This is a genomic window from Flavobacterium sp. B114r, assembly GCF_056824125.1.
On the sequence record NZ_CP124858.1, the window covers coordinates 461,371 to 576,713 of the forward strand.

General features: G+C 34.0%; 100 protein-coding genes, 5 tRNA genes and 6 rRNA genes (2 of these 111 only partly in view). 54 read left to right on the forward strand and 57 right to left on the reverse strand.

The annotated features are described in order from the left end of the window. Together QLQ94_RS02160 and QLQ94_RS02165 are read right to left on the reverse strand one after the other, a co-directional pair. Nucleotides 1-896 carry the 5' portion of a cation:proton antiporter gene (locus QLQ94_RS02160; protein WP_271334576.1) on the reverse strand. 367 nt of this gene lie to the left of the window's left edge, so 896 of the gene's 1,263 nt are visible here — the first part of the coding sequence; it begins with the start codon at nt 894-896; its stop codon lies beyond the left edge, outside the window. A gap of 342 nt (nt 897-1,238) precedes the next feature. Continuing rightward, entirely contained in the window at nt 1,239-1,652 is a 414-nt protein-coding gene (locus QLQ94_RS02165; RefSeq protein WP_427401721.1) for a DUF1842 domain-containing protein, read from the reverse strand. 360 nt (nt 1,653-2,012) lie between these two features. Here QLQ94_RS02165 and QLQ94_RS02170 point away from each other — a divergent pair, with 360 nt between their 5' ends. The 12 genes from QLQ94_RS02170 (at nt 2,013) to QLQ94_RS02225 (ending at nt 9,846) form a co-directional block, all read left to right on the forward strand. Further along, on the forward strand, nt 2,013-3,425 hold the full coding sequence (locus QLQ94_RS02170; protein WP_482499075.1) for a hypothetical protein: 1,413 nt from the start codon (nt 2,013-2,015) through the stop codon (nt 3,423-3,425). A 16-nt stretch (nt 3,426-3,441) separates the two neighbouring features. After that, on the forward strand, nt 3,442-4,608 hold the full coding sequence (locus QLQ94_RS02175) for a hypothetical protein (RefSeq protein WP_482499077.1): 1,167 nt from the start codon (nt 3,442-3,444) through the stop codon (nt 4,606-4,608). Between the two features lie 2 nt (nt 4,609-4,610). After that, nucleotides 4,611-5,099, forward strand: a complete 489-nt coding sequence (locus QLQ94_RS02180) for a hypothetical protein (RefSeq protein ID WP_482499079.1) — start codon at nt 4,611-4,613, stop codon at nt 5,097-5,099. Between the two features lie 101 nt (nt 5,100-5,200). Beyond that, nucleotides 5,201-5,704 carry a GbsR/MarR family transcriptional regulator gene (locus QLQ94_RS02185; protein ID WP_271334571.1) on the forward strand — a complete coding sequence of 168 codons (504 nt, stop codon included), beginning with the start codon at nt 5,201-5,203 and terminating at the stop codon, nt 5,702-5,704. A gap of 68 nt (nt 5,705-5,772) precedes the next feature. Beyond that, complete coding sequence (locus QLQ94_RS02190) at nt 5,773-6,120, forward strand: hypothetical protein (protein ID WP_271334570.1); 348 nt, start codon at nt 5,773-5,775, stop codon at nt 6,118-6,120. After that, the gene (locus tag QLQ94_RS02195) at nt 6,117-6,854 is read left to right on the forward strand and encodes a YqjF family protein (protein WP_482499081.1); all 738 of its coding nucleotides are present in this window, start codon (nt 6,117-6,119) and stop codon (nt 6,852-6,854) included. The genes QLQ94_RS02190 and QLQ94_RS02195 overlap by 4 nt, the downstream gene beginning before the upstream one ends. 35 nt (nt 6,855-6,889) lie before the next feature. Next, nucleotides 6,890-7,237 (forward strand): hypothetical protein, encoded by a 348-nt coding sequence (locus QLQ94_RS02200; protein ID WP_427401715.1) that lies wholly within the window; start codon nt 6,890-6,892, stop codon nt 7,235-7,237. An 18-nt stretch (nt 7,238-7,255) separates the two neighbouring features. Further along, complete coding sequence (locus tag QLQ94_RS02205) at nt 7,256-7,642, forward strand: hypothetical protein (RefSeq protein ID WP_271334568.1); 387 nt, start codon at nt 7,256-7,258, stop codon at nt 7,640-7,642. A gap of 71 nt (nt 7,643-7,713) precedes the next feature. After that, nucleotides 7,714-8,622, forward strand: a complete 909-nt coding sequence (locus QLQ94_RS02210) for a TIGR01777 family oxidoreductase (RefSeq protein ID WP_482499083.1) — start codon at nt 7,714-7,716, stop codon at nt 8,620-8,622. A gap of 308 nt (nt 8,623-8,930) precedes the next feature. Next, the gene (locus QLQ94_RS02215; protein WP_482499085.1) at nt 8,931-9,161 is read left to right on the forward strand and encodes an SRPBCC family protein; all 231 of its coding nucleotides are present in this window, start codon (nt 8,931-8,933) and stop codon (nt 9,159-9,161) included. Continuing rightward, a complete protein-coding gene (locus QLQ94_RS02220; RefSeq protein ID WP_482499087.1) occupies nt 9,148-9,387 on the forward strand; it encodes an SRPBCC family protein in 240 nt (79 codons plus the stop codon). Before QLQ94_RS02215 ends, QLQ94_RS02220 begins: the two co-directional genes overlap by 14 nt. Nucleotides 9,388-9,447: 60 nt before the next feature. After that, nucleotides 9,448-9,846, forward strand: a complete 399-nt coding sequence (locus QLQ94_RS02225; RefSeq protein WP_482499089.1) for a DUF1090 family protein — start codon at nt 9,448-9,450, stop codon at nt 9,844-9,846. Nucleotides 9,847-10,494: 648 nt separating this feature from the next. On the opposite strand, the gene QLQ94_RS02230 is transcribed toward QLQ94_RS02225, so the two are convergent. Then, the gene (locus tag QLQ94_RS02230; RefSeq protein WP_482499091.1) at nt 10,495-11,301 is read right to left on the reverse strand and encodes a UbiA prenyltransferase family protein; all 807 of its coding nucleotides are present in this window, start codon (nt 11,299-11,301) and stop codon (nt 10,495-10,497) included. Nucleotides 11,302-11,522: 221 nt separating this feature from the next. Here QLQ94_RS02230 and gcvP point away from each other — a divergent pair, with 221 nt between their 5' ends. The 7 genes from gcvP to QLQ94_RS02265 all read left to right on the forward strand — a co-directional run bounded on the left by gcvP (nt 11,523) and on the right by QLQ94_RS02265 (nt 20,817). Next, nucleotides 11,523-14,372, forward strand: a complete 2,850-nt coding sequence (gene gcvP, locus QLQ94_RS02235; protein WP_271334563.1) for an aminomethyl-transferring glycine dehydrogenase — start codon at nt 11,523-11,525, stop codon at nt 14,370-14,372. Nucleotides 14,373-14,766: 394 nt separating this feature from the next. Then, nucleotides 14,767-15,825 carry a 3-oxoacyl-ACP synthase III family protein gene (locus QLQ94_RS02240; protein WP_271334562.1) on the forward strand — a complete coding sequence of 353 codons (1,059 nt, stop codon included), beginning with the start codon at nt 14,767-14,769 and terminating at the stop codon, nt 15,823-15,825. A gap of 207 nt (nt 15,826-16,032) precedes the next feature. Continuing rightward, on the forward strand, nt 16,033-17,481 hold the full coding sequence (locus QLQ94_RS02245) for an IS1182 family transposase (protein ID WP_482498454.1): 1,449 nt from the start codon (nt 16,033-16,035) through the stop codon (nt 17,479-17,481). A gap of 275 nt (nt 17,482-17,756) precedes the next feature. Beyond that, on the forward strand, nt 17,757-18,284 hold the full coding sequence (locus tag QLQ94_RS02250) for a methyltransferase (protein ID WP_482499093.1): 528 nt from the start codon (nt 17,757-17,759) through the stop codon (nt 18,282-18,284). Between the two features lie 96 nt (nt 18,285-18,380). Further along, entirely contained in the window at nt 18,381-19,229 is an 849-nt protein-coding gene (locus tag QLQ94_RS02255) for a glycosyltransferase family 2 protein (RefSeq protein WP_482499095.1), read from the forward strand. Nucleotides 19,230-19,309: 80 nt separating this feature from the next. Beyond that, a complete protein-coding gene (locus QLQ94_RS02260) occupies nt 19,310-20,056 on the forward strand; it encodes an MlaE family ABC transporter permease (RefSeq protein WP_089478327.1) in 747 nt (248 codons plus the stop codon). Beyond that, the gene (locus tag QLQ94_RS02265; RefSeq protein WP_271334559.1) at nt 20,056-20,817 is read left to right on the forward strand and encodes an ABC transporter ATP-binding protein; all 762 of its coding nucleotides are present in this window, start codon (nt 20,056-20,058) and stop codon (nt 20,815-20,817) included. Before QLQ94_RS02260 ends, QLQ94_RS02265 begins: the two co-directional genes overlap by 1 nt. A gap of 110 nt (nt 20,818-20,927) precedes the next feature. On the opposite strand, the gene QLQ94_RS02270 is transcribed toward QLQ94_RS02265, so the two are convergent. The 12 genes from QLQ94_RS02270 to QLQ94_RS02325 form a co-directional block, all read right to left on the reverse strand. After that, nucleotides 20,928-21,530 (reverse strand): SprT-like domain-containing protein, encoded by a 603-nt coding sequence (locus tag QLQ94_RS02270; protein ID WP_271334558.1) that lies wholly within the window; start codon nt 21,528-21,530, stop codon nt 20,928-20,930. Nucleotides 21,531-21,621: 91 nt separating this feature from the next. Continuing rightward, entirely contained in the window at nt 21,622-22,299 is a 678-nt protein-coding gene (locus QLQ94_RS02275; protein ID WP_482499097.1) for an SDR family NAD(P)-dependent oxidoreductase, read from the reverse strand. 35 nt (nt 22,300-22,334) lie between these two features. After that, a complete protein-coding gene (locus QLQ94_RS02280) occupies nt 22,335-23,312 on the reverse strand; it encodes a M20/M25/M40 family metallo-hydrolase (protein ID WP_271334556.1) in 978 nt (325 codons plus the stop codon). A 28-nt stretch (nt 23,313-23,340) separates the two neighbouring features. Next, nucleotides 23,341-23,997: a hypothetical protein gene (locus tag QLQ94_RS02285; protein ID WP_271334555.1), complete on the reverse strand. Its 657-nt coding sequence runs from the start codon at nt 23,995-23,997 to the stop codon at nt 23,341-23,343. Between the two features lie 2 nt (nt 23,998-23,999). Then, complete coding sequence (locus QLQ94_RS02290) at nt 24,000-25,034, reverse strand: D-alanine--D-alanine ligase (protein ID WP_482499100.1); 1,035 nt, start codon at nt 25,032-25,034, stop codon at nt 24,000-24,002. A gap of 11 nt (nt 25,035-25,045) precedes the next feature. Beyond that, a complete protein-coding gene (locus tag QLQ94_RS02295; protein ID WP_271334553.1) occupies nt 25,046-25,756 on the reverse strand; it encodes an NRDE family protein in 711 nt (236 codons plus the stop codon). Further along, complete coding sequence (locus QLQ94_RS02300; protein ID WP_271334552.1) at nt 25,744-26,232, reverse strand: DinB family protein; 489 nt, start codon at nt 26,230-26,232, stop codon at nt 25,744-25,746. The genes QLQ94_RS02295 and QLQ94_RS02300 overlap by 13 nt, the downstream gene beginning before the upstream one ends. A 2-nt stretch (nt 26,233-26,234) precedes the next feature. Continuing rightward, the gene (locus tag QLQ94_RS02305) at nt 26,235-26,621 is read right to left on the reverse strand and encodes a DoxX family protein (RefSeq protein ID WP_271334551.1); all 387 of its coding nucleotides are present in this window, start codon (nt 26,619-26,621) and stop codon (nt 26,235-26,237) included. A 7-nt stretch (nt 26,622-26,628) separates the two neighbouring features. Next, a complete protein-coding gene (locus tag QLQ94_RS02310) occupies nt 26,629-27,087 on the reverse strand; it encodes a YHS domain-containing (seleno)protein (RefSeq protein ID WP_482499102.1) in 459 nt (152 codons plus the stop codon). Between the two features lie 6 nt (nt 27,088-27,093). Then, nucleotides 27,094-27,690, reverse strand: coding sequence for a peroxiredoxin-like family protein (locus QLQ94_RS02315; protein WP_482499104.1), 597 nt, complete (start codon nt 27,688-27,690; stop codon nt 27,094-27,096). Between the two features lie 90 nt (nt 27,691-27,780). Continuing rightward, nucleotides 27,781-28,458 carry a Crp/Fnr family transcriptional regulator gene (locus QLQ94_RS02320; RefSeq protein ID WP_482499105.1) on the reverse strand — a complete coding sequence of 226 codons (678 nt, stop codon included), beginning with the start codon at nt 28,456-28,458 and terminating at the stop codon, nt 27,781-27,783. A gap of 107 nt (nt 28,459-28,565) precedes the next feature. Then, nucleotides 28,566-29,708 carry an acyl-CoA dehydrogenase gene (locus tag QLQ94_RS02325; protein ID WP_271334547.1) on the reverse strand — a complete coding sequence of 381 codons (1,143 nt, stop codon included), beginning with the start codon at nt 29,706-29,708 and terminating at the stop codon, nt 28,566-28,568. A 486-nt stretch (nt 29,709-30,194) separates the two neighbouring features. Between QLQ94_RS02325 and QLQ94_RS02330 the strand changes: the two genes are divergently transcribed. From QLQ94_RS02330 to QLQ94_RS02340, 3 genes are all read left to right on the forward strand, one after another. After that, on the forward strand, nt 30,195-30,770 hold the full coding sequence (locus QLQ94_RS02330) for a chalcone isomerase family protein (protein ID WP_271334546.1): 576 nt from the start codon (nt 30,195-30,197) through the stop codon (nt 30,768-30,770). Between the two features lie 144 nt (nt 30,771-30,914). Continuing rightward, nucleotides 30,915-32,141: a Glu/Leu/Phe/Val dehydrogenase dimerization domain-containing protein gene (locus tag QLQ94_RS02335; protein WP_271334545.1), complete on the forward strand. Its 1,227-nt coding sequence runs from the start codon at nt 30,915-30,917 to the stop codon at nt 32,139-32,141. 306 nt (nt 32,142-32,447) lie between these two features. After that, nucleotides 32,448-33,350 carry an energy transducer TonB gene (locus tag QLQ94_RS02340; protein ID WP_271334544.1) on the forward strand — a complete coding sequence of 301 codons (903 nt, stop codon included), beginning with the start codon at nt 32,448-32,450 and terminating at the stop codon, nt 33,348-33,350. A gap of 514 nt (nt 33,351-33,864) precedes the next feature. Here QLQ94_RS02340 and QLQ94_RS02345 read toward each other — a convergent pair. Further along, a complete protein-coding gene (locus QLQ94_RS02345) occupies nt 33,865-34,260 on the reverse strand; it encodes an ExbD/TolR family protein (RefSeq protein WP_026983008.1) in 396 nt (131 codons plus the stop codon). Between the two features lie 3 nt (nt 34,261-34,263). Beyond that, a complete protein-coding gene (locus tag QLQ94_RS02350; protein WP_271338722.1) occupies nt 34,264-34,959 on the reverse strand; it encodes a MotA/TolQ/ExbB proton channel family protein in 696 nt (231 codons plus the stop codon). Nucleotides 34,960-35,090: 131 nt separating this feature from the next. Between QLQ94_RS02350 and QLQ94_RS02355 the strand changes: the two genes are divergently transcribed. The 3 genes from QLQ94_RS02355 to QLQ94_RS02365 all read left to right on the forward strand — a co-directional run bounded on the left by QLQ94_RS02355 (nt 35,091) and on the right by QLQ94_RS02365 (nt 37,832). Next, nucleotides 35,091-36,317 carry a bifunctional folylpolyglutamate synthase/dihydrofolate synthase gene (locus tag QLQ94_RS02355; protein ID WP_271338721.1) on the forward strand — a complete coding sequence of 409 codons (1,227 nt, stop codon included), beginning with the start codon at nt 35,091-35,093 and terminating at the stop codon, nt 36,315-36,317. Nucleotides 36,318-36,495: 178 nt separating this feature from the next. Next, nucleotides 36,496-36,573 (forward strand) — tRNA-Val (locus QLQ94_RS02360). Between the two features lie 398 nt (nt 36,574-36,971). Further along, nucleotides 36,972-37,832, forward strand: a complete 861-nt coding sequence (locus QLQ94_RS02365; RefSeq protein ID WP_427401704.1) for a hypothetical protein — start codon at nt 36,972-36,974, stop codon at nt 37,830-37,832. A 198-nt stretch (nt 37,833-38,030) separates the two neighbouring features. Here QLQ94_RS02365 and QLQ94_RS02370 read toward each other — a convergent pair whose 3' ends face one another. Beyond that, nucleotides 38,031-38,633, reverse strand: coding sequence for a class I SAM-dependent methyltransferase (locus QLQ94_RS02370; protein WP_271338719.1), 603 nt, complete (start codon nt 38,631-38,633; stop codon nt 38,031-38,033). Nucleotides 38,634-38,953: 320 nt separating this feature from the next. Here QLQ94_RS02370 and QLQ94_RS02375 point away from each other — a divergent pair, with 320 nt between their 5' ends. Beyond that, entirely contained in the window at nt 38,954-39,823 is an 870-nt protein-coding gene (locus tag QLQ94_RS02375) for a DMT family transporter (RefSeq protein WP_482499109.1), read from the forward strand. 731 nt (nt 39,824-40,554) lie between these two features. Here QLQ94_RS02375 and QLQ94_RS02380 read toward each other — a convergent pair. The 11 genes from QLQ94_RS02380 to QLQ94_RS02430 all read right to left on the reverse strand — a co-directional run bounded on the left by QLQ94_RS02380 (nt 40,555) and on the right by QLQ94_RS02430 (nt 51,114). After that, nucleotides 40,555-41,292, reverse strand: a complete 738-nt coding sequence (locus QLQ94_RS02380) for an SDR family oxidoreductase (RefSeq protein WP_427403140.1) — start codon at nt 41,290-41,292, stop codon at nt 40,555-40,557. Nucleotides 41,293-41,368: 76 nt separating this feature from the next. Beyond that, nucleotides 41,369-41,938, reverse strand: coding sequence for a Crp/Fnr family transcriptional regulator (locus QLQ94_RS02385; protein ID WP_427403141.1), 570 nt, complete (start codon nt 41,936-41,938; stop codon nt 41,369-41,371). Nucleotides 41,939-42,122: 184 nt separating this feature from the next. Beyond that, a complete protein-coding gene (lpxA, locus tag QLQ94_RS02390) occupies nt 42,123-42,896 on the reverse strand; it encodes an acyl-ACP--UDP-N-acetylglucosamine O-acyltransferase (RefSeq protein ID WP_271338759.1) in 774 nt (257 codons plus the stop codon). Nucleotides 42,897-42,960: 64 nt separating this feature from the next. Beyond that, on the reverse strand, nt 42,961-43,524 hold the full coding sequence (locus QLQ94_RS02395) for a Crp/Fnr family transcriptional regulator (RefSeq protein ID WP_271338758.1): 564 nt from the start codon (nt 43,522-43,524) through the stop codon (nt 42,961-42,963). 666 nt (nt 43,525-44,190) lie between these two features. Next, nucleotides 44,191-44,300: ribosomal RNA gene (gene rrf, locus QLQ94_RS02400) — 5S ribosomal RNA — on the reverse strand. 152 nt (nt 44,301-44,452) lie between these two features. Further along, nucleotides 44,453-47,336: ribosomal RNA gene (locus QLQ94_RS02405) — 23S ribosomal RNA — on the reverse strand. Between the two features lie 196 nt (nt 47,337-47,532). After that, nucleotides 47,533-47,606 (reverse strand) — tRNA-Ala (locus tag QLQ94_RS02410). A gap of 99 nt (nt 47,607-47,705) precedes the next feature. After that, nucleotides 47,706-47,779: transfer RNA gene (locus QLQ94_RS02415), tRNA-Ile, on the reverse strand. A 126-nt stretch (nt 47,780-47,905) separates the two neighbouring features. Next, nucleotides 47,906-49,419, reverse strand: a 16S ribosomal RNA gene (locus QLQ94_RS02420). The 16S, 23S and 5S rRNA genes sit together here with 2 tRNA genes alongside, the layout of an rRNA operon. Before the next feature lie 79 nt (nt 49,420-49,498). Then, nucleotides 49,499-49,690, reverse strand: a complete 192-nt coding sequence (locus QLQ94_RS02425; RefSeq protein ID WP_482499111.1) for a hypothetical protein — start codon at nt 49,688-49,690, stop codon at nt 49,499-49,501. Nucleotides 49,691-50,433: 743 nt separating this feature from the next. After that, the gene (locus tag QLQ94_RS02430; RefSeq protein ID WP_271338700.1) at nt 50,434-51,114 is read right to left on the reverse strand and encodes a DUF4294 domain-containing protein; all 681 of its coding nucleotides are present in this window, start codon (nt 51,112-51,114) and stop codon (nt 50,434-50,436) included. 81 nt (nt 51,115-51,195) lie between these two features. Between QLQ94_RS02430 and QLQ94_RS02435 the strand changes: the two genes are divergently transcribed. From QLQ94_RS02435 to QLQ94_RS02465, 7 genes are all read left to right on the forward strand, one after another. Beyond that, nucleotides 51,196-52,284, forward strand: coding sequence for a M42 family metallopeptidase (locus QLQ94_RS02435; protein WP_271338699.1), 1,089 nt, complete (start codon nt 51,196-51,198; stop codon nt 52,282-52,284). Between the two features lie 64 nt (nt 52,285-52,348). After that, entirely contained in the window at nt 52,349-53,029 is a 681-nt protein-coding gene (locus QLQ94_RS02440; RefSeq protein WP_271338698.1) for a response regulator transcription factor, read from the forward strand. Then, nucleotides 53,026-54,387 carry a sensor histidine kinase gene (locus tag QLQ94_RS02445; protein WP_427403098.1) on the forward strand — a complete coding sequence of 454 codons (1,362 nt, stop codon included), beginning with the start codon at nt 53,026-53,028 and terminating at the stop codon, nt 54,385-54,387. The genes QLQ94_RS02440 and QLQ94_RS02445 overlap by 4 nt, the downstream gene beginning before the upstream one ends. Before the next feature lie 84 nt (nt 54,388-54,471). Further along, nucleotides 54,472-55,716 (forward strand): TolC family protein, encoded by a 1,245-nt coding sequence (locus QLQ94_RS02450; RefSeq protein ID WP_482499114.1) that lies wholly within the window; start codon nt 54,472-54,474, stop codon nt 55,714-55,716. An 11-nt stretch (nt 55,717-55,727) separates the two neighbouring features. Next, on the forward strand, nt 55,728-56,813 hold the full coding sequence (locus QLQ94_RS02455; RefSeq protein ID WP_271338695.1) for an efflux RND transporter periplasmic adaptor subunit: 1,086 nt from the start codon (nt 55,728-55,730) through the stop codon (nt 56,811-56,813). A gap of 114 nt (nt 56,814-56,927) precedes the next feature. Further along, nucleotides 56,928-58,088, forward strand: coding sequence for a carbohydrate porin (locus tag QLQ94_RS02460; RefSeq protein ID WP_271338694.1), 1,161 nt, complete (start codon nt 56,928-56,930; stop codon nt 58,086-58,088). Between the two features lie 75 nt (nt 58,089-58,163). Beyond that, complete coding sequence (locus tag QLQ94_RS02465) at nt 58,164-61,262, forward strand: efflux RND transporter permease subunit (RefSeq protein WP_271338693.1); 3,099 nt, start codon at nt 58,164-58,166, stop codon at nt 61,260-61,262. 216 nt (nt 61,263-61,478) lie between these two features. Here QLQ94_RS02465 and QLQ94_RS02470 read toward each other — a convergent pair whose 3' ends face one another. After that, nucleotides 61,479-61,859: an ankyrin repeat domain-containing protein gene (locus tag QLQ94_RS02470; RefSeq protein ID WP_271338692.1), complete on the reverse strand. Its 381-nt coding sequence runs from the start codon at nt 61,857-61,859 to the stop codon at nt 61,479-61,481. A 372-nt stretch (nt 61,860-62,231) separates the two neighbouring features. Here QLQ94_RS02470 and QLQ94_RS02475 point away from each other — a divergent pair, with 372 nt between their 5' ends. After that, nucleotides 62,232-62,771, forward strand: coding sequence for an SRPBCC family protein (locus tag QLQ94_RS02475; RefSeq protein WP_427403100.1), 540 nt, complete (start codon nt 62,232-62,234; stop codon nt 62,769-62,771). A 54-nt stretch (nt 62,772-62,825) separates the two neighbouring features. On the opposite strand, the gene QLQ94_RS02480 is transcribed toward QLQ94_RS02475, so the two are convergent. The 8 genes from QLQ94_RS02480 to QLQ94_RS02515 form a co-directional block, all read right to left on the reverse strand. Next, nucleotides 62,826-63,212, reverse strand: coding sequence for an ankyrin repeat domain-containing protein (locus tag QLQ94_RS02480; protein ID WP_427403144.1), 387 nt, complete (start codon nt 63,210-63,212; stop codon nt 62,826-62,828). A gap of 202 nt (nt 63,213-63,414) precedes the next feature. Then, the gene (locus QLQ94_RS02485) at nt 63,415-64,554 is read right to left on the reverse strand and encodes a glycoside hydrolase family 26 protein (RefSeq protein ID WP_482499116.1); all 1,140 of its coding nucleotides are present in this window, start codon (nt 64,552-64,554) and stop codon (nt 63,415-63,417) included. Nucleotides 64,555-64,583: 29 nt separating this feature from the next. Continuing rightward, complete coding sequence (locus QLQ94_RS02490; protein ID WP_271338556.1) at nt 64,584-65,540, reverse strand: phosphoribosylaminoimidazolesuccinocarboxamide synthase; 957 nt, start codon at nt 65,538-65,540, stop codon at nt 64,584-64,586. Between the two features lie 245 nt (nt 65,541-65,785). Next, the gene (locus QLQ94_RS02495; RefSeq protein ID WP_482499118.1) at nt 65,786-68,134 is read right to left on the reverse strand and encodes a S9 family peptidase; all 2,349 of its coding nucleotides are present in this window, start codon (nt 68,132-68,134) and stop codon (nt 65,786-65,788) included. Nucleotides 68,135-68,330: 196 nt separating this feature from the next. After that, nucleotides 68,331-69,167, reverse strand: a complete 837-nt coding sequence (locus QLQ94_RS02500; RefSeq protein WP_271338554.1) for a Cof-type HAD-IIB family hydrolase — start codon at nt 69,165-69,167, stop codon at nt 68,331-68,333. 138 nt (nt 69,168-69,305) lie between these two features. After that, nucleotides 69,306-69,668 (reverse strand): DUF1801 domain-containing protein, encoded by a 363-nt coding sequence (locus QLQ94_RS02505; RefSeq protein WP_271338553.1) that lies wholly within the window; start codon nt 69,666-69,668, stop codon nt 69,306-69,308. Nucleotides 69,669-69,680: 12 nt separating this feature from the next. Further along, nucleotides 69,681-70,382: a hypothetical protein gene (locus QLQ94_RS02510; protein WP_271338552.1), complete on the reverse strand. Its 702-nt coding sequence runs from the start codon at nt 70,380-70,382 to the stop codon at nt 69,681-69,683. A 139-nt stretch (nt 70,383-70,521) separates the two neighbouring features. After that, entirely contained in the window at nt 70,522-71,472 is a 951-nt protein-coding gene (locus tag QLQ94_RS02515) for a PhoH family protein (RefSeq protein WP_072958604.1), read from the reverse strand. Nucleotides 71,473-71,802: 330 nt separating this feature from the next. Here QLQ94_RS02515 and QLQ94_RS02520 point away from each other — a divergent pair, with 330 nt between their 5' ends. From QLQ94_RS02520 to QLQ94_RS02545, 6 genes are all read left to right on the forward strand, one after another. Further along, nucleotides 71,803-72,630 (forward strand): SAM hydrolase/SAM-dependent halogenase family protein, encoded by an 828-nt coding sequence (locus QLQ94_RS02520; RefSeq protein ID WP_271338551.1) that lies wholly within the window; start codon nt 71,803-71,805, stop codon nt 72,628-72,630. 264 nt (nt 72,631-72,894) lie between these two features. After that, entirely contained in the window at nt 72,895-73,191 is a 297-nt protein-coding gene (locus tag QLQ94_RS02525; RefSeq protein ID WP_271338550.1) for a putative quinol monooxygenase, read from the forward strand. A gap of 169 nt (nt 73,192-73,360) precedes the next feature. Then, nucleotides 73,361-74,086 carry a gliding motility-associated ABC transporter permease subunit GldF gene (gene gldF / locus QLQ94_RS02530; RefSeq protein WP_271338549.1) on the forward strand — a complete coding sequence of 242 codons (726 nt, stop codon included), beginning with the start codon at nt 73,361-73,363 and terminating at the stop codon, nt 74,084-74,086. Then, the gene (gene gldG, locus QLQ94_RS02535; protein WP_271338548.1) at nt 74,086-75,798 is read left to right on the forward strand and encodes a gliding motility-associated ABC transporter substrate-binding protein GldG; all 1,713 of its coding nucleotides are present in this window, start codon (nt 74,086-74,088) and stop codon (nt 75,796-75,798) included. Before gldF ends, gldG begins: the two co-directional genes overlap by 1 nt. 80 nt (nt 75,799-75,878) lie before the next feature. Beyond that, nucleotides 75,879-76,997, forward strand: coding sequence for a DNA polymerase III subunit beta (dnaN, locus tag QLQ94_RS02540; RefSeq protein WP_072958716.1), 1,119 nt, complete (start codon nt 75,879-75,881; stop codon nt 76,995-76,997). Nucleotides 76,998-77,616: 619 nt separating this feature from the next. Next, nucleotides 77,617-78,246: a DsbA family oxidoreductase gene (locus QLQ94_RS02545; RefSeq protein WP_271338547.1), complete on the forward strand. Its 630-nt coding sequence runs from the start codon at nt 77,617-77,619 to the stop codon at nt 78,244-78,246. A 325-nt stretch (nt 78,247-78,571) separates the two neighbouring features. On the opposite strand, the gene QLQ94_RS02550 is transcribed toward QLQ94_RS02545, so the two are convergent. Together QLQ94_RS02550 and QLQ94_RS02555 are read right to left on the reverse strand one after the other, a co-directional pair. After that, nucleotides 78,572-80,344: a MutS-related protein gene (locus QLQ94_RS02550; RefSeq protein WP_482499123.1), complete on the reverse strand. Its 1,773-nt coding sequence runs from the start codon at nt 80,342-80,344 to the stop codon at nt 78,572-78,574. A 67-nt stretch (nt 80,345-80,411) separates the two neighbouring features. Continuing rightward, complete coding sequence (locus QLQ94_RS02555) at nt 80,412-81,245, reverse strand: universal stress protein (RefSeq protein WP_271338545.1); 834 nt, start codon at nt 81,243-81,245, stop codon at nt 80,412-80,414. A 183-nt stretch (nt 81,246-81,428) separates the two neighbouring features. Here QLQ94_RS02555 and mnmE point away from each other — a divergent pair, with 183 nt between their 5' ends. Continuing rightward, a complete protein-coding gene (gene mnmE / locus QLQ94_RS02560; protein ID WP_427403077.1) occupies nt 81,429-82,829 on the forward strand; it encodes a tRNA uridine-5-carboxymethylaminomethyl(34) synthesis GTPase MnmE in 1,401 nt (466 codons plus the stop codon). 606 nt (nt 82,830-83,435) lie between these two features. Further along, on the forward strand, nt 83,436-83,741 hold the full coding sequence (locus QLQ94_RS02565; protein ID WP_482499940.1) for a transposase: 306 nt from the start codon (nt 83,436-83,438) through the stop codon (nt 83,739-83,741). 360 nt (nt 83,742-84,101) lie between these two features. Here QLQ94_RS02565 and rrf (QLQ94_RS02570) read toward each other — a convergent pair. The 7 genes from rrf (QLQ94_RS02570) to QLQ94_RS02600 all read right to left on the reverse strand — a co-directional run bounded on the left by rrf (QLQ94_RS02570) (nt 84,102) and on the right by QLQ94_RS02600 (nt 92,176). Further along, nucleotides 84,102-84,211: ribosomal RNA gene (gene rrf / locus QLQ94_RS02570) — 5S ribosomal RNA — on the reverse strand. Nucleotides 84,212-84,342: 131 nt separating this feature from the next. Continuing rightward, nucleotides 84,343-87,226 (reverse strand): 23S ribosomal RNA (locus tag QLQ94_RS02575). Between the two features lie 194 nt (nt 87,227-87,420). Then, nucleotides 87,421-87,494 (reverse strand) — tRNA-Ala (locus QLQ94_RS02580). 100 nt (nt 87,495-87,594) lie between these two features. Then, nucleotides 87,595-87,668: transfer RNA gene (locus tag QLQ94_RS02585), tRNA-Ile, on the reverse strand. 126 nt (nt 87,669-87,794) lie between these two features. Next, nucleotides 87,795-89,308 (reverse strand): 16S ribosomal RNA (locus QLQ94_RS02590). A gap of 1,028 nt (nt 89,309-90,336) precedes the next feature. Continuing rightward, nucleotides 90,337-91,572, reverse strand: coding sequence for an ABC transporter permease (locus tag QLQ94_RS02595; RefSeq protein ID WP_482499125.1), 1,236 nt, complete (start codon nt 91,570-91,572; stop codon nt 90,337-90,339). Nucleotides 91,573-91,681: 109 nt separating this feature from the next. After that, nucleotides 91,682-92,176 (reverse strand): YkgJ family cysteine cluster protein, encoded by a 495-nt coding sequence (locus QLQ94_RS02600; protein WP_271338247.1) that lies wholly within the window; start codon nt 92,174-92,176, stop codon nt 91,682-91,684. Between the two features lie 74 nt (nt 92,177-92,250). Between QLQ94_RS02600 and QLQ94_RS02605 the strand changes: the two genes are divergently transcribed. Continuing rightward, the gene (locus QLQ94_RS02605; RefSeq protein ID WP_271338248.1) at nt 92,251-92,958 is read left to right on the forward strand and encodes a class I SAM-dependent methyltransferase; all 708 of its coding nucleotides are present in this window, start codon (nt 92,251-92,253) and stop codon (nt 92,956-92,958) included. 17 nt (nt 92,959-92,975) lie between these two features. Then, entirely contained in the window at nt 92,976-93,521 is a 546-nt protein-coding gene (locus QLQ94_RS02610) for a YfiT family bacillithiol transferase (protein WP_482499128.1), read from the forward strand. 82 nt (nt 93,522-93,603) lie between these two features. On the opposite strand, the gene QLQ94_RS02615 is transcribed toward QLQ94_RS02610, so the two are convergent. From QLQ94_RS02615 to QLQ94_RS02650, 8 genes are all read right to left on the reverse strand, one after another. Continuing rightward, nucleotides 93,604-94,236, reverse strand: a complete 633-nt coding sequence (locus QLQ94_RS02615) for a 7-carboxy-7-deazaguanine synthase QueE (RefSeq protein ID WP_271338250.1) — start codon at nt 94,234-94,236, stop codon at nt 93,604-93,606. A 102-nt stretch (nt 94,237-94,338) separates the two neighbouring features. Further along, nucleotides 94,339-96,006 carry a tetratricopeptide repeat protein gene (locus QLQ94_RS02620; RefSeq protein ID WP_271338251.1) on the reverse strand — a complete coding sequence of 556 codons (1,668 nt, stop codon included), beginning with the start codon at nt 96,004-96,006 and terminating at the stop codon, nt 94,339-94,341. A gap of 17 nt (nt 96,007-96,023) precedes the next feature. Beyond that, nucleotides 96,024-96,947, reverse strand: coding sequence for a PstS family phosphate ABC transporter substrate-binding protein (locus QLQ94_RS02625; protein WP_271338269.1), 924 nt, complete (start codon nt 96,945-96,947; stop codon nt 96,024-96,026). Between the two features lie 2 nt (nt 96,948-96,949). After that, nucleotides 96,950-97,180, reverse strand: a complete 231-nt coding sequence (locus tag QLQ94_RS02630) for a hypothetical protein (protein WP_026983456.1) — start codon at nt 97,178-97,180, stop codon at nt 96,950-96,952. Further along, nucleotides 97,180-97,980: an energy transducer TonB gene (locus QLQ94_RS02635; protein ID WP_271338252.1), complete on the reverse strand. Its 801-nt coding sequence runs from the start codon at nt 97,978-97,980 to the stop codon at nt 97,180-97,182. Before QLQ94_RS02635 ends, QLQ94_RS02630 begins: the two co-directional genes overlap by 1 nt. A gap of 36 nt (nt 97,981-98,016) precedes the next feature. Beyond that, complete coding sequence (locus tag QLQ94_RS02640; RefSeq protein WP_271338253.1) at nt 98,017-98,574, reverse strand: ExbD/TolR family protein; 558 nt, start codon at nt 98,572-98,574, stop codon at nt 98,017-98,019. A gap of 20 nt (nt 98,575-98,594) precedes the next feature. After that, complete coding sequence (locus tag QLQ94_RS02645; protein ID WP_271338254.1) at nt 98,595-99,221, reverse strand: ExbD/TolR family protein; 627 nt, start codon at nt 99,219-99,221, stop codon at nt 98,595-98,597. Between the two features lie 56 nt (nt 99,222-99,277). Beyond that, nucleotides 99,278-100,102: a MotA/TolQ/ExbB proton channel family protein gene (locus tag QLQ94_RS02650; RefSeq protein WP_072964391.1), complete on the reverse strand. Its 825-nt coding sequence runs from the start codon at nt 100,100-100,102 to the stop codon at nt 99,278-99,280. A gap of 379 nt (nt 100,103-100,481) precedes the next feature. Between QLQ94_RS02650 and QLQ94_RS02655 the strand changes: the two genes are divergently transcribed. Further along, nucleotides 100,482-101,999 carry a helicase HerA-like domain-containing protein gene (locus QLQ94_RS02655; RefSeq protein WP_482499131.1) on the forward strand — a complete coding sequence of 506 codons (1,518 nt, stop codon included), beginning with the start codon at nt 100,482-100,484 and terminating at the stop codon, nt 101,997-101,999. Between the two features lie 84 nt (nt 102,000-102,083). Here QLQ94_RS02655 and QLQ94_RS02660 read toward each other — a convergent pair whose 3' ends face one another. After that, the gene (locus QLQ94_RS02660; protein WP_271338256.1) at nt 102,084-103,427 is read right to left on the reverse strand and encodes an FAD-dependent oxidoreductase; all 1,344 of its coding nucleotides are present in this window, start codon (nt 103,425-103,427) and stop codon (nt 102,084-102,086) included. Nucleotides 103,428-103,838: 411 nt separating this feature from the next. Here QLQ94_RS02660 and QLQ94_RS02665 point away from each other — a divergent pair, with 411 nt between their 5' ends. From QLQ94_RS02665 to QLQ94_RS02695, 7 genes are all read left to right on the forward strand, one after another. Continuing rightward, nucleotides 103,839-104,432: a GNAT family N-acetyltransferase gene (locus QLQ94_RS02665; protein ID WP_482499132.1), complete on the forward strand. Its 594-nt coding sequence runs from the start codon at nt 103,839-103,841 to the stop codon at nt 104,430-104,432. Nucleotides 104,433-104,499: 67 nt separating this feature from the next. Further along, nucleotides 104,500-105,054 (forward strand): HD domain-containing protein, encoded by a 555-nt coding sequence (locus QLQ94_RS02670; RefSeq protein WP_482499134.1) that lies wholly within the window; start codon nt 104,500-104,502, stop codon nt 105,052-105,054. Between the two features lie 31 nt (nt 105,055-105,085). Then, a complete protein-coding gene (locus QLQ94_RS02675; RefSeq protein WP_482499136.1) occupies nt 105,086-105,892 on the forward strand; it encodes a helix-turn-helix domain-containing protein in 807 nt (268 codons plus the stop codon). Between the two features lie 77 nt (nt 105,893-105,969). Continuing rightward, nucleotides 105,970-107,478 carry a serine hydrolase domain-containing protein gene (locus QLQ94_RS02680; RefSeq protein ID WP_482499137.1) on the forward strand — a complete coding sequence of 503 codons (1,509 nt, stop codon included), beginning with the start codon at nt 105,970-105,972 and terminating at the stop codon, nt 107,476-107,478. A gap of 2 nt (nt 107,479-107,480) precedes the next feature. Continuing rightward, complete coding sequence (locus QLQ94_RS02685) at nt 107,481-107,978, forward strand: nuclear transport factor 2 family protein (protein ID WP_271338261.1); 498 nt, start codon at nt 107,481-107,483, stop codon at nt 107,976-107,978. Nucleotides 107,979-108,201: 223 nt separating this feature from the next. After that, nucleotides 108,202-109,653 (forward strand): serine hydrolase, encoded by a 1,452-nt coding sequence (locus QLQ94_RS02690; protein ID WP_482499139.1) that lies wholly within the window; start codon nt 108,202-108,204, stop codon nt 109,651-109,653. 226 nt (nt 109,654-109,879) lie between these two features. Then, nucleotides 109,880-110,323 carry a hypothetical protein gene (locus tag QLQ94_RS02695; RefSeq protein ID WP_427402623.1) on the forward strand — a complete coding sequence of 148 codons (444 nt, stop codon included), beginning with the start codon at nt 109,880-109,882 and terminating at the stop codon, nt 110,321-110,323. Nucleotides 110,324-110,736: 413 nt separating this feature from the next. Here QLQ94_RS02695 and QLQ94_RS02700 read toward each other — a convergent pair whose 3' ends face one another. Continuing rightward, the gene (locus QLQ94_RS02700; RefSeq protein ID WP_427402624.1) at nt 110,737-113,127 is read right to left on the reverse strand and encodes a penicillin acylase family protein; all 2,391 of its coding nucleotides are present in this window, start codon (nt 113,125-113,127) and stop codon (nt 110,737-110,739) included. Between the two features lie 115 nt (nt 113,128-113,242). Here QLQ94_RS02700 and QLQ94_RS02705 point away from each other — a divergent pair, with 115 nt between their 5' ends. Further along, nucleotides 113,243-114,799 carry a hypothetical protein gene (locus QLQ94_RS02705; protein WP_427402625.1) on the forward strand — a complete coding sequence of 519 codons (1,557 nt, stop codon included), beginning with the start codon at nt 113,243-113,245 and terminating at the stop codon, nt 114,797-114,799. 212 nt (nt 114,800-115,011) lie between these two features. Next, a protein-coding gene (locus QLQ94_RS02710; RefSeq protein ID WP_427402626.1) for a hypothetical protein crosses the window boundary here: on the forward strand, nt 115,012-115,343 show its 5' end (the start). Its footprint extends 1,480 nt past the window's final position; 332 of the gene's 1,812 nt are visible here — the first part of the coding sequence; it begins with the start codon at nt 115,012-115,014; its stop codon lies beyond the right edge, outside the window.

Here is a 115,343-nt window from a genome sequence, read left to right on the forward strand (position 1 = left end):
GCATTTAATATCTCATCGATAAGTTCCCAGAATTTACCTAAATAATCTTTTGTTACTTCGCTCATCGCTACTTTTTTGCCATAATTACCTATAATCAATCCTGCAACTACCATTGCCAACGGACTTGAAACATGTAAACTCTGTGCAATCAGAAATCCTCCCATAACGATAGAAAGCGTTATTAGAACAGAAACTTTATAATCATCTATTTTTTTCATAACCCTTGATGCAGTATATCCTAAAACAGCTCCTAATAAAAGTCCGCCTAATCCTTCTTCTGCAAATAACAAGGCGATAGAACCAAAAGTCATATCAAATGTTGGATCTGTAGCCATTTTTAAAACAACAGCAAACATTACTACTGCAACCCCATCATTAAACAAGGATTCACCAACAATTTTGGTTTCAATTCTTTTAGGAACTTTTGCCTGTTTCAAAACACCCAACACCACAATAGGATCAGTTGGAGAAATTAATGTACCAAAAACCAAACAGAATATATAAGGAATCTTTATTCCCATAATTGGTGCTATATAATAAAGAAGTACAGAAATGATTAATGCTGATAACACCACACTAACCGTAGAATAAATCATAATAGGAACTTTTTGCTCTTTAAGATCAGACATATTAACATGCAGAGCACCTGCGAACAAAAGAAAATTTAACATCGCTCCCATTAAGATTTCGTTGAAGTCAAATTCTTTAATCAATTCAAAAAAATGTTTAGTTGTATCTGGAAAATAAGAATCACCCAACAGACGAATACCTACTGAAACCAACATTGCAATAATCATGATCCCAATAGTTCCCGGGAGTTTTAAAAATCTTAAATTTAAATAAGCGAAGAAAGAGGCCAGTACAATTAGTACCGAAAAAGTATAGTATAATTCCATAAAAAGTGATTTTTACAAAAATATATTTCCATTATCTAATACAAAATTTCATTTCCTAAATTAACATAACTTTACAATTCCTAAAAACAACTCTTTGAATTATTCTTAAAATTTTACACTTTATTCAACAATAAATTCAAAGAATCAAATTTTCACACTTTATTGATGATTTGTAAATTGAAAAATGGTTTATTTCTTTTTTATAGTTTTTAATAATTTAGGTAACGAATATTTCCAACAAAAAAGACCGCCTAACCAGACGATCTTTTTAAGTCAAAACTCTAATTGAGTCAGGAAATTTTTATTATCCTGTTGAATTTGTTTTTGGGGAGAAATTAATTTCTAAACTAACTCTTCTTTTAGATTTTTTATTGCTGCTACAGGCACTTTTTCAATCTGATGTTTGTAGTATGAAAAACCTCCAGTTCCATTCCAGGAATCATTGATCGCTAAGTTAGCGTCAAAATCAGCTAAAAAAGAACCAATTGCCGGCGGAGGAACAGAGTGAATGTATTGCCCGTGCAGACTAACTACTTTAGTAAATTCTCCAAATCCGGTCGAATGAATTCTTCCTTTAACCTGAACAACAATATGGCTATCGGGACCTTGTATTGCCTGAGTAACTACTACCGTACCAGACACTGAATTTTGTGATGGTACTACTACTAAACTAAATGTTGCTATTGGAGCACCTGGTATTCCAACATTTCCAATTGTGCCTTTCGCTAAATAAGCACCTGCTAATAAATCTGACATAACTTTTTGATTTAGGTTTCCTACTCATAAGGCTTTTCGGGAACGCCTCGTTTTTTTAGGTGGTTTCTGCTCCACATGTTTGATTTCTTCACTGTGTTATTTAACATCTAAAAAAACATCTTAAATAATACATTAAAATTTATTTCTATTTCAAAACTATATCAAATACATAGGCATTATGAATAAAATGTTATAAAACGGAAATTACTAGTTATGAACAAGATAAAAGAATGCTACAAGAAAATCAGACACGTAAAAACACCTATTGCTAATAATTATGAAGAATATAAATGTTAAATAAAAACTTTGATATCGTTTTAAAAATAATATGTTTGTACGCTTTTACTTAAAACCACTATTATGAAATCAATTTTTAGCGAAACTCAAAATAATGTGATTAATAAAATTTGGGTTTTCGGAATTATACTTTTCTCTCTAAGTATGATTCTCTATTACATCGAAGTTTTTACACCGAACACTTTTATATTTACACAGCTTTGGCGTGTACTTTTTTGGTTTTTCAACACATTAATTCTTTCGTGGTATTTTTATAAAAACAATAAAATAAAAACCGGTATCATCCTGCAATTATTGAGTCTGCCATATTTTTTCAAAAATGACATTTCATTTTTTTTAGATTATAATTTCACACACTACCTTTATAATTTCACCTGGTATGAAAGCATCTATATCAACAAAATCATTAGTTTTTTGACGCTTATAATTCCTTTTTTTTATTTTGTTAAATACTATTTTGCACTGGAAAACTTTAATATTTCAAAAAAAACAAAATGGTTCTTTCCGGTACTAATTTCTATAGTTTTACTCATTGTTATTGATATAGAAGCCAGGGATACATTTGGAAATTTTGCATTTTTAAATTTCAGCGAACCTTATATGCAGGATATATTGATAACGATTATTGAGTTTATCAATACGTTTAAAATTTTATTTGGTCTGATTGGTTTCTTCTACATTACCAATAGATTTGGAGGAATTAAAAGTATCCGCAAGCCTATAGACGAGCAATTTATTGATAAAAATTTCTTTAAGTGGGGATTTATAATCAGCTTTTTTATTTTGATTCTGACAGTTTTAAATCTGGCTCAATCGATACTTACAATTTCTATTTTTTCTTCAAAATTTGATTTTGCTGAAATCTGCAAGTTAATATCAAGCTATTTTTTATTACTCTACTCAGGAAGATTTTTAGGCAATCTAATCCAGTTTCGAGGTTATTCCTTAAAAAAATATTTTGGAGTTATAAATGTTTTTGCACTTGCTCCTATATTAAATATTTTTACTTTTTTTGTTTTACTTCTAACAAAAAAAACAGAAAACGCAACTCAATATTTTCTTAATCTAAAGAAAAACAAAAAACTTCACTTAGCTATTTATTGCCTTTTACTAACCGCTTTTCTGGTATATGAATATTTTACAAATGAAGTAAAAACCATAAATGATCTCATAAAAATTCCCGTTTTTATACTAGCAATACTTTTGGTTGCCTATTATAAGATCATGACCAAAATTGTTCCTTTTGCAGTAGTTCTGTTTTTATATTTTAAACACATAAAATTCTTTTTTGATTTTACCGATGGTTATCTCGTTTTTTTCAAAGACAAGATTTTCTCCTTTCTATGGCTCTCTAGTTTTGGCGTTTTTATTCTTTATTATGTTCTTTATTATGTCTTGCATAAATCATTTTATGTTGAGTACTCAGACATTGAAAACGAAGAAGACTTAGCGGTAAATATTGATAAGTTTAATTAACAAATAAATGCTCCTTATGAAAAATATCAAAATAATATATTTACTGGTATTGCTTTTATCAATATCAAGTTGCAAAAGATATAATGTCGAAGAAAATAAAGACAATACCGTATTAATTGCACAAGAGACAAAAATCAACAAACAAGAAGCTCAAAAGATTTTCAATTCAAAAGTAAACCTGACTCCTTTATCTGAAGCAGGTAAATACAACGTTTCTATTCCGGACAATTATATGTATCAAGTTACAGTCTATGAAGAAGGCAATATTGATTTCGTGTTTGGAAAAATAGATTTTGCAAATCGAAAAGATGTAGTAGCAATTGAGTTAACCACCGCTTTGTTTCCCAGTGAAAGGCTTTGCTCACAAAGCGTTTATGTCATCAAGGAAGAAAACCCTAACCTGATTAGCATCCCGGAAATCAAGAAACAGCTTGTAAAAGAAAATTATATTTACTTTGAAGATTCTAATAGTATTATTTACGGCGAAAATTTTACTGTCATACATTATGAGTACGATGCTGCCGCAAAAAGCTATATTATTTACAATGGAGAAATCGATCACTTTGCAAAATTTCCTGAAAAAGTAAATCTAGCTCTTCACATGCTTAAAAATGGTAAAAATTTATTAAAAAAGGATTTCATAAAAGTTCCATTCAACTCCTGGGAAGAATATGTTTTGAATTCTCCTAAAGCTGAAATTAATTTGTTCAGTTCTATTTTTAACAAATTAGATAAGGAAATGCAGGCTTTCTTAGAGCCTAACCAATACGTTTCGCCAAGATCAGAAGGAAACTACGACTATGTAACCTTTTACAGAGCAAATGACGCGATAGAACGTACTTATCTTAATTTTCTAAATGCTGTAAAAACAAACACAATAGAAAGTTTCGAAATACCAGAGAAAATCAGCAAAGACTTTGAAAAGATTTTTTTTAGTTACAGATATTCACTAGCAAATAAATATAGCTATTCCCAAATAGATAATGTCACAGATTTAAAAATTACAGATTCAGGATATAATAATCGTGTTTTCGAAAAATTAATTTGTAAAGTACAATATGACGGGAAAATTTTTTACTTGACTACAAATGAGATCTCAGATCTTACAAGAGACTTTTACATTAAAATGTTCAATTATTATTCAAAAAATAAGACATTAGATATTCCTGCCATAAAAAAATAAATATGAAAATTATACAAAAAATCATTGCATTAATAGCCCTGCTAACATTCTACGGTTGCCATTCTGCTGGCGAAGATTTAATTGAAGTACCCGTAGCTAAAGATGAAATTACCTCTTCAGGCGAGATTAGTTTGAAAAAAGGAGAAACCATCGTATTCTGGACGAAAATAAATAGCAATTCCCCATATCCTGAATACACTATTAAATATCTCATTCAAGAAAACAAAAAAACGGTTGAATTTGACAGTATTACTAGATTTTCTTCTGGAACAAATCACATAATAAATGCTAAGGCAAGTTCTGAAATCATTACTGAAAAGACTTTTGAAGAAAAAGACACTATAATACACAAGAAAGATTTTGAATTTGAACTTGAAAATAAAAAATTTACTGCTCCAAAAGATGGCAAATACACATTTGATTTCAAGCTGACAAAATCCGATTCTGACTCCTTTTTTAATAGTGGTATATCAATCGTTTTAAGAAAGTAAGAATATCATTTTTTGAAACCATTTTTGTCAATTCTTTTTTTACTCAAAATAAACTTTCATTTATTTTTGAAAGTTTAAAAACTTTTACTTACATTTGTTTCATGGAATTCAAAGAAGCAAAAAATAAGTTCGTACAAACCTGGGGAGCATTAGGTTCTCAATGGGGAATTAATAAAACCATGGCACAGATCCATGCTTTATTAATGATCTCGAACGAACCTGTTTCGATGGAAGACATTATGGACGAATTGCAAATTTCCCGTGGAAATACGAGCATGAATCTAAAAGCTTTAATGGATTGGGGAATTGTATATAAAGAATACAAAGCCGGAGAAAGAAGAGAGTTTTTTACTGCCGAAAAAGATTTAGATGAATTGGCTGTAAAAATTGCAAAAGAAAGAAGTAAGAGAGAAATTAAACCTGCTCTTAAAATCTTAAAAGAAGTTTCTACAATCGAAGCAAAAGATTCGGCAGAAGAAAAACACTTTGTAGATCAGACCTCAAAATTATATGATTTCGTATTAAAGGCAGACAATATGTTAGACAAAATGACTGAATTTAATGATAACTGGTTGGGACGTTTGGTCATGAAAATCATGAAGTAGATCTTCAAACTAAAAAAATTTAATTAAAACTTTCATTTTTTTCTGAAAGTTTAAAACAATCTATAACTATGAAAGCCATAAATTACCTTAATTATTTTTTTGTTGGTATGCCAATATTACTAGTTTTAATCGCAGCAGTGATACCTAATAATGGAGCCGAATTCGCTTTTTGTGGTGTTTTATCAACCATACTTACCGGTTTATTTCAATTAATTTTTGGGATCAAAATGCTGCTGGATGAACCTGAAGATAAAGATCTTCAACATTATATAAGTGGCGTCATTTTCTTTTTCCTTTTATGGTTTGTTAATGGTCTAATACTCCATTTTGAGTTTATTTACTTCATCTTGTTTCCAATTCCAATAATTCTTGCAATCTACTTCTCTACTATAACTTATAAAAAAGCACAACAATGAATTTCTTAAAAGCAGAATGGAAAAACCTGGCACTTTTCAATTATGAAGTTGATGCCGGAATATTAGAAAAATATGTTCCCGCCGGAACTGAAATAGATACCTGGAACAACAAATGTTATGTGAGTCTGGTTGGTTTTATGTTCAAAAACACAAAAGTATTAGGAATTAAAGTTCCTTTTCATGTAGATTTTGAAGAAGTGAATTTAAGATTCTACGTAAAACGTTTTGAAAATGGCGAATGGAAACGCGGCGTTGTTTTCATCAAAGAAATTGTTCCTAAAAGTGCCATCACTTTTATTGCAAATACTTTGTATCAGGAACATTATGAAACTCAGAATATGCGACATGAAATCATTGAAAATGAAAACACAAACATTTTTATATATCAATGGAAAAATGATAAAAAGTGGAATACTATTCAATTAGAAACAAAAAAAACTCCACTAGAAATTAAAGTTGATTCTGAAGCTGAATTCATTACAGAACATTATTTTGGTTATACTAAAATTGATGCCGGTAAAACTTTCGAATATGAAGTTCAGCATCCACGATGGGAACAGTTAGAAGTTTTAAATCATAACGTTGATATTGATTTTGATAAAACATATGGAGAGGATTTTAAATTTCTTCAAAACATAAAACCAGCTTCTGTCTTTCTGGCAAAAGGTTCAAAAATTACAGTCAAGAATAAAAGAAAACTAGAATTTGTAAAAGCATTAGAGGAAATGGCATAATAAATTCGCAATCAATAATTTATAAATCGGCAATTATGAATCTAAATATTATAGGGTATTTTATTTACCTCAGCATTACAATTTTGATCATTCTAAAAGTTGGAAAAATCTGCTATAAAAACGGAAATATTTATGTCTCTGAACTAATTCCCAATCATGCTGATATATGTCAAAAAATCAATCAGGTTTTACTTTTAGGCTACTATCTTTTAAATATTGGGTATTGTGCAATGACTCTGATTTCCTGGCAAAAGATACTGTCATCAACTCAACTTATTGAAACCATTGGAATCAAAACAGCTATAATAATATTCATCATTTCAATTTTACATTACCTCAACATTATAATTCTAACCAAGTACATTCATAAATTAATTAAATAACATCTTAAATTAAATATCATGGAAACTACAAAAATCTTAATCGGTTACAGTGTTTATTTACCAATTGCCCTATTTCTTACTTATTATGTTTCTAAAACTCTTTTCAAAAACGGAAAAATATTTATGCTGGACATTTTTAAAGGCCGTGAAGATATTGCAGAAGCAACAAATAAGCTTTTTGAAACCGGATTTTATCTATTAAATATTGGTTTTGCGCTAATGATCCTAAAAATGCAAATCGGGCAAAATAGTTATCAGGAATTGATTGAAAGACTGAGTTACAAAATTGGAGGTTTTTCTATTTATCTTGGCATCATGCTATTCTTCAATTTATATTTCTTCTTTAGAGGGAAAAGAAAAGCAAAAGAAGCTCAGGAAGAAGAACGATTGGTTTTTAACGCATAATTTTCAGCCTAAACCTAACAGGCTTTAAAAACCTGTTAGGTTTTAATACTCACAAAATCAAAAAAAAAACCATGAAACTCATAATCGCAGCCGGAACAGGTTTTTTAGGACAAACTTTAGTCCATCGTTTCAAAGATAAGTTTGACGAAATTGTAATTCTTACGCGAGGAAAATCTCAAACAATTGACGGAATAAAATACGTAAACTGGAATGCAAAGACTTTTTCAGGCTGGGAAAATGAATTGGAAAATAGTACCGTTTTGATTAATCTGGCAGGAAAATCTGTCGATTGCCGTTATACTAAAGAAAACAAAAAAGAGATTCTTTTATCCAGAATTGAAAGTACAAAAATTTTAAATAAAGCGGTTTTAAATTGTAAAAATCCTCCTAAACATTGGCTGAATTCATCAACCTCAACCATATATCGATTTTCTTTAGACAAACAAATGGATGAAATTAATGGTGAAATAGGGAATGACTTTTCTATAAATGTCGCTTTATCTTGGGAAAAAGCATTTTTTAAAACCGAAACTCCAAATACTTTAAAAACGGCTTTGCGAACTTCGATCGTTTTTGGTAAAAACGGTGGCGCTTTTATTCCGCTTAAGACTTTGGCAAAAATAGGCTTTGGAGGAAAACAGGGAAAAGGAAATCAGTTTATAAGCTGGATTCATGAAGAAGATTTTGCAAATGCAGTTGGTCTTGTTATTGATAAAGAAATCACAGGAGTTATTAATGTCGTTTCTCCGAAACCCGCTCGTAATACTGACTTTATGAAAAAACTTCGAAAAGCAGTTGGTTGCCCATTCGGGATTCCGGTGAATAAATTTTTATTAGAAATCGGATCTTTCTTTATTCGAACAGAAACTGAATTAGTGTTGAAAAGTAGAAACGTAATTCCGAAAAGACTTTTAGAAAATGGATTTACATTTAAGTTTGGAAATATTGATGAGGCTTTTAAAGATTTATTACACAAATGAAAGCACAAAATTCAGATTGGATTATTTTTTAAGTTTAATTTTAAAGAGGAAGAGAAAAATGCATAATAAATTCTTTTGCAAAGCTCCTGCGGATTGAGATATTTATAGAAATTAATAATCAACCCTATTATTAAGCTCCAGAGGAGCGACATATTTATAGAAAACATACCATACATTCTTTCATTAGCTCCGGCGGAGCGACATATTTTTATTACGATTTTATATCACCCCGATGGGGTTCAAACACTGTATAATTATAATTCTATAAATATAACATCCCTCCGGGATTTGAAATAAACTCCCTAATCATGACTACAATTCAACTTACCACAAAAATAAAAGCATCAAAAAAAACCGTTTTCGATGCTTCAAGAAATATAGATATTCACCAACAATCTGCCAGTAAAACTAATGAAAAAGCAATTGCCGGAATAACATCCGGATTAATAAATTTAGATGAAACGGTAACCTGGCAAGGAAAACATTTCGGATTTTATCTTACTCATAAAAGCCGAATCACCCGCAATGACTTTTTTTGATTATTTTGTAGATGAAATGGAGCGCGGCAAATTCAAATCCTTCAGGCACGAACATTTTTTTGAAGAAGAAAATGGTCTTACTACCATGAAAGATAAATTGCAATATGAAACTCCGTTTGGAATCTTTGGAAAAGTATTTGATGTTTTATTTTTAAAAAGACATTTAACTAAATTCCTTTTAGAAAGAAATAAAATACTTAAAGAAGTATCTGAAAAACAGACTTAAAATATTTTTCTTACTTTTATTTAAATATTATAACAATTGTAAATCACTAAAAATAAACTTATGACTTTAAAAACTAAAATTTTATCGATAGCATTTTTTACTATTTCTTTCATAGGATTTGCACAAAGTAATTGTGCCACTTTAAAAGGTTGCGAAAGAAAATTATGTGAGTTGAACACAAAATTAGTTGCAGCCAAAAAAGCAGGAAATCAAAATCAGATTACAGGAGTTGAAGATGCCATATCTAAAACTAAAAAGAATTGCACGACAAAAACAGTTACTACTGATCTTGACAAAAAAGTAAAAGAAAAACAACAAAACGTTAAGGAAAAAACGGACGATCTGAACAAAGCCATCAAAGACAACGAAAGCAAAGAAAAAATTGCTAAGAAAAGAAAGAAACTCGATGAGGCAAAAGCTGATTTGAATAAAGCACTTGCAGAACAAAAGACAAAATAGTTTTTTTTTAAGTTGACAGAAAATATAATGGATTTTTTCGCACAGATTTAGCAGATTCGGCAGATTTTAAAATATCTTTTTTTTTTGAATAGAGATAAGGATGATTATCTAATCTGGCTTTAGCCAAACTTTATCATTTGGCTAAAGCCGGAAATATTCTATAACATTTTCTCTCCGGCTAAAGCTGGAGGCAATTCAATAATTAAACTGTTTCATTCACTTTCTTTTGAATAAAATCTCTCATTTTACGGTTTGCGTGAGGGATTGAGGTCAATGTCATTAAATTAAGGAAAAAAAGATAAAATATTTACTGTTTTTGACTAACGAATTTTGATTTCAGATGTCTGAAACAGCATAAAATCGACAATCCTATTATTTATGCCCATTAAGATTTGAAAGCATACAATTTGTGCCGTTAGGCACTAAATATCGGTAGTAGTTAATAGGAATCGGAATAAATGTAGCGTGCCGTAGGTACGCAATAATTATCATTTTGTTGCGTACCTACGGCACCCCAATGTATTTCTAATCTATTTTAATTACTACCGATATTTAGTGCCTAACGGCACATTTAAACTCTTGATCCCAATATTCATAATTCTAAAAAAGCTTAACCTTAATGACATGCCTAAATAATTAAGCTTATTTTTATAAAAATACAATCATCAACCACCAAAATATAGGAACGCTTTCGACCCAAAAAGAAGTATAATATTTTGACCGATTGGGATTCGCGAACAAAATAAACAACATTAACATGACCACCATTATAAGATTTATAATAAGTTCATGAAAACTAAAACTCAATATCCCAACGATCCAAAAAGGTACTAAAAGTGAAAATCCCAAAATTTTAGTACGCTTAACTCCTATTGTCTGAGGAACAGTCTTTAAATGCGGATCATCATTGGCCAAATCTAAAATCTCGAAAACAAGAATTAATACAAAAACCAATACAAATCGTTGAATACATTTGATAAAGAAGTCAGGTATAAACGGCATTTCAGCATTGATATAAGGCAAAACTAATGTCGCTCCTACCCAACAAAGTGCTACGATATATATTTTTACTCCGGCCCAATTTCTGGCATTCTTTCGATTAGGAAAAAAAGGCAAAGTATAAAGTGCGGTTATGGCAAAAATTATAACGGAAACAATCTGTGTAATTCGTTTGAGATGAAAAAAATAATAGCCTACTAAAACGAGTGAAACTAAACTTAAAATGGCGATAATTTTCAATTGATTTCCCACTGGTTTCCTCTTGACCCGAACCAATGCATCATATTTAACAAAATTATATCCCACAATTGTTCCAAAAAAAACGAACAACGCCATGGGTTCATCATATTGAATATGAAACACATGAAATGTAATTCGTACCAATGCATAACAAGATAAAGCCACATGAATACTGCTATTGAGGTAAAAATCGAATATCTGTTTTAGTAGTTTCATTCTTTAAATCTAATCAATTATTAACAAATCAACTCTTTAGTTGTAAATTTCATAAAAATTGAAGTTAAAAATACCTATTAAATTATTAATAATACTTAATTTTGCGCGACAAAAAAACAACACATTTACTATAAAATGTAATAAACCTTGTGTAACACCTGATTACGTCAAAGAAGATACATCGCGAATTGCATTGCCCTTAAAAAATTAGATAGCTACAAATGAAAACAGATGCTTTTGCTTTAAGACACATTGGCCCAAGAGAAACAGATCTTCAACACATGTTACAAACTATTGGAGTTGAATCGATCGAACAACTTGTTTACGAAACCCTTCCGGATGACATTCGTTTAAAAGCACCTTTGAAGTTGGATCCTGCAATGACGGAATACGAATTTGCAAATCATATTCAGGAATTAGGAAAGAAAAATAAAGTATTCAAATCCTATATTGGTTTGGGGTATCATCCCACAATCGTTCCGGCTCCAATTCAAAGAAACATCTTCGAAAATCCCGGGTGGTATACGGCGTATACACCTTATCAGGCAGAAATTGCTCAAGGTCGTCTTGAAGCTATTTTAAATTTCCAGACTACTGTTATTGAACTGACAGGAATGGAAATTGCAAACGCTTCTTTGCTTGATGAAGGAACTGCTGCTGCCGAAGCTATGGCGTTATTATTTGACGTTCGTACACGTGACCAAAAGAAAAACAACATCAATAAATTCTTCGTTTCTGAAGAAATTTTACCTCAAACTTTATCAATCCTGCAAACACGTTCAACTCCTATCGGGATTGAGTTAGTTGTTGGAAACCATGAAACCTTTGATTTTTCGAATGAGTTCTTCGGAGCCATTTTACAATATCCGGGAAAATATGGTCAGGTAAACGATTACAGTGCTTTTGTTGCTAAAGCAAAAGAAAACGAAATTAAAGTAGCTTTTGCTGCTGATATTTTATCACTAGTTGCCTTAACTTCTCCGGGAGAAATGGGAGCGGCAGTAGTTGTTGGAACTTCACAACGTTTTGGTGTACCAATGGGTTACGGTGGTCCTCACGCTGCTTTTTTTGCTACCAAAGATGAATATAAACGATCTATGCCAGGTCGTATTATTGGAGTTTCGATTGATGTAAACGGTAATCGCGCTTTACGTATGGCGTTAGGAACTCGTGAGCAGCACATTAAACGTGAAAAAGCAACTTCAAATATTTGTACCGCTCAGGTTTTATTAGCGGTTATGGCCGGAATGTATGCAGTTTACCACGGACCAAAAGGATTACAATATATTGCAGGTAAAGTTCACGCATCAGCGGTTACTGCTGCTGAAGCTTTAAATAAACTAGGCGTTTTTCAAACCAATACGGCTTACTTTGATACTATTTTAGTAAAAGCAGATGCTCAAAAAGTAAAAGCTATAGCAGAGAAAAACGAAGTAAACTTCTACTATGTTAATGCCGATACGATTTCTATTTCGTTCAACGAAACAACTTCAATTACTGACATCAACCAAATTATTGCCATTTTTGCTGAAGCTTTAGGAAAAGAAACTTTTACTGTTGCTGAATTAGCTGCTACAAGCCAATTACCTGCTTCATTAGAAAGAACATCTTCTTTCTTAACGCATGATGTATTCAACAATCATCATTCAGAAAGTCAGATCATGCGTTACATCAAAAAATTAGAGCGTAAAGATTTATCGTTGAATCATTCGATGATTTCATTAGGTTCTTGTACAATGAAATTAAACGCAGCTTCAGAAATGTTGCCTTTATCAATGCCAAACTGGAACAGCATTCACCCTTTTGCACCAGTAGAACAAGCGGAAGGTTATATCACGATGCTTAAAAAATTAGAGCAGCAATTAAATGTAATTACGGGATTTGCCGGAACTACATTACAGCCTAACTCAGGAGCTCAGGGAGAATATGCCGGTTTAATGGCTATTCGTGCTTACCATTTATCGAGAAACGAAAGTCACCGTAATGTATGTTTAATTCCTTCATCTGCTCACGGAACCAATCCTGCTTCTGCAGCTATGGCAGGAATGAAAATTATCGTTACTAAAACTACTCCTGAAGGAAACATTGACGTAGAAGATTTAAGAGAAAAAGCGATTGAACATAAAGATGATTTATCTTGTTTAATGGTAACGTATCCTTCTACTCACGGAGTTTTTGAATCTTCGATTATTGAAATCACTAAATTAATCCACGACAATGGCGGATTAGTATATATGGATGGTGCAAACATGAACGCGCAAGTTGGATTAACAAATCCTGCTACAATTGGCGCTGACGTTTGTCACTTAAACTTACACAAAACTTTCGCTATTCCTCATGGTGGCGGCGGACCTGGTGTTGGACCAATTTGTGTAAACGAAAAACTGGTTCCTTTTTTACCAACAAACCCAATCTTAAAAGTAGGTGGTGAGCAGGCTATTACAGCAATTTCATCTGCACCTTACGGATCTGCTTTGGTATGCTTAATTTCTTACGGTTACATCACAATGATGGGTGCCGAAGGATTAAAAAGTGCTACAGAACATGCTATCCTGAATGCTAACTACATGAAATCCCGTTTCGAAGGGCACTACCCAATTCTTTATACAGGAGAATGCGGAAGAGCGGCTCACGAAATGATTTTAGATTGTCGTTCGTTTAAAGAAAACGGAATTGAAGTTGGTGATATCGCGAAGCGTTTGATGGATTACGGTTTCCACGCTCCAACGGTTTCTTTCCCGGTAGCAGGAACTTTAATGATTGAACCTACTGAATCTGAAGATTTAGCAGAGTTAGATCGTTTTTGTGACGCTCTTATTTCAATCAGAAAAGAGATCGAAGCTGCAACAGCAGATGATAAAAACAATGTATTAAAAAATGCACCGCACACATTAGCAATGTTAACTACAGATACTTGGAGTTTCCCTTATACTAGAGAAAAAGCCGCTTATCCATTGGAGTATATTGCTGAAAATAAATTCTGGCCATCAGTTCGTCGTGTAGATGATGCTTATGGTGACAGAAACTTAGTTTGCAGCTGTGCTCCTATCGAAGCTTATATGGAGAACTAAGAAATAAGTTTTCTTTAATAAATATTCAAACCCGACAGGTCTTAAAACTTGTCGGGTTTGTTTTTTTCTTTCAAGTTTCAGGTTTCAGGTTCAAGCGTAACGTGAAACTTGAAACAATTATAAAGTTTTCTGTTTTTTAACACTTTTTGAAACTTCGGTTTTATTTGTAACAAAACACAAAAAAACTTTACAATTTTTTCAAAAAAAAATAAATCAAAAAACAAAACTCAAACGTTTGAAATCTCGGCAAAACCTAAAATTCGTTAGAAAATTAACAATAAATCCCACAAATAATTATTATTTCATAATTATATGCATGCATAGTATTTTTTATGATAGTTATCATAAATTTATTTATAATTTAGCCATAAATTTATTGGCTAATTAAGGAATAATGAAAATAAAAATAATAGGTATAGGAAGTTATATTCCAAATAAAGAAGTAAGCAACACTGACTTTGGTGATCATGTTTTTTTAAATGAAGACGGAACTCCTTTTGCTTATCCTAACGAAGTTGTTATTAAAAAATTTAAAGGTATTACCGGAATCGAAAATCGCCGTTATGCCGAAGACCAACATACCTCATCTGATTTAGCTTTTTTCGCTGCCGAAAGAGCACTTGCAAATGCTAACATCGATCGTGAAACATTAGATTATATTATTTTCGCCCACAATTTTGGCGATGTAAAATCCGGAACGAATCAATCTGATATTTTACCAAGTTTAGCTACTCGCGTAAAAAACAAATTAGACATTAAAAATCCTAAGTGTGTCGCTTATGATATTCTTTTTGGATGTCCGGGCTGGATAGAAGGTGTTTTGCAAGCCAATGCATTTATAAAATCAGGCATGGCAAAACGCGTTTTGGTCATTGGAGCCGAAACTTTATCAAGGGTTGTTGATGATCACGATCGCGATTCAATGATTTACTCTGATGGTGCCGGTGCTTCAATTTTAGAAGCTTCTGATGACGAAGCTGGATTATTATCTTACGAAAGTGCTACTTATGCAAATGATGAAGCTAATTATCTATACTTTGGAAAATCATACAATCCAGATTTAGATCCGGATATCAAATACATTAAAATGTATGGCCGTAAGATTTACGAATTTGCATTAAGCCAGGTTCCTTGCGCAATGAAAAGCTGTCTTGATAAAAGTGGAATCGCAATTGATGACGTAAAGAAAATCCTGATTCACCAGGCTAATGAAAAAATGGACGAAGCAATTATCGCCCGTTTTTATAAACTGTACGATAAAACGCCACCTGAAAACATTATGCCAATGAGTATTCATGATTTAGGAAACTCAAGCGTTGCAACAGTTCCTACTCTATATGACTTATTAATTCAGGGCAAATTAGAAAATCATGAAATCAACAAAGGCGATGTTGTTATTTTTGCTTCTGTTGGAGCAGGAATGAATGTTAATGCATTTGTTTATAGATACTAAAATTAGTATACAGTCGCAGTCACAGTTTTCAGCTTCTGAATACTGTGACTGTAAACTGAGACTGAAAACTTAAAAAAAAGTCCGCATTTTAAAAGAGGGCACTGAAAAAGTCTTTTCACAAATAAATTGTTAATTAAAAGGAGTAGAAGCTAAAAGTTTTCTGCTCCTTTTTTTGTATCTTTTCCGTGTAATCATAAGGCTTTTTAGATGTTAATTCAACAGCAACAAATTCAGTTTAGTCCCTACTCTTCATTATATGATTTAATTGTTCCTCAGGATAATCTCCTTAGAAAAATCAACGAACTCATAGACTTTTCATTCATCTACGATGAGTTGCTAAATAAATATTGTACAAATAATGGTCGCACCGCAGAAAGCCCTGTGCGTATGTTTAAGTATTTGCTTCTAAAAACAATTTATGATGTCTCGGATGTTGATGTAGTAGAACGTTCACGTTTTGATATGTCTTTTAAGTATTTCTTAGAAATGACGCCAGAAGAGAGCGTTATTAATCCAAGTTCATTGACGAAATTTCGTAAACTTCGTCTTAAAGATACAGACTTATTAAATCTACTCATTGGTAGAACAGTGACTATAGCTGTTGAAAAGGGAATCATTAAATCCAGGTCTATTATAGTGGATGCTACACATACTTTATCCAGATCCAATCCATTTTCAGCAATTGAAGTATTAAGGGAGCGTTCTAAACTACTTCGAAAGACGGTATATCTATTTGATGACCAATTCAAAGAACATATGCCCCAGAAGAATGATACCAATGAACTAGAAAAAGAATTGGCCTATTGTAAAGATCTGGAGAGCCGTATAGAAAAAGAACCATCTTTGAGCTCTATACCGGCTGTGAAAGAAAAACTAAACTTACTAAAAGAAACAGTAGAGGATACTCAAGAAAATTTCATCTTATCAAAAGATACAGATGCTAAGACGGGGCATAAATCCGCTGACAGCTCTTTCTTTGGATATAAGACTCATTTGGCGATGACTGAGGAACGTATTATCACAGCAGCTGTAGTAACCTCAGGAGAAAAAGGAGACGGTCCAGAGTTGCCAAAACTCTTAGAGATTAGTCAAGAAAACGGAATTGATGTAGATACTATCATTGGTGATGCAGCTTATGCAGGAAAAGAAAATCTAAAGCTCACAAATGAGCAAAACATTAAAATAGTAGCAAAACTAAATACTACAATAACACAAGGTATTAGAAAAGAAGAAGATAAATTTGATTACAATAAAGATGCCGACAGATTTGTTTGTCCTGCAGGCCACATGGCTATAAGAAAAGCTCATCAGGGCAAAAAGAATGTTGGAAAAAATCAAGTAGATACATACTATTTTGATGTTGAAAAATGCAAGTCTTGTCCTTTAAAAGAAGGATGCTACAAAGAAGGATCAAAGACAAAAACATATTCGGTATCAATAAAATCAGAATTACACCAAGAACAAATTGCTTTCCAAGAAACCGACTACTATAAAGAAAAGGCCAAACACCGATACAAAATAGAAGCTAAAAACAGTGAATTAAAAAATGTGCATGGATACGATAGAGCACTATCGTATGGTATCACCAATATGCAAATGCAAGGAGCAATGGCTATTTTCACAGTCAACTTAAAAAGAATACTGAAATTGATGTAAGAAATTATAAAATAAGTATGATTATAGAAAATGCCCCTCTACAAATAAAAAATCGACACATATAACCTCAAATAAAAAACAGTTATAAAACGAAAAACGCTTACAACGGATATTTTTAAATCCTGTTATAAGCGTTTTTTTATTGTCTAAAAAATAAACCTGATCAAAATAAGGGATGTTTTTCAGTGCCCTCTTTTAAAATGCGGACTTTTTAGTATATTTGCGACCTAATTATAAATCAAGAACGAAAGATTGTTTCGTTCTTCGCAACGACTATGTACGAAAAAACGTTTCCGAATAAAAGATTCAAACTTACTTTAGAGTTTTTACAAAAACACGTTAAAACATCTGAAGTTATTTTTGATTTTGGTGTACCAAATCCATTCTCTAAGATAATGGAAGAAAATGGCTTTACCGTAAAAAACACAAAAGGCGAAGATCTGGACAACGATCAGACTGCTTTACAAACTCAAGACTATACTGTTTTTACTGCATTTGAAATTTTCGAACACCTGCTAAATCCATACACAATTTTGCAAAACGTAAAATGTGACAAATTGTTAATTTCAATTCCGTTACGTTTGTGGTTTTCTCCGGCATATCGTTCTAAAACGGATATGTGGGACAGACATTATCATGAATTTGAAGATTGGCAGTTAGATTGGCTTTTAGAAAAAACAGGCTGGAAAATAACGGATCGTCAAAAATTTACACATCCGGTAAAAAAGTTTGGTTTCAGACCATTATTAAGATATTTTACACCCAGATATTATATTGTTGTGGCTGAGAAAATAAAACAATAAAGAAATTCCAATATTCAAATTCCAAATTCCAATTTTAACCTTACCGGTAAGATTGGAATTTGGAATTTTAGAAAATTGGTATTTAATTTAAAATTTATGAAATATTACATTGTCATTCCTGCGCACAACGAACAAGATCTTATTGGTCTCACGCTGCAATCTCTAGTTTCTCAAACTATTTTACCATCAAAAGTTGTAGTTGTAAATGATAATTCGACTGATAAAACAGAAGAAATTGTTTTGGGATTCGCAAAGGAACATCCGTTTATTTCTGTTGTAAACAAAACTTCAGATGCCATTCATATGCCAGGAAGCAAAGTAATTCAAGCTTTTCAGAAAGGTTTTGAAACACTGGATTCCGATTATGACATTATTGTAAAAATAGACGGTGATTTAATTTTTCCAGCTAATTATTTTGAAACTATCATCAAACATTTTCAATCGGACCCGAAAATTGGAATGGCAGGCGGATTTTGTTACATCGAAAAAAATGGCGAGTGGATCTTAGAAAACCTAACCGATAAAGATCATATTCGCGGAGCACTGAAAGCGTATCGTGCAGCAACTTTTAAGCAAATTGGAGGCTTAAAACCTGCTATGGGTTGGGATACTGTAGATGAATTACTTTGCAAATATTATGATTGGAAAATAGTTACTGATCCTTCTTTACACGTAAAACACCTTAAACCAACAGGCGCAAACTACAATAAAACAGCACGTTATAAACAAGGAGAAGCTTTTTATACATTAGGATACGGTTTTTGGATTACCGCAATTGCATCAGCAAAACTGGCGATGATGAAGAAAAAACCTTTTTTATTTTTTGACTATATTAGAGGTTTCTGGAAAGCTAAAAAAGCTAAAACACCACTGTTAGTCACCACAGAACAAGCTAAATTTATTAGAAACTATAGATTTAAGAAAATGAAACAAAAGTTAATTTGATCCGGAAAAGTACCGAAATCGCTTCACTCATAACCCAAAACTCATAACTTCTTTTTAACTTAGCCAATATTTCAAAACTTATGATGCTAATTCGTTATATATCTCAAATAGGAAGATATTTTTTAATGCTGAAAGAAATTTTTAACAAACAGACCAAATGGCCTGTTATGAAAAAATTGATTTTCAAAGAAATAGATGATTTAATAATCGACTCTCTTGGTATTGTTTGCTTTATCTCCTTTTTTATTGGAGGAGTTGTGGCCATTCAAACTGCACTAAATCTAACTAATCCTTTAATTCCAAAATATTTAATTGGTTTTGCTACACGTCAATCTGTAATTCTGGAGTTTGCCCCTACTTTTATTTCGGTGATTATGGCCGGGAAAATGGGATCTTACATTACTTCCAGTATTGGTACAATGCGTGTTACAGAACAAATTGATGCTCTTGAAGTTATGGGTGTTAATTCATTAAACTATCTTGTTTTTCCAAAAATAGTAGCCCTTTTAATGTATCCTTTTGTAATTGGAATTAGTATGTTCCTGGGTATTTTTGGCGGATGGCTTGCTTGTGCATATGGAGGATTTTCGACTAGTGAAGATTTTATTCAGGGTGCTCAAATGGAATTTATTCCTTTTCACATTACATATGCGTTCATTAAGACTTTAATTTTTGCAATGTTATTAGCTACAATTCCATCTTTTCACGGATATTACATGAAAGGTGGCGCATTAGAAGTGGGTAAAGCAAGTACGGTATCCTTTGTATGGACATCTGTTTGTATTATTCTTTTTAATTATATATTAACTCAATTATTATTAGGATAATGATCGAAGTAAAAAACATAGAAAAATCATTTGGTGACAGTAAAGTTTTAAAAGGCGTTTCGACGGTTTTTGAAACTGGAAAAACCAACTTGATTATTGGACAAAGTGGATCAGGAAAAACGGTTTTATTAAAAACGTTATTAGGGATTCACACCCCTGATTCAGGAACAATTGAATTTGACGGAAGAGTGTATTCTGAATTAAATCCGGACGAAAAAAGAGAATTAAGAACTGAAATTGGAATGGTTTTTCAGGGAAGTGCTTTATTTGATTCGATGACTGTTGAAGAAAATGTAGCGTTCCCATTAAAAATGTTCACTAACGACAACAATGCTAAGATTAAAGAACGTGTTGATTTCGTCTTAGAAAGAGTAAATCTTGTTGATGCTCATAAAAAACTACCTTCTGAAATCTCCGGAGGTATGCAAAAACGTGTGGCGATTGCCCGTGCGATTGTAAATAATCCAAAATATTTGTTTTGCGATGAACCTAACTCAGGTTTAGACCCGAACACCTCAACTTTGATTGATAACTTGATTAAGGAAATTACAGAAGAATACAATATCACAACCGTAATCAATACGCACGATATGAACTCGGTAATGGAAATTGGCGAGAATATTGTTTTCTTAAAAAAAGGAGTAAAAGCGTGGCAGGGAACTAAAGAAGAAATTTTTAGAACAGACAATAAAGATATTGTGAAGTTTGTTTACTCTTCGAACCTGTTTAAAAAAGTAAGAGAAGCTTATTTAAAAGGTTAAAACCTTTTTTAAATTCCAAAACTGGATAAAACTCAATAAAAAAATTCCAAATTCCAAAGCTGATGAGCAATTGGAATTTGGAATTTTTTTATTGGAATTTTTATTATTTTTTAATTCGAATTAATCAATTCCACTTCAGCATTAGGATTAAAAAGATAAGTTCTTCCAGAGCTTATTTCGATACATTCGAATCGTTTGGTTCTAACAGCTAATTTCTTGAATACTTTTCCGTTTTTAATTCTGAATACGCTTCCGTAAGGAATTTCAAAAACATAGTTTTTATCGTTTTTCGCATCGTATTGCTTTAAAGCCAAAGACAAAGTAGTATCGGTATCACTACTCGCAGACGGGCTCTTAAAATGCCTCGCTAACAAGGGTAATAATTGCCCGGGGAAAATCTCCGGACGAATATAAGGAACCATCGTGCGCTGAAAAGTAAGTTTCCACTCAATTCCGTGTGGCTTTATATTACGTCCATATTTTTCAAAAGCCACTAAATGTGAAATCTCATGAATCAGCGTAATCAAAAAACGATATTTATTTAAACTGGCGTTCACCGTGATTTCATGTTTACCACTCGGCCCTCTCCTATAATCTCCATGACGCGTTTGGCGTTCATTGACGATTTTAAGATGAACCTGATTGTCAACAATCAATTCAAAGACAGGCTTTACGGCATGTTCCGGTATATATCTGGCTAAAGTTTCGATCAATTTCTTTTACGTTAAAAGTTATATGTTAGATGTCAAAAGTTTTAAAATTGGAATTTGGAATTTGGAATTTATTTTTTGAAATTTAAAAAATCTAAGGATTTGTTGACGAAACTTCCAACACCTTCCCATTAAAGTATTTATTTCCGTTAAGCGTAAAATCATAAATATAATTAGCCATTCCTTCAGCAGAAATAGGTGCCTGATAACCCGGGAAAGCTTCTTGTAACATTTCTGTTTGGACTGAGCCAAGGGCTAAAACATTAAACGAAATTCCTTGCTCCTTGTATTCTTCAGCTAATAACTCGGTTAACGTAATTACAGCACCTTTACTTGAACTATAAGCTGCCAATCCTGCAAATTTAAGACTTCCTCTTACGCCTCCAATTGAACTGATCGTTACCACATGACTTCCTTTTTGAAGATAGGGCAAACAAATTCTCGTAAGATTTGCTACAGCAAAAACATTCACTTTATAAATACTTTCAAAATCAGCCTGAGTGGTTTCGGCAAAAGGTTTTAATAATAAAGCACCGGCATTATGCACTACAGCATCCACTTTTTTCCAGGTTGAAGATAAAAAATTATCGACTTCCGTCAAAGCAGCTTCATCTGATAAATCAACCGAAAGGCAAGTGACGTTTGGATGCTCTAAAAGAGTTTGAGGTATTTTTCTGGAAATGGCTAAAACCTGATTTCCGGCATTAGCAAATTGCAAAGCCAATTCGTAACCAATTCCCCTACTGGTTCCCGTAACAATAATATTTTTCATAAAGCAAAAATAAGCAAATCAAATAAAATGATAAATTATTTATTCATTGTAATTTCTTGTGTTGGCGAAACAGCAATTTTTGTTACAGCCGGTAAAAATTCCTGAATAAAAGAAGTCATATGCGGAATGTCCATCAGTTTAAATTCATCCGAAACATGATGATAAAAATCAAAATTCTCAAAATCAAAAGTACTTACAGATTGGCATGGTTTTCCAAAAACTTCAAAAAACGGATAATTATCAGATCTGAAAAATAGTTGATATTCTGCTTCTTTTGGCAAGAACCCAATAGTCTTTTTACCTGTATATTCATTTATTTTTTCAGCCATATTCGATTTGTCAAAACCTGTAATATAGGCAAGATAATCACGTTTCATTGGCACACCAATCATTTCGATATTTAACTGTGTATATAAATTGAAATTTTGTTTTTTTAGTTTTTGCACCAAACTTTTAGATCCTAAAAGACCTTTTTCTTCTCCGGCAAAAAACACAAAAAGAATACTTCTTTTATTTGCTTTAGTCTCACTAAAATATTTTGCTATTTGCGCAACAGCCGTAACTCCGGATGCATCATCATTTGCGCCATTATTAATAATATCAGCCTGCTGTTTTTTCTCCACACCAATATGATCGTAATGCGCACTTAAAACCACAAATTCTTTTTTCAGCACAGGATCAGTTCCCTCTAAAACTCCAACAATATTATATGCCGGCGATTTAAAATTAGTCAACGTATCGCGATACGAAGTAAAATATGGCTTCACTTTGTTATTTTTAAAGAAATCCTCCAAAAACACCGCTGCTTTTTCAATTCCTTTCGTTCCGGTTTCACGCCCTTCTAATTCATCTGAAGAAAGATACTTCAAGAAATCCGAAACCTCCGTTTCATTTACTTTATAGGTGATTTCGAGTGGTTTTGAAATTGCTTTTGAATCTTTTTCAGTAACTGCTAACGGATTCGATTTACAAGCTAACAAAACAAAAGGAAGTAGAAAGAGAATTTTTTTCATAAATGAAATTTTAGTCCAACTTCAGATCTTAAATGGCTAAAGCTGATGGTTTAAAATACTTTTTATATACTTTAAATACCTGAAAACTTCCTAAAATAATAAAAACTAACGGAATAAAAACAGGCATTAAATACTTTGAAAAATGATTTGTTTTTTGAAAAAGAGTCTGCAAAAGAACAATCAGACTGAACATCCCTAAAAAAACACCTATCAAAGTTCCTGCAATATAATAATATTTTAACTTTCTTTCTATTGCAATATACTTTCCGTTAAGTAAATATAGATTCCAACTGGTCCAGAAAGGGAGTTGCAAAAAATTAAAACAATTTAAAACCACACCAATTACAAATGGCGAATACATGAAATACTCTTGTAAATAATTATTTGATTTTGTGGTTTGCCTGAAATTAAAATAAAAAAAGAGTGCCAAACCAAACATAAAAACAATGGAAAAAAAATCAATTATCTTCATTAATCGCTTACTTTGTATCAGCCGTTTAGCAAAAATCAAAGTGAAATAAATGACAAAGGTTTCAACAAAAACAACTCCAAATAAAAAGAAGATTAAATTATGAAGCCCTGATTTTGTATAGATTTCCAAACCTACTAAGTTTAAATATCCTAGAGGAATTGATCCCAGAAAGCTTACCAGAAATCCCACAGAGATATTTTTTATTCTTTTCATTTTTAAAAATTGATGATTTTACTATTTTGAACCAAATGCAATCTGTATTCACGCATTCCAACTTTATAATTTAAATACGGAACGCCCATTTTATGATTTTGCACACTAATTTCATACATATAAGTAATGTGTCGTGCCAACTCTTTCCAGGCAAACCAAACAGAATGTTTAGGATCATAAATATGTGTGGGTTCGCTTGCCGCTCCGTTAAGTTCTACGATTTGAAAATTTTCTCCACGTTCTAATTCTTCAAAAGAATTGTACATGATATCAAAACGCCCAAAGTAAAATTCAGGAATTTGAGTTGCGATTTCATTAATCATTGCAGTTAGTTTTGGCGTTATCAAATCACTGCCATCCAGAAATTTTGCACCGCGGGCATGATTCCCAAACGGAACTAAATTAACCACTTCGCCTTTTCTTAAGATCTGATACAATTGGTCTCCGTATTCTTCTTTTAAGGATTCAAGCTGAAACTGAAATCGGGGAGTTTTATAGATTAAATCTTCAATAGTGGAGATTCCGTCACCAATAACATTTAGAAATTCTTTAGAAACAATTCCTGTAATTTTTCCTTCTTTCTCAAGCGGATGACGCACATAAAAAACACCAACTTCTTTTTTAAACGGTATTAAATCTTGTATCAAAAAATCAAAGTTTGCTTTTTTAGCATACTCTTTTAATTCAGAAACAGTTTTAATCTTTTTCACGCCAGAACCACGCAAACCAATATCCGGCTTTGCGATTAAGGGAAAATAAATATTATTTTCGATTATACTATTTACTATCTTTTTTAAACCTGTATTCTCTTTAATCAAAATAGTTTTGGGATAATGTTTTTTAGGAAGCAAATCATAAATCTGCTTTTTACTTTCCATAAGAAATCCTCCGTTTTTAATTTTTGGATTAGATGCATTAAAGAAAAAAACAGATCTCGCTTTGCAGGCATAATACGCCCAAAGAAAATAAATAGGAACATACAAAACCTGAAACGGCCAATACTCCCAATTGGTGATTTTATGAAAAAGTAGTTTCATCTTAATTTTATTTAAATACTAATAAAAGAGGTCGAAAAATCTTGCGCCTTTACCAAATCATAATACTGCATTGTTCCTTTATTTTGTTCAATTATAACCTGTGTGACACTTAACGTTTTTAATGTATTTTCGCGATTAATAACCAAACCGTTTTCAGTATCTTCCTGTTTGGTGTTCTGATGAAAACTCAACATTTCTAAAGCTGAAACTTCATTTCGATCCTGCAAAAAATCAACAAACCAGGAAGCCCTTTCTTTTCGAACTTTTTCTGAATATAAAGTAACTGATGACCAAATATGGTTTTTACTTTCATCTAATTGTGTTGTTCTTTTTTCGGAACCATCCCAAATCAATTCATACAATTTTAATTTTTGATACAAAACCAATGTAAAAGGCTCAATGTTATCTAAATTAATCTGTTGCCAAAAATCTTTTGGCGAAGGATCCGAAATAATGTCTAAAGCAATTAACCCACGACTTTTTCGATAAGAAAACTGCGGATTGTGCTTTACAATTCCACCATTCAAAAGAACCAGAGCATTTCCAAACTCGTCTATCGCAAACCAGGTTCCTCCTGCTTTTGGATCTTTGGGATAGGTAATATTTTTACCGTTTAGATAATAATTTCTTGGTGCAATTGCCGCCGGACGAATTACTTTTTCATCCCGGTTTGAAGTCATAATTACAACTCCGTTAGTATTGATATAACTTACTGTACACATTGTTTTCTATATTCTATTGTAGAGCGCGCTACGCCAAAATTCTCATTAATCGAAATATTGCCAAATTGCAAAACGGCCACTTTTATCAAAGCCTGATGATGAATGCAATGCTCCAGATTATACAATAATTCTCTATAGTAACTACTTTGAATCCTGATGGCAAGTCCGTCTATTATTTGTTCTAAATAAATAGTTTTGTTTTCGCTTTTTAATCCCGTTTTTACTTGAATTATGCATTGTTTTGCAAACTCGGTTTCTGTTTGAATTTGTATGTTTCTTTCTCGATTATCATAATTTAAAATACCATTTTCATAACCGTTTTCAAGACATTGAAACATTTCAAGAATATGTCTTGTGTGCTCTCCAATCGTTGCACCGCTTAAAGCTTCGCAAGATTTCGAATACTCTTTATCAGACAACTGATCCAGAAGATAAATTAATTCATCTAAACTGTAACGTATTGATTTTAGTAACATGGCTATTTGAATTTTAGAAGATTAAATAATTTATTTTTATTGAAGTAAAGCAATCCTAAGCAGCATGATAAGGTAATAACCGCCAGGGAGAATAAAAGTCCTCCGTCATTTTTGACCTGTATTCCTAACACAAACAAATGCGATAAAATAGCTCCGGTCATTATTCCGGATCCGCCCAAAGCACCGATCCAGGTTGTTCTGGGAATCAAAATTAAAATCGCCGCAATAAGCTCGGCTATTCCGGAACCAATTCTTCCGTAAGGTTCTATCCCGAGAGTCGAAAAAATATAAATACTTTCCGGTGCTCCGCTGAATTTAAAAAATAGTGTTTGCAATAAAATTGCTGCAGCTGTGATTCTTAAAACCCATGCTATTTTTTCAGTTTTCATGGCACCTTTATTTATATGTTTTTTTCCAGTTATTATCTGCTTTAGACTTCAAATTGGTTTCGTCTTTATTCCAGCTTTTTAGCGTGTTATTGAAATAAGCATTGTAAAACAGATAAAGTTTACCGTCGATAATCTTGAAAGTCTCCGGATTTATCTCGACTTTTTCTCCTGCACTTCCCATTGCATAAGCGCACCATCCTCCGTATTGAGGTTCATATTTTGAAGGATTTTTTAAGAATGTCTCTTTATTTTGGCTTGATGAAAATTTATAAACCACGCCTTGATAAGATGTAGATAATTCTTTTTTTCCTTTAATTGCTTTTCCTTTGTTAAAATACCCAACCGGGTCATAACCCTGAATTGCAACTTTATTTTCCAGATTGTATTGATCAAGTCGTTTTGCATCGTTCTGGGCAAATGAAATAGCTGAAATCAAAATCAATACAAATAATACTAGCTTTTTCATCTTATTTTATTTGAAGGTTTTTAATACAGAAACAAGTAATTCGTTTGTAATACGATGCTTAAAATCAGGAGAAATATATTCGAATAAAATCTCACTTTCAGGGTTTACTACAAAAACTGAAGGAACAGGTAACAAACTCGTATTGACTCCATTAGAATGTACGTTAATTACGGATTTATAGTTTTCAGGGGCTTCAAAAGCAATACCTAAAGCTTTTATTAATTCTCCTTTTGAGTCAGAAAGCAAGGTATAGTTTACCTTATCCTTTTCTCCTGTAATTTTTAAGTTCTCGGGAGCATCAGGACTTATGGCAATAATTTGATATCCCAGATCAAGGATTTCTTTTTCGGCTTCGGCCAAAGCTTGCAAATGGGCATTACAATACGGACACCAGCCACCACGATAAAAAACAAGAACTGTCTTTTTCTTTTTAAGTAAATCTGAAATATTTACAGCTGTGTTTTCAGATGATTTTAAAGTAAGGCTTGGAATCTTCTCTCCTATCAATAAAGGAGCCATATCAGTCGCAGATTTAGCAATCGCGTTCTGAGAATTAGCAACGGAAGTTATTGCTGCTAAAACAATAAAAAGTAATTTTTTCATAATTTAATATTTTACATCTTTTTGATGATGTAAAATTATTGCACTATGAAAAAGCAAAATGTCGGCTAAGTTACACTTAGCTCAAAATAATTAAATTTTGGTAATATCCGGAATCATGATTTCTTTTCTGTTATAACTTAAAAGATTTTTAGTTTCCATTTCATTCAACATTTGCGTAGCGGTTTGTCTTGAGGTGCAAATAATTTGAGCAATATCATTTTGGGTCAAATAGTTTTCTATGGTAACTGCATTTCCATCTCGAACACCTTCTTGCTCTGCCCAATCTTTTAGAAATTGATAGAGTCTGGTTTTGGCATCTTTAGAGATTAAGTTAGCATAACTGTTTTTGATGCGTTTCATTTTTAAACCCACAAACTTGGTATACGAAAGCGCCAAAGTTGGGTTTCTAAGCAATAAATCTTCAAAATCAGACATTAGAAAACTACAGATTGCAACATCATCTGAAAGTACTTTTGCGTACTCTTCATTTTTATTGTCAGATTCTAAAGTTAGTTCGCCAAACAAATCTCCCTTCTGGATAATATCTTTTATGGTTTCGTTTCCATCATCATCAATTGCAACAATCTTGATATTGCCTTTTTTAAGTAAAAATATACGAGGCACATCTGAAGTAGAGAAATAAATAATCTCACCTTTCGAAGCTTTTTTAAAACCTGTAATAATGCACAATTGTTTGATCTGAGAATAACTCAAAGTTCTGAACAATTTATGATCCCGCAAGTACCAGTATTTTAAATCTTCGTACATAAAGTAAATTTTCTATATGTAAATGTAGCAATTTTAGCCTCTAAACAATAAACCCTTTCAAAGCTAAAGGCCTGAAAGGGTTTAAAAAATATATTTTGTAAGGAAATTTATCCTGCAATAACTGATCTGGAAATTACTATTTTCTGAATTTCAGAAGTTCCTTCGTAGATCTGAGTAATTTTTGCATCACGCATAAAACGTTCTACATGATATTCTTTTACATAACCATTTCCTCCATGAATCTGAACCGCTTCAATAGAGGTGTCCATTGCTACTTGTGAAGCAAACAATTTTGCCATTGCACCACTTACATCATAGTTTTTATGTTGGTCTTTATCCCAGGCCGCTTTCATACACAAATGACGCGCTGCTTCGATATTTACTGCCATATCAGCCAATTTAAAAGCAATCGCCTGATGGTTACAGATTTCAGTTCCAAAAGATTTACGCTCTTTAGAATATTTTAAAGCTAACTCATAAGCTCCGGAAGCAATTCCTAAAGCCTGAGATGCAATCCCGATACGTCCGCCTGCAAGTGTTTTCATTGCAAACTTGAATCCGAAACCATCTTCTCCAATTCTGTTTTCTTTAGGAACCTTTACATCACTAAACATTAAAGAGTGCGTATCAGAACCACGAATTCCCATTTTTTGCTCTTTTGGTCCAATAGCAAAACCCGGCATATCTTTGGTCATGATCAAAGCATTGATTCCTTTATGCTTTAATTCCGGATGCGTTTGAGCAATCACCAAATAAACTGACGCTGTATTTCCGTTGGTAATCCAGTTTTTTGTTCCGTTTACAATATAGTGATCTCCCATGTCTACCGCAGTGGTTTTTTGAGAAGTTGCATCACTACCTGCTTCCGGCTCACTTAAGCAAAATGCTCCGTGAATTTCACCGGAGGCTAAACCCGGTAAATATTTTTGTTTTTGTTCTTCAGTTCCAAATTCCTGTAAACCCCAACAAACTAATGAGTTGTTTACAGACATCACTACAGAAGCAGATGCATCTACTTTAGAAATTTCTTCCATAGCAATTACGTACGAAATCGCATCTAAACCACTACCTCCGTATTTAGGATCAACCATCATTCCCATGAAACCTAATTGTCCCATTTTTTTTACTTGCTCAGTCGGAAAAATTTGTTTTTCGTCACGCTCAATAACACCTGGTAACAATTCGTTTTGAGCAAAATCTCTCGCGGCTTGTTGAATCATTAAATGTTCTTCGGTAAGATTGAAATCCATAGTTATATTATTTAATTATTCCTCTAAACCAAATTTCAGAATATTCCTGTTTAGACGATGGTTGTTTTTGTTTTTTGAATTGTTTTTATTTCCTTGAAAAAGGCTCTCAAAGATAATTTTTAAATGTGAAATTAACAATGCATGCATATAATTTTAAGGGATCAGCAACAATTGCGATATCGTTTTCGTAATTATTATGAAATTTAGCAATAGTGACGATAAGTTTGCAATGTTTTCTGTAAAATTTAAGAATATAAATACAGGTAAAAGTGACTCAAAACTTAAAGTACAGCAGGTCTGTAGCCTAAAAAGAAGTAAATAAATCGCAAAACAGGTAAAACTACGTAAACCAACTCTTACTAAATTGATTGTTAATACAATACGTTCTAAAAAAACAAGGCACAGAGTAAAAAAACATGTTTAATTTGAAAGATAAATTGATAATTTACTATTATTTTTACCTAAAAATTACAAAATTAACAGAACATGAAAAAAATTACACTTTTACTCACTCTACTTTTAAGCTTGCAATTTTCTACTACTTTTGCGCAAACCCAATTGGATGTAAACGGAGTTACAGTTCCAAGAAAAATTGAATTTCAAAACAAAACTTTACAGCTTAACGGAGCCGGAGGAAGATCTAAAATGTGGCTCGAAGTTTATGTGCAGGCATTATATTTATCTCAATTAAGTCAGGATCCGGAATTTATTATTGATAGCGATACCGAAATGGCGATTAGAATTGAAATCACATCATCGATGGTTTCATCAAATAAATTAACCAAAGCAATGAATAGTGGTTTCGAAAAATCAGCAGGAAGCAATCTCCAGGAATTAAGACCCAGAATAGAAGAGTTTAAAACATTTTTGAGCGATCCTATTACAGAAAAAGATGTGTTTATTTTAGGATACAATCCACTTGATCAAACTATCAATGTTTATAAAAATGAAGTTTTAAAAGGAAAAATTCCCGGATTTGATTTCAAAAAAGCATTATTCGGAATCTGGCTTTCCAACAAACCGGTAGATGAAACTTTGAAAAAACATTTACTGGGGATATAAATTCTCAGTCTTAAAAAATATATTTAAAGCCGAAAACGCACTGTTTTCGGCTTTCTTTTTTTGTTTAATAAAAATTGAGCTGAAATACATTATTCGCATTATTCTATTTCATACTTTTACACAAACTAAACATATCTCATTAAAATGAAAGATTTATTACAGCAATTTGAAAATAAACCACCTGAAATTGTTTTTAACTGGAAAGATTCTGAGACAGAAGCTGAAGGTTGGACTGTTATTAATTCACTTCGTGGAGGAGCTGCAGGTGGAGGAACAAGAATGAGAAAAGGCTTGGATATGAATGAAGTTTTATCATTGGCCAAAACTATGGAAGTAAAATTTTCAGTTTCGGGACCTGCAATTGGAGGTGCAAAATCCGGAATTAATTTTGATCCGAATGATCCTCGTAAAAAAGGAGTTTTACAACGTTGGTACAAAGCGGTTTCGCCATTATTAAAAAGTTACTACGGAACTGGTGGGGATTTGAATGTTGATGAAATTCACGAAGTTATTCCAATGACAGAAGAATGTGGTGTATGGCATCCGCAGGAAGGTGTTTTCAACGGACACTTTAAACCAACTGAAGCAGACAAAATCAATAGAATTGGTCAGTTACGCCAAGGTGTTATCAAGGTAATCGAAAACCCTAAATTCTCTCCTGATGTAACCAGAAAATATACTGTTGCCGATATGATTACCGGTTATGGCGTTGCCGAAGCGGTTCGTCATTTTTATGCAACATACGGCGGCGACATCAAAGGTAAAAAAGCTATCGTACAAGGTTTTGGAAACGTAGGTTCTGCAGCTGCTTTTTACTTAGCCGAAATGGGTGCAAAAGTGATCGGGATTATCGATCGTGATGGTGGATTAATCAAGGAAGAAGGTTTTTCTTTTGAAGAAATTAAAACTTTATTCCTTAATAAGGACGGAAACAAATTAGTTGCCGATAACATGATTCCTTTTGAAGAAATCAACTCAAAAATATGGACTATTGGTGCTGAAATTTTCACACCTTGTGCGGCTTCAAGATTGGTACAACAAACTCAAATCGATAGTTTAATCGCAAACGGACTAGAAGTAATTTCTTGTGGTGCGAATGTTCCTTTTGCTGACAAGGAAATTTTCTTTGGTTCGATCATGGAAGAAGTAGATCATAAGGTAAGTTTGATTCCGGATTTTATTTCAAATTGCGGAATGGCAAGGGTTTTTGCTTATTTTATGGAGAAAAAAGTTCAAATGACCGATGAGGCTATTTTTAATGATACGTCAGAAACTATAAAAAATGCGATTGTAAAAGCTCACGCTTTAAATCCATCAAAAACAAATATCAGTGCAACAGCTTTTGAGATTGCATTGAAACAATTAGTATAATTTTCTTTATACTTTTATTCTAAAACGAGCTAAATTATTTGGCTCGTTTTTTTGTTTAACCGCAAAGGAAGCAAGGGTTTACGCAAGGTTCGCAAAGCTTTTTTTTAATCACGAAAAGCCGTGAAGTCGCAAAGAAAAACTTAAAAAAGGAAAACTTTACGACTTCGCGGCTTTGCGACAAATAAATTAGCGCCCCTTGCGTAAACTCTTTGCGGGCTTTGCGGTTAAATTACCTCTTTGTTTCTAAACAATTTTTACTACTTTTAAACGTTTTTATTAAATACTATTACAAAACTCAGAATCAAAATGACTTTTACAGATTCTTCAGATAAAAAGAAATCTTTATTAATATCTACAGCAATATATGCTGTCTTATTATTGCTTTTATTTTTTATCCGTTTTTGGCCTCCATATAATCCGGAAAACAATGCTGCACTTGCTTCTGGCGGTGGCGGTGGTGGCGTAACGGTAAACTTTGGAGACAGCGATTTAGGCTCTGGAGCAAACTATAAAAGCGAAGTTTTGAATGTGAAAAACGAAACTAAACAAGCTCCTGCAAAATCGACTCCGGACGAAGCTATTATAACTCAGGAAAATACAGCAGACGATAATAACGATGTTGTTATTCCGACGAAAGAAAAACCTAAAAAAGCAACACCTGTCGTAAAACCTGAGGCTAAACCTGTTCCTGAAAAGCCTAAAGTTTCGAACTCTACAAACGATGCTTTATCAAGCATCTTAAAAGGATCTAACAAAGGCGGTGATGGAGATGATAAGGCAGCAGGAAATAAAGGAAAAGCAGGCGGAAGTCTAAGCTCGAACGGATATTATGGCACCGGAGGTTCCGGTGGCGGAACTGGTGGCGGAAACGGAACCGGAAATGGCATTGGCACAGGAAGCGGATACGGAGCCGGAAGCGGCGGAGGTTCTGGCGGCGGATCAGGATACTCTCTAGGAACACGAAAAGCATTATCTAAACCTGCACCAAAATATACTTGTGAAGAAGCCGGAAAAGTAGTTGTTGAAGTTACAGTAGATCAAAACGGAAAAACAATCAGCGCAACCCCTGGAATAAAAGGAACGACAAACACTGCAAGATGTTTGCTGGATCAGGCAAAAATTGCGGCCATGAATACCAAATGGGACGCTGATGCTGATGCACCTGCTAAACAAGTTGGTAAGATTATTTATAATTTTAGCCTGGATTAAAAACACAAATTTACTGATTCACACTAATTGTGATAATCATAAAAAAAGGCTTTCTGATGATTTTCAGAAAGCCTTTTTTTTTATGTTTTATTCGTGTAGTTTGTCATTTAAACCGCAGGGAGAAATCGCACTCATCGACAAAGATTGACCTTTTCTTTGCGGAGTTTCTTGTGTGATTTCTCCCTCCGGTCGAAATGACATACTCTATGGCTACTTTTTCTTTAATCCCTTCTCTTTACTCTTTCTTCTATACTCTTTATTCTATACTCTTTCCTCTATACTCTTTCCTCTATACTCTTTCTTCTATACTCTTTCTTCTATACTCTTTCCTCTATACTCTTTCCTCTATACTCTTTCCTCTATACTCTTTATTCTATACTCTTTCTTTTTGCGTGAGGGATAGGAGGAATCCGCCGCGGCGGACCGGATAGCCCGACCGCAATAAAAAAATGAGCGAATCAACGTTATGCTGATTAGCCCATTTTTTTATTGTGGTCACGCCCTAATGATCATTTTACTTGGGACTGGTAGCAATCACAAACTTTAAGTTATTCTTCACTCCTATTTGTAGTACATCAACTAAATCCTGTACCTGCAAATTAAACGGAATTCTAACTACAACGGTTTGCTCTTTGTCTGCTCCTATTTTTGACATTAAACTAGTTTCAAGATTTTCGAAGTCAACTGGTTCTTTGTCGATGTAGAATTTTTTATCTTCGGTAACGGACAAACTGATCAGTTGTTTATTCGTTTTTTCATTTGATTTCGCTTTAGGCAAAGTCATTTTGATAACATTAGGGTTTGCAAGCGTTGAGATAATAAGAAAAAACAACAGCAGGAAAAACATAATATCACTCAAGGATGAAGTTGCCACTTCGGCATGAAATCTTCTTTTTCTCTTAATAGACATACCTTATGATCTTTGAATTATATTGACAAATTCTAATATTTGTTTCTGAATTTTTAAAGCAAAATCATCAATTTTTCCGTTTAGTAAATGGTACGCACTATAAGCGATAATACCTACAATAAGCCCTGATCCTGAACTAATCATTTTTTCGTATAAGCCTCCGGAAATGTTTCCAATACTAATATTCTCTGTAACTGAGATACTGTAAAAAATCTTAATTACCCCGGAAATTGTCCCAATAAAACCCAGAGTTGGCGCAATACCGGCAATAAGACCTAAGTGACCTAAGCGTCGTTCCATTTCACCAATTTCAATATCGGCAGCACGGTCCATATTTGATTCAATCTCAGCAATTGGTCTTCCGATCACTAAAACACCTTCTTTCAGAATATTTGCGGCAGCAGTATTGCTTCTTTCTACAATAGTTCTGGCCAATTCGATATTTCCGTCGTTCAGTTTATCTCCTACATCCTGCATTAATCTTGCATCAATTTTCGAAGCTTTACTAATATATAGATAACGTTCTATAATAACGTAAAAAGTGTAGAATAATAATATAGCGATGGGGATCAGAAAAAAACCTCCTTTTAAGATAAATCCTAAAACCGAGATCTCAGTATTTGGTGCGATTTTTTCGATAACTACGTTAGATGCGGCATTTGCAATTGTATCTGTTTGTAATTGAATAAAACTAAACATATATTAATTCTTGTTTTTAATAATTAATTCTAAAAAATATTTGAAATTTGCAATAAAGATAATTTTCGCTGTAATATAAAACTAAAAAAATCGAAAATTATTTCAATCAACAACTATTTTATATAAAATACATGAACTATCAGGAAACTACCAATTGGATGTTCAATCAACTCCCGATGTATCAACTTCAAGGCGCCTCGGCATATAAAGAAGATTTGACCAATATTAAACTATTGGCAGCACATCTTGATAATCCGCAAAACCAGTTAAAATGCATTCATGTTGCGGGAACTAATGGCAAAGGATCAACTTCGCATATGTTGGCTTCGGTTTTGCAAGAGGCGGGATATAAAGTGGGGTTGTATACTTCGCCCCACTTAAAGGATTTCAGGGAAAGAATTAAAATCAATGGCCAAGAGATTTCAGAAGATTTTGTGTGTGAATTTGTCGCCAAACACAAAGACTTTTTTGAGGCCAATGACATGAGTTTTTTCGAAATGTCTGTAGGTCTTGCGTTTGATTATTTTGCAGCTGAAAAAGTAGATATTGCCATTATAGAAGTTGGTCTTGGCGGAAGATTAGATGCTACAAATATTATTACACCTTTGGTTGCTGTTATTACCAACATCGATTTAGATCATACTCAGTTTTTAGGTAATACTCCCGCACTTATTGCAGGCGAAAAAGCAGGTATTATAAAACCTAATGTTCCTGTTGTAATTGGTGAATATACGGATGAAACTCAGCCTGTATTTTTAGCCAAAGCTCAAGAAAACAATGCGCCTGTTTATTTTGCATCGGATTTGATTTCAGAAGTTTTTCCTTCTGATTTGATTGGGGATTATCAATTTCATAATAAAAAAACGGTTCAGCAAACTATCGCAGTTTTGAATTCTCAAAATGAATTTAAGGTTTCAGTCGAAAGTCTAAAATCTGGTTTATTGAATGTTGTAAAAAATACCGGCTTACAAGGAAGATGGCAGCAATTGGGCGAAAACCCAAAAATTATTTGTGATACGGCACATAATAAACACGGATTAGCGGTTGTAATGAACCAGATTCAGAAAGAAACTTTTGATACTCTACATATTGTTCTGGGAGTTGTCAATGACAAAGACCTGGATTCTATCTTGCCGCTTTTTCCTAAAAAAGCACAATACTATTTTTGCAGACCTGATTCGTCAAGAGGTTTAGATACTGAAATTCTAAAAGAAGCGGCTAAAAAATATGGTTTATTAGGTGAGAAATACAATTCTGTGTCAGAAGCTTTCGATGCTGCCAGACAAAATGCAACTCAAAACGATTTTATTTATGTTGGCGGAAGCACTTTTGTCGTTGCCGAATTGCCTTTGAACTAATAGAACTTGAAATTATTCTAAAAAGGACAAAAAAAATTCCTTTATAATAAATTCAATTACAACGAGATAGAAAAAACTTTAAAAAAACTTTAAATTTTTAGCTTGTTTTCTTTGCAGAACTGAAAAAGTGGCTTATATTTGCACTCGCAATCACAAACGATAGCAACCTAGTAAAATAGGGCGATTAGCTCAGCTGGTTCAGAGCACCTCGTTTACACCGAGGGGGTCGGGGGTTCGAACCCCTCATCGCCCACCAAGAAACTTCTTAAGAAATTAAGGAGTTTTTTTTATGTCTTTATTTTTTTCTAAAATTATCGGACCAGGTGCAAAAGTTGAAATTTAGAAAATCTGAATAAGAAGAAATCTATATTTATTCGCTACTCTAAATTCACTACTAAAAACTTCTATTTTACTGGAATTATAAATTCATTCTTCTTTTGCTTGAAAAAATAATATTCTACATACATAAAAACGTACTTACCATATTGATATTTTTATGTAGTATTGTAAAAAACTTACCTGACCATTTTTAGCGGGTATCTTTAAGTTAACTGCAAACAATCCTAAAAAGAAATTATATTTTATAATTGATGAATATTAACAACTAAATATTATTATTTTTTAAGTGCTCTGGGTGTTTTTAATAGTGTTGTTTTGAGTTCTTATTTTTTATCATTCAAACGCAACAAAACTAAATCTGATTTATTTCTTGGACTTTTATTATTGTCATTAAGTATAAGAATAGGAAAATCAGTATTCTACAATTTTAATCCGCTGTTGTCAAAAACGTATTTACAAATAGGCTTGTCTGCTTGTTTTTTAATTGGTCCTTTACTATATTTTTATGTTAGATCAATACTGCAAAATCTTAATTACTCTTTTGCAAAATACAGTCTTACTTTATTAATTACAACTATAATCGTTTTTGGTTTTCTTTTTCCACATAAAGAGCACCCTGCAATATGGAGAGGAATAATTTATTACTTTATAAATATTCAATGGTTCTTTTTTATTGTATTATCCATCTATGAGGCCAAACAAATTTTTAAGAAACTAGCCACTAATCGCAACCAAATTAGCTATCATGAAACTTGGATACTCTCAGTTATTTTCGGCGTTTTTGCAATATGGCTTTCGTATTCTTTAGCTAAATATACTTCATATATTTCAGGCGCTTTGACTTTTTCCTTCAGTTTTTACATTTCCTTGCTTCTTATTTATTATGCAAAAAACAAATCATCAATTTCAGTGATTAACAAAGAAAAATACGTAAACAAGATAGATGAAAAGTTAGTAAAGGAAATTCAGGAACAAATCAATATACTTTTTGAAACTAGAAAAATTTACACTAATCCTGACCTCACTTTATCAATTTTTGCAAAAGAATTAAATATTCGCCCTCAATTACTATCTCAGTTTATTAATGACAATTTGAATAAAAACTTTACTCAATTCATCAACGAATACCGAATTGACGAAACATTCCTCCTAGCTCGCAATTATTTTGGTCAATAATTACAATTCTGCCTAAACTACATCTTTCACCTTTATGTTCCGAAATAGCAATAATTTCCTTTTCAAAATTAGAATGAACAAAATCAATTTGAGAATATTTAGAATTTATCCATTCCAGCTCCTCTTTCTTCGCTCTTCTGATTACAATACTTTCCATTTCATCTAATTTTTCTGCAATATAAGCATATTTTCCTACAATTATATCTTTTTACATTTAATCATAAAAAACGGAAAACTCTCATCAAGCTCCATAATCTCAAACAATCCAAATTTACCAAATTCTTCGCGAACTGATTCTTTATCATAAAAAAACATTTTTACACCATCGAATATTTCGTATCGATCTTTGCTAATAAATTTACCTTTGCCATAAGTCTGAGCTTCTTTGGTAATAACTGTAAAAACCATAAAACCATCTTCCGATAATTGATTATAGCAATCCTGAATCAGTTTTTTTCTTTCATCACTATTCAATAAATGTATTAAAGCATAACAAAATATGCCATCATATTGATCATTATCAAATGGCATATCCGTTACAGAACCGTGGAAAATTTTCAAATCAGCTCCGTAATGCTTCCTTGCAAGTTCAATAGCTGTTCTTGATATTTCGATTCCCGTTACCGTTATTCCATTTTCCCTAAAAACTTGTGCATTTCTGCCATAGCCAATTCCAGGAATCAAAACATTCTTAACTGAATTTTCAACAAACAAATTCTTCGCCAATATCGCTGATTTTGCCGGATCAAGCCCCCACATTTCTTGTTTCTCTACAAAATTATCTTCCCAGAATTCTGCCATGTTATTTTTTATTTATTTCTGCGCGTTGTTCATACAACTTGTGTCAAAGTTAGCAATTATTCAAATTATCGCAACAATATTGCATTAATAATTATCGCAGAGAAAAAATCGCTGCCAAACGTTAAGTACTAATCAAATTTTCATAAATTTGAAAAAACAAAAACAATGAATAGAAAAGGTTGTCTTCCTCCGCCAAGAGTTTAATTTCTTTCTAAAATTAGATGAAGTTGCAAGTTGATATTACATCAACTGTTTTTTGCGTACTTCATATTTAACTAGTAATTAATTAAATCTTGTCCGATATCGGACAGACCATTTTCATGAATAAATCCTATCTAAAGTTACACTTAGCTGTATTACTTTCGGGTTTTACCGGCATTTTCGGTAAGCTCATTTCTCTTAATGAAGGACTTTTAGTCTGGTACAGAACCTTTTTTTCTGCAATAATTTTATTTTTCCTTATAAAACTGACGAGAACATTAGCTCAAATCAACATACGCGAAAAACTAAATATTGTCAAAATTGGTGTTTTTATAGCCATACATTGGGTCTTTTTTTATGCCAGTATCAAATATTCCAACATTTCTATTGGTGTCGTTTGTTATTGCTTAACCAGTTTTTTTACAGCAATTTTTGAACCGCTGCTCAATAAAAACAAACTTGTTTTTTCTCAATTGATCTTTAGTATAATAACACTGTTTGGGATAAGTCTTATCTTTCATTTTGACAGTTCTTATCAAACAGGAATTTTGCTGGGATGCATCTCTTCGGCATTTGCTGCACTTTATACGATCTTTAACGAAAGATTGGTAAAAACTTATGATAGCAAAATCATCAATTATTACCAAATGATTGGCGGCACGATCTGCCTGGGAATCTTAATGCCATTATACCTCATTTACTTTCCTGCTAAAAGTTTAATTCCAAGCGGAAGTGACTTCTTTTATCTGATATTACTTTCTTTATTTTGTACCGTGGGGCTTTATGTTTTATTTGCAGAAGCATTAAAAAAGATACCTGCTTTTACAACCAACCTTACTTTTAATCTGGAACCAATTTATGCTATTATTTTAGCTTTTCTATTTTTTAATGAAGGAAAAGAAATGAGTACCTCATTTTATCTTGGATTGTTTTTTGTAATGATTTCAGTCATTCTGCAAACAATTATTTCATTGAGAAAGAAGAAATAAATCGGATAGGAGCCTAGGGATTAATTCCCTAGGCGACCTTCCACACCACCCGGCATACGGATCCGTACCAAGGCGGTTCTTAATTTACGATACATTTTAAGATAGATACCTAACCTAAAGTACTTCCGTGAGGTTGTTTTCAGTTATCCCAATAAAGGTCTGCACTCCCTGGTAGCTGTCGGATTCCGTCCTATCCTTTCCAAGGTAGTTATCAATTACTTGATATTTTCTGCATTCGTGCCTTCATAGGTAACATTCATTTACTACTCACTTAATTAAGTTCAGTCCTTCGGTACTCATTTACAGTACCTACTATGACCTCTGCTGACTTCTTATAGCAATTGTTATCCATAAATGCTTTTCTTAAAAAAAAACTCCCCCTATGTCTATAAGACCTCCCCAGGTAAGAACGACAACTTTCCTCTCATATACCTGCTATATTTACCATGATGTTTCCGTACAGTTTTGGACTTCAGTTTGTGTTGCAACCTTATCCAACATCTTTGGCCTTTTATATAGTTTCTGTTCGTCAGGTCAAGAGTTTGCCTACTGCTTCCTTCAGATTCCACCTCGCGATGGACACCCTTGCATTCAGCTAACACTTCCCACTGTAAAGGCGTGTTCGGGACTTACACCCTAGAGTTATCGCCCATGCTGGGCACACAACAAAGAAACCTTCAAAGTCAATGACTTTGAAGGTTTCTAATTTTAAAATTTCATCGATACGATTATTACCAAGGACTTATCCCAGTCTCATCTTCTATATCATTACTAAAAAATTGCCCTGTAGGTCCGTTTTCATCTGTAAGTGTATGCTTGATGATAAAATCAGCAGCACTTTCTACAGATCCGGGACCATTATGATGATTAAAATCTGTAGCAGTGTAACCAGGATCAATTACATTAACTTTAAATGGTAAATCCTTCAATTCATAAGCCAACACAATCGTGTATGCATTTAAAGCCGCCTTTGATGTTCCGTAACCCGCTGTTTTAAAATCATAGTACTTCCAATTTGGATCACTATGTAAGGTTAAAGATCCAAGACCTGAAGTTATATTACTAATTCTTGGACTATCTGATTTTTTAAGCAATTCTAAAAATGCTTGTGTGACGCTGATTACACCAAAGAAATTGGTATCAAATACATTCTGAATCGCCTCAATTGATGTATCTAAGGCGCTTTGAGGAAATTCACCACTAATTCCTGCATTGTTGATCAAGATATCTAATTTACCTTGTTCATTTTTGATAATATTTTTTGCCTCTAAAATTGAAGCCGGATTTGTTACATCAATTTGAATGGGTTTAATGTTTTGCAATCCATTCTTATTTAACTCATTTACTACTGCCTTTCCCTTTTCAAGATCTCGAGTTCCTAAATAAACGAATAATCCTTTTTTTGAAAGTTCTTTTACTAACTCTAAACCTATGCTTCTATTTGCGCCTGTAATTAATACTGTCTTCATTTCTCTTAATTTTAAATTATCAAACAAAGGTCATTCCTTTAAAAACAAAATGATTTGCCATTTGGCAAAAAGCGATTTAACGTATATTTTTTCTAATTCGGCTTAAAGAAGATTGAGTAATACCTAAATAAGAAGCAACATAAGATAACGGAATTCGATTAACAACATTCGGATAAATTTTGAGAAACATTAAATATCTTGTGGTTGCATCTTCTGAAACCAAAGGACTTCTTCTTTCTACTTTTTGTCTCAATGCTTTTGAAATAATCTTATGCACCATAGCATCCCAACCAACAATAGTATCCAAAAGTTCTCTCCAGTCTTTTTTTGAAAAAACCAATAATTTACAATCTGTAATCGCCTGAACATATGCATTGGAACAAATATCATTGTCAAAACTCTCTATATCAACTACCAGATTATTTTCGTCTATAAAATATTTTGTGATTTCTTCTCCTTTATTATTGTAATAACAAACGCGAATAATTCCATCTAAAACAAAACCAACTTGCTGAGCAACTTTGCCTGCCTCTGAGAAATATTCATCTTTTTTAACTTCTAATACAATAGCTTTCTTTGAAATCAATTCAATTTGCTGATGATTCAAACTTCCAAATTGCAATATATACTCTATAAATTCTTCCATAACTGCAAGTTAGTCAAAGTTATTTTTACTTTTTTTGTCATTTGGTAAAAAGAAATTATTTCGCAAAGAACAATACAAAGTTATTTTATTAAATAATTCATTAGAAAATAAATACAGCAAGTGCTACAAAAAGCAATTTTAAATATCGAATTGCAGAAAAAAATATTATTTATACAATTACATTCTACTCACGATTACCTTTTATAATTCCTCTCTTCGAACCCTTAATAAAATCTATAATAAGATTACGTTCTGTACTTGGCGCAAAACTATTCTTTATTAATTCCAAAGCAAGAGTTGTATTTCGTTTTTCCTGGAAAATAATACGATAGATATCTTTCAATTCTTTTATTTTTCCACTTTCAAAACCTCTTCTTTTCAACCCAATACTATTTAATCCAACGTAACTTAAAGGTTCACGAGATGCCAAAACATAAGGAGGAACATCTTTTACAATCCGACTCATTCCACTTACCATACTATATTCACCAATTAAGGAAAATTGATGAATAGCAGTTAAGCCACTAATATTTACAAAATCACCAACAATAACTTCGCCGGCCATTCCAACATTAAAACCAATGATGCAATTATCGCCGATATAACAATCATGACCAATATGGGTATTCGCCATTATTAAATTCATATTACCTATTACGGTTTTATTTTTCGATACGGTTCCTTTATTTATGGTCACAAACTCCCTGATGATGGTTTCGTTGCCAATCGTCAAAAAGGTATATTCATTTTTATATTTTAAATCTTGTGGAATTCCACCTAAAATAGCACTGGCATGTATTTGACAGCTCTCTCCAATTCTTGTACCATTTAAAATATTTGCATTATTCCCTATCCAGGTATTATCACCAATAATAACATCGTCTTCAATAGTTGTAAAGTTTCCTATGTGTACGTTTTTTCCAATTATAGCATTTTTTCCGATAATAGTATTTTTCAATTTCTCGTATTTTATATAGAATACAAATATTACTAAGAAACAAATTGTATTTCTTGATCTAAAGTCAATTAATTTGAGCTCTGATTCTGCTTAATGTTTCAGGACTTACACCAATAAGTGACGCAATATCTTTCAACTTAGCTTTTAAAATAATTTGAGGTAATGAATTTACCAAATAGAGATACTTTTCCTGAGCACTCATTGAAGTGTACGAATGATGAAATTCATTTAATCTGGAAAGATAAATTCTTAACAGCTTGATATGAAACTTGGAAAACAAAGGATATTCTAATAATTTTAATTCGTCCAGATACGATAACGAATAAACTGTTGTTTCTTCAGAAGCCTGAAAATTTTCAAAAGAGAGCTTTTGTTCAAAATAGCTGGTTAAGGAAGTAACAAATTGGTTATCTGTATAAATCCACTTGGTGATTTCTATACCATCTTCAAGACAAAACCTACGCACCAAACCCGATTTAATATAATAAATTTTTGAACAGATTTTACCTTCCTGAATAATCATTTCATTTTTTTGAAATCTTTCTTCAACAAAATACTCCCTTATCATCTGCTCTGTTTTTAAATCTAGTATCTGAAAGCTATTGATTAAACTTAATAATTGTGTCATGATGTAAACTATTGTGAAAACAAATTTATCAATATAATTTAAGAATCATTCAAAAATACATTTCATCAGTTCAGAATTAATCTACCCAACAATTATTCGAAGTAAAAAGAGAAGATTTCAAAGTGCTTTTTTTCTATTTGATCGATATTCACGTAAAGGTTAAAAAGAACAGTTTAAACAGTAACAAGCATGGCGTTTCCCTCCGGGTCGTGCTGTCCGCTAAATCTTTTGCGGAAGATATTTTAGGCTTCTGAAAGTATGGGTTTACCGCAAAAGGATATCGCTGCCATCCCTAACGCAATCCAAAATAAAGAGAAGTGTCATTTTTAAAATTCCAGATTCCAAAGTATAACGCCTTGTGCCTTTGTGAACTTTACAAGTTTAGTGAATTAAAATATTTTTTTGTGCTTCTCTTTTAAAAAAGCAAATTAGAAACTATTTTAAAAAAAACATATAAGAAGCAAGGAAAGCAAAAGAAAGACAACTTTTCACAATTGCATTTAGTCACAAAATATCATCCGATCCAGCTTTACGAACTTAACAATTTTCAACAATTACAAACTTTTCTTGCGCGCTTTGCGGTTAAACTACAAAGCATTATAAAACATTACCCCAGTATTTTGTAAAACAAAAAACCCTGTTTCGCTAGAAACAGGGTTTTCAAAAGAAAGGCGACGACATACTCTCCCACATAACTGCAGTACCATCTGCGCAGGCGGGCTTAACTACTCTGTTCGGGATGGGAAGAGGTGAGCCCCGCCGCAATAACCACCTTAAGAAGTTATAATTGCTTTGGGCAATTTGTTCTTCAATTTTTAATTTTTAATTCAAAATCTATAATTGAAGTAATATCTTAACATACTGAGATAAAGAAAAAAGTATTGATTTAGAAAGTTTCTTCTCCCACCTTACGGTGGGAGAAAAGGGTGTACATAAGCTTACGGATTATTAGTACTACTCGACTATGACATTACTGCCTTTACATCTATAGCCTATCAACGTGGTCATCTCCCACGATCCTTAAAAGAAATCTCATCTTGTGGTGGGTTTCGCGCTTATATGCTTTCAGCGCTTATCCCTTCCAAACGTAGCTACTCTGCGATGCTCCTGGCGGAACAACAGATACACTAGAGGTTTGTCCAATTCGGTCCTCTCGTACTAGAATCAGATCCACTCAAATTTCTAACGCCCACAGTAGATAGAGACCGAACTGTCTCACGACGTTCTGAACCCAGCTCGCGTGCCACTTTAATGGGCGAACAGCCCAACCCTTGGGACCTTCTCCAGCCCCAGGATGTGACGAGCCGACATCGAGGTGCCAAACCCCCCCGTCGATATGAGCTCTTGGGGGAGATCAGCCTGTTATCCCCGGCGTACCTTTTATCCTTTGAGCGATGGCCCTTCCATGCGGAACCACCGGATCACTATGCTCTACTTTCGTACCTGATCGACCTGTATGTCTCTCAGTCAAGCTCCCTTATGCCATTGCACTCTACGCACGGTTACCAAGCGTACTGAGGGAACCTTTAGAAGCCTCCGTTACTCTTTTGGAGGCGACCACCCCAGTCAAACTACCCACCAAGCAATGTCCCCCGTAAAACGGGGTTAGGCCTCAGATAAACAAAGGGTTGTATTTCAACAATGACTCCACAACGCCTGGCGACGCCACTTCACAGTCTCCAACCTATCCTACACATCATTTATCCAAGGTCAATACTAAGCTATAGTAAAGGTGCACAGGGTCTTTTCGTCCCACTGCGGGTAAACGGCATCTTCACCGTTACTACAATTTCACCGAGCTCATGGCTGAGACAGTGTCCAGATCGTTACACCATTCGTGCAGGTCGGAACTTACCCGACAAGGAATTTCGCTACCTTAGGACCGTTATAGTTACGGCCGCCGTTTACTGGGGCTTCAATTCAATGCTTCTCCGAAGATAACATCTCCTCTTAACCTTCCAGCACCGGGCAGGTGTCAGGCCCTATACTTCATCTTACGATTTTGCAGAGCCCTGTGTTTTTGATAAACAGTCGCCTGGACCTCTTCACTGCGGCCCTGATTACTCAGGGCGACCCTTCTCCCGAAGTTACGGGTCTATTTTGCCTAATTCCTTAGCCATGAATCTCTCGAGCACCTTAGGATTCTCTCCTCAACTACCTGTGTCGGTTTACGGTACTGGTACTAATTACCTGAAGTTTAGAGGTTTTTCTTGGAAGCCCTTAGGCGCACTATCTCTTTGTCCGAAGACTCCGAGTACTATCGTATTTCCCCAAAACCCGTGGATTTGCCTGCGGGTCTTATAGGTAGGTACTTCAACGAACTATTCCGTCAGTTCGCGGCGCTTTCATCACTCCGTCACCCCATCACAGTAATTAGTAGTACGGGAATATTAACCCGTTAGCCATCGACTGTCCCTTTCGGGTTCGCCTTAGGACCAGACTAACCCACAGCTGATTAGCATAGCTGTGGAAACCTTAGTTTTTCGGTGTGCGGGTTTCTCGCCCGCATTATCGTTACTTATGCCTACATTTTCTTTTCTAACCAGTCCAGCATACCTTACGATACACCTTCAACCCTGTTAGAATGCTCCCCTACCACTTACAATTGCTTGTAAATCCATAGCTTCGGTAATATACTTATGCCCGATTATTATCCATGCTCGTCCGCTCGACTAGTGAGCTGTTACGCACTCTTTAAATGAATGGCTGCTTCCAAGCCAACATCCTAGCTGTCTGGGCAGACAAACCTCGTTCTTTCAACTTAGTATATATTTGGGGACCTTAGCTGATGGTCTGGGTTCTTTCCCTCTCGGACTTGGACCTTAGCACCCAAGCCCTCACTGTTAGTGAACATTATATAGCATTCGGAGTTTGTCAGGAATTGGTAGGCGGTGAAGCCCCCGCATCCAATCAGTAGCTCTACCTCTATATAACTTTATAACTAACGCTGCACCTAAATGCATTTCGGGGAGTACGAGCTATTTCCGAGTTTGATTGGCCTTTCACCCCTACCCACAGGTCATCCGAAGACTTTTCAACGTCAACCGGTTCGGTCCTCCACTGTGTGTTACCACAGCTTCAACCTGCCCATGGGTAGATCACACGGTTTCGCGTCTAACACTACTGACTAAAGCGCCCTATTCAGACTCGCTTTCGCTACGGATCCGTGGCTTAACCACTTAACCTTGCCAGCAACGTTAACTCGTAGGCTCATTATGCAAAAGGCACGCCGTCACCCCACGAAAGGGCTCCGACCGCTTGTAAGCGTATGGTTTCAGGATCTATTTCACTCCGTTATTCACGGTTCTTTTCACCTTTCCCTCACGGTACTGGTTCACTATCGGTCTCTCAGGAGTATTTAGCCTTAGCGGATGGTCCCGCCAAATTCAGACAGGGTTTCACGTGCCCCGCCCTACTCAGGATACCACTATCTATTATACTCGTTACCCATACGGGACTATCACCCTCTATGGTGTCACTTTCCAGTAACTTCCGGTTCCTTGTACATAAAATATCGTGGTCCTACAACCCCAATCTTGCCGTAACAACATTGGTTTGGGCTAATCCGCGTTCGCTCGCCACTACTTACGGAATCACTTTTGTTTTCTTCTCCTCCGCCTACTTAGATGTTTCAGTTCAGCGGGTTTGCCCACCTATCGGTGTACTATGTCTTCAACATAGTGGGTTGCCCCATTCAGGTATCTACGGATCAATCGGTGTGTGCCCGTCCCCGTAGCTTTTCGCAGCTTATCACGCCTTTCATCGCCTCTGAGAGCCAAGGCATCCCCCATACGCCCTTATTTTGCTTATTGTACCAATCTTAAAATTAATTAAGACCGTTTTTTTTTGTTTTCTACAATAAAATTGTAAAAAACGCTTTCTACTTTTTATTATTTTCTTATCTCAATATGTCAATGAACTTTTTCTTTTTTAGAATAAAGAACATAGAGAATAGATAATAGACTTTGCCTATATTCTTTTTTCTATATTCTATCTCCTTAAAGATAGTGGAGAATAACGGAGTCGAACCGTTGACCTCCTGCGTGCAAGGCAGGCGCTCTAGCCAGCTGAGCTAATCCCCCTTTTTAATTAAAAATTAAAAATCGTGAATTAAAAATTATGAACTTTTGATCCTTAATCTTTCAACTTCTAAAATTTCCTTCTTTTTAAGCATAAAATAGTTGTCTCGGACAGACTCGAACTGTCGACCCCTACATTATCAGTGTAGTACTCTAACCAGCTGAGCTACGAGACACTCTTATTCTTAAAATTTATTATTTGAACTAACAGCAAGAGTAAAATAGTCTTAAAATCAAAACCCATAAAGCTTCTTCTTTTTTCCTCAGCGTGTTGATAAATCAACTAACACTTGAGGCTCTAGAAAGGAGGTGTTCCAGCCGCACCTTCCGGTACGGCTACCTTGTTACGACTTAGCCCTAGTTACCAGTTTTACCCTAGGCAGCTCCTTGCGGTCACCGACTTCAGGCACCCCCAGCTTCCATGGCTTGACGGGCGGTGTGTACAAGGCCCGGGAACGTATTCACCGGATCATGGCTGATATCCGATTACTAGCGATTCCAGCTTCACGGAGTCGAGTTGCAGACTCCGATCCGAACTGTGACCGGTTTTATAGATTCGCTCCTGGTCGCCCAGTGGCTGCTCTCTGTACCGGCCATTGTAGCACGTGTGTAGCCCAAGGCGTAAGGGCCGTGATGATTTGACGTCATCCCCACCTTCCTCACAGTTTGCACTGGCAGTCTTGTTAGAGTTCCCGACATGACTCGCTGGCAACTAACAACAGGGGTTGCGCTCGTTATAGGACTTAACCTGACACCTCACGGCACGAGCTGACGACAACCATGCAGCACCTTGTAAATTGTCTTGCGAAAGATCTGTTTCCAAACCGGTCAATCTACATTTAAGCCTTGGTAAGGTTCCTCGCGTATCATCGAATTAAACCACATGCTCCACCGCTTGTGCGGGCCCCCGTCAATTCCTTTGAGTTTCATTCTTGCGAACGTACTCCCCAGGTGGGATACTTATCACTTTCGCTTAGCCACTGAGATTGCTCCCAACAGCTAGTATCCATCGTTTACGGCGTGGACTACCAGGGTATCTAATCCTGTTCGCTACCCACGCTTTCGTCCATCAGCGTCAATCCATTAGTAGTAACCTGCCTTCGCAATTGGTATTCCATGTAATCTCTAAGCATTTCACCGCTACACTACATATTCTAGTTACTTCCTAATAATTCAAGTCTAACAGTATCAATGGCCGTTCCACCGTTGAGCGATGGGCTTTCACCACTGACTTATTAAACCGCCTACGGACCCTTTAAACCCAATGATTCCGGATAACGCTTGGATCCTCCGTATTACCGCGGCTGCTGGCACGGAGTTAGCCGATCCTTATTCTTACGATACCGTCAAGCTACTTCACGAAGTAGTGTTTCTTCTCGTATAAAAGCAGTTTACAATCCATAGGACCGTCATCCTGCACGCGGCATGGCTGGATCAGGCTTGCGCCCATTGTCCAATATTCCTCACTGCTGCCTCCCGTAGGAGTCTGGTCCGTGTCTCAGTACCAGTGTGGGGGATCTCCCTCTCAGGACCCCTACCCATCGTAGCCTTGGTAAGCCGTTACCTTACCAACTAGCTAATGGGACGCATGCTCATCTTTTACCGTTGTGACTTTAATTATAAAATGATGCCATTTCATAATACTATGAGGTATTAATCCAAATTTCTCTGGGCTATCCCTCTGTAAAAGGTAGATTGCATACGCGTTACGCACCCGTGCGCCGGTCTCTGCTTCCGAAGAAGCATACCCCTCGACTTGCATGTGTTAAGCCTGCCGCTAGCGTTCATCCTGAGCCAGGATCAAACTCTTCATCGTATATTGTTGATCTGATTACTCAGATCGTATTGTTATTCGAATCAGTCTCTATCGGTTCTTTTTTAATCTCTCGATTATCTTACTCTTTATTCTTTTGTTTTAACATCTCTGTTAAAACGGCTGTCAATTCAATATGTCTACGAACGTGTCTTCTTAATTTTGTGTTTCGCTTGTTTCTCAAAGCGGGTGCAAAAGTAGAAAATTTATTTTCAACTGGCAAGTAAATTTTGAAGTTTTTTTTTTGGAAATTTTCATCTCCTTTTCTTCTCATTTCCTAACCAATCTATCAATGAACTTCCGTTGTTTTGCGGGGTGCAAATGTAACATCTGTTTTCAAATCTCACAAGCTTTTCGAAATCTTTTTTAGAAAATAAATTTTCGTTTTGATTAGTAAGACTTGTCAGTATTTCAGTGAACGTCTGTCGTTGTTGCGGGTGCAAAAGTAGGTCCTTTATTTACATTTACAAGCCTTTTTGTTCTATAATTTCAATGTTTTTACAAACTTTTTCTTAACACTCTGATAACACCAACCTTAACCATTGTCCTTTTTTTGACTTTATCGGAATTTTCGTAAGCACATTGTGCTTTTCACAATAACAACACTTGAAGAACCGCCATTTTTATGAACTTTACAGACTTATCGAGGTTTTTCTATTACTTTATAATAGCTACCTACCATTCATTTCAGCTCCTTTTAACAGATACCCCTCATTATGCCACGAAGACTCAAAGATTCTTTTGCTTTACCTTTGAATAAGACGCTAAGTTTTGCTCCCATACCTATATACACTATATTTCTAATTAAGAACAACTGCCCTAGCCCCGATAGAAATGGAAATCCTTTTGCTTTTTTCTTTAAAAAGTAAAAGATTGAAATGCATAGCGGGATTGAGCTCCTAATTCATAAAATCGAATAAACCATCTTCTCTTCTAAGCTATAAATAATAAACCCGACAAGTTTTTTTTAACTTGTCGGGTTGCAAATACAAAATCGTACCTTATATATAGGAACCGCTATTCTTTATTGACTGCCTTTGCTTTTGCTTCCCAATGATTCATCAGGTCATCGTAGTTTACGGGATTTGCAGCTTTCTGATTTGCGAGTCGGCCAGATTCAAATGCCCTGATGAGGATTGTCTCTATTAGATAATCTTCATTGGATTCATAGGGTTTATATTCTGTTTTTAAACTAATGTCAAATAAATTGGCTGTTGTATTGGATACGAAGGCTTTAAAACCGCTTTTTAAGGTTCTGATTAATTCATAAGTAGTGATTCCGGTTTGCCTGTGAACAAGTTTAACCAAAATTTGCCCTTGTTTACGCGACAATTTTTTAAGTCTTTCTTCGAATTCATTATTAAGATAGTCTTCGACAATCTTAAAATACTTCTTCTTTTCGCGATTGGTTTTCAAACGCGCCATTCCGCTATTCAAAGCTGTTAATCTATCTGCAGCTAATCTTGCATAAGGATATACTTTGTAAACCCTGTTCTGAAGGATCATAAACTGTTTTTGTGCTTCGGGATCTAGCTTTTCTTTCGAAATAATAATCTCGGGCAATTCGATAGTATCATTTAAAACAGAATCCCGCTCGGTTAATATATAGCCCATTTGTTGATTTTCTTTGGGCTTAACCTGGGCCTGACTTGCAAACGAAATCATTAAAAGGAATAAAATACTATAGCTAAATCTCATTGAATCATAATTTAAGTGTAAAATTATATATTTATACACAACTCTAATACCAAATTTATAAATTAGCAAAAAAATATTTTTATGAGCACAGAATCTATCTTAAAAGATACCTCGATTGCTTTCCTTGAAAGCTACCTAAATAACGCTTCTCCTACTGGTTATGAAAGTGAAGGACAAAAACTTTGGATGAATTATTTGAAACCATATGTAGACACTTTTATTACAGACACTTACGGAACGGCTGTTGGAGTTATTAATCCTGATGCGCCTTTTAAAGTGGTTATTGAGGGTCATGCTGATGAAATTTCATGGTATGTAAACTACATTACTGATGACGGTTTATTATACGTTATTAGAAATGGTGGTTCTGATCATCAGATCGCACCGTCGAAAAGGGTTCATATTCATACTAAAAAAGGTATTGTAAAGGGTGTTTTTGGATGGCCGGCAATTCATACCCGTTTACGCGACAAAGAGGAAGCGCCAAAAATCAGCAATATCTTTATCGATTTAGGTTGCGAAACGAAAGAGCAGGTTCTTGAAATGGGCGTTCATGTAGGTTGTGTGATTACATATCCTGATGAATTTATGATTTTGAACGAGAATAAATTTGTTTGCCGCGCTATTGATAACAGAATGGGTGGATTTATGATTGCAGAAGTTGCCCGTTTATTAAAAGAGAATAAAAAAACACTTCCGTTTGGTTTGTATATTGTCAACTCGGTTCAGGAAGAAATTGGTCTTCGTGGTGCTGAAATGATCGCACAAACGATTAAACCTAATGTCGCTATTGTGACTGATGTTTGCCATGATACGACTACACCAATGATTGATAAAAAGGTTGAAGGCGACCTAAAAATGGGAAAAGGTCCGGTTATTGCTTACGCACCGGCTGTTCAGAACAGACTTCGCGATTTGATTGTCGATACTGCTGAAGAAAATAAAATTCCGTTTCAACGTCATGCAACTTCGCGCGCAACAGGAACTGATACTGATGCATTCGCTTACAGTAATGGCGGCGTAGCATCGGCATTGATTTCTTTGCCTTTGCGTTATATGCATACAACTGTAGAAATGGTTCACAGGGAAGATGTCGAAAATGTGATTCGATTGATATATGAATCTTTATTGAAAATCGAAAACAATGAAACTTTTTCTTATTTTAAATAAGAACGTACTTAAAGTAGAAATTCGGTTATTTAATAAATAACCGAATTTTCAAATAAACAACTCAATGAAAATACTACTACTCGAAGACGATTTTACTTTATCCAAAGAAATCTCCACATTCTTTACTTCAAAAGAGTTCGAGTGTTTCCCTTATTATGATGGTTCTTTATTATTGAAAAAATACTTTCCTTATGAATATGATTTAATCGTTCTGGATATCAATGTTCCGGGAGCTAACGGAATAGAGGTTTGTAAAGGGATTCGCGAAATCGACAAAAAGACTCCTATAATTATGTTGACCGCTTTTAGCGAAATAGAAGATAAACTGGCTTCTTTTGATAATGGTGCTGATGATTATCTGGTTAAGCCTTTTCATTTTGATGAATTATACGCCCGGATCTCTTCTCTTTTAAGACGAAAGGAAATCCCTCAGCAAACAGAAAAAAAGATCATTATTAATAACTTAGAAATTATTGAAGATGATATGAAGGTCTTTCGCTCTGGTGAAGAAATCAAACTTACTCCAAAAGAATTTAAACTCATTTTAATTTTAGCTCAGGCAAAAGGAAAGATCTTGTCTAAACAATTTATTGCTGAAAAACTTTGGGATTATCATATTGAAACGAATCAGAATACAATTGAGGTTTATATCAATTTTCTAAGAAAAAAAATAGATAAAGAACACGAAACTAAACTTATTCGAACTAAAATTGGTTATGGATATTATCTGAGCGATCGCGAATGACATTAAAAAACCGAATATCACTTTTAGTCAGCTTGTTATTTACAGTCCTTTTTGGATTGGCTTCTACTTTGATATTTGTTTTGTATTCTAATTTCAGGAAGGACGAATTTCGTGATCGTCTGGAAATAAAAGCACTTTCGAACATTAAACTTCTCGTAAATGTTAAGGAAGTTGACAATCAGCTTTTAAAGATGATTGATCAAAACTCGATTAATAAATTATATGATGAAAAAACATTGGTTTTTGATTCTAACTATAAACTTATTTATAGCAGTATTGATGATGCAAAAATTAAATGGTCTGTTGAGGATTTAAAATATTTAAAAAAACACAAGACTTTTTTTAAACAGCAGGGAAATTATGAAGTTTATGGTGTTTTCTATGATACACACGACAGGGATTTTTATGCCTTAATATCCGCAACTGATAATTTTGGACAACGAAGACTGCTTTTTCTAAGATATACCTTAATAGTGTCTTATATTTTTTTTACCTGTATTTGCTGGGTTGTAACCTCTATTACGGTAAAAAAATTAATGAATCCGCTAAATACCTTTCATCAAAAAATAAAAAACATAAACGAGAATAATCTTGATACTCGTGTGGAATCTAAAAGTAATAAAGATGAAATCGATTTAATTGCCAATGAATTCAATTTTATGATGGATAGAATTGAAATTTCCTATCAGAGGCAAAAAGAATTTACCGCAAATGCTTCTCATGAATTAAGAACTCCATTGTCGAGGATTACCTCGCAAATAGAGAATGTTATTGCAGACAGTAAAACTAGTATTGAGAGAAAAAGCTTCCTGACTAATATCTTGTCTGATGTCAATCAATTAACTGCATTAATTAATTCGTTATTAATTTTATCTAAAATAGACAACAAAAAACAGGAGGCTAGTGAAGTTCATCGTATGGATGAGATTCTGTTTTCGGCCATAGAAAATTTAAAGAAAAGCTTTCCTGAATTTGTTATTCTTTTTGAAATGGAAGAAAGCGAAAGCTTATATACTGCCTTAGAAATAACGGGCAACAAAAGCTTATTGGAAATTGCGATAAGCAATGTTTTAAAAAATGCTTGTGTTTATTCGCATAATCAGCAAGCTAAAGTAATTATCAGTACTAAAGATGATACTTTGATCGTCTCTGTTTTAAATACTGGAACAACCTTAAACGAAACTGAGCAAAAAAATCTTTTCCAGCCTTTTATGCGAGGTCTAAATTCTAAGGGAACTTCAGGGTTTGGACTTGGATTACGCATTGTTCAGCGCATTCTAACACTTCATAATGCATCAATAACTTACAGTGTTCCAAACATTAACACGAATTTATTTCAATTATTTTTTCATTTATAAATTATTTTAAGGTATTTTTAAGGTAGATTTTAAGGAGTCTTAAAGTCTGGTGATAGCATATTTGTATAAAATAAAAATGATACAATGAGAAAACTCTGTGCATTCCTACTTGTACTCCTCGGTCCTGTAGTTTTGGCTCAAAAAACAGTTACCCTTCAAGACTGTGAAAGCCAATTTTTAAAAAACAATCTTTTTCTGTTGGCATCGCAATACAATATCGATGCGTCTAAGGCATTAACAATTCAAGCCCGAATTTGGGACAACCCTTCGCTTACTGCTGAATTAAATGCGTACAACCCAGAAAGAAATCAATATTTTGATATTGGAAAACAGGGGCAAAAAGCATTTGGTATCGAGCAATTAATTTATTTAGGCGGAAAAAAACGCAATGAAATTAAGCTTGCTCAAACTAATGAAAAGTTAGCAGAGCTGCAATTCAATGATTTATTGAGAACCTTGAAACTACAATTGCGAAAAAGTTTTTTTACTGTATTCTACAACAAAAAAAGTCTTGAAACTACAGATAATCAACTTGCTCATATAGAAGATTTGATCAACTCATATTCTGTTCAGGTGCAAAAAGGCAATATTCCCTTGAGAGATCTTGTTCGTTTACAATCGTTGTATTTAAATTTTAAAAATGAGCGTATGGAAGTTGTGAATGAAAACATTGAAGAACAGGCGAATTTAAAATTATTACTGAATTCTACCGATAATATAGTCCCGGAAGTTTCAAAAGAAGAGTTTAATAAATACATCGTTACAATCCCGTTTGATCTTAAAACTTTTCAAGATGAAGCACTTGCTAATCGCCCTGATTATCTGGCAAAACAAAAGGATATCGAAGCAAACGAAATTAACGTAAAATGGCAAAAATCACTTTCTATTCCTGATATCACCGTTGGTGCCAATTATGACCAGCGAAGTGGTGCTTTTAATAAGGAGGCTAATTTAACACTTGGGATTCCGTTGCCTCTTTGGAACAAAAACAAGGGAAATATCAAATACGCACAAACGATTTTAGAACAATCGAAAATTGAAAAACAAAATTTTGACTTGCAATTGCAAACGGAGATTACTGCAGCATGGAACAAATGGGACGAATCCCGCAAAAACTATGTTGTGATAAAACCTACTGTCAATTCTGACTTTGAAGCGGTTTACAACGGAATCCTTACGAACTTCCAGAAACGAAATATAAGTTTATTAGAATTTACTGATTTTATGGAAAGTTACAATCAGGCTTCTATTCAGATAAATGAATTAAAGAAAAAAGTAATACTTTCAGGCGAAGAGTTAAATAGTACAATCAACAAAGACTTATTCTAAAACTAAATAAAATGAAATATAAAATAATTATAGGAATTGCTCTTGTGAGTTTATCAATCGCAAGCTGCAAAAAGGAAGTTGATAATCCGGATACTAATACCTCTTTTGCCTTAAGTGATGCGATGCTAAAAACAACGACAACAGCCGTGGCAGAAACCCTGCCTGTAAAAAATGTATTGAGTTTTTACGGAAAAATCACTGCTGATAACAATAAGATGATTGATGTTTATCCGCTTGTTGGAGGAAATGTGATTAAAGTAAATGTTGAACTTGGAGATTATGTGCGTAAAGGCCAAGTGCTAGCTACTATAAAAAGTACCGATATTGCAGATTTCGAAAAACAATCTATCGATGCTAAAAATGATTTACTGGTTGCGAAAAACCATTTGAAAGTTGCTCAGGAATTATTTGATGGCAAACTAAATTCAGAAAGCGACGTTCTTCAGGCAAAATCAGAAGTAAACAAAGCACAATCCCAATTAAGTAAAGTACAGGAAACATATAAAATTTACAACATCAAAGCAGGTTCTATTTATGAAGTAACCGCTCCTATTAGCGGGTTTATCATTCAAAAAAGTATCAATCAGGACATGCTTTTAAGAAATGACCGTTCTGAAAATATTTTTGATATCGCAGAGATTAGTGAAGTTTGGGCATTAGCCAATATTAACGAAATTGATATCAATAAGGTAAAATTGGGTATTGATGCTGATGTTACGACATTAAGTTATCCTGATAAGGTTTTTAAAGGAAAAGTAGATAAGATCTTTAACGTTATTGATCCCGAGACAAAAGCAATGCAGGCCCGTATAAAATTGCAGAATCCCGGTTATATGTTAAAACCAGATATGAATGCCAACATAAAATTATCTTATAGCGAAGGCAATTCTATGATAGCCGTACCTAGTAAGTCGATTGTTTTTGACAAAAGCAAAAATTTTGTAATGATTTTTAAGGATCGTAATAATATCGAGACGAGACAAGTAGATGTTTACCGAGTGGTTGGTGATACAACTTATGTTTCTAAAGGTTTAAAAGAAAATGAAAAGGTTATTACTAATAATCAATTATTTATTTATCGTGCTTTAAACGAATAATTAAATTAAATGGGGAAATCTGTATATATATTGAGTTTTGCAACGTTGCTTTTTTCAGCGCTATTATTTTCACAAGAAACAGATTCGATACGAAAATATAGCCTGAAATTTCAAATGACGTCTATATATCAATATCATCCGGATTTTCAGGCCAAATACTCAGGAACAAATAGTATGAATCCTAAAGAAGAAAGTGCTTTATCATTAACCTCAACTTTGTATTTAGACGTTCCTCTCTGGAAAGGTGCTACAGTAACTTTTAATCCTGAAATGTCAGGAGGACAGGGTTTATCTCAAGCCAGAGGATTAGGTGGTTTTCCTAACGGGGAAACTTTTAGAATAGGAGATACTAAACCTGTTGTTTATGTAGCAAGAATGCTTTTGGAACAAAAATTTCAATTTAAGAATGACAGATCCTTACAATTGGTGTTTGGTAAATTTGGATTATCAGATTATTTCGACAACAATACATATTCTCATGATCCAAGGACACAGTTTTTGAATTGGGCTTTAATGACACATGGGGCTTGGGATTATGCTGCAAACACTCGAGGATATACAGATGGATTATATGTAAATTATCAATTTGACACCTGGCAAATCAGGGCTTCATTAAGTGCTTTGCCAACTTATGCGAATGGTCCAAATGTTGAATTTAGCTTTAAAGATTCTAATGCTGTAAACATAGAGATTGAAAAGAAAGTGGTTTTTAAAAATAATGATACCAGTACTATTAAATTGCTGGGCTTTAGAAATGTGGCAGGAATGGGAAATTATGATGAAGCTAATTCAAATTTTACAACAATTCCGGATATTAAAAGTACAAGGCAATATGGCCGTACTAAATATGGTATTGGCTTAAATATGGATTATACTCATGGGGATAATTGGGGGCTTTTTGCCAGAATGAGTTATAATGATGGTAAAAATGAAACATGGGCATTTACAGAAATTGACAGATCTGCTCAACTTGGTATTAATTTGAAGGGTAAAATGTGGAACCGTGAGAATGATTTTGCAGGTATTGCAGTGGTTGCAAACGGATTATCCAGACCACATGAACAATATCAAAAATTGGGAGGAAATGGTTTTATGATTGGTGACGGAACTTTAAACTATGGGATAGAACAGATTGTCGAAATCTTTTATTCGTTTTTAATCCCAAATACACATATCACACTTTCACCAGATTATCAATTTGCCATGAATCCGGCTTATAACAAAGACAGAGGTCCAATACAGTTTTTAGCATTACGTTTTCATACAGAGTTCTAGAAGACAATACAATAAGGGCATTTATGTTCTAATAAATTAAAAAATAAAAATTCATCATTAAAAATACTTTTTAAAATGAACAAATTCATAAGAAATATTATTGCTTTCTCACTTAAGAATAAAGCATTTACCTTTTTTTGGGTGGGATTATTGGCAGTTGCGGGGTTTATTTCTTTCAAAAACATGCCTATTGATGCATTTCCGGATGTAACGAATACTCAAATCATTATCATTACGCAATGGAACGGTAAAAGTGCCGAGGAGGTAGAGCGTTTTGTAACCTCGCCTATCGAGATTTCTATGAACTCGGTACAAAAAAAGACGAGTGTTCGTAGTATTACAATGTTTGGTTTATCAGTAATCAAAATTATTTTTGATGATGGTGTCGACGATCAGTTTGCGCGTCTTCAGGTGAATAATTTATTAAAAAATGTTTCGCTTCCGGATGATGTAGAACCGGATGTTCAGCCGCCTTACGGACCTACTGGTGAAATTTTCAGATATATTGTAAAAAGTGACAGCAGGGATAGTAGAGAATTATTGACCTATCAAAACTGGGTAATCGACAAGCAGCTTCGTTCAGTTCCCGGTGTTGCGGATTTGAATGTGTTTGGGGGACAAACTAAAACGTATGAAGTAGGTGTTGATCCTATAAAATTAGCAAAATATAATATTACGCCGCTTCAGGTATATAATGCTGTAAATGGAGGAAACCTGAATGTGGGTGGGGATATTATCGAAAAAAATGGTCAGGCTTTTGTTGTTCGCGGAGTTGGACTTCTGAAATCGATTCAGGATATCGAGAATATTATTGTCGACGATGCTAATGGGAATCCAATTTTAGTCAAAAATTTAGCTACTGTTTATGAAAGTGCCATGCCAAGAGTTGGACAAACTGGTTTAGGTAATAATGATGATGTTGTTGAAGGTATTATTGTAATGCGAAAAGGTGAAAATCCTCAGGAAACTTTGGCATTAATCAAAGCGAAAATACAAGATCTGAATGATAACGTTCTTCCAAAAGATATCAAATTAGTGACTTTTTACGATCGTGATAATTTAATGAATTTCACGACAGAAACGGTAATGCACAATTTATTCGAAGGAATTATTCTGGTTACCTGCGTTGTATTTCTTTTTATGGCAGACTGGAGGACGACTTTTACGGTTTCGATTGTTATTCCGCTATCGTTATTATTCGCCTTTTTATGTTTAAAAATGATGGGGATGAGTGCCAACTTGCTAAGTTTAGGTGCGGTCGATTTCGGGATTATTATTGATGGTGCAGTTGTTATGGTCGAAGGATTGTTTGTGGTATTAGACCGCAGGGCACATCAATTAGGAATGACGGCTTTTAATAAAATTGCCAAAGGAAGTTTGATTAAAAAAACAGGAGCTGAAATGGGTAAAGCCATATTCTTTTCTAAATTAATCATTATTACTGCTTTACTGCCAATATTCTCATTCCAGAAAGTAGAAGGAAAAATGTTCTCTCCCCTAGCCTATACTTTAGGTTTTGCATTAATGGGCGCATTACTTTTTACTTTGACATTGGTTCCTGTTTTATCACATATTCTTTTAAATAAAAACGTAAAAGAAAAACACAATCCGTTTGTTAATTTCTGGGATCGCATTGTTAGCAGTGGCTTCGCCTGGACATTTAAGCATAAAGTACAAACGCTTATTGGATCAATGGCACTTTTGGTAGCGGTCTTTTTTTCTGCTACATTTTTAGGAACAGAGTTTTTGCCTCAGTTAAATGAAGGAGCATTATGGGTTACAGCTGAGCTGCCAATGAGTACATCATTGCCTGAAAGTGTAAAAACCGCTGCAACGATTCGAAAAGATTTGGAAAGCTTTCCTGAAGTAAAAAATGTTTTATCACAAACCGGAAGGAGTAATGACGGAACGGATCCTAATGGTTTTGGATTTATACAGCTTCAGGTTGACCTGAAACCAAAATCTGAATGGAAACGAAAAATAAGCATGGATGACTTAATTAACGAAATGGACGAAAAATTAAAAGTTCATCAGGGAATTACTTATAATTATTCGCAGCCTGTAATTGATAACGTTGCTGAATCTGTGGCAGGTTTTAAAGCTTCAAATGCGGTAAAAATCTATGGTGATGATCTGGATAAATTAGACGAATTATCAAATGAAGTTCTAGCACAAATAAAGAATATTCCGGGTATAAAAGATGCGGGAATACTAAGAAATGTTGGTCAACCAGAAATTAGTGTTGTACTTGACAGGGATAAAATGGCTGCTTACGGAGTAACATTAAGTGATGCACAAGCTGTTTTAGAACTTGCCTTTGGAGGAAAAACAGCAACTGAAAAATATGAAGACGATAAAAAATTCGATGTCAGAGTTCGTTTTTCTAAAGAATATCGTAAAGATGAAAATGATATTGCTGAACTAAAAGTACCAACTATTAGCGGAATTAAGATTCCGTTAAAGGAAATTTCAGATTTAAAAACCATCACGGGGCCAGCTTTTATATATAGGGATAATACGAAACGTTTTATTGGGGTAAAATTCTCTGTTCGTGATCGTGATTTAGGAAGCACAATTGCAGAAGCGCAGGCAAAAGTTGCCAAAATGAAACTTCCAACAGGATATACTGTGGGCTGGACAGGTGAGTTTGAAAATCAGGTTCGTGCCAGTGCGCGTTTGGCACAAGTTGTACCGATAAGCTTAATTGGGATATTTGTTTTACTATTTATACTTTTTGGAAACATAAAAGATTCATTGCTTGTTTTGGCAAACGTTCCTTTTGCAATCATTGGTGGAATTATTGCTTTACATCTTACCGGAATGAATTTTGGAATTTCGGCTGGTGTTGGTTTTATTGCTTTACTTGGGATATGTATACAGAACGGAGTTATTCTGATATCCGAATTCCATCATAACTTAAAAGAAAAATTCACACTCGAAGAGTCGATATTTAGAGGAGTAAAAGCCAGAACAAGAGCGGTAGTTATGACGGCACTTATGGCATCGATAGGTTTAATGCCTGCTGCAATTTCTACAGGTATTGGTTCTGAGTCGCAAAAACCACTGGCGATCGTTATTATTGGAGGATTAATTACGGCAACAATTTTAACGCTTTTGGTTTTCCCAATTATATTCTGGGTGTTCAACAGAAAAAAAGATGTTCCGATTGAATAAAGATATTGAAGATAGATTAATTGGTTAAATTAATTTGATTAGGTTTTAACGAAAAAAGCATCATTATTATTAATGGTGCTTTTTTTAATTTAATCCCAGATCCAAACGGATATAATATGCCAAATACAAAGTAATGGTATAACTAGAAATGAAAAAACGACCCCTGCTCAAGAAAGGCCGTTTTCATTATACTAACTCAAAACTCGATTTAAACGTTTATTTTAAATCTTTCAAAATGGCAATAGCTTCTGTTGCATTTGATAATTGTGCATATTTTAAAGCTGTAAAACCTTTTTCATTTCTAACAGATGCACTTGCTCCATTTGCTAATAAAACTCTTAGAATGTCTACTTTATTGTAACGGGCTGCGATCATCAAAGGCGATAGATCTTCTGATATCTCGTTTACATTTGCTCCGTATTCAATAAGTTTTTTAACAAATTCAAGATCTCCTTTTCCAACTGCTACATTTAGAGGAGTTGAAAAACTATTTACAATTTCCATTTGTGGTTGTACAAATGATGTTTGATTTGAAGCCATTGAAACATTTGCAAATGCTACTAAAGCTACTCCTAAATAAATTACTGATTTTTTCATGATGATTGATTGTTAATATTGATTGATTAATGATGATTTTTAAATTCTAAGTAAATGTAATTCTATTTCATGTATTATGCATAACAAGGTACTGTGTTTTAACTAATTCTTAACATTCTAATAACAAATGTCATACGAAACTAAAAATTTATGTTATCTCATTTAAAGCTTCTATAGTATAGACGCTGATGTATCAAAAATGTTACAGTAAAAACGAAAATTAATAGAAAAAATCTTCAAAAAGTTTTAGATTCCGCAAATTCAAAACATTAGTTCTTTAACTTTACTTAAAATTAAACAACCTTTAAATGAGTAAGTTATAAAGATATCTATCCAAAAAAAAACCAATTAATAACCTTAAAACCACTAATTATGGGAATTATCAAAAAAATTCTTGCGATCCTGATTCTAGTTTTGGCAATCGTATTAATTGCGGCTTATTGTATGCCGAAAAATTATGCTGTCGAAAGGGAAATTATAATTAATAGGCCTGTTGACACCGTTTTTAATTATGTTAGAAATTTAAAAAACCAGAATGAGTTCAGCGTTTGGGCAAACCTTGACCCTAAGATAAAAACTACTTATACAGGAACTGATGGAGCTGTTGGTTCAAAATCAACTTGGGAAAGCGATGTAAAAGAAGTTGGTGTAGGTGAGCAGGAAATTACAAAAATAACTCAAGGAAAACGTATTGACTTTGCATTGCGTTTCAAGAAACCTATGGAGGATACCGCAGTGGGATTTATATCTACAGAAACTGCTGCAGGAAATCAGACAAAAGTAAAATGGGGAATTAACGGGGTTATTCCCTACCCTATGAATATCATGTTACCAATGATGAAAATGGATCATATGATTGGTAACGATTTGCAAAAAGGTCTCGAGAATTTAAAAAACAAATTAGAGGAGTAATAATCTTTTTATAAAAAGCATCATTACAAGATAATGATGCTTTTTTGTTACACTTTATTTTAGATTTTCCAAAATAGCTATAGACTCACTTGCTTTTGCAAACTCGGCGAATTTTAATGCTTTATAACCTTTTTCATTCTCCATACTGGGATCAGCTCCGTTTGCCAGTAAAACTCTAATGATTTCAAATTTATTAAAACGCGCTGCCAGCATTAAAGGCGACATGTCGTTTGATAACAAATTTACATTGACGCCATACTTAATCAATTTTTTCACGTTCTCAATGTCTCCTTCGCATACAGCATAATGCAAAGGTGAGCCTGCATAAGCATAAGCGTGATAATTAGTTTGATCTTTTACTGATAATTTAAGATTTGAGGCTTCTGATGCATTTGTAGATATAGCCAGGACCATAGCTAAAATAATTAATGATTTTTTCATGTTGATTGATGATTTTATGATTGATGATTTAAAATAAGAATTGATTAATAATTGATTAATAATTGCTTCTCAAAACTCTTACTTATTATAATAGACGACTAAATTGTATAATAGGTTGCACATAAATGCAAAAAAATTATAAATAAAAAAGTGCAACCCGGTAAAACCCGCATTGCACTTCATTTTATATCTCTACAAAAAATTATTTTATGCGAAATTTATTGGTATAAACATTCTTTAAATCATTCTCAAACAACGTATAAGGATCATTATAGAATTTTATAAAATCCGGAACACTAATCTGACCTGGAAAAGGAGCGTAAAAATGAGTTGGACTTATACTGTCATTTCTCCAAACAAGAACATAAGCTAATTCAAGATTTTCAGATTTTAAAACCTTTAATAAGGTTTGTGTCCACCAGGTTTCATTCGGAATCGATTCTAAGCCAGTTTCTGTCAAAGCAGCAAGTTTATTCTTTTTGACAGCAAGATCAGAAACTATCCTGAGTTTTTTAATTGCTCCTGAAATATCATAATTCCCATCACGACCAAAATCGCCGTAATCATCCATGCCTAACATATCTACATAATCATCACCCGGATAACGCTCTAAGTAATCGTTTTCTGAATTGAACCTGACATCTGGTGAAAAAGCATAAATAAAATTATGCACACCCAAAATATCTTTTAAATAAGAAACTGTAAATTGCCAGACGGCTATAAAATCTTCCCGTGAAGTAAATTTCTTTCCCCACCAAAACCAATCACCGTCGAACTCATGATATGGCCTGAAAATCATTGGAACTAATTTGCCGTCTTTTGCCTTTACAGAATGTGCAAAATCTGCGATGGTTTTCAGAACGTCTTTATATTGCTCATGATAGGCACCGCCTTTTTTGATCAATGACATAGCAGCTACAGAGGTTGAATCTTTCCAATAAAAACTATTACCGGAAACAGGATTTATAAAATGCCACGAAACAGTTGTGATTCCGCCTCGTTCATAAGTGTCTGTAACATTCTTTTTGAGAATTGCGGCTGTCTTTTCAATTTCTTCTTTAGAATGTCCCGAAAATCCGCTAAAGTCAATTCCGATAACGGCGGGATGTGAACCTGTAACTGATTTTACATCTGATCTATCCCGTTCATTAGACCATCCGTGTCCGTATTCGAGAGCATGCTGATGCCCGAAAAGGATGTGTTTTTTTGAAATTGTTTTTAAATTTTCATATAACGCTTTTGTTTCTTTTGTTGCCTTTTTATCAATTTGCGCAAAAAGAAAATGCCCTGCTATCATCAATATAAATAGCAAGGCATTTTTTTTATTTCTAATAATTTTCATGGTTTAAAGAGTTAGTTTAAACCTGAAAATTACTCTTTAGTCTCTAGGTATTCTAATACGTTTTTATCAATACGTTGATCAATATTAGCAATATCCGCTTTTACAAATTTTTCTCCCAGGATTTTCTCGTATAATTCAATATATCTTTCAGAAACTGATTCAATATATTCATCTGTCATATCCGGGATTTGTTGTCCGTCCTGACCTTGAAAACCATTCTCGATCAACCAACGACGCACAAATTCTTTAGATAATTGTTTTTGTTCCTCTCCTGTATCCTGTCTGTCCTGATATCCGTCAGCATAGAAATAACGGGAAGAATCCGGTGTGTGAATTTCATCGATTAAAACAATTACTCCTTCTTTTGTTTTTCCGAATTCGTATTTAGTATCTACTAAAATCAATCCGCGTTCAGCAGCAATTTCAGTTCCCCTTTGAAATAAATCACGAGTATATTTTTCTAAAACAATATAATCTTCTTCACTAACGATTCCTTTAGCCAAAATATCTTCACGGGAAATGTCTTCGTCATGAGAACCATTATCAGCTTTTGTTGTTGGTGTAATAATTGGTTCCGGAAATTTATCATTTTCCTTTAAACCTTCAGCCATTGTTACACCGCAAATTTGTCTTTTTCCAGCAGCATATTCACGAGCAGCATGTCCTGAAAGGTATCCGCGAATAACCATTTCTACTTTAAAAGGCTCACATAAATGTCCAACAGCAACATTTGGATCAGGAGTTGCAATCAACCAGTTTGGTACAATATCCTCTGTTAGCTCCATGAATTTTGTAGCAATCTGATTTAGAATTTGTCCTTTATAAGGAATACCTTTTGGTAAAACCACATCAAAAGCCGAAAGCCTGTCTGTTGCTACCATAACTAAAAGTTCATCATTTATATTGTAAACTTCTCTAACTTTTCCTCGATAAACTGATTTCTGATCTGGAAAATTAAAATTTGTAGTTGTAATTGTATTGCTCATTATCGTTAGTTGTGTTGTTTTTTATGAATGCAAATTTAAAACTAATTAAAAGAGCAAGCAAGTTTTTTAGTTTGCAGTTTGCAGTCTCAATTTCAGTCGCGGTGTTCAGTCTCAGTGTTCAGTCTTTGCCTGAGCTTTGTCAAAATTTAAAACTTTGACAAAGCTTAAACTTACATTTTGCACAGATGAATTACTCAAACTGCTAACTGAGACTGAGACTAAACACTGCGACTGAAAACTGTAAACTATTTATTAAGAAGTGTTGAATTAAACAAATTCAAAATTCTGCTATATTCGTCAATCCAGGAATATGTTTCTTTAAATCCGTGCGATTCTACCGGAAAGGAAGCCAGCGTCCAGTTCTTTTTCTGTAATTCTATAAAACGTTGCGATAAGCGTACAATATCTTTATACTCTACATTATCATCGACCATACCGTGTAACATTACTAAGTTTCCTTTTAGATTATCTGCATAATAAATAGGAGAACTTTTCTTGTATGCTTCAGGATCTGTCTCTGGAAAATTTAAGATATTTCCTGTGTATCCGTGATTATAATGTGCCCAATCTGTAACTGAACGCAGGGCCGCGCCAGATGCAAATTCACCCGGGGTTGTCAACATTCCCATTAAAGTAATAAATCCTCCGTATGAACCGCCGTAAATCCCTACTCTATTGGCATCAATCCCGTATTTCTCTACTAATAATTTCTTTCCGTCAAGGTGATCAGATAAATCTTTTCCTCCCATAAAACGGTAAATTCCTGTTCTAAAATCACGTCCGTAACCATCACTTCCTCTATAATCAATATCCAAAACCGTATAACCTAAATCAGTTAACATATTATGAAACATATATTCTCTGTAATAATTGCTCCAATAATTATGAGCGTTTTGCAAATAACCTGCTCCGTGCACAAAAATTACTGCCGCTTTGTTTGCGTTTTCAGTTTTTGGCGTGTACAATCTCGCATTTACAGGAGTTCCGTCTTGTGCTTTAAACGTAATAACTTCCGGTTCTCTCCACTTGTACTTTTTGAAATCTTCAGAAGTCGAAGAAGAAATTTGTTGTAAGGCTGTATTCTTTTTATTGTCAGCAATATAAAAATCCCAAGGAACATTTTTATATGAATAACGTACTAAAAGTGATTTTTCATCGGGAGAAACTACTACTTCATGCGCACCGTCTTTAGTTAGAATTGGTTCCAGAGCGCCTCCAGTTGAAGCTAATTTATAAAAATTTCTGTTTCCCGGATGTATTGTATTTGTCGTTAAGTAAAATGCCTTTTTATCTTTAGATAAAGTAACGTCACGAACTTCCCAGTTGCCACTTGTGAGTTGTGTCTTCTTGCCTGACTTTAGATTATAGGTATATAAATGTGAGTATCCTGTAGCTTCAGACTGGAAATAAATTGTTTCATTATCTGCCAGAAATCCTAAAGTTCCGGAGTCAAAAGAATACGATGGAATTCCTGGTCCCGCAATCCATGCATCATCATGTTGATGTTCTATTTCTTTAAACGATCCGTTTTCAGGATTTAAACTAATTAACCATCTGTCTTTATTATCCTGACTTCTGATCTCAACAATTGCAATAGATCCGTCTTCATTATAAACCGGAGCCTGAATCATAATCAATTTATCTTCTTTACTTTTATTTTTTAAATTATCATATGATTCGTAATATTTTGGATTGTCCTGAATATGACTTAAAGTCGAAAAATTCACATAATAGACGGTGTCTTTAGCAACAGAATATATTCCGAATTTAGTTTTAACCAAATTTGCCGTAGATACTTTTTCTTTCGTATCCGGTGTTTGGTTATAACCATCATCAGTTATAAAAACTTCCATTTTTTCTTTTTTAACATCTGATTCTTCTACTAAACTAAAAGTTACAAAATTTCCGTTTGGATTTGCTTTTAGATTAAATAAATTATCTTTTCCGTAAAAATATTCCTTGGCAAAGTCAGATTTAATCGCTTTATTTCTAGCTACATTCCATTGTTTTTTAGCTTCTTTGTCTTTGATAAACTGAAATAATTCTTTTTGTTGTGTCTTTAAAAAAGAATCTTTATCTAAAGGTTTTTCTTTCTTAATACCTTTAGACAAATTTGTTATTTGAAGTACTGTTCCCTCTTTAGCATTGTATTTAAAAACATTATCATTCTGTTCAAAAAATACAATTCCGTTTACTGTACCCAATTCAAGATTTGAAATCGGACTGCTTTGCTCAATGATTTTCTTTGCTGTTTTTGTACTGATTGTATAAGAATATAAAGCTCCATTGTCTATATAATAAACGATATCTGAAGTTGACTTTCTTTTGAAATCAAGTTTAGAAAAAGCAGCCTCTTTTGGTTCTGCCAAAAAAGGTTTTGCAGCTCCTTTTTGCCAGAAATACGTACTTGCTCCTAAATCATTGGTCGGATTCCATTCAAAATACACCTTTTTACCATCCAGAGACCAGCGACCGTTTGTTGGCTGATTCCCAATAAAAGATTCGCCTTTCATTATTTCTTCTAATTTTAAAGTTTGGCTATGGCCGGCTATTGAAGCAATAAAAAAGGTAAGTATAAAAATGTTTTTTTTCATAGTATTCGTTATTTTGTGAGAAAACAAAAATACACTTTGCATAGTATTAAAAAAATATTTTTGTCATTTGCTTAGAGAATTCTTTGCATATTATTGGCTAATCAAAAAAAATCCCTAAAGAATTAACTTCAGGGATCTATATTTTATCAAAAATCTAAATTTTCGAACTATTAGATTTTCACAAATGCCTTTACTTTTATAATTCGCTCGCCGCAAATTCCTTATCCAAAATTTTTGAAGTAATATAATGTGCTACTCCATCTTCAGCATTGGTTTTGATTACTTCTAAATTTGGTAAAGTTTCCTTTAATGAAGCCGGAGCATTTCCCATAATTAAACCTTTTCCGGATGCAGATAACATTTGAACATCATTGAAACCATCTCCAAAAGAAACCGCCTGATCCAAAGTAAAACCTAGTTTTTCAAGTACTATCTCAATTGCAACTGCTTTGTCAATAGATTTATCCATGAATTCTAAACAAGTTGGCAAACTAAAAGCATGATGCAAATGTTCTGAAGAATTAGCGAGAATTGCATCTTTTAATTTTACTAATTTTTCATGATTATCGCATGAAAAGAATATTTTTATAGCTCCAAAATCTTCCAGGGTTTTATAATCAACTAATTCAGGATGGTATTTTAAATCGGCTTGAAAAGCATTTAACTTTTCACTCCATTTATTGGTTTGCCAAACATTTTCTTTGAATAAAACTACTGTGATTTCAGGATCAATTTCAACATTTAATGCGGCTTTTACAACGTCACTATTTAAGTTGAATGCAAAAATTTCTTCTTTTTCCGGAGAGTGAATTCTTGCGCCGTTTGAACTTACCAGATAAACAGGTACTTCAAGCGTTTCTATAATTGCCATTGCATCCAGATGGTGACGGCCTGTGGCAACAACGATAAGATAATTTTGATTGTGAAGTTCCTGAAAAATTGATTTGGTGTAATCTGAAATTCTGTGTTGTGGATTAAGTAAAGTTCCGTCTAAGTCACTTACTACAACTTTTATATTTTTAAGCTTTGTCATATTAGAAATCAAATATTTATGATCTGCAAATTTACAGCTTTAAGCTCAAAAGAACAAAGATAATAAGCCGCAAAAGCTTAAAACAGGGCAAGTTTATTATTTATTTAACGATTTAATTAAATTCTGTATTTTTAATTTTTAAAATTTAATCAATCCGCTTTTATATAAATTTAAAGCTTTTTGCACAATCATTTCAATTCTTTCTAAAGGCAAATCTTCATTAGGATTAAGCAACATAATTTTCATTCTCGCACGACCTTCCTGAATTAAAAAAGTCTCCTCAAAATGTTTTCCTTCTACCATTGCAATATAAGGCTGTTTGAGTTTTTTGTGAATCCATAAATAACAAAACATTTTTCCTTTGTAACAAAAGAAAGGCATTCCGTATTTTAGAACGTTGGTAATGTCATCGTCTTGCTTTAGGATAATTTCTTTCAATGCAAGAAATGTTCCTCTTAAAGGCTCTTCTTGTTCTAAATAAAAATCATCTAACTGTTTCATTTTTATAATAATTTACAAATCATAGCTATTTTTCCAATCAAAGATGTTTTTCGGATGCCCGTTATCATTTGGATAATTTGCTTGTACAAATTCAAATTGTTTTTCCGTCAATAGAACCATTCTTCCGTCATTCCCTGAACTAATTGGATAGAACTGTTCATTACTATTTTGTAATTTAAGCTCGCTATTTAACATTTCAATAAAGTTTATATATGAAATTCCCCAATCGTTGTCACTAAAGTTACCATCGTATGCTGTATATTCTCTTCCATTCAACCTAATTGTATGCTTCCAATGTTTTTCAGTTTGATTATTGTATTCCTCAGAAAAAACAAGTTTAAGATTAAGTTTATTAAATGAAATTTTCACTATTTCCAGATATTGAGTCAATCCTCCGCCTTCAAATAAAGTTTCAGAATCAATGAAGTAAAATCTATTATCAGTAAAAATTAAATCTTCTTTCATTAAACCTTCAAAAAAGCTGAGTTCATTATATGAATTTTCAAATTCTGCTTTTGTTTTTTTTAAATTTGATTTATCTGTCAAATTAAAAAAATAATACTTTGATAATTCAGAGACAATTTCTTTACCAGATAATTTTGAATTACCACTTAAAAGATCATTTTGCTTGTTATCTTTATTTTGAGCCCTTAAATTTATTACAAAAAACAATAAGCTTATCACGAGAATTGTGACCGATTCCATTTTTCCCATTCAATCAATTTCTTTATTTGTAGTATTAATTTAAAAAAAATATTCGTTTTACGCATTTCTTTAAAAGACATGAATAAAACGAATATCATTAAATATCAAAACACAGTTTACGATTTACATTTGACATTTTATAAAAAAATTAATCGTGATTTTCTATTTGTTTATAGGCATCAATTACCTTTTTAACTAATCTGTGACGTACGATATCTTTATCATCAAGATAAATAATTCCAATTCCGTCAACGTCTTTCAAGACTAAAATAGCTTCTTTAAGACCAGAAATAGTTCTTCGTGGTAAATCAACCTGTCCGGGATCACCTGTAATCATGAATTTGGCATTTTTTCCCATACGGGTCAAAAACATTTTCATTTGTGAGTGCGTTGTGTTCTGTGCTTCATCCAGAATTACAAAGGCATTATCAAGTGTACGGCCACGCATAAATGCCAATGGCGCAATTTGTATAATTCCTTTTAAGATGTAATCTTCGAGCTTTTCGTTAGGCAGCATATCGCGCAAAGCATCATAAAGTGGCTGCATGTAAGGATCCAGCTTTTCTTTCATATCGCCGGGTAAAAAACCTAGATTTTCTCCTGCTTCTACCGCTGGTCGTGTTAGTATGATCCTTTTTACTTCCTTATCCTTAAGCGCTTTTACAGCCATTGCAACACCTGTATACGTTTTTCCGGTTCCGGCAGGACCAACAGCAAATACCATATCATTTTTCTTGATGGTATCTACCAATAGTTGCTGGTTGGGCGTCATGGCTTTAATTATTTTACCGCCAACTCCATGAACTAGTATTTTGTCATGATCTAATGATTTTCTTTCATCCTGACCATCACTCATTATTACACGTTCAATTACATTATCATCAATGTTGTTGTATCGGGTAAAATGAAGCATAAGCCTCTGAAATCTTTTTTCGAATTCATCTAAAACTTCTTTTTCGCCAAATGCTTTCAAAGTGGTACCTCTCGCTACGATTTTAAGCTTTGGGTAATACTTTTTAATTATTTCAAGATGAGTGTCTTGAGCGCCCCAAAAGTCTTTTGGAGCGATGTCTATGAGCTCGATAATTCTTTCGTTCAAATGAGATAGTTTTAAATTAAAAATAAATCAGTTTTTATAATCTGTGGTTGTCGGGTGTTTTTTAGTTTACAGTTTACGGTCGCAGTTTTCAGTCGCTGTCTAAATTTACAATTCTAAAACTGAAAACGGAGACTATTTCACCCTTTTTTTATCGAATAAAATCGCTTTCTGTTAAAACACTGAAAACTGAAACTGGAAACTGAGACTACTATATATTTATTGTAAATTGTCTTTTCTTTCTTTCAATTTGCATTTACTATTATTAGCTTTGCATTTCTCAAATTTAATGAAAATTAGATTTAAATACTACCAATAGTTATAAACAAAATTATGTCAATAATTACCCTTACTACCGATTACGGCTTGAAAGACCACTTTGTTGGTTCACTAAAGGGTAAGATATTTTCAGAGTATCCAGAAGCTACAATCGTAGACATCTCGCATGACGTTGACCCCTTTAATAACGCAGAAGCCAGTTATATCATTGGAGCATCTTATTTAAGTTTTCCTAAAGGAACAATACATTTGATAGGTGTAGATATTGAGCGTAATAAGGAAAATCAACACATTGCAATGCAATGGAACGATCATTATTTTATATGTGCGGACAATGGTATTTTAAGTATGCTTACGCAGAAAATTGTTCCGCAAAAAATTGTGGCTATCAACATACACGATCGTTTCCCGAGTGAATTTAGTGATTTGGATATTTTTATAAAAGTGGCATGCCATCTTGCTAAAGGCGGGCTACTAAATGTTATTGGGAAAGAAATCCAGGAAATAAAGCAAATTACAGAACTCCAGCCTGTCGTTGCAAATGATGGAAATTCGATAAAAGGCTACGTGATTTATATTGATCATTTTGGTAATGTTGTAACTAATATTTCCAAAAGACAATTTGGAGAAATTGCAAAAGGACGTCCTTATGAAATTGTAATGAAACCAAGAAGTATAAAAACTATTTTGCCTAATTATTCTGCTATCGCAAGTTCTGATAAATACCCTATTAAAACGTATGAAGGCGAAAAACTTGCTATTTTTAACGAAGCAGGATTTCTTGAAATTGCAATTTTCAGAAGCAATCCATCGAAAGTAGGTTCAGCAAATAGTTTACTGGGACTGAACTATAGAGATGTGATTACGATTAAGTTTCTGTAAATAGCCCACAGATTTTACAGATTTAAACAGATATACACAGATTTTCTTGTCATTTCTACAGAGTAGTAATCACACTCGTAACCAACAAAGATTGGAGATTTTCTTTACGGAGCTTCTTATATAACCTCTACTATGCCGAGACGACAATATTGTAGTAAAAACTATACTTTTATAATATTTTAAATTTTCACAAAAAGAACAATCAATTTTGGTATTTTTGCGCGCTTGTAAGCAGGTTTTCAATCAACAATCTAAAATTACAATATGTTTGTTCGAATAGTAAAAATGAGTTTTCACGAAGAAAAAATTCCGGATTTTCTGGAAAATTTTGAAACCGTGAAAAATAAAATACGAAATGCAGAGGGAAATCGTTTTTTAGAGTTGTATCAGGATAAAAATAATAAATGCATATTTTTTACTTATAGTTATTGGGAAACTGAAGAAGATTTAGAAAATTACAGACAATCTGAACTATTTAATACCGTTTGGAGTTTTACAAAAAAGCTTTTTAATGCAAAACCGGAAGCGTGGAGTGTCGACAAGCTGGTTAGTTTAAATTAGTTTCTTTTGTTTCAGGCTTCAACTTATGTGCTGAATATTGGAACGAATTAACCGCAGAGAACACAAAGATTATAAATAAAAGGTTTTAGAAAACACAAAGTTCGCAAAGGAAAGCAAACTTGAAACCTGAAACTTTAAACAAAAATCAACGATTTAAAACAACAATTGAATGAAATCAATCATTTTAAGAGAAATAAAATCTTTTTTTGGCTCACCTATTGGCTATTTGGTCATTGCTATTTTCTTAATTAGCAACGGACTATTTTTATGGGTTTTCCAGGGAGATTACAATATATTGAATAGCGGTTATGCTGATTTGACTCCGTTTTTCACGTTAGCACCATGGATTTTGATTTTTCTGATTCCGGCTGTTACGATGAGAAGTTTCTCTGACGAAAAAAAGCAAGGTACGTTAGAATTACTTTTGACTAAACCATTATCGATTTGGGAAATTGTAAACGGAAAATTTTTGGGTTCTCTCCTATTAATCATTTTAGCCATTATTCCCACTTTTATATATGTAAAAGTAATTTCGGATTTGGGTGCTCCTGAAGGAAATATCGATATGGGGAGTACAATTGGTTCTTATTTTGGATTATTATTTTTGATTGCCGCTTATTCCTCTATCGGAATTTTTACTTCTACTCTGTCAGAAAATCAAATTGTAGCTTTTATAATTGCCGTCTTTCTTTGTTTTATATTTTATTTCGGTTTCGAAGGTTTATCTGCATTGATTCCGGGATCTTCTACAATAATATCGGCATTTGGTATGCAGGATCATTTTAAAAGTATGAGCCGAGGCGTTATCGATACTCGTGATGTTATCTATTTTTCAAGCATTACGGTGTTGTTTCTGTCTTTTACTGTTTATCAATTAAAATCTTTTAAAGCATAATGAAAGCATCTACTCAACAAAATATCAAAACATTAGGTATTACTGTTTTTGTTTTAATCGTTTTAAATGTATTGGGAAGTTTGTTTTTTCACCGATTCGATTTGACCAAAGACAAAAGATACACATTATCCGAAACCTCTTTGCAGATTATAAAGCAGGTTAAAAACCCTTTATCGATCAAGATTTATATGCAGGGCGACTTGCCGGCAGATTTTAAACGTTTACAAGTAGAAACCAAACAATTACTAGAAGAATTTCAAGCCTATAATAGCAATATTGTTTTCGAATTCGTTAATCCGATGGAGAACGAAGACGAAAGCATGGATGTTGTAAAATCTTTGTATCAAAAAGGTCTTACACCAATAAACATTACTGTTGACGATAAGGGAAAACAATCTCAGGCAATGGTTTTTCCGTGGGCAATTGCGGTTTATAACAATAAAGAGGTTAATATTCCCTTATTGAAAAATATAATGGGTGCTTCGACTACTCAAAAAGTGATCGGGTCGATTCAGCATCTGGAATATTCTATTGCTGATGCAATTAATAAAATCAGCAAAGACAGACAAAAGAAAGTTGCAATTATAAAAGGAAATGGGGAATTAAACGAAGTTCACATTGCTAAATTGCTAATGCAAATTCGCGAAAGTTATTACATCGGACCTTTCACATTAGATTCGGTAGCTAAAAACCCGACCGGAACTTTAGAGGCGCTAAAAAAATACGATTTAGCTATTATCTCAAAACCAACTGAAGCTTTTTCTGATGAAGAAAAACAAGTTTTAGACCAGTTTATCATGAACGGCGGTAAAACGCTCTGGCTAATTGATCAGGTCGCAGCAGACATGGATAGTTTATACAATCAGTCCGGAGCGACTTTAGCTTATCCCAGAGATCTGAATTTAAACGATATGTTCTTTAAATACGGATTTAGGATTAATCCTGATTTAGTAAAAGATGAACGAGGAAGCAAATTAAAACTAGCCACCGGAGAACAAGGAAGTGCGACACAATATCAGGAGTTTATCTGGAAATTTGCCCCGGTTGTTGTACCTGCAAGCAGTAATCCGATTGTAAAAAATCTAGGCGAAATTAAATTTGATTTCGCAAATCCGATTGACACTTTAAAAAACGGTATTAAAAAAACGGTTTTATTACAATCGTCTCAATATTCTAAAGTGGTCGGAACACCAACAGAAATAAGTTTAAATAGCGTCACCGAAAAAACATCGCCCCAGGATTACCTGAATAAAGGAAACATACCTCTTTCGGTTTTATTAGAAGGAAATTTTCCCTCGGCTTTTGAGAATCGCGTTTTACCGTTTAAAGAAAATTCATTTTTAGCAAAAGGAAAACCAAATAAAATGATTGTCATTTCTGATGGTGATCTGGCAAGGAATCAATTAGATAAAAACATGATGCCTGTTGAATTAGGATACGATCAACGTACCGGAAATTTGTATGACAACAAAGATTTCATGATGAATTGTATTAATTATTTACTGGATGATACCGGACTTATTAACATTAGAAGTAAAGATGTCAATTTGCCTTTATTGGACAAAAACAAAGTTTATGATAATTACAACCTGACTCAATTCATAACTATCGGACTTCCAATTCTAATTTTACTGGTTTTTGGACTGATATTTACGTATCTCCGTAAAAGAAAATATGGCAAACAGATGTTAATAAAAAAATTGCGAAACTAAGATTGTTTACGATATATTTGTAAAACCTATCCTAGTTGAAGAAATACTAAGAAAAAGTGCAAAAAAATAAAACAAAAGAGATGAAATTTATAGTATCGAGTTCGTACTTATTAAAACAATTACAAGTTTTAGGTAGTGTAATCAACAGTAACAATACGTTGCCTATTTTAGATAACTTTTTATTTGAATTAGACAATAATGAGTTGACAGTTTCGGCTTCGGATCTTGAAACTACAATGTCTGCTACATTATCAATTGATTCTACAAGTAAAGGAAGCGTTGCTGTACCTGCAAAACTTTTACTTGAAATTTTGAAAACATTTCCGGAACAACCTTTGACTTTTACAGTTGAAGAAAACAATACGGTTGAAATTAGTTCAAACTCAGGAAAATATGCTTTAGCATATGCTGCCGGTGAAGAATTCCCTAAATCTGTAAGCCTTGAAGATCCGTCTGTAACACTTGTTCCTGCTGATGTATTAGCAACTGCTGTAAGTAAAACTATTTTTGCTGCCGGAAACGATGATTTACGTCCGGTAATGTCAGGAGTTTTCTTCCAGTTCTCACCAGAAGGTTTAACTTTTGTAGCTACAGATGCTCATAAGTTGGTAAAATATGCACGTACAGATGTAAAAGCATCTCAGGTTGCAGATTTTATTATGCCTAAGAAACCTTTAAATATTTTAAAAAGTATTTTAGGAAGTTCTGATGCTGAAGTAAAAATTGAATATAACGATTCGAATGCGACTTTCTCATTTGACAACTATATTTTAATGTGTCGTTTGATTGATGGAAAATACCCTAATTACGAAGCTGTAATTCCAAAAGAGAATCCAAACAAATTAATGATTGACCGTTCTTTATTTTTAAGTTCTGTTAAACGTGTTGCGATTTTCTCAAACAAAACAACACACCAAATTCGTTTAAAAATCGCCGGAGCTGAATTAAATGTTTCTGCTGAAGATATTGATTACTCAAATAAAGCCGAAGAAAGATTGACTTGTGATTATCAGGGAGATGATCTTCAGATTGGTTTTAACTCTCGTTTTTTAACGGAGATGCTGACTAACTTACAATCAGATATGATTATGTTAGAAATGTCATTGCCTAACAGAGCCGGGATTTTAACTCCTGTTGATGGTTTAGAAGAAGGTGAAACTGTTACAATGTTGGTAATGCCCGTGATGTTAAATAGTTAACATCAAAAGTTCTTTTTGTTACAAGGATCTTTTTTAGTTTCAAATTAAAGACATATCATTGTAAAAAAAAATAACAACGCTATTAACCAACCATTTTTTATACCTAGAAACCGCAATTCTTTTTTTAAGATTTGCGGTTTTTTATTTAGAATCTGTTTTGTTTCAGGTTTGAAGTTTCATGTTTGAAGTTTTATGTTTCAGGTTGAAATATGAATAGGGTTTGAGTGTATTTTTACCGCAAAGCACGCAAGAATCTTTTTATATTCAGATTATGTTCACAAACGCAACGAACGCAAAGCTTTGTGTAAAACAAAGAGAACTTGACCAAACCTTCGAACTCCTATGTTTATAAAAATTAATTTATAAGTTATCCTTTTTTAATCTCGCAAAGACGCAGGAGTTGCAAAGTTTTTTTAAGCTTATATTCTCTCTATGTTAATTTAACTAAGATGCATACATCACCAAGAAGATAAACTTTGCGTACTTGCGTCTTTGCGAGATTATTTACTGCCCAATAAAAAGATCCTTGCGTGCTTTGCGCTTAAACAACACAATCCAGGAAAACCTGAAACCTGAAACAAAGAAAACCGGAAACATTTTTTTTCTTTAACTTTGTAATATGAAAATAGAAATTTGGTCGGACATCATGTGTCCGTTTTGTTATATCGGAAAAAGACAACTGGAAACAGCTTTAGCTGAGTTTCCAAATGGTGAATTTGAAATTGAATGGAAAAGTTTTCAACTTGATCCTACTATTACACCACAATCAGGCAAGGATGTTTATACGTTTTTAGCAGAGCGAAAAGGCATTTCTGTTGAGCAATCTATAGAAATGCATAAAGGCGTTGTAGAACGCGCAAAAAGCGTCGGTTTGGACTATCACTTTGATAAAGCTATTATTTCAAACTCTTTAACTGCGCATCGTATTATACAATTGGCTAAAGTCAAAAAATTAGGCGATGAAATGGAAGAAATTTTCTTTAAGGCTTATTTTGTTGAAGGAAGAGATTTAAATGATGGACCAACATTAATAGAACTGGCTGTAAAAGCTGGTCTTGATCAGAATCTTGTTTTAGAAGTTCTAAAAGATGAAAACTTATTTCTAAAGGAAGTTCAGGATGATATTGCCGAAGCTCAGGAAATTGGCGTACAAGGAGTTCCGTTTTTTGTTTTTGATAGAAAATATGCGGTTTCCGGAGCACAGCCTGTTGAAGCTTTTGTGAAGACTATCACAGAAGCTCAGAAATAACATTTTCAGCCTGTCATTTATGTTCAATCTTGCATTTTGACAAAGGAGAAATCACATCCAATATTTGGCAACGACTTTACTTTTCTTTGCTGAGTTTCTTGTGCGATTTCTCCTTCGTCGAAATAACAAACTAAATATGGAACTTCAAGTTGTCCAACTTCGTTTAGAGCGACACAACAAGAACAAAATTTTCTTATACAAACAAGATTGCCCTAGCCCTGATTGTAACGGCATCCTTTTGTGGTGGGGTTCACCACAAAAGATACAGTGGACAGCAGGAAATAGCTCCTCGTTAAACTCCAATTTAAAATCTACAATCTAAATCTTAAATCACTCCCATTTTCTGCATTAAGAAAGTTGCGCTTTTGTTTTTACAGATTCCGTTGCGGAGTTTATAATCAAAATGAAGGTCATTGTTTTTTATCTCTACCTCAAAACATTGATTCGTTAAAATATCAGGATATTCATTTGTCGTCAGACAAACTTCGATATCGTGTGTTGCTATGGCCCCAATTGCATTTTTAGCAATAACCTTTTTAACCACTTCTATAGTTCCGTTTCGTTTGTCATCAGAGTTTGTTCCTCTTAATATTTCATCCAGCAAAACAAAAGCAGGCTGATCTTCTAATGCGTCCATAATTTGTTTTAAACGCTTAATTTCTGCAAAAAAGTAAGATTCACTATCTGCTAAGGAATCTGACAATCGCATTGATACTAAAACAGGAAGTGGATGAATATTAGCTTTTGAAGCACAAACAACGGAACCTACCCCGCTTAAAACCATATTAATTCCCAGACTTCTTAAAAAAGTACTTTTTCCAGACATATTAGATCCTGTTAAAATCATAAACGATTCCGGATAAAAATGAGTATCATTTCCTACTCTGGTCTCTGGGTTTAACAAAGGATGACTTAAATCTGAAAATCCTATTTTATATTCTGAATTGATTTCGGGAAAAACAAAATCAGCATTATTATAGGCCAAATTTGCATAACTATTCAAGGCTTCAAATTCTCCAATGATAGCAATCCATTTTTCAAGTTCAGTCGAATAATTGTCTTTCCATTTTAGAAGTGATTTTAATACGTGAAGATTAAATAAGAAAATACCATTAAACACGATAGCAGTTACAAAATTATTAATTGTATCCATTCTTGAAAACAACTCCGACAGGTCTTTTAAGTGTTTGCTTGCGGTTGCATTTTTAAAAATAAGCTGCTGCTGCAAATCAATTAATTTTCTGGATTGAAAAGTTTCCGCTTCAATTATCTGAACTAACAAACTATATTGTTTAATGATTTTATCTACGTTGTCTGCTTTGGCAATTTCAGATTGAATTCGTTTGAATGACTGTCCTAGAACAATTAAATTCGCAATAAAAATATAGGTTAAATAAGATAATATAATAATTTTTGAAGTAATAAAATAAGCCACTAAAAAACCTAAAAACAAAGCCGGAAGAACAATAGACAATGCAACTAAAAATTTAGGTAAGCTATTATTCTTAAATGAATTCCAATATAGCAACGAATCATACGAATTTTTAGAATCGTTACTAATCATTGCAAGGGCAAGGAAATCCTGGCGCAAATTGATCTTAGTTTTAAGCTCGTTGATTGCTTCCTGATTTTCAAGAATTGTTTCATTAGGCGACAAGCTTAATAATTGATTTGCTAATGTTTTTTTTCCGACAAAAGTGGCGGTTCTGTTTATATTCTGAAATAACGAATGTTCTCCAAAAATATCTAAATCGTAAGCATAAGGATGATGAAAATCATTGAATTCAATTCCATTTTCAAAAGGGATTTTCTCTCTTTTCAAATAGGTAATTTCATTTTTATTAAGTTTCAAAATTGCTGTAGTAAGTTCTTTCTGAAAAGATAATCGCGAATGAATTCTCATCAAAAAAAGAAAACCAACAAAAGACAGAAAGGCAAAAACTGCATAAAGAATTTCATTAGTTTTTATGTAATAAAACAATAAAAACAAGCAAAGAAAAACACTTATAAGGCGCAGAACGCTGATGCTATTGTATCTCTTGTTGATCTTATGAAAAATTGTAGTATAGTGTTCAACCTTGTTTTGATATGCTTCCATTTTTTTAATTTAATGAAACACAAATATAGACTATACACCTATATGTACTATCAAAAGGTATCTTATTTTATGTTTCGTGCATTACCAAAACCGGAACAGAAACTTCTTTTGCGATTTTTTTTGTAAAACTGGACTCAAATAAGCTTTCGAAGAAAGATCTTTTGTGTGTTATGGTTGTCAATATGTCGATATCTTTATACAATATAAAGTCAAGAATCGTTTCTTTTACTTCGTCACTTGGCAAGACAAGAAATTCTACATTTTCACCTGCAAACTCTTTTTCCCATTCTTTAATAGTTTCTTCTGCAACATCTGAACTTGTTGTTTTAACATATAAACTTTTTACCTTTGCATTTGTCTTTTTTGCAATATTAAGCACTTTTCTAAGTTCTGTTTTATCTTTTTCACGATAACGGGTTGTAAAGCCAATTGTTTTTATTTTTTTGAATTTTGCATCAGCAGGAATACATAAAACAGGCACTTTGATTTCTGAAATTACGGCATTGGTATTTGACCCAAGAAAAAACTTGGTCCAGTCTGTAACTCCTGAGGTTCCCATAATAACAAAATCTACTTTATCTTCTTCGACAGCATTTTTTAGATTATAAATTAAATCACCATCCATTAAACGGTGTTTTATGACAATATCATCCAAGTTTCGCTCCATTGCAATGGTTCTTAATTTTGGAATTTCATCTTTAAACATTTCAAATTTCGCCAATTCAATAGAGCTGTAAATTGCTGCATAATTCTCTGGGAAAAACTGACTGTCATAAACCGGAATCTCAAAAGTATGCAACAAAATAAGTTCAGCGTTTACAATTTTTGCAAATTCTAAAGCATGTACAAATGCATTTGTTGCGGATTCAGAAAAATCGGTGGGGAATAATATCTTTTTCATTTTGATTCGGATTTAGAAGTTGTTCTCTCAAATTTAGTCATTCTTAAAATAAAACAGTCTGACAATTATCAGTATTTTAACATTTAATTATTTCTTAATAATTGATTTTTTAACAATTAAGGAAGATATCCTGAAGACGACTTCAAAGACACAACTTTATGGCTTTTTTTATACCTTTGCACCATGATAAATCAAGATTCTATAGTTGCATTGGCTACTCCGTCCGGAGCTGGAGCGATTGCTATAATTCGAATTTCAGGTTCTGATGCTATTGCAATCGGAAATTCAGTTTTTAAATCCATAAAAGACAAAGACCTCACCAAGCAAAAAACGCATACTTTGCATTTGGGGCACATTGTTGATGATTCGAAAACACTTGACGAAGTATTGGTTTCTGTATTTAAGGGTCCAAACTCGTATACCGGCGAAAATACAGTCGAAATCTCCTGCCACGGATCTACTTATATTCAACAACAAATTATTCAATTATTGCTTCGAAAAGGTTGCAGAATGGCTGATGCCGGTGAATTTACTTTGAGAGCGTTTTTGAATGGTAAACTTGACTTATCGCAGGCTGAAGCTGTTGCCGACTTAATTTCGTCTGATAATGAAGCTTCGCATCAAATTGCCATGCAACAAATGCGTGGTGGTTTTAGTAATGAAATTGCAAAATTACGTGAGGAGCTTTTGAACTTCGCTTCGTTAATAGAACTAGAATTGGATTTTGCAGAAGAAGATGTAGAATTTGCTGACAGAACTCAATTTCATGAATTATTAAACAGGATTGAATTTGTATTAAAACGTTTAATAGATTCTTTTGCCGTTGGAAACGTGATCAAAAACGGAATTCCTGTCGCCATTGTTGGGGAACCAAACGTAGGGAAATCAACATTGCTAAATGCTTTATTAAATGAAGAACGCGCTATAGTTTCAGACATCGCAGGAACAACCCGTGATACTATTGAGGATGAATTGGTTATTGGCGGAATTGGCTTCAGGTTTATTGATACAGCAGGAATTCGTGAAACTAAAGATGTTGTAGAAAGTATTGGGATTAAAAAAACTTTTGAGAAAATTGAACAGGCACAGGTTGTAATATATTTGTTTGACGGTTTAAAGTTTCAGATTTCAAGTTCTGAGTTTGTTTCTGAAATTGAACAAATCAAGAATAAATACCCATTAAAACCTTTAATTATTGTTGTAAATAAAAAAGATATATTGTCAGCTGATGAAGTTTCAAACATCACGACTAAACTTGAAAATTTAAATGCAAAACTTTTACTAATTTCAGCTAAAGAGAAAATTGGTGTTGAGGACTTGAAGAATGAATTACTTTCTTTTGTAAATACGGGTGCTCTTCGTAACAATGAAACCATTGTTACGAATACAAGACACTATGATTCATTACTAAAAGCTCTGGATGAAATACAAAAAGTAAAATTTGGTCTTGAAACAAATCTTTCCAGTGACCTAATTGCGCTTGATATTCGTGAAGCTTTGTATCAATTTGGCTTGATCACGGGTCAAGTCTCAAACGATGAATTGTTAGGGAATATTTTTGCTAATTTCTGTATTGGGAAGTAAAAGCAATAAGAAGTTATTGTCGTTTTATACACGAAAAAACCAACAATTACTACATCACTAATCATCGATTTTTTAAAGCAAGGAATCGGATTTATATTTAAGGAGGTTATCTGAAAAATAATTTTAGACAACCTCTATTTTTTTATCCAGGGTGTTTGCCAAATCAGAAATTTACTTATTTGTAAAACAGGCTTTACATTGGTATATTGTTTTGCATCTTCAAAAAGTATTTCTTCATTACGAAGGAACCTTTCATAAAAACCTTCAATTTTGTCAAAGAAAGAGATCCAGTTACGCGCTAGCACACATCCTTCTTATTAAACACCATATTGGCTGTATTTTCTTCTATAGCTGTCAGGTCATTGAACACATCTGCAAAATTGACTATAAAAAAGAAGTTGGGTTCAAGAAATAACACTTGACATGGTTAATTCCATGAAATTGATCTCCAAAAGATGTTTTCGAAAAAGCTGTACAGGTTACCGATAGATTTCATGTTCAAAAATTAGCTCTAGAAGCATTGTAGGAGATTAGAATAAAATATCGATGTAAGTCGATGGATACCGAAAATCGATTGATATTACAAGCAAAAAGAGAGGTCAATATATATATTCCAAATCTTTTGCTAACGGAGACTCTGTAAAGCAGTTTTTAGCCAGGAGTAGATATGTTCTTTATAAATCTCACGAAAAATGGACTGAGAGCCATAATGAAAGATCTCAGATCTTATTTAGCTTATATCCTGATATAAAAACAGCTCATAGATTAATACAACAACTTCGTGGGATATATAACAACTACAATAACAAATACATCGCCATGACTAAACTAGCTCATTGGTATAGAAATGTAGAGGAATCAGATTTTAAGAACTTTAATATCTTACTAAATACCAAAACGCTTAACTACTAATCTATCTTTAAACTACTTTTACAATAGAAGTACAAATGCTTCAGCGGAATCATTCCTTTTTAGACTAACTACTATTTATGCTTAATTGTTACTGCTCCTCAGGTTTTCGTGTTGATCCCAAATTAGAAGCTATTTAAGAAAAAATGCATAAGAAGCAAGGAAAGCAAAAGAAAGACAACTTTTCACAATTGCATTTAGTCACAAAATATCATCCGATCCAGCTTTGCGAACTTAACAATTTTCAACAATTACAAACTTTTCTTGCGCGCTTTGCGGTTAAACTACAAACCAATATAAAACATTACCCCGGTATTTTGTAAAACAAAAAACCCTGTTTCGCTAGAAACAGGGTTTTCAAAAGAAAGGCGACGACATACTCTCCCACATAACTGCAGTACCATCTGCGCAGGCGGGCTTAACTACTCTGTTCGGGATGGGAAGAGGTGAGCCCCGCCGCAATAACCACCTTAAGAAGTTATAATTGCTTTGGGCAATTTTACAATTAATTAAAAATTGTAATAATATCTTAACATACTGAGATAAAGAAAAAAGTATTGATTTAGAAAGTTTCTTCTCCCACCTTACGGTGGGAGAAAAGGGTGTACATAAGCTTACGGATTATTAGTACTACTCGACTATGACATTACTGCCTTTACATCTATAGCCTATCAACGTGGTCATCTCCCACGATCCTTAAAAGAAATCTCATCTTGTGGTGGGTTTCGCGCTTATATGCTTTCAGCGCTTATCCCTTCCAAACGTAGCTACTCTGCGATGCTCCTGGCGGAACAACAGATACACTAGAGGTTTGTCCAATTCGGTCCTCTCGTACTAGAATCAGATCCACTCAAATTTCTAACGCCCACAGTAGATAGAGACCGAACTGTCTCACGACGTTCTGAACCCAGCTCGCGTGCCACTTTAATGGGCGAACAGCCCAACCCTTGGGACCTTCTCCAGCCCCAGGATGTGACGAGCCGACATCGAGGTGCCAAACCCCCCCGTCGATATGAGCTCTTGGGGGAGATCAGCCTGTTATCCCCGGCGTACCTTTTATCCTTTGAGCGATGGCCCTTCCATGCGGAACCACCGGATCACTATGCTCTACTTTCGTACCTGATCGACCTGTATGTCTCTCAGTCAAGCTCCCTTATGCCATTGCACTCTACGCACGGTTACCAAGCGTACTGAGGGAACCTTTAGAAGCCTCCGTTACTCTTTTGGAGGCGACCACCCCAGTCAAACTACCCACCAAGCAATGTCCCCCGTAAAACGGGGTTAGGCCTCAGATAAACAAAGGGTTGTATTTCAACAATGACTCCACAACGCCTGGCGACGCCACTTCACAGTCTCCAACCTATCCTACACATCATTTATCCAAGGTCAATACTAAGCTATAGTAAAGGTGCACAGGGTCTTTTCGTCCCACTGCGGGTAAACGGCATCTTCACCGTTACTACAATTTCACCGAGCTCATGGCTGAGACAGTGTCCAGATCGTTACACCATTCGTGCAGGTCGGAACTTACCCGACAAGGAATTTCGCTACCTTAGGACCGTTATAGTTACGGCCGCCGTTTACTGGGGCTTCAATTCAATGCTTCTCCGAAGATAACATCTCCTCTTAACCTTCCAGCACCGGGCAGGTGTCAGGCCCTATACTTCATCTTACGATTTTGCAGAGCCCTGTGTTTTTGATAAACAGTCGCCTGGACCTCTTCACTGCGGCCCTGATTACTCAGGGCGACCCTTCTCCCGAAGTTACGGGTCTATTTTGCCTAATTCCTTAGCCATGAATCTCTCGAGCACCTTAGGATTCTCTCCTCAACTACCTGTGTCGGTTTACGGTACTGGTACTAATTACCTGAAGTTTAGAGGTTTTTCTTGGAAGCCCTTAGGCGCACTATCTCTTTGTCCGAAGACTCCGAGTACTATCGTATTTCCCCAAAACCCGTGGATTTGCCTGCGGGTCTTATAGGTAGGTACTTCAACGAACTATTCCGTCAGTTCGCGGCGCTTTCATCACTCCGTCACCCCATCACAGTAATTAGTAGTACGGGAATATTAACCCGTTAGCCATCGACTGTCCCTTTCGGGTTCGCCTTAGGACCAGACTAACCCACAGCTGATTAGCATAGCTGTGGAAACCTTAGTTTTTCGGTGTGCGGGTTTCTCGCCCGCATTATCGTTACTTATGCCTACATTTTCTTTTCTAACCAGTCCAGCATACCTTACGATACACCTTCAACCCTGTTAGAATGCTCCCCTACCACTTACAATTGCTTGTAAATCCATAGCTTCGGTAATATACTTATGCCCGATTATTATCCATGCTCGTCCGCTCGACTAGTGAGCTGTTACGCACTCTTTAAATGAATGGCTGCTTCCAAGCCAACATCCTAGCTGTCTGGGCAGACAAACCTCGTTCTTTCAACTTAGTATATATTTGGGGACCTTAGCTGATGGTCTGGGTTCTTTCCCTCTCGGACTTGGACCTTAGCACCCAAGCCCTCACTGTTAGTGAACATTATATAGCATTCGGAGTTTGTCAGGAATTGGTAGGCGGTGAAGCCCCCGCATCCAATCAGTAGCTCTACCTCTATATAACTTTATAACTAACGCTGCACCTAAATGCATTTCGGGGAGTACGAGCTATTTCCGAGTTTGATTGGCCTTTCACCCCTACCCACAGGTCATCCGAAGACTTTTCAACGTCAACCGGTTCGGTCCTCCACTGTGTGTTACCACAGCTTCAACCTGCCCATGGGTAGATCACACGGTTTCGCGTCTAACACTACTGACTAAAGCGCCCTATTCAGACTCGCTTTCGCTACGGATCCGTGGCTTAACCACTTAACCTTGCCAGCAACGTTAACTCGTAGGCTCATTATGCAAAAGGCACGCCGTCACCCCACGAAAGGGCTCCGACCGCTTGTAAGCGTATGGTTTCAGGATCTATTTCACTCCGTTATTCACGGTTCTTTTCACCTTTCCCTCACGGTACTGGTTCACTATCGGTCTCTCAGGAGTATTTAGCCTTAGCGGATGGTCCCGCCAAATTCAGACAGGGTTTCACGTGCCCCGCCCTACTCAGGATACCACTATCTATTATACTCGTTACCCATACGGGACTATCACCCTCTATGGTGTCACTTTCCAGTAACTTCCGGTTCCTTGTACATAAAATATCGTGGTCCTACAACCCCAATCTTGCCGTAACAACATTGGTTTGGGCTAATCCGCGTTCGCTCGCCACTACTTACGGAATCACTTTTGTTTTCTTCTCCTCCGCCTACTTAGATGTTTCAGTTCAGCGGGTTTGCCCACCTATCGGTGTACTATGTCTTCAACATAGTGGGTTGCCCCATTCAGGTATCTACGGATCAATCGGTGTGTGCCCGTCCCCGTAGCTTTTCGCAGCTTATCACGCCTTTCATCGCCTCTGAGAGCCAAGGCATCCCCCATACGCCCTTATTTTGCTTATTGTACCAATCATAAATTAATATGACCGTTTTTTTTTGTCTTTTACAATAAAATTGTAAAAAACGCTTTCTACTTTTTATTATTTTCTTATCTCAATATGTCAATGAACTTTTTCTTTTTCAGAATAAAGAACATAGAGAATAGATAATAGACCAAGTCTATATTCTTTTTTCTATATTCTATCTTCTTAAAGATAGTGGAGAATAACGGAGTCGAACCGTTGACCTCCTGCGTGCAAGGCAGGCGCTCTAGCCAGCTGAGCTAATCCCCCTTTTTAATTAAAAATTAAAAATCGTGAATTAAAAATTATGAACTATGTGATCCTTAATCTTTCAACTTCTAAAATTTCCTTCTTTTTAAGAGTAAAATAGTTGTCTCGGACAGACTCGAACTGTCGACCCCTACATTATCAGTGTAGTACTCTAACCAGCTGAGCTACGAGACACTCTTATTCTTAAAATTTATTATTTGAACTAACAGCAAGAGTAAAATAGTCTTAAAATCAAAACCTATAAAGCTTCTTCTTTTTTCCTCAGCGTGTTGATAAATCAACTAACACTTGAGGCTCTAGAAAGGAGGTGTTCCAGCCGCACCTTCCGGTACGGCTACCTTGTTACGACTTAGCCCTAGTTACCAGTTTTACCCTAGGCAGCTCCTTGCGGTCACCGACTTCAGGCACCCCCAGCTTCCATGGCTTGACGGGCGGTGTGTACAAGGCCCGGGAACGTATTCACCGGATCATGGCTGATATCCGATTACTAGCGATTCCAGCTTCACGGAGTCGAGTTGCAGACTCCGATCCGAACTGTGACCGGTTTTATAGATTCGCTCCTGGTCGCCCAGTGGCTGCTCTCTGTACCGGCCATTGTAGCACGTGTGTAGCCCAAGGCGTAAGGGCCGTGATGATTTGACGTCATCCCCACCTTCCTCACAGTTTGCACTGGCAGTCTTGTTAGAGTTCCCGACATGACTCGCTGGCAACTAACAACAGGGGTTGCGCTCGTTATAGGACTTAACCTGACACCTCACGGCACGAGCTGACGACAACCATGCAGCACCTTGTAAATTGTCTTGCGAAAGATCTGTTTCCAAACCGGTCAATCTACATTTAAGCCTTGGTAAGGTTCCTCGCGTATCATCGAATTAAACCACATGCTCCACCGCTTGTGCGGGCCCCCGTCAATTCCTTTGAGTTTCATTCTTGCGAACGTACTCCCCAGGTGGGATACTTATCACTTTCGCTTAGCCACTGAGATTGCTCCCAACAGCTAGTATCCATCGTTTACGGCGTGGACTACCAGGGTATCTAATCCTGTTCGCTACCCACGCTTTCGTCCATCAGCGTCAATATACTAGTAGTAACCTGCCTTCGCAATTGGTATTCCATGTAATCTCTAAGCATTTCACCGCTACACTACATATTCTAGTTACTTCCTAATAATTCAAGTCTAACAGTATCAATGGCCGTTCCACCGTTGAGCGATGGGCTTTCACCACTGACTTATTAAACCGCCTACGGACCCTTTAAACCCAATGATTCCGGATAACGCTTGGATCCTCCGTATTACCGCGGCTGCTGGCACGGAGTTAGCCGATCCTTATTCTTACGATACCGTCAAGCTACTTCACGAAGTAGTGTTTCTTCTCGTATAAAAGCAGTTTACAATCCATAGGACCGTCATCCTGCACGCGGCATGGCTGGATCAGGCTTGCGCCCATTGTCCAATATTCCTCACTGCTGCCTCCCGTAGGAGTCTGGTCCGTGTCTCAGTACCAGTGTGGGGGATCTCCCTCTCAGGACCCCTACCCATCGTAGCCTTGGTAAGCCGTTACCTTACCAACTAGCTAATGGGACGCATGCTCATCTTTTACCGTTGTGACTTTAATTATAAAATGATGCCATTTCATAATACTATGAGGTATTAATCCAAATTTCTCTGGGCTATCCCTCTGTAAAAGGTAGATTGCATACGCGTTACGCACCCGTGCGCCGGTCTCTAGTTCCGAAGAACTATACCCCTCGACTTGCATGTGTTAAGCCTGCCGCTAGCGTTCATCCTGAGCCAGGATCAAACTCTTCATCGTATATTGTTGATCTAATCACTTAGATCGTATTGTTATTCGAATCAGTCTCTATCGGTTCTTTTTCAATCTCTCGATTATCTTACTCTTTATTCTTTTGTTTTAACATCTCTGTTAAAACGGCTGTCAATTCAATATGTCTACGAACGTGTCTTCTTTTTTGTTTCGCTTGTTTCTCAAAGCGGGTGCAAAAGTAGAAATTTATTTTCAACTGGCAAGTAAATTTTGAAGTTTTTTTTTGGAAATTTTTATTTCCTTTTCTTCTCATTTCCTAACCAATCTATCAATGAACTTCCGTTGTTTTGCGGGGTGCAAATGTAACATCTGTTTTCAAATCTCACAAGCTTTTCGAAATCTTTTTTAGAAAATAAATTTTCGTTTTGATTAGTAATGCTTGTCAGTATTTCAGTGAACGTCTGTCGTTGTTGCGGGTGCAAAAGTAGGTCCTTTATTTACATTTACAAGCCTTTTTGTTCTATAATTTCAATGTTTTTACAAACTTTTTCTTAACACCCTGATAACACCAACCTTAACCATTGTCCTTTTTTTGACTTTATCGGAATTTTCGTAAGCACATTGTGCTTTTCACAATAACAACACTTGAAGAACGGCCATTTTTATGAACTTTACAGACTTATCGAGGTTTTTCTATTACTTTATAATAGCTACCTACCATTCATTTCAGCTCCTTTTAACAGATACCCCTCATTATGCCACGAAGACTCAAAGATTCTTTTGCTTTACCTTTGAATAAGACGCTAAGTTTTGCTCCCATACCTATATACACTATATTTCTAATTAAGAACAACTGCCCTAGCCCCGATAGAAATGGAAATCCTTTTGCTTTTTTCTTTAAAAAGTAAAAGATTGAAATGCATAGCGGGATTGAGCTCCTAATTCAAATTTCAATAGAAAATCCCGATTAAAGCTTTAATTTGACTAAATTAAACAAACCCTATTATCCATAAAAAAAACAACCCGCCAAAAAAACTGACGGATTACTTATATCTATAATATATGATTTTTTGAAACTACTCGAAACGAATCGCTTTGACTGGTGAAATTTTTGTTATGATATAAGAAGGAATTAACAGCACTACAAAACAAACTGTAATGGTAAGCAAATTCAACAAAGCGATATATCCCCAATTTAAATAGACTGGCGCCTGATTGACGTAATAATTTTCAGGATTTAACTGAACAATCCCAAATTGCTGTTGGATTAGCAATATCGCAATACCAATTAAGTTCCCCCAAAACAATCCTCTTATAATAAGATAGAATGCGTTATACAAAAATATTTTACGAACTGTCCAATTGTTCGCCCCCATAGCTTTTAAAATACCTATCATTTGTGTACGCTCTAATATAAGGACCAATAGTGCAACAACCATATTTATTGTAGCCACTAAAATCATAATCCCTAAAATAATGACTATATTAAAATCAAAGAGTTGTAGCCAATCAAAAATGTAACTGTATTTCTCAATTATCGTTTTAGTATCTAAACTCGATGATGTTTGCTCGTAAATTTGATTGCCGGTCGTTTTAATCTGATCAAAGTCTTTAATAAAAACTTCAAATGCTCCAACTTGATCCGGAGTCCATTTATTTATTCGTTGAATATGACGAATGTCTCCTATTATATATGTAGCATCGAATTGCTGAAATCCCGAATTAAAAATACCCGCAATTTTGAATCGGCGACTATTTGGCATTTTACCTTGTTCTTCCTTAATAAAAAAGGTGTTAAAATTATCCCCCACTTTTAGATTAAGCCGATCCGCAAGAAATCTCGAAATCAAAACCTCTTCATTTAAAGCTTTAGTAAAATCTGGAACTTTACCCTCTACGACATATTCTTTTATATTGTTCCAATCATAATCTGCTCCTACACCTTTGAAAACAATTCCTTCAAATGCATTTTCGGTTCTTATAATTCCTGCCTTACTAGCGATTGCCTGAATATGACTCACTTGAGGTACCGACTTGAAGTCTGGATAAAAATCCTGTTTTTTTGAAATAGGAATCAGAGTTACTTCAGAATTATTATTATCGTAATTAGATATAATTATCTGGCCATTGAAAGCTGAAACTTTATCGCGTATCTTTTGCTGTAAACCCATCCCGGTTGCAACCGAAACCATCATCATGATAATACCAATAGCAATTGCCGAAATAGCAATTTTTATAATTGGCGCTGATATACTGCTTTTATAATCTTTGGCAGTGATAAGTCTTCTGGCTATGAAATATTCTAAATTCAAATTTTTGTTGTCTATTTATTATTATAATGAATTCCCTCATCCAAATCAAAAATACATTTAAAAAAGCAAAAACAAATTACTTCCAGAAACATTTACTTTTTTGCAAATCCTACAAAGGAAGTTTCTTTTTCATTTCCTCTACTATATTATATGCGGCAGGACAAATGGCAACATTTTTTAAAGTGATATCCGTAATCTGATTGAACTTTTTACGATCTGTATGCGGAAACTCTCTACAGGCTTTTGGACGAACATCGTAAATCATGCAATAATTCTCGCTATCTAAAAAAGTACACGGAACACTTTGCAAAACATAATCTTTATCTTCGTCGATTCGGAGGTATTGCTCTATGAACTGTTGAGGCTTTTGCCTCAAAGATTTTGAGACTCTTTCAATATCCGCCAAAGTAAATAACGGGCCTGTTGTTTTACAACAATTAGCACACTTCAAGCAATCTGTCTTTTTAAATTCGGCATCATGCAAATCCTGCATTACATAATCTAAATTTTTAGGTTGTTTCTTTTTCAGCTTATCAAAATACTTTTTGTTTTCGATATGCTTATCTTTGGCTAACTTATTTAAGTTATTTAAAATTTGTTTCAAGTTTACTTTTTAAAGTTGATCTGCAAAATTAAACAACTTTAAACTTGAAACCTTAAACTTTGAAATAAAATACGATGAAAGATCTATTTGGAAAAGCGATGTTCGACTTTCAAACCAATAATTCGCCGGAAGATATCATTACCGAAACTACAATTTCTGAAGAAGATGAAATGAGTGTTGATTATTTATTCCGTTCTTATAATGAAATGCCAAAACTTGAGCAAAAAGCACTTCAGTTAGCCTCGGGAAAAACACTTGATGTTGGTTGTGGAGCCGGCAGTCATAGCTTATCATTACAAAACGATCGTAACTTAGAAGTTACTTCAATAGATATTTCTGAAAAAGCAATTGAAACCTGTAAGTTGCGCGGTGTCAAAAATGCAAAAGTTCAAAATATACTAGATTTTGATGGTGAAAAATTTGACACAATCATCTTATTAATGAATGGCGTTGGTATTTTTGGCAAATTAGAAAACTGCAATAAATTTCTATCGAAGCTAAAATCTCTTTTAAATCCAGGCGGACAAATTCTACTGGACAGTTCTGACATCATTTATATGTTTGACGAAGATGAAGATGGCGGAAAATGGATACCATCTAATAACGATTATTACGGAGAACTTGTTTTTAATATCTCTTACAAAGGAGAAAAAGAAGAACCTTTTGACTGGTTGTACTTAGACTACAACACACTTCAGAATGGAGCTATTGCAAATGGACTAAAATGTGAGCTTATTCTAGAAGGAGAACATTATGATTATCTTGCCAGACTATCGATTTAAAATAAAATCTACTTATTATGACAGCGCTAGATTTAGAAAAATTAAAATATCCAATAGGAAAATTTGAATTTCCTATTGAATTTACACCGGAATATCTTTCAGCAAAAATTAATGAGATTGAATCTTTTCCTGAAAGGTTAAAAAAAGAAACACTTCATTTGACAAGTAAACAATTAAACACTCCTTATCGACCAGACGGATGGACGGTTCGACAAGTAATTCATCATTGCGCCGAAAGCCATATGAATTGTTACATAAGAATAAAATGGGCTCTTACTGAAAACAATCCAGTCATAAAAGCATACGACGAAACTTTATGGTCTGAATTGCCGGACAATTTAAATATGCCTATTCAGCCTACATTAACTTTATTGGAAGGATTACATTATCGCCTGGCTTTTATCATGAAGAATTTATCTCTTGCAGATCTTGAAAAATCTTTTATACATCCTGAAAATAATTCTGAATATAAAATAAAACAATTAATAGGAACTTATGCGTGGCATGGAAATCATCATCTTGCCCATATCACAACTTTAAAAAAATATAAAAATTGGAATTAGAATTCTGTTTCTTTTTTATACAGTGTGTATTATTTACCAGAAACAAAAAATCTCTTCAATAGAAGATATTTTTTTTATATCCTTAAGGAATATTTAAATATTTATGAGTCTGAAGCGAAACTCTCCACTTTGGATTACTCATTACATAATCTACAATCAGGGGCGTCATCTCCTCTTTTTTGCTCCATTCTGGCTGAAGAAACAAAATCGCATTGCCATTTACCAACTCTGCCTGCTCTTCTGCAAAAATAAAATCATGCTTATTATAAATAATCACTTTTAACTCATGCGCATTATCATACACCGTTTGTGTTGGTAATTTATTCTTTTTCGGAGAAAGACAAATCCAGTCCCACGTACCTGTTAATGGATATGCTCCGGAAGTTTCTATATGAACTTTTAAATTTCTGTTTTTTAATTCCTGAGTCAACAAGCTCATATCCCATGTCAAAGGCTCACCTCCTGTTATCACGACAGTATCTGCTGAACTTGCGGCATTATTCACAATTAAATCTACACTTGTTGGCGGATGTAATTCTGCATTCCAACTTTCCTTCACATCACACCAGTGACACCCTACATCGCAACCACCAATTCGGATAAAGTAAGCAGCAGTTCCTGTATGAAATCCTTCTCCCTGAATAGTGTAAAATTCTTCCATCAAAGGCAACATCGCTCCTTTATTTACTTCTAATTGTATTTCTTTTGATAACATTATTATATTTTAAAGTGCAAAGATAGTCAATTAAATACGGAACAAAAAAAACCGATAGCCCTAAAAGAACTATCGGTTTTCTATTTAATAAGAGATCTTATATTATTTTAAAGCTTTCACAGATTGTGCAGCATAAGCATTTGCAGGATCTAAAACTAAAGTTTTGTTGAAATACTCAACGGCTTTAGCTTTATCTGTATTAGCATAACTAGCACCAATACTATTGTAAGCCTCAACTAATTTCTTAACTGTAGCAGGTTTTGCCAATTCTTCAGCTCCCTTAGCACTAGTTCTTGTTACGTACTCTTCGTAGTTTTTGATAATCAAATCATCTTTCTCTAACAAATTGTTGATTCTACCTTTGTATAAGTAAGCCTCATCATAAGTTGGAGAAGCTTCTAAAACTCTGTCAAAAGCAGTTTCAGCTTTAGCTAAAGCAGCAGCATCAGCAGCTCCATTGGTTTTATTTACATTCGCATAATAAAGTGAAATACCATAATAAACATTATCATCTAAATAATTTTTAGATTCTTTATTATTAGCCCCAAGTTCAAAAACAGTAGCCGCGTTTGCATATTGTTTTTTACCAAACAAAGCTTTTCCTAAATCAGCAAGTTCTTCAACAACTAAAGGCTCTAACTCAATTGCTTTTCTAACATCAGCAATACCACTATCAAAAGCAGCCTGATCTACTACACCTTCTGCATTAGTTCCTTTTTTTATTTTTGATAAACCTAAATATAAATAATCTCTACCAATTACTTTATTTGAAGGTACTTTCATAAAATCCTCAATAGATTTAATCGCTACATCAACATTTCCATTTTCATAAGCAGCGTATCCTAAATATCTGTAAATTCTAGGGTTAACTTTATCTTCAGCAATCATTTTATTTGCTACAGTCTCTAGAGTCTTATAATCTTTCACCAGGATTAAGAAATCTGCGTGACGCATTTTAGAATCTAATGAGTAATCTGTAAGACTTAAATACTTCTCATAGTTAGTAATTGCGTTTTGCAAATTAACTTTAGCAGTAGACGACTTATTTCTTCCCCATTTGTAATATGTTTCAGCCAATTCTCTGTAAACCGGGCCATAATTAGGATTTATTGCAATAACTTCATTAAAAGCTTTAATTGCTTCTTCGTAAGACTTAGCTCCTTTTAACAAAACACCTAATTGCATTTTTGCTCTCAAAAGTGTTGGATCAGCAGTAAATGCATCACGGTATGCTTTATAGGCATCATTTTGATTATTTGAACCATAATAAGCATCACCAATTGTTAAAAGAGCAGTTGCATTTTGAGGATCTAATGCCAAAGCACGTTTTAAAACAGCAATTGCAGCAGGATAATCAGGATTAGTTGAGTTGATATAAGCTCTACCAATGTAAATAAACTCATCTACATCTTTACGCTTCATATCTTTTGTAGCCAAACCAAAATTGGCCTGAGCCGCAGCAGCATTTTTATTGTCAAGATCTATCTGACCTAACCCAATATAATTTAGATTTTTCTTATCAGACGCCTGCAATCCATTTGCGTAATAAATTTTAGCAGAATCAACAATAGATTGATTTAAATATACATTACCTAAAACAAAATTAGCTTCTCCATCTGAAGGTTTTGCTTTGATGATTGATTTAAGCAAAGACTTTGCTTTTTGAAATTGTTCAGCATCGATAGCTTTTTTAGCTTCTTTGATATCTTGCGCTTTTACTACAGAAACTGAAGCAACTAAGGCAAGACTAAAAATTTTAAATTTATTCATCTTTAATTGTAATTAATTTATTCTTTATCGTTAATAATTTGATTTCTAATTTTAAGATTCCTTCCCGGAGTCCTTATTGGCAATAATCCTGATTTCAAAATTATACGCTGTCCAATATCCCCAGATATAAATGACGCGAACCCCATTCCTAAACCAGTATAACCCTGACAATTTATAATAAACAAATCACGTGCCAAAGGATATTTCATCTCAGCCAGATCATTTTGGGTCGGGCTGTAATATTTATCATCATTAAGGCCTTTTACAGACAAAACATTGATTTTTTTAATAACATCAGCCATCTTTGGCGAAGGCTGCGAAAGCCAATTAACCCCAACTACTCCGATCATCCCATCATTTTCAGATACGAATTTAATAACTTCATCGTTAGTTTTAAAAGAAAAAACACCCTTGGCAGGAATATCTTTTACTTTTGCCAATTCCTTCATATAACGAACCGTACTTGAATTTGGATTATCAAATACAAGTCCTTGAAATCGAGAATTCGTTTTCCCCTGCATAAAATCAATTACCGTTTTCAACGCAATTAATGTATCATTATTGCCTTTGTTCGAAATAAAAGCAATCGCATCTGTTGCAAAGGGCGTAACTCTTGGATTAATTTTACTTTTTTTGAACCTTGCCAATTCCTCTTCTGTAAGATTTCGGGCAGTAACAGCCACTTTTGCTCTCTGATTTAATAAATCATTTATTAATTCAGATTCCGATTTGGGTGTAACAGTAATTTTTGAACCATAATATGTTCCTTCAAAAACAGCGACCTGATCATCAACGATAGGTTTAATTGTTTCATCGACAGTAATATCCATTGATCCTTTTAAAATTGTTTCTTTATCAGATTCATTTTTGCTTTTTTGGTTGCACATGGCAAACAAAAAAACAAAAACAACCAAACCAACAACCTTACTATATTTTAACATCATTATTCTGCGTTTGAATTAATTAATCTCAAAAAGCGAATTGCCGAATACACTATCAATAATCCACCAAAAGCATACCTGTATTTCGGTTCCATATCTAAAGGAAGCTTCTTCCAAAACATAATCATTAAACCGAGTACAAGATATATTAAAAAAAACAGTATTCCTAAAACAAGAAGAAATCGCTCTTTGAGCGATTTCTTCTGAATATTATTAAGCATATCTTTTAACATTATTCTGCAGATTGAATAGTAATAGGAAGAGAATAAAGTACCCTAACTTTTTTACCATTTTGCTCGCCGGGAGTCCATTTTGGACATTTTTTAAGAACACGAATTGCTTCTGCCCCTGTACCGTAACCGATATCCCTTAAAACTTTAATGTCGGTCAATGAACCGTCTTTTTCAACTACAAAAGTAACGTAAACTTTACCTTTTAAACCTTCCTCTTCAGGAGTCTTATAATTGTTTCCTACGAATTTGTAGAATTTTTCAATACCACCCGGGAAATCTGGTTTTACCTCGATACCAGCAGTATTATAAACATTATTATCTTCCTGAATAATTTCAGTAACTGGTCCTTTACCAACTGGCTCATCTACAGTTAAAACTGCATCCGGATCTCCTTTGATAGTTTCGTTACCTACTTTTTTATCTTTAAGATCCACAATTTTTGGTGGGTCTTCAGTAATTTCATTTGCTTTAGCAACCACTGGCTTCACAAACTTCACCTGATCCACTTTTGGTGGTGGTGGTGGTGGTGGTGGTTGATTTGGCTTAATTTCCTCCTTTTTAGGAGCAATTTTTACTGTCGCAATTTTAATATCATTATTCACTACCTCTTCTTCAGAATCCGGTAACAAGCTTGCAATAAGAGGGGCAGCAACAGCAAGACTAAAAATAACTGAACCAATGATAAGTGCCTTTACGGTCGTACTACGGTTCGCTTTTCTTAACTCATATGCACCATATATCTTATTACGCCCTTCGAATACGATATCAAGCCATTGATTTTTAATTATATCTAATTTCATTTTTCTTGATTATTAAGGATTAAAACAAGATTGCTCTTATTTTTTATCTATCAATTTCGTCTCTTCCGGAGTAAACTCAGGAACAATAGCATAAGTCTCTACTCCTGAAATCGCCATCTCATCCAAAATATCAACCAAATTACGGTAATTTGATTTTTTAGTTGGCTTGATAATAACTATAATCCCATTTTTAGGTTTCCCTAAAGATGCAGAATAAGCTAAAACTGCTTTTTTCTGAGTTAATAATTCTCTACGAATTCCGTCTTTACCATAGGCGATCTCTTTTGGTCCAACTTTTGGAGTTGCAAGCAATCCCATATAATAAACCATTTTATTGTCCTCGCCAAGCATTACTGTCATTGTACGATTCTCATCTACTTTTGTATCCTTATTATCTTTCTCATTAGGATCTTTATCAGGCAGAGACAAATCCATCGATTGAGGTTTTGACAACGATGTGGTTAACATAAAGAATGTGATCAATAAGAATGCTAAATCCACCATTGCCGTCAAATCGACTTTAGAATTCTGCTTTTTACTTCTTACTTTACCACCTTTTCCGCCTCCACCGTCGCCGGTATTTAATTCAGCCATTTTAGTGTATATTTTTTAAATTAAAAGTCTTTTCCTCTCATACCTGTAACTAAGTTAAAGGAATTGATTTTTTGATCTTGCAAAATATCCATGATCTTTTTGATTTGTGGATACTCTTCTTTAGCATCACCTTTTATTGCAATTTTCAATTCTTTATCATCAATATCAATCGCAGCTCTTCTTGAGATCAAAAGCCAGTCTTTTAATTGATTGTCTAATGAATCTATTGGCACTCCAGGTTGGTTTGCTTTTGTTCTATCAGCCGCTTTCATGTCGATGATTTGTTTCAAATTTGCCAATGGAACACCAAAGTCATCCATTAATGCAAATTTAGTTTTATCATCTTCTGAAAAAGTAACACCGTATTTTGCTCCCATTCCTTCAAGAGTTCTTTTACGAATCTCTCTTCCTTTAATGTCAAAAAACACTTTGCTTTTCCCATCTGCACCTTTTCCTATTGTAATGATTGCTAAATCCGTATCAGGTAATTTAGTCTGAGCAACAGAAGAAGGCATATCTACAGGAAGTGCTTCTGGCACTTTAGCAGTAGCGGTCAAAATAAAGAACGTAAGCAAAAGGAACGCAACATCGCACATGGCAGTCATATCTGTCGATGTTGACTTTTTTTTCATTTTTATTTTAGCCATTATCTTTTATTTTATTTTGATATAATTAATTATAATTAATACTAATCAAAAATTAATTATTGTTTCAAACTTCCTCTGAATCTTCTGTAAGTGTTTACGATAGTAACACCAGCCTCATCGATAGAGTAAGTTAAATCATCAATTTTAGCTGTAAAGAAGTTATAAGAAACGATCGCTAAGATTGAAGTAGAGATACCTGTTGCAGTGTTGATAAGTGCTTCAGAAATACCTGTTGCAAGTGCAGCCTGGTCTGGAGTTCCAGCAGAAGCTAATGCACCAAACGCTTTAATCATACCTGATACAGTACCTAATAATCCACCTAAAGTTCCTAATGATACTAAAGAAGAGATAATAGTCATGTTTTTTTCTAACATTGGCATTTCTAATGAAGTTGCCTCTTCGATTTCTTTGTGGATTACTTCTGCAGCTTCTTCACTGTTGAAACCTTCTTTTTTAACATCTTGGTATTTTACCAAAGCAGATTTAATTGCATTTGCAACTGAACCTTGTTGTTTGTCACATGCAGCAATTGCAGCTTCAATGTTTCCTTCTTTAATACTTCCTTGTACACTTTTCATAAATGCATCTAAGTTAGCTTTACCAGCAGCTTTACCAATAACGATAAATCTTTCAATAGAAAAAACAACAACCATTAAAAACATACCTAATAATACCGGTACAATAAAACCTCCTTTATATACTTGACCTAATGTATTGATCGGGTGACCTGTTTCTGGATTACCTCCTTCGAAGTTAGAAGCATCTCCCATAATTACTTTCCAAATAAACACCCCAACTAAAATACATGCAACAATAATGATTCCAGTAATCATTCCTCCTCCATTTGAAGTGCTTTCTTTTTTAACTTTAACGTTTGCCATTTTTTTTAATTTTAATAGTTTTAAATAATTTTTATTTTTTAGTTATATTTAACTTGTAGAGGAGCAAATTTATACGTTTAGTTTAAATAAAAAAACTTTTTTTAATTTAATTGAAGCAAATTTAACGTCAATTTAAAAAATATCTCATTAAATTGCTAGCATCATTTTTTAGATAAAACAAAAAACAGGGCGATTAATGGGAAAATTACAACGTTTTAGTAAATATTCAAACATTCCTTTGATATCTTCTTAAAAAGTTGCGAAATTATTTTTTATATAATTTTCAATGAAAAATAGCTTTTTCTTACTAAAAATAACGAACTCAAAATGTTAAAAAACCAAGCAATACTCTTATAATCATCTAAATTACAAATAAAACATGAATAAAAAGGATAATTTCATTCAGGATATGAACAATGGCTACCTATCTAAAGGTGATAATATAATTCTGGGAGGAGCCATTCTTGATGGAGAACCAATCGCAGAAGTCCATGTCAAAATCCCATTAAAAACGTTAAATCGGCACGGACTTATAGCCGGAGCAACCGGAACTGGAAAAACAAAAACGATTCAGGTTTTTTCTGAACAACTATCGAATGCAGGAATCCCTGTTTTGATGATGGACATAAAAGGGGATTTTAGCGGAATTGCCAAAGAAGGAAAAGAGGAAGCGTTTATTACGGAGCGACAGGCTAAAATAAATATCCCCTATAATGTTGCTTCTTTTCCTGTTGAACTAATGTCTCTTTCTAAACAAAATGGTGTTCGATTAAGGGCGACAGTTTCTGAATTTGGTCCTGTTTTATTTTCCAGAATTTTAGATTTAAACGACACTCAGGCCGGTGTTGTTTCTGTCATTTTTAAATATTGCGATGATAACCAAATGCCTTTATTAGATTTAAAAGACATTAAGAAGGTTATCAATTATATTACTGAAGAAGGTAAAGAAGAAATCTCTGCCAGTTATGGTAAAATTTCGACTGCGACAACGGGTACTATTTTGAGAAAAATAATAGAATTGGAACAGCAGGGCGGTGATATATTTTTTGGGGAATTATCTTTTGAAATTGATGATTTAATGCGAATCGATGAAAACGGAAAAGGATATGTAAATATCATTCGATTAACGGATATTCAGGATAAGCCTAAATTATTCTCTACTTTTATGTTGAGTTTATTATCTGAAATCTATCAGAAAATGCCCGAAAAAGGAGACGTTTCACAACCTGAATTGGTTATATTTATTGATGAGGCCCACTTAATTTTCAACGAAGCGAGCAAAGCTCTTTTAGATCAGATTGAAACTATTGTAAAATTGATACGTTCTAAAGGCGTTGGTATTTATTTTGTAACTCAAAATCCTATGGATGTGCCGAGCGGCGTTCTGGCTCAATTGGGATTAAAAATCCAGCACGCCTTAAGGGCTTTTACTGCAAATGACCGTCAGGCGATTAAGAAAACAGCTGATAATTATCCTACTTCACAGTATTATAAAACTGATGAATTATTGACAAATTTAGGAATTGGCGAAGCGCTGGTAACGGCATTAAACGAAAAGGGAATCCCTACACCGCTTGTCGCAACGATGATGCGTGCACCAATGAGCCGAATGGATGTTTTGACTTCTGATGAAATCGAAGCCATAAACAGCAAATCGAAACTCGTAAAAAAATATATTGAGGAGGTAGACCGGGAGAGTGCTTATGAAATCCTGAATAAAAAAATAGCTTATGCTGCGCAAGCCAGCGAAGAAAAAGAACAACAAGCACCAACGAGATCATCAAAATCTGAACCAAGCACGACAAGTGTTGTAACAAAATCAGTTTTGAAAGTAGTTACAAGTGCCACTTTTATAAGAGGGGTGTTTGGCGTTTTATCTAAAATATTTAAGAAGTAAATTTTCCACCATATAAATTATATAAGTTCATAAAATCTTTGCGTATTGATTAAATGAACTTATATAACCTATGTGATTTAGATATTATACGTTTTGCAACAACTCCAGGATTTTATTTTCAATTTCTGGAGAGTTCCAGATATTTTCAATATCATCAGTTCTTAAAACCTCTTCCATAATTCCGTTTTGAAAATCACCAATAGCCAGCGCTTCGGCATAAGGGCGATCACTGAAAGTAACACGACTATAAAGCGGAATCCATTTATCAGGATGTTTATCAGAGAATGCTTTTTCGATTTTCTTTTGCAGCAAGAATTTCTCGTCGGCCGTTTTAGTACTCATTTCCATGAAATTTCGGTATGAAAGTTCTGCAATAGCATCCGCATTTGGCTTACGAGAGATTTCATATTCAGAGAAAATTTTCTTCCAGTCGTCTCCGTATTTTTCAATCATTTCGTTCAGGACCGTAATATCTTCAAAACCGGCATTCATTCCTTGTCCGTAAAACGGGACTATAGCATGACAGGCATCTCCAATTAAAGCGATTTTATCTTCGTATGTCCACGGAAAACACTTCATGGTAACCAAAGTACTTGTTGGATTTTTAAAGAAATCCTCTGCGAGTTTTGGAATCACTTCGATCGAATCGGGGAAATTTTTCTCAAAGAAATCTTCTACCATTTTACGATCTGTTAATGATTCGAACGAATTCTCTCCTTCAAAAGGCATAAACAAAGTACACGTAAAACTACCATCTAAATTAGGCAATGCAATTAACATGTATTTACCACGTGGCCAAATGTGAAATGAATTTTTATCCAGTTTATGAGTTGCATCAGTATTTGCAGGAATATTCAATTCCTTATAGCCCATATTCAAAAATTCCTGCGAATAATTAAACATACTCTGGCGTTGCATTCTGTGTCTGATTCTCGAGAAAGCACCATCGGCACCAAAAACCATATCATACTTTTTCTCTTCCCACTCTCCCCTTTCGGTTTCACCAATATGCAAAGTTGCATCGCTTAGTGTAACATCCCAGATCTTTTGGTCGAAATAAAATTCAGTTCCGGCTTGTTCGGCAAGATCAATCATTTTTCGGTTTAGCGTTCCTCTTGAAATCGAATAAATCGACTCGCCTTCTTGTCCGTAATTCTGAAAATTCAGTTTATCGACTAAATGAATGGCGCGTTTGTCCATTGGGATTGCGATTTCACGAACAGATTCGCCAACACCAACGCCATCAAGAGCTTTCCAACCTCGATTAGACATGGCCAAATTTATAGAACGACCCGAAAAATTAATTTTGCGAATATCAGGGCTTCGATCATAAACATGAACGACATGACCTGCTTTTTTGAGATAAATTGCCAATAGTGATCCTACTAATCCAGAACCGACAATTGCAATTTTTAGTGGAGTTTGCATCAAGAAAAATCTAAATATAAGATCGTAAAAATAAGTAATAATTATACAAGAGCTTAAAAATAAAGTAAATATTTATGATTTATATGGGCATGACCCGCCGAAAAAAGCGGGTCGGGCTATCCACTATATTCCCGATTAACAAAAACTACGGCTAAAAAGCCTTGTTTTTCTAAATCGGGAGATACCGTTCCTATCCCTCATGCAAACCTTTTTCATAACAAAATTCCAGTTTTTAATGATTTATTAGAAATTCAAAATGAATTACTTTCGCTAAAAGAAATAATCTCACAAAGACGCAAAAGCACAAAGTTTTACACAAAGCCACAGAACATTAAGATTAAAAAAAATCTGCAAAATCCGCGTAAAAAACTTTGCGCCTTTGCGCCTTTGTGGCTAACTCATAGAACAAAAATGAAAAGCGAACTATTACAATCTGATATCATTTTAGAAAACGAAAAAGTACTATTACTTCCATTCGAAAATGAAAGAAACATCGAGCTCAAAGAAATTATTTTTGATGATGAGATCTGGAAATACATGGGAATGTATGTAAGAAATGATTCTGATTTCGAAAATTATATTCAAAATACCTTGAAACAAAAAGCAGACGGAATCTGTTATCCGTTTTTAATAATAGACAAAGCAACAAACAAAGTTGCCGGAAGTACACGTTACGGATACCTGAATCACGCAAGTCAAAAATGCGAAATTGGCTGGACCTGGTACGGAAAAGATTTTCAGGGAACAGGTTTAAACAAAGCCTGCAAATACGAATTACTGAATTTTGGTTTCGAAAATATTCAATTTAAAAGAATACAATTTAGCGCTGATCTTGAGAATAAAAAATCTCAAAGAGCTATTGAAAAATTAGGTGCTGTAAAAGAAGGCATTTTTAGAAATAATTATGTTGATGCTGCAGGAAAAAGCAAAGATGATGTTTATTATAGTGTCATTTTAGAGGAATGGAAAAATACTAAAGAGGAATATTTTTCTGATTTTATTTAAAAATTCAGAAAAACTTTTTCATAGAAAAAAGTGGTATTTTAGCTTATTCTAAAAAACTATTATATCAATGATGGAATTACAAGCTATTTACCAAAAAACTATAAAATTTGCTGCTAAGAAACATGCAGATCAAAATCAAGTAATTCCCGGAACTAATTTGCCATATGTTGTTCATTTGAGTAATGTAACAATGGAAATTATATTTGCTTCGCAAGAAACAAAGGGGTTTAACAAAGCCTTTGCAATTCAGGTTGCCTTGCTTCATGATATTATTGAAGATACAAAAACTACATTTGAAGAACTCACCGAAGAATTTGATGAAGAAATTGCTCAAGCAGTTTTAGCCTTAACAAAAAACACTAAAATACCCAAGGAAGAAAGAATGGCTGATAGTTTGACCAGAATTAAAAAATTATCAAAAGAAGTTTGGTCTGTAAAATTAGCTGATAGAATAACTAATTTGCAGGTTCCGCCTGAACATTGGAACTTGGAAAAAATAAAAGCGTATCAAAAAGAAGCTTTACAAATATTAGAAACATTAAAAGGTGCAAATGAATATTTAGAAAAACGACTTTCAGAAAGAATTCAAAATTATTCAAAATACTGCGACACTACGGCATAATTTCAAAAACAAACCAATACAATACCACAAAATGAACCTATACTCAGAACATTATGTAAGTAAAAATTGCGAGCGGTTTGTCAATAAAATTTGGTGTCTCGATAACAGCAATGGCGAAAGCCTGATCGAAAATAAACTTGTTTTACCAAACGGTTGTTTTAATCTGGCGATTGTAAGCGGAAACGCTATTGAGGTTCACACCAGTAAAAGCAAATATGAAATGAACGAAGGATTTTACTTTTGTTCGCAAATGACCAATAAAGTTTTGGTCAATATTCAGCCAAAAACTAAAGTTACAATCATACAATTGCACGCGTGGACACTTTCGATGTTTCCACAATATGATTTGAATAATTTTTCAGACGCTATTGTCAAAATTGATGTTGCCGAATTACCTTTTCAAACTAAAATCGAAACTGGTTTAAGTAGTGATATTTCAATATTATTAAATACAACTAATTCCTATTTTGAAGAATTAAGTGCTGCAAATCCCAACAAAAATGCAGTTGAAAAAATCTGTGAAATCATAAAATTTCAAAATGAAGAAATTACGGTTTCGGAAATAGGAAAAAATCTAAATGCTTCGCAAAGATCGCTTCAAATTAAATTCAAAACTGCGACCGGACTTACGATTAAAAATTACATTCAAATCCTGAAATTCAGAAAGGCGGTCGATCAAATGGTAAATTCTGATTTAGAAAAATTAAAACTGACTGATGTTGCACTTTATAATAAGTATTTTGATCAATCGCATTTCATCAAAAAGTTCAAAGATGTAACCAAAACAACTCCCAAAATGTTCAATTCTGATTCTTATTTTCTTTCTAAAAAAAGATAACATTTCGCATTTGTACAATTTTATTACATTTGATTGCATTAATATTGCAAAATCATCAATCAATCAAATCAATCAAAATGAAAATCAACAAATCATTTTTTCAGCTAAAAACAATTTTAGTTGGAATACTGCTCTTCCAATTCCATATTGGATTTTCTCAGGAAGAAAAAAACTCGAAGCTTTACAAAACAATCATGTCAAAAGACAGTCTTCTTTTTAAAGTTGGCTTTAATACTTGCGACGTCTCACAATTCGAAAACTTACTTAGCAACAATTTTGAATTCTATCATGACAAAGACAGCATTCAGGACAAAGCTTTATTTCTAAAAAATATTAGAAAAGGTTTATGCAGTTCGACCAAAACGTATCAAGCCAGAAGAGATTTAGTTGAAGGCAGTACAGAAATTTATCCGTTAGCCAAAAATGGCGTTCTGTATGGCGCATTGCAAATAGGAATTCATCAGTTTTTTGAACCTTCACCTGGTCAAAAAGACAAATTTGGAAGTACCGCAAGATTCACTCACCTCTGGATACTGGAAAATGGAGTTTGGAAATTAAGAAGATCCTTAAGTTACGATCACCAGGATGTCAATACTGTGGGAACTAAATCAAGTATCTTTGATAATGATCCTGAAATTGAAAAATGGTTAAAGCAAAATAATGTTCCCACTCTGGGAATTGGTATAATCAATAATGGAAAACTTCAGCAAATAAAAGTATTTGGCGAACTCAAAAAAGGCTTTACAGCACCATATAACACAATATGGAATGTGGCTTCATTGACAAAACCTGTAACGGCAATGGTTGCTTTGAAACTGGCAAGTTTAGGAAAGTGGGATTTAGACGAACCACTTTATAAATACTGGACAGATCCGGATATTGCAAATGATCCTAATACAAAGCTATTAACAACGAGAATTATTTTAAGCCATCAAACAGGTTTCCCAAATTGGCGCTACATGAACGAATCGGGTAAATTGGACTTTAAATTTAAACCGGGAACAAAATATCAATATTCAGGTGAAGGATTCGAATATTTGAGAAAAGCGCTGGAAAAAAAATTCCATAAAAAACTAGATCAGTTAGCAGATGAATTGATTTTGAATCCTTTAAAAATGTCTGATACTAAGTTTATATGGAATGACATAACTGATGTTTCAAGATATGCTACTAATTATGACAATAAAGGCATTGCATACGAACCAACCAGGAATAAAACAGCAAATGCTGCTGACGATTTATTAACTACAATTGGAGATTATGGCACTTTTTTATGCAGCGTCATGAATAGCGACGGATTAAGCAAGAAAGTTTTTGATGATATGACATCGCATCAGGTAGAAACCAAAAAGAATAAATATTTTGGATTGGGTTTCGAGATCTATGATTTAGGAAACAACGATTACGCTTTATCACATGGCGGAGCAGACAAAGGTGTTCAGACTATCGTTTTATTGCTGCCAAAAACAAAACAAGGTCTGATTATTTTTACCAATGTTGACGATGGTTATAAAGTGTATGAAAAAATAGTAAATCACTATTTGGGAGAAAATGGAAAAAAAATAATTGAAATTGAAACGAAATAGACATGAATACTAACAAGAATACTATGCCACCCATGATCAATATAATAGTTCTATTTATGCTGTTTTTAAGCAGACAGGTAGCAGCACAAAGTAATAATGAAGTTTTAAAAATGGATCTTTTAAAAACTGAAATCATCAAAATGGACAGTTTACTTTTTGATGTTGCTTTTAATCAATGTGATGTTTCGCTCTTTAAGAAAATAATAGCCGATGATGTCGAATTTTACGACGACCGTTCTGGATTAAGCACTTCTAAACCAAATGAAATAAAATCTCTTCTTGCAAAATGTGACAGACCAGAAAAATTAACCCGAAAATTAACGTCTTGCACGATTGATAAACTAGGAGATTTTGGTGCTGTACAAATAGGAGAACATACTTTTTATATTAACGGAAAACCGGAAGGAACAGGCAGATTTATTCATATCTGGGAACGAAAAGATCATGATTGGAAATTGAAACGAATTGTGAGTTACGAGCATAGACCTATCAAAAAATAGCGAATATGCTTTTATCCTAAAATACCTTTTTTATAGTAAAATGAAAAAAAATTGCCTGATATTGAAACTTAATTGAAGTTTAGTCGTCTATTAAAATAGGACACGATAAAATAGAAAGTTAAATCTCTAGTTCCTTAGAGATTTAACTTTCATGCATTTAAAGAGTTTCAATCATCAAATCAAAAATCAATTCATTAACTATAATCAATTATCATCGATCATTATGAAAAAACCAATCAAACTACTTGCAATATGCCTTTTGGCAATATTGTTCAGCTTTACTCTGTTTGCACAGGACAAAACCAAGCAAATTGAAGACCTTTTAAACAAATACAATCAATACGGTCAATTTAATGGATCTGCATTGGTTGCCGAAAACGGAAAAGTGATTCTAAAAAAGGGTTTCGGTTCTGCCAATATGGAGTGGAATATCCCAAATCAAGCTGATACTAAATTTAGATTAGGATCCATCAGTAAACAATTTACTGCTTTCCTGATTGTAAAATTAGCCGAAGAGGGAAAAATAAAATTAGACGTTCCTATTACCACTTATTTACCGGATTATCCAAAAGCGACTGGTGACAAAATAACCATTCATCATTTACTTACACATACCTCTGGAATTCCAAATTATACTTCGCTTCCTAATTTCTTTAAAGACAAAAGCCGAAACCCTTATACTCCCGAAGAATTTGTAAAAACATTCTCAAGTTTACCTCTGGAATTTACGCCTGGCGAGAAATTTAATTACAGCAATTCAGGATATTTTTTATTGGGATATATTATCGAGAAAATTTCCGGAAAATCATACGAGCAATATTTACAGGCAACAATTCTTACTCCGTTAAAAATGGTTAATTCCGGTTATGATCACAGTGATGTAATATTAAAAAACAGAGCTTCAGGTTATGAGAAAAGAGGTAAAAAAATCATCAATTCCCCTTATCTCGACATGAGTATTCCGTATGCTGCGGGTTCTCTATATTCAACCGTAGAAGATTTATATTTATGGGATCAGGCGCTTTATACTAATAAATTGCTTTCGTCAAAATCAATGGAATCTTTATTTAATTCTTATATCAAAGCCGGAAAAAGTTCTTATGGTTATGGATGGTTTATTGAAGAAGCGGACAACGGTTCTGCAGGCAAAGTAAAAGTTACACAACACGGTGGTGGAATTAATGGTTTTAATACTATTATTTATCGTATTCCTGCTGATAAAAATTTAATTGTTTTATTGAATAATACCGGAGGAACTGTTTTAAATGAAATAACGGAATCTATTCGTGCTATTTTGTACAATCAGCCTTTTACAGCGCCAAAAATATCTTTGGCACTCGAATTACTTGATGCGTTTTCAGAGCAAGGAATTACAAGCGGTTTAAATACTTATAACAAACTAAAAAATGATCCTATATATGTTATTAAAGAAAATGACATGAATCAGGCGGGTTATCAGTTACTACAAACCGGAAAAACAAAAGAAGCTATTGAAGTCTTCAAAATAAATGCAGCAACATATCCTAAATCAGGAAATGCTTATGATAGCTTAGGCGAAGCTTATTTGACTGATGGAAATAAAAAATTAGCCATTGCCAATTATAAAAAATCAATAGAACTTGATCCTAAAAATGATGCCGGCAAAAAAGCATTAGAGGAACTTTTAAAAAAATAACAGCTAAAAAAGCAAGCTATTCAATAGCGGTAATCTTTATCTTACCAACTCTGATCGTTCTGGTTTAAAACCAAAATGATCAGAGTTTTTTATTTGAAAAATGTTTTTTCCAATTTCATATTTAGTATAAAAAAACTATTTTAGCCCTGCCCAAAATAAGAATATTAAAATCCCAAATCAACCTGATTTACAACCTTTCAGGCTGTAAACATTATTTATTTAACCTATGAAAAATTTAAAGAAGCAAACTCTTTTAGCGTTACTACTATGTCTGTTTATACCGGGCTTTTGTATTTCTCAAACAGCAACTCAAACAGTTCCAATGCCTACTCAACAAAACAAAATTATAATTGACAAAATTGTTGAAGCAGCACATTACAAAAATTACGTTATTGATTTTTGCTTAGAAACAATAAACGAAGCCGCCCTTAAAGAAAAATGGAACGACCAAAAAACTGTGGAAATATCTGAAAGCATTAATTATAAAAATTTCAGAGATGCCGTTTATAATATGTTTGCATTTTATAATGAAATAGAACTAGAAACGTTACTTAAAACATACAAACAAGATACTGCTTATAGAGCTGCAAATGTTATGATTACTAATGATGCTCTGGGTTATAATCTGGAAATATTTGCCAATGATGTTGTTCGGGGAAAATATAAATAAAAGGTTCTGAGGTTCTGAGCTGCTAAGTTTTTTTTAAGGCGCAAAGAGGCAAAGGTTTCTTTAATGCCGAAATCTTTGTCAAAGTTTAAGACCAAGGGTGTAAGGAACTTTGTCGAAAGCAAAAACGCAAAGTTGACATACGCCTTTTTTGTCATTTCGACCTAAGGGAGAAATCACATAAAGTGGCTCGGCAACAATGCGTTCTCCCCGCGTGTGATTTCTCCCTTAGCTCGAAATGACAATTATTATGGTTATTTTGTGTGAAATGTTTTTGTGATTATTTGCTATACCTTTAAAATTAAAGTTCCTTACAGTCTTAGTTTAAAAACTTTGACAAAGATCAACACAAGTGAAACTCTTTTGATTTTTGCGGTAAACCAAACCTGAAACTTTAAACCTTAAACAAAAAGAAACTATTCCTTCTTCGGTTTCAAAACTAGTTTCGTTGATGTTTTTATAATCTCTTCTTTATTCAATTTCATTTTTCTGAATTTACCTGCATTGTACATTTCCGCCTGATCGTCGTAATGTTTACTGAAAGGGTTTCCGGATTGTCCGGTTGGCAAAATACTCCAGCTGTTTTCGATATCAGAGAAATCTACAATTCGTCTGGTTGACGGTCCGCCTTTTACATAATACTTGCCTTCTTTTGTAAGTCCGAAGAATTGATTGTTTATCACTTCATTTGATCCCGGCGCTGCGAATGGGCCAACATCAAAAAGTTTGCGCAATGCAGCAATTTTCCCTAACGGATGTTCATGTTCTACTGTATGAACTTTTCCCCAGTTCCAATCAGCAACTTTTTCGCCTAATTGTTCCTGAAGCGCTTTTACGGATTCGTGAAATGATTTTGAAACAATTTCGCTTCTGGTTTCTTTTACATTTTTGGTTTTAATATTATCCCACCAAACCGAATTTTCATTTTCAATTTGTCTGGCAATAATTTGTTTTCCTAAAGATAATCCCAGAAATAAATTAAAATTATCCTCACCCATTTCATCTTCAAAAGTGTTTTTGAGATATAAATAAACCCATTTATTATAAATCGTAGGCGCAACATCTTCGAGATTATTAGTTCCTTTCCAGGATTTCAAAACCGTAATTACTTCTTTTTCTTTTGCTGAAAGCGAAGCAGTATTTACATTCGAAATTAAACTCTGAACCACGCCCGGAGCAATTGGCGATGTATTATCAAAAATCATTTTGCTGATTGCTTCTTTGTCCCAATCAGATTTTGCATCCATTAAACCTGAAATTCTTTTGGCGCGATCTTCCGGCAAATAATATCCCGGATACAAATAACCGTCAATCGCTTCCGGCTGATTATTGGCTGAATATACATAACCCCATTTTGGGTTTTCGGCTGATGGGTTTTTAGAAAAATCCAGATATTCTTTAATATCATCTTTTCCACTGGCACCATCCAGAATAAAAAATGAATTCACGTCTTTATCATGTTTATAAAGCGTTCCTGTCGCCCACCAAGCCACATTGCCTTTTGCATCGCCATACATTACATTCAATCCCGGCGCAGCAACCAATTGAACTGCTTTCCTAAAATCGTCTTTGCTTTTTGCATGCGAAAGTCCGTAAACCGCATCTAAAATCTGAATGGGTTGTTGCGTATAAATCCACGACATTGCAATTGGATTTTTTCGATCTAAACGATCCAATAAATCATTCATAATTGGTCCGTGTCGGCTTGATTTAATCGTCAGAACCACATCCGAAGTATCTTTTACCTTTATTGTTTTCTTTCTGGTTTCATAAGTAGCAAAACCTGTTGGCGTTTGATATTGGCTTGCATCTCCAACTTTATTTTTTTCCTGATAAAAATCGATATCATCATTTTCGAACATCGTTAATCCATAAGCATAATCACGATTGTGCGCCAATAACGGGTACGGAGTTCCTGCCAGATAACAGCCATATAATTCAAAATCAGGGGTAATTAAATGTGCTTCGTACCAAGTCGCAGGTTGCGAAAAACCAATATGCGGATCATTGGCAAAAATCACTTTTCCGTTTTTGGTTTTCTTGGGTCCGGCAACCCAACTATTACTTCCCACAAAAGGCGGAATTGGTGAATTATCCAACAAAGCAGCTACAGATTTTGCAATCGTAGTATATTCTTCAATATTCTCTTTTGAACTTTTAATTTGTGTGGTATTAAATTCGCCTTCAATTCCTAAATCTTTCAAATATTCCGCGCCATATCTATTGCGGATATCGGTTAATAAAGGATCTGTTTTTTGAGCCATCGCGAAACTAAAAGACATATATCCAAAAATATTATAAACGTCTTTTATGGTAAATTTTTCTTTCTTAACTCCAACAAGCGTAAACTCAATTGGCGTAGTTCCTTCTTCCAGATATTGATTAATTCCGTCTAAATACGCCATTGTCATTTTATAACTCTGACTATTTTTGTCTAATTTGGCAATGGCTTTCGCCGAAGCTTCTTCAATACCAATTCCGGAGAAAAATTTATCATTTTTAAGCGCAACAGAACCAAAGATTTCCGATAATCTTCCCGGAGCAATTCTGCGAAGCAATTCCATTTGCCATAATCTTTCCTGCGCATGCACATAACCCAAGGCTGTCATTGCATCTTTTTCAGAATTGGCGTAGATATGAGGAACTCCAAAATCATCAAAATAAACTGTAGTTTCCTTTTCAAGATTTTTCAATTGCACTTCTCCTTCATATTTGGGTTTCAAATGAAAAATATAAGCGCACAAACCAATTCCAAGAACAACAATCAAGACTAATAAAACCAGCAGAATTTTTTTAATTTTTCTCATATTCAAAAAAGTATAATGATAAATGATTGGGTAATGATGTAACTTAAAGATATAATCGTGTAAAGAATATCGTTTTTAAAAATCTAAATTTATGTATTTAAAACCAATATGATAAATGTCAATCTATAAAAAAATAGCAATCGGTGTAATTTCAGTCTTTCTTTTTGTGATTTTAGTCAATATTGGCCTCAATTATTGGATAAAAAAACAATTACCCATTATTATAAACGAGAAGAACAACACGGCTTATAACATTCATTACGAAAAAATCGAAGTTTCGCTTCTATCACGAAATATAAATGCGACAACATTATTAGTAAGTCCTAAAAACGAGCCTAAAGACAGTAAAAACGGGTTGTTTTCTAAAATTGAATCCATCACAATAAAACATTTTAATATTTGGGATTTGGCTTTTCACGATCTTATTCAGGCCGAAAGTATTATTATCAATAAACCTCGTGTGATTTTATATAAAAAAGGTGAAAAGCTTTTGAATAACAGCAAAAGCATAAAAAACGAAATCATTGAACCATTCCGAAAAATTGTTGCCGTCTCCAATATTTATTTGAATGACGGAACAGTCGATGTGGTTTCTCTAGATAATAACAAACCTATTCTTAGTGTAAAAAAAATTATTCTGAAACTGGAAGGCATTTTACTTACGGATGCTACTCTGAAAGAAAAAATCCCGATGCGTTTCGAAAAATATGTTTTGGTATGTGATAGTTTATACTACAAACCAAGCGCATTTTATCATATGAATATTGGACAAATAAGTACGGAGAACAATTTTCTGAAGGTTAAGAATTTCTCCTATTTACCTGAATTCAGCCGTAAAGAATTTGTGAAGCGATTAGATAAAGAAAAAGACATTTATACTATTAAATTAGATTCAGCCCACATCGAAAAAATGGATTGGGGTTTTAAAGATGATCGCTTTTTCTTTAAAGCAAATTCACTTATTGTGAATCACGCTGATGCGAACATTTACCGCAACAAAATGCCGAAAGATGATTTAAGCAAAAAATATTTGTACAATCATTTACTAAGAAAAATTAAATTTCCGCTTGAAATAGATACGATACAAATCCTAAAATCAAAACTGGTTTATGAAGAAGAAATTGATTTCTCGAAAGGTCCGGGTGTTTTAAATTTTGATCGTTTTAATATGCATATCACCAACATAAAAAGTGGTTTTGGCTTAAAAAAAATGGCTGATGTAAAAATAAAAGTGAATTGCCTTTTCATGAAAACATCTCCTCTTGATGTTGATTGGAGTTTTAATGTTCTGGATCTAAAAGATAGTTTTCATATTCAGGGAACCATTGCTAATTTTAATGTGGCTGCAATGGAACGTTTTACGAAACCGTATATCAATACTACGTTTACAGGAAAATTCAATAAATATCATTTTAATTTTTATGGAAATGATAATACCGCAAAAGGAAATGCTACTTTGGATTATGAAGATCTAAAAGTAAAATTATACAAAAAGAAACATCCTGAAAAAGAAGCAAAATTAAAATCTGCCGTGGTTAATTTATTGCTAAAAAATGATTCTGATGATAAAACCAAAAAGGCCGATGTTGAATTGGAACGAATTCAGGAAAAATCATTCTACAACTTTTTATGGAGAAGTATAGCGGAGTCTTTCAAGAAGATTTTGATTTAGTCTTTTTGGTTTCGATTTTTTTTAGCCACAAATTTCACGAATTAGCACAAATTATTTTTTACTCAATCCGAATAAAATTCGTGTAGATTCGTGAAATTCGTGGTAACCCTTTTTCCTTTCATATCATTTTCAACTATTTTAAAACCTGACAATTATCATCTTTTTTGAGGATATTTTTCCCAACATTTGCTTTTATTTTAATTTAAAAACAAATGACAAAGCCACCTTTACATACTTTCCATATTCCTGTAATGGGTCTCGCGTATACGATCGACAGCCCAATTCGAGTAGCGCAATATGGAATCTCATCTGTCGTTTCTATAGCCGATGATGATTTGATTGAAAAAATGCGTAATTTTTATAGCACTAAATTCAATCTTCCTTACGAAGAAATAAGTCAGAAATTTCACGATTACAGAGCACAAAGAATTACATCTTATCTTAACTTGGTCGATAAAATTGTAAAAGAAAAATTCGACAGTTTTAAAGCTGAATTAATAGAAAGCAAAACTGCCGTTGAAAATTATATTGCGATGTTACCAAA

Coding starts and splice junctions, on each gene's coding strand:
- QLQ94_RS02165 (WP_427401721.1), bottom strand. CDS start 1,652: ATGTCAGATTTATTAGCAGGTGCTTATTTAGCGAAAGGCACAATTGGA.
- QLQ94_RS02170 (WP_482499075.1), top strand. CDS start 2,013: ATGAAATCAATTTTTAGCGAAACTCAAAATAATGTGATTAATAAAATT.
- QLQ94_RS02175 (WP_482499077.1), top strand. CDS start 3,442: ATGAAAAATATCAAAATAATATATTTACTGGTATTGCTTTTATCAATA.
- QLQ94_RS02180 (WP_482499079.1), top strand. CDS start 4,611: ATGAAAATTATACAAAAAATCATTGCATTAATAGCCCTGCTAACATTC.
- QLQ94_RS02185 (WP_271334571.1), top strand. CDS start 5,201: ATGGAATTCAAAGAAGCAAAAAATAAGTTCGTACAAACCTGGGGAGCA.
- QLQ94_RS02190 (WP_271334570.1), top strand. CDS start 5,773: ATGAAAGCCATAAATTACCTTAATTATTTTTTTGTTGGTATGCCAATA.
- QLQ94_RS02195 (WP_482499081.1), top strand. CDS start 6,117: ATGAATTTCTTAAAAGCAGAATGGAAAAACCTGGCACTTTTCAATTAT.
- QLQ94_RS02200 (WP_427401715.1), top strand. CDS start 6,890: ATGAATCTAAATATTATAGGGTATTTTATTTACCTCAGCATTACAATT.
- QLQ94_RS02205 (WP_271334568.1), top strand. CDS start 7,256: ATGGAAACTACAAAAATCTTAATCGGTTACAGTGTTTATTTACCAATT.
- QLQ94_RS02210 (WP_482499083.1), top strand. CDS start 7,714: ATGAAACTCATAATCGCAGCCGGAACAGGTTTTTTAGGACAAACTTTA.
- QLQ94_RS02215 (WP_482499085.1), top strand. CDS start 8,931: ATGACTACAATTCAACTTACCACAAAAATAAAAGCATCAAAAAAAACC.
- QLQ94_RS02220 (WP_482499087.1), top strand. CDS start 9,148: ATGACTTTTTTTGATTATTTTGTAGATGAAATGGAGCGCGGCAAATTC.
- QLQ94_RS02225 (WP_482499089.1), top strand. CDS start 9,448: ATGACTTTAAAAACTAAAATTTTATCGATAGCATTTTTTACTATTTCT.
- QLQ94_RS02230 (WP_482499091.1), bottom strand. CDS start 11,301: ATGAAACTACTAAAACAGATATTCGATTTTTACCTCAATAGCAGTATT.
- gcvP (WP_271334563.1), top strand. CDS start 11,523: ATGAAAACAGATGCTTTTGCTTTAAGACACATTGGCCCAAGAGAAACA.
- QLQ94_RS02240 (WP_271334562.1), top strand. CDS start 14,767: ATGAAAATAAAAATAATAGGTATAGGAAGTTATATTCCAAATAAAGAA.
- QLQ94_RS02245 (WP_482498454.1), top strand. CDS start 16,033: ATGTTAATTCAACAGCAACAAATTCAGTTTAGTCCCTACTCTTCATTA.
- QLQ94_RS02250 (WP_482499093.1), top strand. CDS start 17,757: ATGTACGAAAAAACGTTTCCGAATAAAAGATTCAAACTTACTTTAGAG.
- QLQ94_RS02255 (WP_482499095.1), top strand. CDS start 18,381: ATGAAATATTACATTGTCATTCCTGCGCACAACGAACAAGATCTTATT.
- QLQ94_RS02260 (WP_089478327.1), top strand. CDS start 19,310: ATGATGCTAATTCGTTATATATCTCAAATAGGAAGATATTTTTTAATG.
- QLQ94_RS02265 (WP_271334559.1), top strand. CDS start 20,056: ATGATCGAAGTAAAAAACATAGAAAAATCATTTGGTGACAGTAAAGTT.
- QLQ94_RS02275 (WP_482499097.1), bottom strand. CDS start 22,299: ATGAAAAATATTATTGTTACGGGAACCAGTAGGGGAATTGGTTACGAA.
- QLQ94_RS02280 (WP_271334556.1), bottom strand. CDS start 23,312: ATGAAAAAAATTCTCTTTCTACTTCCTTTTGTTTTGTTAGCTTGTAAA.
- QLQ94_RS02285 (WP_271334555.1), bottom strand. CDS start 23,997: ATGAAAAGAATAAAAAATATCTCTGTGGGATTTCTGGTAAGCTTTCTG.
- QLQ94_RS02290 (WP_482499100.1), bottom strand. CDS start 25,034: ATGAAACTACTTTTTCATAAAATCACCAATTGGGAGTATTGGCCGTTT.
- QLQ94_RS02295 (WP_271334553.1), bottom strand. CDS start 25,756: ATGTGTACAGTAAGTTATATCAATACTAACGGAGTTGTAATTATGACT.
- QLQ94_RS02300 (WP_271334552.1), bottom strand. CDS start 26,232: ATGTTACTAAAATCAATACGTTACAGTTTAGATGAATTAATTTATCTT.
- QLQ94_RS02305 (WP_271334551.1), bottom strand. CDS start 26,621: ATGAAAACTGAAAAAATAGCATGGGTTTTAAGAATCACAGCTGCAGCA.
- QLQ94_RS02310 (WP_482499102.1), bottom strand. CDS start 27,087: ATGAAAAAGCTAGTATTATTTGTATTGATTTTGATTTCAGCTATTTCA.
- QLQ94_RS02315 (WP_482499104.1), bottom strand. CDS start 27,690: ATGAAAAAATTACTTTTTATTGTTTTAGCAGCAATAACTTCCGTTGCT.
- QLQ94_RS02320 (WP_482499105.1), bottom strand. CDS start 28,458: ATGTACGAAGATTTAAAATACTGGTACTTGCGGGATCATAAATTGTTC.
- QLQ94_RS02325 (WP_271334547.1), bottom strand. CDS start 29,708: ATGGATTTCAATCTTACCGAAGAACATTTAATGATTCAACAAGCCGCG.
- QLQ94_RS02330 (WP_271334546.1), top strand. CDS start 30,195: ATGAAAAAAATTACACTTTTACTCACTCTACTTTTAAGCTTGCAATTT.
- QLQ94_RS02335 (WP_271334545.1), top strand. CDS start 30,915: ATGAAAGATTTATTACAGCAATTTGAAAATAAACCACCTGAAATTGTT.
- QLQ94_RS02340 (WP_271334544.1), top strand. CDS start 32,448: ATGACTTTTACAGATTCTTCAGATAAAAAGAAATCTTTATTAATATCT.
- QLQ94_RS02345 (WP_026983008.1), bottom strand. CDS start 34,260: ATGTCTATTAAGAGAAAAAGAAGATTTCATGCCGAAGTGGCAACTTCA.
- QLQ94_RS02350 (WP_271338722.1), bottom strand. CDS start 34,959: ATGTTTAGTTTTATTCAATTACAAACAGATACAATTGCAAATGCCGCA.
- QLQ94_RS02355 (WP_271338721.1), top strand. CDS start 35,091: ATGAACTATCAGGAAACTACCAATTGGATGTTCAATCAACTCCCGATG.
- QLQ94_RS02370 (WP_271338719.1), bottom strand. CDS start 38,633: ATGGCAGAATTCTGGGAAGATAATTTTGTAGAGAAACAAGAAATGTGG.
- QLQ94_RS02375 (WP_482499109.1), top strand. CDS start 38,954: ATGAATAAATCCTATCTAAAGTTACACTTAGCTGTATTACTTTCGGGT.
- QLQ94_RS02380 (WP_427403140.1), bottom strand. CDS start 41,292: ATGAAGACAGTATTAATTACAGGCGCAAATAGAAGCATAGGTTTAGAG.
- QLQ94_RS02385 (WP_427403141.1), bottom strand. CDS start 41,938: ATGGAAGAATTTATAGAGTATATATTGCAATTTGGAAGTTTGAATCAT.
- QLQ94_RS02395 (WP_271338758.1), bottom strand. CDS start 43,524: ATGACACAATTATTAAGTTTAATCAATAGCTTTCAGATACTAGATTTA.
- QLQ94_RS02425 (WP_482499111.1), bottom strand. CDS start 49,690: ATGAGAAGAAAAGGAGATGAAAATTTCCAAAAAAAAAACTTCAAAATT.
- QLQ94_RS02430 (WP_271338700.1), bottom strand. CDS start 51,114: ATGAGATTTAGCTATAGTATTTTATTCCTTTTAATGATTTCGTTTGCA.
- QLQ94_RS02435 (WP_271338699.1), top strand. CDS start 51,196: ATGAGCACAGAATCTATCTTAAAAGATACCTCGATTGCTTTCCTTGAA.
- QLQ94_RS02440 (WP_271338698.1), top strand. CDS start 52,349: ATGAAAATACTACTACTCGAAGACGATTTTACTTTATCCAAAGAAATC.
- QLQ94_RS02445 (WP_427403098.1), top strand. CDS start 53,026: ATGACATTAAAAAACCGAATATCACTTTTAGTCAGCTTGTTATTTACA.
- QLQ94_RS02450 (WP_482499114.1), top strand. CDS start 54,472: ATGAGAAAACTCTGTGCATTCCTACTTGTACTCCTCGGTCCTGTAGTT.
- QLQ94_RS02455 (WP_271338695.1), top strand. CDS start 55,728: ATGAAATATAAAATAATTATAGGAATTGCTCTTGTGAGTTTATCAATC.
- QLQ94_RS02460 (WP_271338694.1), top strand. CDS start 56,928: ATGACGTCTATATATCAATATCATCCGGATTTTCAGGCCAAATACTCA.
- QLQ94_RS02465 (WP_271338693.1), top strand. CDS start 58,164: ATGAACAAATTCATAAGAAATATTATTGCTTTCTCACTTAAGAATAAA.
- QLQ94_RS02470 (WP_271338692.1), bottom strand. CDS start 61,859: ATGAAAAAATCAGTAATTTATTTAGGAGTAGCTTTAGTAGCATTTGCA.
- QLQ94_RS02475 (WP_427403100.1), top strand. CDS start 62,232: ATGGGAATTATCAAAAAAATTCTTGCGATCCTGATTCTAGTTTTGGCA.
- QLQ94_RS02480 (WP_427403144.1), bottom strand. CDS start 63,212: ATGAAAAAATCATTAATTATTTTAGCTATGGTCCTGGCTATATCTACA.
- QLQ94_RS02485 (WP_482499116.1), bottom strand. CDS start 64,554: ATGAAAATTATTAGAAATAAAAAAAATGCCTTGCTATTTATATTGATG.
- QLQ94_RS02490 (WP_271338556.1), bottom strand. CDS start 65,540: ATGAGCAATACAATTACAACTACAAATTTTAATTTTCCAGATCAGAAA.
- QLQ94_RS02495 (WP_482499118.1), bottom strand. CDS start 68,134: ATGAAAAAAAACATTTTTATACTTACCTTTTTTATTGCTTCAATAGCC.
- QLQ94_RS02500 (WP_271338554.1), bottom strand. CDS start 69,167: ATGACAAAGCTTAAAAATATAAAAGTTGTAGTAAGTGACTTAGACGGA.
- QLQ94_RS02505 (WP_271338553.1), bottom strand. CDS start 69,668: ATGAAACAGTTAGATGATTTTTATTTAGAACAAGAAGAGCCTTTAAGA.
- QLQ94_RS02510 (WP_271338552.1), bottom strand. CDS start 70,382: ATGGGAAAAATGGAATCGGTCACAATTCTCGTGATAAGCTTATTGTTT.
- QLQ94_RS02520 (WP_271338551.1), top strand. CDS start 71,803: ATGTCAATAATTACCCTTACTACCGATTACGGCTTGAAAGACCACTTT.
- QLQ94_RS02525 (WP_271338550.1), top strand. CDS start 72,895: ATGTTTGTTCGAATAGTAAAAATGAGTTTTCACGAAGAAAAAATTCCG.
- gldF (WP_271338549.1), top strand. CDS start 73,361: ATGAAATCAATCATTTTAAGAGAAATAAAATCTTTTTTTGGCTCACCT.
- gldG (WP_271338548.1), top strand. CDS start 74,086: ATGAAAGCATCTACTCAACAAAATATCAAAACATTAGGTATTACTGTT.
- dnaN (WP_072958716.1), top strand. CDS start 75,879: ATGAAATTTATAGTATCGAGTTCGTACTTATTAAAACAATTACAAGTT.
- QLQ94_RS02545 (WP_271338547.1), top strand. CDS start 77,617: ATGAAAATAGAAATTTGGTCGGACATCATGTGTCCGTTTTGTTATATC.
- QLQ94_RS02550 (WP_482499123.1), bottom strand. CDS start 80,344: ATGGAAGCATATCAAAACAAGGTTGAACACTATACTACAATTTTTCAT.
- QLQ94_RS02555 (WP_271338545.1), bottom strand. CDS start 81,245: ATGAAAAAGATATTATTCCCCACCGATTTTTCTGAATCCGCAACAAAT.
- mnmE (WP_427403077.1), top strand. CDS start 81,429: ATGATAAATCAAGATTCTATAGTTGCATTGGCTACTCCGTCCGGAGCT.
- QLQ94_RS02605 (WP_271338248.1), top strand. CDS start 92,251: ATGAAAGATCTATTTGGAAAAGCGATGTTCGACTTTCAAACCAATAAT.
- QLQ94_RS02610 (WP_482499128.1), top strand. CDS start 92,976: ATGACAGCGCTAGATTTAGAAAAATTAAAATATCCAATAGGAAAATTT.
- QLQ94_RS02615 (WP_271338250.1), bottom strand. CDS start 94,236: ATGTTATCAAAAGAAATACAATTAGAAGTAAATAAAGGAGCGATGTTG.
- QLQ94_RS02620 (WP_271338251.1), bottom strand. CDS start 96,006: ATGAATAAATTTAAAATTTTTAGTCTTGCCTTAGTTGCTTCAGTTTCT.
- QLQ94_RS02625 (WP_271338269.1), bottom strand. CDS start 96,947: ATGTTAAAATATAGTAAGGTTGTTGGTTTGGTTGTTTTTGTTTTTTTG.
- QLQ94_RS02630 (WP_026983456.1), bottom strand. CDS start 97,180: ATGTTAAAAGATATGCTTAATAATATTCAGAAGAAATCGCTCAAAGAG.
- QLQ94_RS02635 (WP_271338252.1), bottom strand. CDS start 97,980: ATGAAATTAGATATAATTAAAAATCAATGGCTTGATATCGTATTCGAA.
- QLQ94_RS02640 (WP_271338253.1), bottom strand. CDS start 98,574: ATGGCTGAATTAAATACCGGCGACGGTGGAGGCGGAAAAGGTGGTAAA.
- QLQ94_RS02645 (WP_271338254.1), bottom strand. CDS start 99,221: ATGGCTAAAATAAAAATGAAAAAAAAGTCAACATCGACAGATATGACT.
- QLQ94_RS02650 (WP_072964391.1), bottom strand. CDS start 100,102: ATGGCAAACGTTAAAGTTAAAAAAGAAAGCACTTCAAATGGAGGAGGA.
- QLQ94_RS02655 (WP_482499131.1), top strand. CDS start 100,482: ATGAATAAAAAGGATAATTTCATTCAGGATATGAACAATGGCTACCTA.
- QLQ94_RS02660 (WP_271338256.1), bottom strand. CDS start 103,427: ATGCAAACTCCACTAAAAATTGCAATTGTCGGTTCTGGATTAGTAGGA.
- QLQ94_RS02665 (WP_482499132.1), top strand. CDS start 103,839: ATGAAAAGCGAACTATTACAATCTGATATCATTTTAGAAAACGAAAAA.
- QLQ94_RS02670 (WP_482499134.1), top strand. CDS start 104,500: ATGATGGAATTACAAGCTATTTACCAAAAAACTATAAAATTTGCTGCT.
- QLQ94_RS02675 (WP_482499136.1), top strand. CDS start 105,086: ATGAACCTATACTCAGAACATTATGTAAGTAAAAATTGCGAGCGGTTT.
- QLQ94_RS02680 (WP_482499137.1), top strand. CDS start 105,970: ATGAAAATCAACAAATCATTTTTTCAGCTAAAAACAATTTTAGTTGGA.
- QLQ94_RS02685 (WP_271338261.1), top strand. CDS start 107,481: ATGAATACTAACAAGAATACTATGCCACCCATGATCAATATAATAGTT.
- QLQ94_RS02690 (WP_482499139.1), top strand. CDS start 108,202: ATGAAAAAACCAATCAAACTACTTGCAATATGCCTTTTGGCAATATTG.
- QLQ94_RS02695 (WP_427402623.1), top strand. CDS start 109,880: ATGAAAAATTTAAAGAAGCAAACTCTTTTAGCGTTACTACTATGTCTG.
- QLQ94_RS02700 (WP_427402624.1), bottom strand. CDS start 113,127: ATGAGAAAAATTAAAAAAATTCTGCTGGTTTTATTAGTCTTGATTGTT.
- QLQ94_RS02705 (WP_427402625.1), top strand. CDS start 113,243: ATGTCAATCTATAAAAAAATAGCAATCGGTGTAATTTCAGTCTTTCTT.